This is a genomic window from Enterococcus pallens ATCC BAA-351, from assembly GCF_000407485.1.
Lineage (GTDB): Bacteria > Bacillota > Bacilli > Lactobacillales > Enterococcaceae > Enterococcus_A > Enterococcus_A pallens.
This window is the reverse complement of record NZ_ASWD01000004.1, coordinates 57,672-173,014: the sequence shown is the minus strand read 5'-3', so window position 1 is coordinate 173,014 and position 115,343 is coordinate 57,672. Positions and strand designations below refer to the sequence as shown.

General features: G+C 40.8%; 118 protein-coding genes, 2 pseudogenes and 1 other annotated feature (2 of these 121 cut by a window edge). Of the genes and pseudogenes, 90 read left to right on the top strand and 30 right to left on the bottom strand.

Annotated features, from left to right (window positions below):
- The 3 genes from I588_RS18495 to I588_RS18485 all read left to right on the top strand — a co-directional run.
- Window positions 1-41: the final stretch of a metallophosphoesterase family protein gene (locus I588_RS18495; protein WP_010758381.1), read on the top strand. Its footprint begins 763 nt before the window's first position; the window shows 41 of its 804 coding nt (coding positions 764-804); its start codon lies off the left edge, out of view; the stop codon is at window positions 39-41.
- A gap of 71 nt (window positions 42-112) precedes the next feature.
- Entirely contained in the window at window positions 113-1,660 is a 1,548-nt protein-coding gene (locus I588_RS18490) for a bifunctional metallophosphatase/5'-nucleotidase (protein ID WP_010758380.1), read from the top strand.
- Window positions 1,661-1,876: 216 nt separating this feature from the next.
- Window positions 1,877-2,860 (top strand): choloylglycine hydrolase family protein, encoded by a 984-nt coding sequence (locus I588_RS18485; protein ID WP_010758379.1) that lies wholly within the window; start codon window positions 1,877-1,879, stop codon window positions 2,858-2,860.
- Between the two features lie 120 nt (window positions 2,861-2,980).
- On the opposite strand, the gene I588_RS18480 is transcribed toward I588_RS18485, so the two are convergent.
- From I588_RS18480 to I588_RS18470, 3 genes are all read right to left on the bottom strand, one after another.
- Window positions 2,981-3,823, bottom strand: coding sequence for an aldo/keto reductase (locus tag I588_RS18480; RefSeq protein WP_010758378.1), 843 nt, complete (start codon window positions 3,821-3,823; stop codon window positions 2,981-2,983).
- A gap of 205 nt (window positions 3,824-4,028) precedes the next feature.
- Complete coding sequence (locus I588_RS18475) at window positions 4,029-4,520, bottom strand: AraC family transcriptional regulator (protein ID WP_010758377.1); 492 nt, start codon at window positions 4,518-4,520, stop codon at window positions 4,029-4,031.
- A gap of 41 nt (window positions 4,521-4,561) precedes the next feature.
- Window positions 4,562-4,954: a helix-turn-helix domain-containing protein gene (locus I588_RS18470; protein ID WP_010758376.1), complete on the bottom strand. Its 393-nt coding sequence runs from the start codon at window positions 4,952-4,954 to the stop codon at window positions 4,562-4,564.
- A 192-nt stretch (window positions 4,955-5,146) separates the two neighbouring features.
- Here I588_RS18470 and I588_RS18465 point away from each other — a divergent pair, with 192 nt between their 5' ends.
- From I588_RS18465 to sdaAA, 5 genes are all read left to right on the top strand, one after another.
- On the top strand, window positions 5,147-7,462 hold the full coding sequence (locus I588_RS18465; RefSeq protein WP_010758375.1) for a helix-turn-helix domain-containing protein: 2,316 nt from the start codon (window positions 5,147-5,149) through the stop codon (window positions 7,460-7,462).
- A gap of 157 nt (window positions 7,463-7,619) precedes the next feature.
- The gene (locus I588_RS18460; protein ID WP_010758374.1) at window positions 7,620-8,837 is read left to right on the top strand and encodes an MFS transporter; all 1,218 of its coding nucleotides are present in this window, start codon (window positions 7,620-7,622) and stop codon (window positions 8,835-8,837) included.
- Window positions 8,837-10,270, top strand: coding sequence for an amidohydrolase (locus I588_RS18455; protein ID WP_010758373.1), 1,434 nt, complete (start codon window positions 8,837-8,839; stop codon window positions 10,268-10,270). Before I588_RS18460 ends, I588_RS18455 begins: the two co-directional genes overlap by 1 nt.
- Window positions 10,271-10,289: 19 nt before the next feature.
- Window positions 10,290-10,955, top strand: a complete 666-nt coding sequence (sdaAB, locus tag I588_RS18450) for an L-serine ammonia-lyase, iron-sulfur-dependent subunit beta (protein ID WP_010758372.1) — start codon at window positions 10,290-10,292, stop codon at window positions 10,953-10,955.
- A 12-nt stretch (window positions 10,956-10,967) separates the two neighbouring features.
- Window positions 10,968-11,837: an L-serine ammonia-lyase, iron-sulfur-dependent, subunit alpha gene (gene sdaAA / locus I588_RS18445; protein WP_010758371.1), complete on the top strand. Its 870-nt coding sequence runs from the start codon at window positions 10,968-10,970 to the stop codon at window positions 11,835-11,837.
- A gap of 166 nt (window positions 11,838-12,003) precedes the next feature.
- Here sdaAA and I588_RS18440 read toward each other — a convergent pair whose 3' ends face one another.
- Together I588_RS18440 and I588_RS18435 are read right to left on the bottom strand one after the other, a co-directional pair.
- Window positions 12,004-13,029: an LLM class flavin-dependent oxidoreductase gene (locus I588_RS18440; RefSeq protein WP_010758370.1), complete on the bottom strand. Its 1,026-nt coding sequence runs from the start codon at window positions 13,027-13,029 to the stop codon at window positions 12,004-12,006.
- Between the two features lie 141 nt (window positions 13,030-13,170).
- Window positions 13,171-13,503: a hypothetical protein gene (locus I588_RS18435; protein WP_010758369.1), complete on the bottom strand. Its 333-nt coding sequence runs from the start codon at window positions 13,501-13,503 to the stop codon at window positions 13,171-13,173.
- Between the two features lie 269 nt (window positions 13,504-13,772).
- Between I588_RS18435 and vanC the strand changes: the two genes are divergently transcribed.
- From vanC to I588_RS18390, 9 genes are all read left to right on the top strand, one after another.
- Complete coding sequence (vanC, locus tag I588_RS18430; protein ID WP_010758368.1) at window positions 13,773-14,834, top strand: D-alanine--D-serine ligase; 1,062 nt, start codon at window positions 13,773-13,775, stop codon at window positions 14,832-14,834.
- Window positions 14,803-15,384: a D,D-carboxypeptidase/D,D-dipeptidase VanXY gene (vanXY, locus tag I588_RS18425; RefSeq protein WP_010758367.1), complete on the top strand. Its 582-nt coding sequence runs from the start codon at window positions 14,803-14,805 to the stop codon at window positions 15,382-15,384. The genes vanC and vanXY overlap by 32 nt, the downstream gene beginning before the upstream one ends.
- On the top strand, window positions 15,374-17,485 hold the full coding sequence (gene vanT / locus I588_RS18420) for a membrane-bound serine racemase VanT (protein WP_010758366.1): 2,112 nt from the start codon (window positions 15,374-15,376) through the stop codon (window positions 17,483-17,485). Before vanXY ends, vanT begins: the two co-directional genes overlap by 11 nt.
- Before the next feature lie 31 nt (window positions 17,486-17,516).
- Window positions 17,517-18,206, top strand: a complete 690-nt coding sequence (gene vanR, locus I588_RS18415) for a VanR-ABDEGLN family response regulator transcription factor (protein ID WP_010758365.1) — start codon at window positions 17,517-17,519, stop codon at window positions 18,204-18,206.
- Entirely contained in the window at window positions 18,196-19,272 is a 1,077-nt protein-coding gene (locus I588_RS18410; protein ID WP_010758364.1) for a sensor histidine kinase, read from the top strand. Before vanR ends, I588_RS18410 begins: the two co-directional genes overlap by 11 nt.
- Window positions 19,273-19,584: 312 nt before the next feature.
- The gene (locus I588_RS18405; RefSeq protein WP_010758363.1) at window positions 19,585-20,253 is read left to right on the top strand and encodes a TetR/AcrR family transcriptional regulator; all 669 of its coding nucleotides are present in this window, start codon (window positions 19,585-19,587) and stop codon (window positions 20,251-20,253) included.
- An 18-nt stretch (window positions 20,254-20,271) separates the two neighbouring features.
- Entirely contained in the window at window positions 20,272-22,662 is a 2,391-nt protein-coding gene (locus tag I588_RS18400; protein WP_010758362.1) for an ABC transporter ATP-binding protein, read from the top strand.
- Between the two features lie 12 nt (window positions 22,663-22,674).
- A complete protein-coding gene (locus I588_RS18395; protein WP_010758361.1) occupies window positions 22,675-24,528 on the top strand; it encodes an ABC transporter ATP-binding protein in 1,854 nt (617 codons plus the stop codon).
- Between the two features lie 220 nt (window positions 24,529-24,748).
- Window positions 24,749-25,609, top strand: coding sequence for a VOC family protein (locus I588_RS18390; RefSeq protein ID WP_010758360.1), 861 nt, complete (start codon window positions 24,749-24,751; stop codon window positions 25,607-25,609).
- Window positions 25,610-25,758: 149 nt separating this feature from the next.
- On the opposite strand, the gene I588_RS18385 is transcribed toward I588_RS18390, so the two are convergent.
- Window positions 25,759-26,277, bottom strand: a complete 519-nt coding sequence (locus I588_RS18385) for an SMI1/KNR4 family protein (protein WP_010758359.1) — start codon at window positions 26,275-26,277, stop codon at window positions 25,759-25,761.
- Between the two features lie 69 nt (window positions 26,278-26,346).
- Window positions 26,347-27,258, bottom strand: a complete 912-nt coding sequence (locus tag I588_RS18380; protein WP_010758358.1) for a LysR family transcriptional regulator — start codon at window positions 27,256-27,258, stop codon at window positions 26,347-26,349.
- A gap of 126 nt (window positions 27,259-27,384) precedes the next feature.
- Between I588_RS18380 and I588_RS18375 the strand changes: the two genes are divergently transcribed.
- From I588_RS18375 to I588_RS18365, 3 genes and pseudogenes are all read left to right on the top strand, one after another.
- The gene (locus tag I588_RS18375) at window positions 27,385-28,344 is read left to right on the top strand and encodes an NmrA family NAD(P)-binding protein (RefSeq protein WP_010758357.1); all 960 of its coding nucleotides are present in this window, start codon (window positions 27,385-27,387) and stop codon (window positions 28,342-28,344) included.
- Window positions 28,345-28,433: 89 nt separating this feature from the next.
- Window positions 28,434-29,193 (top strand): annotated as a pseudogene (locus I588_RS18370) (ABC transporter ATP-binding protein); the annotation flags it as partial.
- Window positions 29,194-29,478: 285 nt separating this feature from the next.
- On the top strand, window positions 29,479-30,132 hold the full coding sequence (locus tag I588_RS18365; RefSeq protein WP_010758355.1) for a hypothetical protein: 654 nt from the start codon (window positions 29,479-29,481) through the stop codon (window positions 30,130-30,132).
- A gap of 128 nt (window positions 30,133-30,260) precedes the next feature.
- On the opposite strand, the gene I588_RS18360 is transcribed toward I588_RS18365, so the two are convergent.
- The 3 genes from I588_RS18360 to coaA form a co-directional block, all read right to left on the bottom strand.
- Window positions 30,261-31,445, bottom strand: a complete 1,185-nt coding sequence (locus I588_RS18360; RefSeq protein ID WP_010758354.1) for a DUF4062 domain-containing protein — start codon at window positions 31,443-31,445, stop codon at window positions 30,261-30,263.
- A 252-nt stretch (window positions 31,446-31,697) separates the two neighbouring features.
- Window positions 31,698-33,266 (bottom strand): glutamine-hydrolyzing GMP synthase, encoded by a 1,569-nt coding sequence (guaA, locus tag I588_RS18355; RefSeq protein WP_010758353.1) that lies wholly within the window; start codon window positions 33,264-33,266, stop codon window positions 31,698-31,700.
- A gap of 79 nt (window positions 33,267-33,345) precedes the next feature.
- A complete protein-coding gene (coaA, locus tag I588_RS18350; protein ID WP_010758352.1) occupies window positions 33,346-34,269 on the bottom strand; it encodes a type I pantothenate kinase in 924 nt (307 codons plus the stop codon).
- A gap of 238 nt (window positions 34,270-34,507) precedes the next feature.
- Here coaA and I588_RS18345 point away from each other — a divergent pair, with 238 nt between their 5' ends.
- The 5 genes from I588_RS18345 (at window position 34,508) to I588_RS18320 (ending at window position 37,794) form a co-directional block, all read left to right on the top strand.
- Window positions 34,508-35,083 (top strand): GDSL-type esterase/lipase family protein, encoded by a 576-nt coding sequence (locus I588_RS18345; protein WP_010758351.1) that lies wholly within the window; start codon window positions 34,508-34,510, stop codon window positions 35,081-35,083.
- A gap of 65 nt (window positions 35,084-35,148) precedes the next feature.
- Window positions 35,149-35,754, top strand: coding sequence for a class I SAM-dependent methyltransferase (locus I588_RS18340; protein ID WP_010758350.1), 606 nt, complete (start codon window positions 35,149-35,151; stop codon window positions 35,752-35,754).
- A gap of 469 nt (window positions 35,755-36,223) precedes the next feature.
- Window positions 36,224-37,171 carry a sugar-binding transcriptional regulator gene (locus I588_RS18330; RefSeq protein ID WP_010758349.1) on the top strand — a complete coding sequence of 316 codons (948 nt, stop codon included), beginning with the start codon at window positions 36,224-36,226 and terminating at the stop codon, window positions 37,169-37,171.
- 70 nt (window positions 37,172-37,241) lie between these two features.
- Complete coding sequence (locus I588_RS18325) at window positions 37,242-37,613, top strand: helix-turn-helix transcriptional regulator (protein ID WP_010758348.1); 372 nt, start codon at window positions 37,242-37,244, stop codon at window positions 37,611-37,613.
- Window positions 37,614-37,617: 4 nt separating this feature from the next.
- Window positions 37,618-37,794 carry a hypothetical protein gene (locus I588_RS18320; RefSeq protein WP_245569602.1) on the top strand — a complete coding sequence of 59 codons (177 nt, stop codon included), beginning with the start codon at window positions 37,618-37,620 and terminating at the stop codon, window positions 37,792-37,794.
- Window positions 37,795-37,813: 19 nt separating this feature from the next.
- On the opposite strand, the gene I588_RS18315 is transcribed toward I588_RS18320, so the two are convergent.
- Entirely contained in the window at window positions 37,814-40,645 is a 2,832-nt protein-coding gene (locus I588_RS18315) for a sigma 54-interacting transcriptional regulator (RefSeq protein ID WP_010758346.1), read from the bottom strand.
- Window positions 40,646-40,829: 184 nt separating this feature from the next.
- Here I588_RS18315 and I588_RS18310 point away from each other — a divergent pair, with 184 nt between their 5' ends.
- From I588_RS18310 to I588_RS26970, 12 genes are all read left to right on the top strand, one after another.
- Window positions 40,830-41,267: a PTS sugar transporter subunit IIA gene (locus I588_RS18310; RefSeq protein ID WP_010758345.1), complete on the top strand. Its 438-nt coding sequence runs from the start codon at window positions 40,830-40,832 to the stop codon at window positions 41,265-41,267.
- Window positions 41,248-41,712 carry a PTS sugar transporter subunit IIB gene (locus I588_RS18305; protein WP_010758344.1) on the top strand — a complete coding sequence of 155 codons (465 nt, stop codon included), beginning with the start codon at window positions 41,248-41,250 and terminating at the stop codon, window positions 41,710-41,712. The genes I588_RS18310 and I588_RS18305 overlap by 20 nt, the downstream gene beginning before the upstream one ends.
- A gap of 12 nt (window positions 41,713-41,724) precedes the next feature.
- Window positions 41,725-42,516, top strand: coding sequence for a PTS mannose/fructose/sorbose/N-acetylgalactosamine transporter subunit IIC (locus I588_RS18300; protein ID WP_010758343.1), 792 nt, complete (start codon window positions 41,725-41,727; stop codon window positions 42,514-42,516).
- Complete coding sequence (locus tag I588_RS18295) at window positions 42,516-43,328, top strand: PTS system mannose/fructose/sorbose family transporter subunit IID (RefSeq protein WP_010758342.1); 813 nt, start codon at window positions 42,516-42,518, stop codon at window positions 43,326-43,328. The genes I588_RS18300 and I588_RS18295 overlap by 1 nt, the downstream gene beginning before the upstream one ends.
- A 16-nt stretch (window positions 43,329-43,344) precedes the next feature.
- Window positions 43,345-44,403 carry a tyrosine-protein phosphatase gene (locus I588_RS18290; RefSeq protein WP_010758341.1) on the top strand — a complete coding sequence of 353 codons (1,059 nt, stop codon included), beginning with the start codon at window positions 43,345-43,347 and terminating at the stop codon, window positions 44,401-44,403.
- Window positions 44,404-44,581: 178 nt separating this feature from the next.
- Entirely contained in the window at window positions 44,582-45,382 is an 801-nt protein-coding gene (locus tag I588_RS18285; RefSeq protein WP_010758340.1) for an SDR family oxidoreductase, read from the top strand.
- Between the two features lie 9 nt (window positions 45,383-45,391).
- Complete coding sequence (locus I588_RS18280; RefSeq protein WP_010758339.1) at window positions 45,392-45,808, top strand: PTS sugar transporter subunit IIA; 417 nt, start codon at window positions 45,392-45,394, stop codon at window positions 45,806-45,808.
- Entirely contained in the window at window positions 45,809-46,297 is a 489-nt protein-coding gene (locus tag I588_RS18275; protein WP_010758338.1) for a mannose/fructose/sorbose PTS transporter subunit IIB, read from the top strand. It begins immediately after the preceding gene.
- A 19-nt stretch (window positions 46,298-46,316) separates the two neighbouring features.
- The gene (locus I588_RS18270) at window positions 46,317-47,129 is read left to right on the top strand and encodes a PTS mannose/fructose/sorbose transporter subunit IIC (RefSeq protein WP_034693984.1); all 813 of its coding nucleotides are present in this window, start codon (window positions 46,317-46,319) and stop codon (window positions 47,127-47,129) included.
- A 14-nt stretch (window positions 47,130-47,143) separates the two neighbouring features.
- Window positions 47,144-47,998: a mannose/fructose/sorbose PTS transporter subunit IID gene (locus I588_RS18265; protein WP_010758336.1), complete on the top strand. Its 855-nt coding sequence runs from the start codon at window positions 47,144-47,146 to the stop codon at window positions 47,996-47,998.
- Window positions 47,999-48,014: 16 nt separating this feature from the next.
- Complete coding sequence (locus I588_RS18260; RefSeq protein WP_010758335.1) at window positions 48,015-49,241, top strand: zinc-binding dehydrogenase; 1,227 nt, start codon at window positions 48,015-48,017, stop codon at window positions 49,239-49,241.
- Between the two features lie 176 nt (window positions 49,242-49,417).
- Entirely contained in the window at window positions 49,418-49,564 is a 147-nt protein-coding gene (locus tag I588_RS26970) for a putative holin-like toxin (protein ID WP_010758334.1), read from the top strand.
- Between the two features lie 341 nt (window positions 49,565-49,905).
- Here I588_RS26970 and I588_RS18255 read toward each other — a convergent pair whose 3' ends face one another.
- From I588_RS18255 to I588_RS27355, 3 genes are read right to left on the bottom strand one after another with little or no spacing between them, the layout of a single operon-like run.
- Entirely contained in the window at window positions 49,906-50,673 is a 768-nt protein-coding gene (locus I588_RS18255; RefSeq protein WP_010758333.1) for an alpha/beta hydrolase, read from the bottom strand.
- A gap of 12 nt (window positions 50,674-50,685) precedes the next feature.
- Window positions 50,686-51,057, bottom strand: a complete 372-nt coding sequence (locus I588_RS18250; protein ID WP_010758332.1) for a hypothetical protein — start codon at window positions 51,055-51,057, stop codon at window positions 50,686-50,688.
- A 59-nt stretch (window positions 51,058-51,116) separates the two neighbouring features.
- Complete coding sequence (locus I588_RS27355) at window positions 51,117-51,293, bottom strand: hypothetical protein (RefSeq protein ID WP_155857164.1); 177 nt, start codon at window positions 51,291-51,293, stop codon at window positions 51,117-51,119.
- Between the two features lie 376 nt (window positions 51,294-51,669).
- Here I588_RS27355 and I588_RS26515 point away from each other — a divergent pair, with 376 nt between their 5' ends.
- The 5 genes from I588_RS26515 to I588_RS26510 all read left to right on the top strand — a co-directional run bounded on the left by I588_RS26515 (window position 51,670) and on the right by I588_RS26510 (window position 57,458).
- Window positions 51,670-51,861: an enterocin 1071A family bacteriocin gene (locus I588_RS26515; RefSeq protein WP_010758331.1), complete on the top strand. Its 192-nt coding sequence runs from the start codon at window positions 51,670-51,672 to the stop codon at window positions 51,859-51,861.
- A gap of 525 nt (window positions 51,862-52,386) precedes the next feature.
- A complete protein-coding gene (locus tag I588_RS18245) occupies window positions 52,387-54,558 on the top strand; it encodes a peptide cleavage/export ABC transporter (protein ID WP_010758330.1) in 2,172 nt (723 codons plus the stop codon).
- 84 nt (window positions 54,559-54,642) lie between these two features.
- The gene (locus tag I588_RS18240; protein ID WP_010758329.1) at window positions 54,643-55,944 is read left to right on the top strand and encodes a sensor histidine kinase; all 1,302 of its coding nucleotides are present in this window, start codon (window positions 54,643-54,645) and stop codon (window positions 55,942-55,944) included.
- Window position 55,945: 1 nt separating this feature from the next.
- Window positions 55,946-56,695, top strand: a complete 750-nt coding sequence (locus I588_RS18235) for a LytR/AlgR family response regulator transcription factor (protein ID WP_010758328.1) — start codon at window positions 55,946-55,948, stop codon at window positions 56,693-56,695.
- A 184-nt stretch (window positions 56,696-56,879) separates the two neighbouring features.
- A complete protein-coding gene (locus tag I588_RS26510; protein WP_010758327.1) occupies window positions 56,880-57,458 on the top strand; it encodes a PedC/BrcD family bacteriocin maturation disulfide isomerase in 579 nt (192 codons plus the stop codon).
- A gap of 235 nt (window positions 57,459-57,693) precedes the next feature.
- On the opposite strand, the gene I588_RS18225 is transcribed toward I588_RS26510, so the two are convergent.
- On the bottom strand, window positions 57,694-57,990 hold the full coding sequence (locus I588_RS18225; RefSeq protein WP_010758326.1) for a bacteriocin immunity protein: 297 nt from the start codon (window positions 57,988-57,990) through the stop codon (window positions 57,694-57,696).
- A 265-nt stretch (window positions 57,991-58,255) separates the two neighbouring features.
- On the opposite strand from I588_RS18225, the gene I588_RS18220 reads away from it, so the two are divergent.
- Together I588_RS18220 and I588_RS18215 are read left to right on the top strand one after the other, a co-directional pair.
- Window positions 58,256-58,438: a Blp family class II bacteriocin gene (locus tag I588_RS18220; RefSeq protein ID WP_010758325.1), complete on the top strand. Its 183-nt coding sequence runs from the start codon at window positions 58,256-58,258 to the stop codon at window positions 58,436-58,438.
- A gap of 1 nt (window position 58,439) precedes the next feature.
- The gene (locus I588_RS18215; protein WP_010758324.1) at window positions 58,440-58,745 is read left to right on the top strand and encodes a bacteriocin immunity protein; all 306 of its coding nucleotides are present in this window, start codon (window positions 58,440-58,442) and stop codon (window positions 58,743-58,745) included.
- 160 nt (window positions 58,746-58,905) lie between these two features.
- Here the strand turns inward: I588_RS18215 and I588_RS18210 are convergent, their stop codons facing one another.
- From I588_RS18210 to I588_RS18175, 10 genes are all read right to left on the bottom strand, one after another.
- Window positions 58,906-59,226 carry a bacteriocin immunity family protein gene (locus I588_RS18210; protein WP_010758323.1) on the bottom strand — a complete coding sequence of 107 codons (321 nt, stop codon included), beginning with the start codon at window positions 59,224-59,226 and terminating at the stop codon, window positions 58,906-58,908.
- A gap of 89 nt (window positions 59,227-59,315) precedes the next feature.
- Complete coding sequence (locus I588_RS27350; RefSeq protein ID WP_245569605.1) at window positions 59,316-59,396, bottom strand: leucocin A/sakacin P family class II bacteriocin; 81 nt, start codon at window positions 59,394-59,396, stop codon at window positions 59,316-59,318.
- 437 nt (window positions 59,397-59,833) lie between these two features.
- Window positions 59,834-59,950 (bottom strand): putative holin-like toxin, encoded by a 117-nt coding sequence (locus I588_RS27910; protein ID WP_245569583.1) that lies wholly within the window; start codon window positions 59,948-59,950, stop codon window positions 59,834-59,836.
- A 211-nt stretch (window positions 59,951-60,161) separates the two neighbouring features.
- Window positions 60,162-62,063 (bottom strand): group II intron reverse transcriptase/maturase, encoded by a 1,902-nt coding sequence (ltrA, locus tag I588_RS18205; protein ID WP_425387120.1) that lies wholly within the window; start codon window positions 62,061-62,063, stop codon window positions 60,162-60,164.
- An 809-nt stretch (window positions 62,064-62,872) separates the two neighbouring features.
- The gene (locus tag I588_RS26965) at window positions 62,873-63,592 is read right to left on the bottom strand and encodes a DUF2922 domain-containing protein (RefSeq protein ID WP_010758321.1); all 720 of its coding nucleotides are present in this window, start codon (window positions 63,590-63,592) and stop codon (window positions 62,873-62,875) included.
- 27 nt (window positions 63,593-63,619) lie between these two features.
- A complete protein-coding gene (locus I588_RS18195; RefSeq protein ID WP_010758320.1) occupies window positions 63,620-64,003 on the bottom strand; it encodes a hypothetical protein in 384 nt (127 codons plus the stop codon).
- A 55-nt stretch (window positions 64,004-64,058) separates the two neighbouring features.
- Window positions 64,059-64,277 (bottom strand): DUF2922 family protein, encoded by a 219-nt coding sequence (locus I588_RS18190; RefSeq protein ID WP_010758319.1) that lies wholly within the window; start codon window positions 64,275-64,277, stop codon window positions 64,059-64,061.
- A gap of 14 nt (window positions 64,278-64,291) precedes the next feature.
- Window positions 64,292-64,501, bottom strand: a complete 210-nt coding sequence (locus I588_RS18185) for a DUF1659 domain-containing protein (protein ID WP_010758318.1) — start codon at window positions 64,499-64,501, stop codon at window positions 64,292-64,294.
- A 397-nt stretch (window positions 64,502-64,898) separates the two neighbouring features.
- A complete protein-coding gene (locus I588_RS18180) occupies window positions 64,899-65,612 on the bottom strand; it encodes a hypothetical protein (protein WP_010758317.1) in 714 nt (237 codons plus the stop codon).
- 45 nt (window positions 65,613-65,657) lie between these two features.
- Window positions 65,658-65,993 carry a hypothetical protein gene (locus I588_RS18175; RefSeq protein ID WP_010758316.1) on the bottom strand — a complete coding sequence of 112 codons (336 nt, stop codon included), beginning with the start codon at window positions 65,991-65,993 and terminating at the stop codon, window positions 65,658-65,660.
- Between the two features lie 876 nt (window positions 65,994-66,869).
- Between I588_RS18175 and I588_RS18170 the strand changes: the two genes are divergently transcribed.
- The 27 genes and pseudogenes from I588_RS18170 to I588_RS18045 all read left to right on the top strand — a co-directional run bounded on the left by I588_RS18170 (window position 66,870) and on the right by I588_RS18045 (window position 95,037).
- The gene (locus I588_RS18170) at window positions 66,870-67,976 is read left to right on the top strand and encodes a tyrosine-type recombinase/integrase (protein ID WP_010758315.1); all 1,107 of its coding nucleotides are present in this window, start codon (window positions 66,870-66,872) and stop codon (window positions 67,974-67,976) included.
- A 397-nt stretch (window positions 67,977-68,373) separates the two neighbouring features.
- Window positions 68,374-69,063, top strand: coding sequence for a WxL domain-containing protein (locus I588_RS18165; RefSeq protein WP_010758314.1), 690 nt, complete (start codon window positions 68,374-68,376; stop codon window positions 69,061-69,063).
- Window positions 69,064-69,128: 65 nt separating this feature from the next.
- Window positions 69,129-70,181 carry a WxLIP family cell surface protein gene (locus I588_RS18160; protein WP_010758313.1) on the top strand — a complete coding sequence of 351 codons (1,053 nt, stop codon included), beginning with the start codon at window positions 69,129-69,131 and terminating at the stop codon, window positions 70,179-70,181.
- 5 nt (window positions 70,182-70,186) lie between these two features.
- On the top strand, window positions 70,187-70,582 hold the full coding sequence (locus I588_RS18155) for an LPXTG cell wall anchor domain-containing protein (RefSeq protein ID WP_010758312.1): 396 nt from the start codon (window positions 70,187-70,189) through the stop codon (window positions 70,580-70,582).
- Window positions 70,575-72,863, top strand: coding sequence for a WxL domain-containing protein (locus I588_RS18150; protein ID WP_010758311.1), 2,289 nt, complete (start codon window positions 70,575-70,577; stop codon window positions 72,861-72,863). Before I588_RS18155 ends, I588_RS18150 begins: the two co-directional genes overlap by 8 nt.
- Window positions 72,864-72,879: 16 nt before the next feature.
- Window positions 72,880-73,107, top strand: coding sequence for a hypothetical protein (locus I588_RS18145; RefSeq protein ID WP_010758310.1), 228 nt, complete (start codon window positions 72,880-72,882; stop codon window positions 73,105-73,107).
- Window positions 73,108-73,171: 64 nt separating this feature from the next.
- Window positions 73,172-73,828 (top strand): helix-turn-helix domain-containing protein, encoded by a 657-nt coding sequence (locus I588_RS18140; RefSeq protein ID WP_010758309.1) that lies wholly within the window; start codon window positions 73,172-73,174, stop codon window positions 73,826-73,828.
- Between the two features lie 259 nt (window positions 73,829-74,087).
- Window positions 74,088-74,999 (top strand): Rpn family recombination-promoting nuclease/putative transposase, encoded by a 912-nt coding sequence (locus I588_RS18135; RefSeq protein WP_010758308.1) that lies wholly within the window; start codon window positions 74,088-74,090, stop codon window positions 74,997-74,999.
- Window positions 75,000-75,167: 168 nt separating this feature from the next.
- Window positions 75,168-75,353: a hypothetical protein gene (locus I588_RS18130; RefSeq protein WP_010758306.1), complete on the top strand. Its 186-nt coding sequence runs from the start codon at window positions 75,168-75,170 to the stop codon at window positions 75,351-75,353.
- Window positions 75,354-75,628: 275 nt separating this feature from the next.
- Window positions 75,629-75,886, top strand: a complete 258-nt coding sequence (locus I588_RS26960; RefSeq protein WP_016250081.1) for a hypothetical protein — start codon at window positions 75,629-75,631, stop codon at window positions 75,884-75,886.
- A gap of 665 nt (window positions 75,887-76,551) precedes the next feature.
- Window positions 76,552-77,568 carry a LacI family DNA-binding transcriptional regulator gene (locus I588_RS18120; protein WP_034693976.1) on the top strand — a complete coding sequence of 339 codons (1,017 nt, stop codon included), beginning with the start codon at window positions 76,552-76,554 and terminating at the stop codon, window positions 77,566-77,568.
- Window positions 77,569-77,706: 138 nt separating this feature from the next.
- On the top strand, window positions 77,707-79,008 hold the full coding sequence (locus I588_RS18115) for a pyrimidine-nucleoside phosphorylase (RefSeq protein WP_010758303.1): 1,302 nt from the start codon (window positions 77,707-77,709) through the stop codon (window positions 79,006-79,008).
- A gap of 13 nt (window positions 79,009-79,021) precedes the next feature.
- Window positions 79,022-79,684 (top strand): deoxyribose-phosphate aldolase, encoded by a 663-nt coding sequence (deoC, locus tag I588_RS18110; protein ID WP_010758302.1) that lies wholly within the window; start codon window positions 79,022-79,024, stop codon window positions 79,682-79,684.
- 20 nt (window positions 79,685-79,704) lie between these two features.
- Window positions 79,705-80,100 carry a cytidine deaminase gene (locus I588_RS18105; RefSeq protein WP_010758301.1) on the top strand — a complete coding sequence of 132 codons (396 nt, stop codon included), beginning with the start codon at window positions 79,705-79,707 and terminating at the stop codon, window positions 80,098-80,100.
- Window positions 80,101-80,161: 61 nt separating this feature from the next.
- On the top strand, window positions 80,162-81,259 hold the full coding sequence (locus I588_RS18100) for a BMP family lipoprotein (protein WP_010758300.1): 1,098 nt from the start codon (window positions 80,162-80,164) through the stop codon (window positions 81,257-81,259).
- A gap of 180 nt (window positions 81,260-81,439) precedes the next feature.
- The gene (locus tag I588_RS18095; protein ID WP_425387125.1) at window positions 81,440-82,975 is read left to right on the top strand and encodes an ABC transporter ATP-binding protein; all 1,536 of its coding nucleotides are present in this window, start codon (window positions 81,440-81,442) and stop codon (window positions 82,973-82,975) included.
- On the top strand, window positions 82,968-84,095 hold the full coding sequence (locus I588_RS18090) for an ABC transporter permease (RefSeq protein ID WP_010758298.1): 1,128 nt from the start codon (window positions 82,968-82,970) through the stop codon (window positions 84,093-84,095). Before I588_RS18095 ends, I588_RS18090 begins: the two co-directional genes overlap by 8 nt.
- The gene (locus I588_RS18085) at window positions 84,095-85,048 is read left to right on the top strand and encodes an ABC transporter permease (RefSeq protein ID WP_010758297.1); all 954 of its coding nucleotides are present in this window, start codon (window positions 84,095-84,097) and stop codon (window positions 85,046-85,048) included. Before I588_RS18090 ends, I588_RS18085 begins: the two co-directional genes overlap by 1 nt.
- A gap of 433 nt (window positions 85,049-85,481) precedes the next feature.
- Complete coding sequence (deoB, locus tag I588_RS18080) at window positions 85,482-86,654, top strand: phosphopentomutase (RefSeq protein WP_010758296.1); 1,173 nt, start codon at window positions 85,482-85,484, stop codon at window positions 86,652-86,654.
- Between the two features lie 58 nt (window positions 86,655-86,712).
- A complete protein-coding gene (locus tag I588_RS18075) occupies window positions 86,713-87,531 on the top strand; it encodes a purine-nucleoside phosphorylase (RefSeq protein WP_010758295.1) in 819 nt (272 codons plus the stop codon).
- 36 nt (window positions 87,532-87,567) lie between these two features.
- Window positions 87,568-88,275 carry a purine-nucleoside phosphorylase gene (deoD, locus tag I588_RS18070; RefSeq protein WP_010758294.1) on the top strand — a complete coding sequence of 236 codons (708 nt, stop codon included), beginning with the start codon at window positions 87,568-87,570 and terminating at the stop codon, window positions 88,273-88,275.
- Between the two features lie 57 nt (window positions 88,276-88,332).
- The gene (locus I588_RS18065) at window positions 88,333-89,079 is read left to right on the top strand and encodes an alpha/beta fold hydrolase (RefSeq protein ID WP_034693973.1); all 747 of its coding nucleotides are present in this window, start codon (window positions 88,333-88,335) and stop codon (window positions 89,077-89,079) included.
- Window positions 89,080-89,138: 59 nt separating this feature from the next.
- Complete coding sequence (locus I588_RS18060; RefSeq protein WP_010758292.1) at window positions 89,139-90,326, top strand: iron-containing alcohol dehydrogenase; 1,188 nt, start codon at window positions 89,139-89,141, stop codon at window positions 90,324-90,326.
- Between the two features lie 130 nt (window positions 90,327-90,456).
- Window positions 90,457-90,715, top strand: a pseudogene (locus I588_RS26955) (IS66 family transposase); the annotation flags it as partial.
- Window positions 90,716-90,957: 242 nt separating this feature from the next.
- Window positions 90,958-91,752: a MurR/RpiR family transcriptional regulator gene (locus I588_RS18055; protein ID WP_010758291.1), complete on the top strand. Its 795-nt coding sequence runs from the start codon at window positions 90,958-90,960 to the stop codon at window positions 91,750-91,752.
- Window position 91,753: 1 nt separating this feature from the next.
- Entirely contained in the window at window positions 91,754-93,190 is a 1,437-nt protein-coding gene (locus I588_RS18050; protein ID WP_010758290.1) for a glycoside hydrolase family 1 protein, read from the top strand.
- A 2-nt stretch (window positions 93,191-93,192) separates the two neighbouring features.
- A complete protein-coding gene (locus I588_RS18045) occupies window positions 93,193-95,037 on the top strand; it encodes a glucose PTS transporter subunit IIA (RefSeq protein ID WP_010758289.1) in 1,845 nt (614 codons plus the stop codon).
- A gap of 267 nt (window positions 95,038-95,304) precedes the next feature.
- On the opposite strand, the gene I588_RS18040 is transcribed toward I588_RS18045, so the two are convergent.
- From I588_RS18040 to I588_RS18030, 3 genes are all read right to left on the bottom strand, one after another.
- On the bottom strand, window positions 95,305-96,108 hold the full coding sequence (locus I588_RS18040) for a TPM domain-containing protein (RefSeq protein ID WP_010758288.1): 804 nt from the start codon (window positions 96,106-96,108) through the stop codon (window positions 95,305-95,307).
- A gap of 2 nt (window positions 96,109-96,110) precedes the next feature.
- Window positions 96,111-96,692, bottom strand: coding sequence for a LemA family protein (locus tag I588_RS18035; protein WP_010758287.1), 582 nt, complete (start codon window positions 96,690-96,692; stop codon window positions 96,111-96,113).
- Between the two features lie 84 nt (window positions 96,693-96,776).
- Window positions 96,777-97,787: an acyltransferase family protein gene (locus I588_RS18030; RefSeq protein WP_010758286.1), complete on the bottom strand. Its 1,011-nt coding sequence runs from the start codon at window positions 97,785-97,787 to the stop codon at window positions 96,777-96,779.
- A gap of 103 nt (window positions 97,788-97,890) precedes the next feature.
- Between I588_RS18030 and I588_RS18025 the strand changes: the two genes are divergently transcribed.
- From I588_RS18025 to I588_RS18015, 3 genes are read left to right on the top strand one after another with little or no spacing between them, the layout of a single operon-like run.
- Window positions 97,891-98,763, top strand: a complete 873-nt coding sequence (locus I588_RS18025) for an alpha/beta hydrolase fold domain-containing protein (protein WP_010758285.1) — start codon at window positions 97,891-97,893, stop codon at window positions 98,761-98,763.
- Window positions 98,764-98,777: 14 nt separating this feature from the next.
- On the top strand, window positions 98,778-99,395 hold the full coding sequence (locus tag I588_RS18020) for a TVP38/TMEM64 family protein (RefSeq protein ID WP_010758284.1): 618 nt from the start codon (window positions 98,778-98,780) through the stop codon (window positions 99,393-99,395).
- A 10-nt stretch (window positions 99,396-99,405) separates the two neighbouring features.
- Window positions 99,406-100,362, top strand: coding sequence for a Gfo/Idh/MocA family protein (locus I588_RS18015; protein WP_010758283.1), 957 nt, complete (start codon window positions 99,406-99,408; stop codon window positions 100,360-100,362).
- A 352-nt stretch (window positions 100,363-100,714) separates the two neighbouring features.
- On the opposite strand, the gene I588_RS18010 is transcribed toward I588_RS18015, so the two are convergent.
- Window positions 100,715-101,449 carry an MIP/aquaporin family protein gene (locus tag I588_RS18010; RefSeq protein ID WP_010758282.1) on the bottom strand — a complete coding sequence of 245 codons (735 nt, stop codon included), beginning with the start codon at window positions 101,447-101,449 and terminating at the stop codon, window positions 100,715-100,717.
- 286 nt (window positions 101,450-101,735) lie between these two features.
- Here I588_RS18010 and I588_RS18005 point away from each other — a divergent pair, with 286 nt between their 5' ends.
- The 12 genes from I588_RS18005 to I588_RS17950 all read left to right on the top strand — a co-directional run bounded on the left by I588_RS18005 (window position 101,736) and on the right by I588_RS17950 (window position 111,506).
- Window positions 101,736-102,359 carry a chloramphenicol acetyltransferase gene (locus I588_RS18005; RefSeq protein ID WP_010758281.1) on the top strand — a complete coding sequence of 208 codons (624 nt, stop codon included), beginning with the start codon at window positions 101,736-101,738 and terminating at the stop codon, window positions 102,357-102,359.
- 103 nt (window positions 102,360-102,462) lie between these two features.
- A complete protein-coding gene (locus I588_RS18000) occupies window positions 102,463-103,077 on the top strand; it encodes a DUF1054 domain-containing protein (RefSeq protein ID WP_010758280.1) in 615 nt (204 codons plus the stop codon).
- Window positions 103,074-103,295: a DUF2829 domain-containing protein gene (locus tag I588_RS17995; protein ID WP_010758279.1), complete on the top strand. Its 222-nt coding sequence runs from the start codon at window positions 103,074-103,076 to the stop codon at window positions 103,293-103,295. The genes I588_RS18000 and I588_RS17995 overlap by 4 nt, the downstream gene beginning before the upstream one ends.
- Entirely contained in the window at window positions 103,292-104,029 is a 738-nt protein-coding gene (locus I588_RS17990) for a 3-oxoacyl-ACP reductase (RefSeq protein ID WP_010758278.1), read from the top strand. The genes I588_RS17995 and I588_RS17990 overlap by 4 nt, the downstream gene beginning before the upstream one ends.
- Window positions 104,030-104,126: 97 nt before the next feature.
- Window positions 104,127-104,355: a binding site (T-box leader), on the top strand.
- A 56-nt stretch (window positions 104,356-104,411) separates the two neighbouring features.
- Complete coding sequence (locus tag I588_RS17985) at window positions 104,412-104,885, top strand: S-ribosylhomocysteine lyase (RefSeq protein WP_010758277.1); 474 nt, start codon at window positions 104,412-104,414, stop codon at window positions 104,883-104,885.
- A gap of 256 nt (window positions 104,886-105,141) precedes the next feature.
- On the top strand, window positions 105,142-106,614 hold the full coding sequence (locus tag I588_RS17980; protein WP_010758276.1) for a BglG family transcription antiterminator: 1,473 nt from the start codon (window positions 105,142-105,144) through the stop codon (window positions 106,612-106,614).
- Window positions 106,614-107,099: a PTS sugar transporter subunit IIA gene (locus I588_RS17975; protein WP_010758275.1), complete on the top strand. Its 486-nt coding sequence runs from the start codon at window positions 106,614-106,616 to the stop codon at window positions 107,097-107,099. Before I588_RS17980 ends, I588_RS17975 begins: the two co-directional genes overlap by 1 nt.
- Window positions 107,100-107,194: 95 nt before the next feature.
- Window positions 107,195-107,509: a PTS fructose transporter subunit IIB gene (locus I588_RS17970; RefSeq protein WP_010758274.1), complete on the top strand. Its 315-nt coding sequence runs from the start codon at window positions 107,195-107,197 to the stop codon at window positions 107,507-107,509.
- A gap of 21 nt (window positions 107,510-107,530) precedes the next feature.
- Window positions 107,531-108,613 (top strand): PTS fructose transporter subunit IIC, encoded by a 1,083-nt coding sequence (locus tag I588_RS17965; RefSeq protein WP_010758273.1) that lies wholly within the window; start codon window positions 107,531-107,533, stop codon window positions 108,611-108,613.
- A gap of 16 nt (window positions 108,614-108,629) precedes the next feature.
- On the top strand, window positions 108,630-109,484 hold the full coding sequence (locus I588_RS17960; RefSeq protein ID WP_010758272.1) for a class II fructose-bisphosphate aldolase: 855 nt from the start codon (window positions 108,630-108,632) through the stop codon (window positions 109,482-109,484).
- Window positions 109,485-109,499: 15 nt separating this feature from the next.
- Entirely contained in the window at window positions 109,500-110,399 is a 900-nt protein-coding gene (locus I588_RS17955) for a ketose-bisphosphate aldolase (protein WP_010758271.1), read from the top strand.
- Window positions 110,400-110,642: 243 nt separating this feature from the next.
- A complete protein-coding gene (locus I588_RS17950) occupies window positions 110,643-111,506 on the top strand; it encodes an ROK family protein (RefSeq protein WP_010758270.1) in 864 nt (287 codons plus the stop codon).
- Between the two features lie 40 nt (window positions 111,507-111,546).
- Here I588_RS17950 and I588_RS17945 read toward each other — a convergent pair whose 3' ends face one another.
- Window positions 111,547-112,266, bottom strand: coding sequence for a hypothetical protein (locus I588_RS17945; protein ID WP_010758269.1), 720 nt, complete (start codon window positions 112,264-112,266; stop codon window positions 111,547-111,549).
- Window positions 112,267-112,398: 132 nt separating this feature from the next.
- On the opposite strand from I588_RS17945, the gene I588_RS17940 reads away from it, so the two are divergent.
- From I588_RS17940 to I588_RS17925, 4 genes are all read left to right on the top strand, one after another.
- The gene (locus I588_RS17940; RefSeq protein ID WP_010758268.1) at window positions 112,399-113,178 is read left to right on the top strand and encodes a hypothetical protein; all 780 of its coding nucleotides are present in this window, start codon (window positions 112,399-112,401) and stop codon (window positions 113,176-113,178) included.
- Window positions 113,179-113,290: 112 nt separating this feature from the next.
- Complete coding sequence (locus I588_RS17935) at window positions 113,291-114,112, top strand: efflux RND transporter periplasmic adaptor subunit (RefSeq protein WP_010758267.1); 822 nt, start codon at window positions 113,291-113,293, stop codon at window positions 114,110-114,112.
- Entirely contained in the window at window positions 114,109-114,795 is a 687-nt protein-coding gene (locus I588_RS17930) for an ABC transporter ATP-binding protein (RefSeq protein ID WP_010758266.1), read from the top strand. Before I588_RS17935 ends, I588_RS17930 begins: the two co-directional genes overlap by 4 nt.
- Window positions 114,785-115,343, top strand: the beginning of a protein-coding gene (locus tag I588_RS17925) for an ABC transporter permease (protein ID WP_010758265.1). The gene runs 656 nt beyond the window's last position; 559 of the gene's 1,215 nt are visible here — the first part of the coding sequence; it begins with the start codon at window positions 114,785-114,787; the stop codon falls past the right edge of the window. The genes I588_RS17930 and I588_RS17925 overlap by 11 nt, the downstream gene beginning before the upstream one ends.

The following is a 115,343-nucleotide window of genomic DNA, read 5'->3' as shown; positions in this document are numbered from 1 at the left end:
TTTCCGGCCATGTGCTGAAGACTCTCGACATGCGCCAGTAAAAAGTGAACAAGAGACCGAAGAGCCCTTGTGCCTCGGTCTCTTTGGCATTACCAATGAAGGAGCGATACAATTGAAGATAACCTTTCTTGAAACCAGCGACATGCACGGCTATGTCTATCCCACCAATTATGCTGGCGAACACGACCTAGCCCTTGGCGCAGCCAAAGTTGCAGCCAAGTTAAAGGAACTGCGGGCAAAAGCAGCGGGGCCGGTTGTGACGATCGAAAATGGCGATTTTATCCAAGGATCACCCTTGAGTTATTACATTGCCCAAGGAAACCACTCGGTAAATACCTTAACCAAAGTGATTAACTTAATGGACTACGATGTTCAAACAATCGGCAATCATGAGTTCAACTATGGTCAGGACTATTTGCAGGAGGCGATTGCCAGCTACCAGGCACCCGTAGTGGCAGCCAATATTTTGAATGAAGCAGGAGACCCCTACTTTGGCAAAGCCTATACCATTATTGAAAAAGAAGGGATCAAAATTGCTGTTTTAGGTTTGGTTACCCAATACATTCCACATTGGGAAAAACCTGCCACCCTCGAAGGAATTACTTTCGAAAGCATTGTTGAAACAGCAAAAAAGTATGTGCCAATGTTAAAGCAGCAAGCAGATCTGGTGGTGGTCAGTTATCATGGCGGCTTTGAAAGAGATTTAACGACTGGGGAACCAACGGAAGCCCTGACTGGAGAAAACGAAGGATATCAGCTGTTGCAGGAAGTATCGGGAATTGATGTACTTTTCACGGGGCATCAGCATCGAACCCTCGCTGCAACGGTTAACGGTGTGCCGGTAGTCCAACCGGGATACCGTGGCAGCCAAATCGGTGAAATTCAGCTAATGGTTGAAAAGCGCGACGGAAAAGTAATGGTTATTGACAGTCAGGCCGCTTTGCATTCCCTTGAAGCAGTGACCGCTGATCCGCAAATTCTTGCTGCTGTAGAATCAGCGGAGGCAGAATTGGAAGAGTGGCTGGATCGTACTTTAGGTCAGGTCGAAGGTGACATGGGGATTAGTGATCCGATGGAAGCACGTTTAGTGGAGCATCCTTATATCGAATTCATCAATCGAGTCCAACTGTCAGCCAGCGGTGCACAAATTTCTGGAACTGCTCTGTTCAACAATGACGGAAAAGGCTTCGGCCAGACAATTACCATGCGAGATGTCATTACGAACTATATATACCCCAATACTTTGGCCGTAATCAAGGTCAGCGGAGCAGATCTGCGAGCAGCATTAGAACAAACTGCCAATTACTTAGCTGTTGAAAATGGCAAAATCGTCTTCAATCCAGCTTTTATCAAGCCCAAGCCACAATACTACAACTATGATATGTATGAAGGCATTAACTATACGATTGACTTGAAACAACCGGCTGGTCAGCGAATTACTCACCTGACATTTCAGGGCCAGCCAATCACGCCTGAACAAGAGCTGGAAGTAGTCACTAATCAGTACCGAGCAATCGGCGGCGGCAATTATGCGATGTTTGGTGCTAAGAAGATCGTGCGAGAAATTCAAGTGGATATGACCGAATTGATTGCAGATTACTTAAAGCAGCATCCAGTGATTAAGGCAGAAACGAATCAGAACTTTCAGGTGGTTTTGTGAGAATAAAGTAAAACAAGCGGCTTACTCGAAAAGAGTAGGTCGTTTCTTGCTGATTGCTGATAATTATGAATTTCTCTTGTCTTCTTATAAATAAGGTAATTAGCCTTTTCCTCAATATTCCTTTTTAGTTTTCTTTTTCTTGGCAAAAGAGTACGCTATAGTCAAAGAAAATTACCGGTTTGTATCGGCGATTTTGTCAGACGAAGGAGTGGTAACATGTGTACGAGTATCACATTAACCTGCCAAGCAGGACATCATTTTTTAGCTAGAACCATGGATTTTGGATTTCAGCTGGATGGCCGGCCTGTGGTCATTCCCCGCAATTATGAATGGCAGCAGCAAGGTGCACTGAGAACAAAGTATGGCTTCATTGGAACCGGACGAAATTTGGGAGAATATTTTTTAGCTGAAGGAGTTAACGAAAAAGGGTTAGCTGTAGCTGAGTTGTACTTCCTAAATGAAGCTAAGTATCATACTGAGCCGCAGGAGGGTAAAGTGAATGTGGCTCCCCACGAATTTATTATGTGGTTATTGGGTCAGATGGGAAGTATCTCTGAACTAAGAGAAAGAATTACAGAGATTTGTTTAGTTGAAGAGGCTATTCCTATGATGGGCTTTGTGCCGCCGTTGCATTTCATTGTTACGGATAAAACAGGTGAGACAGTTGTACTGGAATCTGACAGCGGAGAAATGGTTATTAAAGACAATCCAGTTGGTGTGATGACCAACAGCCCTGATTTTGGCTGGCACTTGAAAAACTTGAACAATTATTTGAGTATTCAACCAACGAATTTTTCGGCAAAGAAAATTAATGAGTATGTCATTCAACCTTTTGGGCAAGGTTCAGGAACCTTTGGCCTGCCAGGCGGTTATACTTCGCCAGAACGATTTGCTCGAGCGACCTTTTTACGGACGCTGACAAATACAGGCGAAACAGTTGAAGATGGGATAAATGCGGTCTTCAAAATTTTGGATAACGTGACAATTCCTAAAGGGGTTAATATTAAGGACGATGCCTCTGTGGATTACACTCAATACCGGGCGGTGCTGGATGTGACTGAGCTGACTTACTATTTCAATCCTTATGAATCGCAAGAAGTGTACAAGCTTACGCTAGATGAAACATTGCTGAACAAAGCGGAACCAACTGAATTTGCCTACGATGCAACCTTCAAAGTGACTGATCTAAATGCAATGTAAAGGCTAAGTAAGACATAGAACGTAAAACAAGCGGCTTACTCGAAAAGAGTAGGTCGCTTGTTGTTAGTTGTAGGGGGAACATTGATTTCTTATGAAAACACTGCCCCTCAAAATGTTCACTTATTTTCTGCTCAAAGAACTCTTCAAAAATTCTTCGTCGTTAGGATCACCAGACCCTCGTTGGTTTTTGTCGATGGAAGCAATCATGGACATTTCTTCGTCGGTTAACTTGAAGTCAAAGACATCGATATTTTGTGCGATGCGTTCAGCGTGAACCGATTTTGGAATAACAATGATATCTCGTTGCAGGTGCCAACGTAAAATGACCTGTGCCACTGATTTGTTATGCGCTTCAGCGATTTTTATTAAAACAGGATCTTCCATTACATTGCCTTTGCCTTGTCCCAGTGGGCCCCAAGCTTCGTGGGCGATATCCATGCTCTTCAAGTACTGGTTCAATTCTTTTTGTTGGAAATACGGATGGGTTTCCACTTGATCGACCGCTGGTTTGATTTTAGCAGTGGTCATCAATTTTTCCATGTGAGGTTTTTCAAAGTTTGAAACACCAATGGATTTGATCAAACCGTCATTGTACAATTGTTCCATTGCGCGCCATTTTTCGTTGTAGCCTTCACTAGGCCAGTGGATCAAATAAAGATCCAAATAGTCTGTTTGCAATTTTTTCAAGGACTCATGGAAAGCGGTGATTGTTTCATCGTAGGTGGTATTGCTGTTCCAAACCTTTGATGTGATGAATAAGTCTTCGCGTTTTACATCACTCTCAGCCAAGGCTTCACCAAGCCATTCTTCGTTGTGGTAAATCGTTGCAGTATCGAAGTGACGATAGCCATCTTTTAGCGCTTCTGCCACAGCCGACTTCAAATCGTCAGCATCTTGAACCTTAAAGACACCTAAACCTAATTGCGGAATCATTTGACCATTGTTAAGTTTCAACTCTTCCATTACGAAAACCTCCTAATAAAATTCGTTCCATCTAAAAGTATAACGCAGCTAGCTCTATACTGTAATCATTTTGCCTTAGTCTTATTAGTCCAACCCAAAGATACACATCAAAAAAGCCAGTCTGAAGGCCAGACTAGCTTAAATTTTTCAATATATGGAGTGGCCCATTCATCAAAATTAATGAACAGGTTGTCTATCCAACTCTTTATAAAATCGGAATATAAATATCGGTCAGGCTTTTATCTCGCATATTTTTAGCTGGCTCGGTTAAATACATTTCAAAAGGGACCGCATCTCGGGGTTTAGCTTGGTCGTTAAACAGCCATTCTTGATACATATACTGCCATGCCTCACCATATTGAGCAGCGGACAGCTCGAAGTGTCCTACACCAAACTTGCCAGAGATGCTGGATTCGCAAATAGTTCCGCTCTCGATTACTTTAGCATCATCCGAGAGAGTCATCGCCACACTCGTACGCAGGTTTTTCCCATCTGTAATAAAAGGATTGTCATCATAAATGGTCAATACCTTTGTCTCGTCAGGGATGATCAGGTTGTGGGCAGTAGCGAATTCGAATAATTCCTTGAACAGCTTTCTACTTTGTTTTCTAAATTCAATATAGCTTCCTCTAAAACGGACATAGATAATTCTTTGATTGATTAATTCTTCGGTAGTGATAGTAATTGGTTCAAGCATATAATTGTCCTCCTTGTTTTCATTCTGCTTTACAAAGACAATTATTCCATGAACCAGCGAGCACTTCTTGACGATTCTTGCTGTTTTCGGTATTTAAGGGGACTTGCACCAAAATGTCGTTTAAATGTTCGACTGAAGGAACTGGAGTCGTTGTAGCCATAGTCCATCGCAACCGTAGTTATAGAAGTATCAGGGCTGACACACAAAAAAATCGCCGCCCGCTCTATTTTGAAACGAGTCACAAATTCATTGACAGTTTCCGTAGAATACCGCTTGAAAATCCGGTGAAAATGAAATTCAGACAGGTGAGCATTGTTTGCTAAATCTTTTAATGACAAGGGTTCTTTCAAGTGTTGTTCAATGTAATCCTCGGTTTTGTTGATGAGTCGAATATAGGTCTGCTTAGAAATTGTTTCGTTCTTAGTCTTCGTCATTTCACTAATTCCTTCTCTATGAATCCGTTAGGTAATTGATCTATCCTAGATGATTATAGCAAATTCATCACCTTATCAAAAAGCTTTCTTTGTCGCTGATACGCCCGCTAGTTTATTCAAGGGATTGACTTAAACGAAATATACGATAAAGTTTAAGCTAATAAACGACCTGATTTGGGAGGAGTGAACGTGATGGCCACTACTGGAAGATTCCCCTTTGCTATTAATGGCATCATTGGACGGCAATGGACGTCAAGCAGCGACAGCAATTTGCGCATTCTATTTGGTATTCGAGGCGGCTGGCAAATTCTTACGGAGGAAGTCACGTATGAAATGTCCGCAGAAGATGTACTGGTTTTAAATGCTTTTCAAACGGCACAGATTAAGGCCACCAGTTCAGACTCGGCTCTTTTCTTAATCGAAATTTACCGAGAAGAAATCGAAAATCAGCTAAATATGCAATGGACCCCAGTTTTTGATTGTAATTCAATGGCCAAGAATCCATTCGCTTACCAGGAAAAAGAATTTAGCCAGCTTAGGGAAAAACTGCTGGCCTGTCTGGCAACCTTTTATGATTTAAAGGAGCAAAATCAGTTTGCCGTTTACGAAAAATTTTTCAGTATGCTGAGCTTTCTTAAAAGCCATTTCCAGAAGGCCGATTTTCAGATTCCAGCAGCTTATGACGAAAAGATTCAACAGGTCTTAACCACAATTCATCTAAATTATATGAAGCCGTTGACCTTGCAGCACATCGCTGAGGAAACCTTCTTGTCCTATCATTATCTATCGCGCAAGTTCAAAGAAGAAGTGGGTGTCTCGTTCAAGGAATATCTAACGACTTATCGTTTAAAGAAGGCGGCAAATGCTTTGCGAATTTCAGAGCAGTCGGTTTTAAAGATTGCTTTGGAAAATGGCTTTACCAATAGCAAGGCCTTCCATTTAGCCTTCAAAAATTATTATGGAACTACGCCAAATGAGTATCGCCATCAGCAAGCTTCCCAGACGCTCGAAGTCAGTAACAAAATGAAGCAAACTGCCGATGACTATGAGCTTTTGGAGATTGAAGCAGCCATGCTGGTATTATCCAATTTTATGGTGCAAAAGGCCCCAGAGGAGTTTCTAGAGCCGAAGAAGTTAGAACGACAGATTGCTTTAAATAAACCACTAAAGCCACGAAGTACGCTGCCGAAGATTTTAAATATCGGTCATTGCAGCAATTGGCTGCGGGGAGATACGCAGCAGGCGCTTTTGGAGACCTGTCAGGGAATAAATTTTGAGTATCTGCGTTTTAGCGATGTATTGATTGAAACTCAGCTCATCATCGACACCTTTGATATCTTACACAACCATGCGCAAATGTGCCGGTTGATCAGCTTTGCGATGGACAATCACTTGACGCCGATTATTCATTTTAAGATACCTGAAGATAACCAGATTGATTTCTCAAAGTGGCTGGAGCCTCGGTTAAAGGTTCTTCAGCGCTTGGTGGATGAGTTTGGGGTCATTTCGAATACGTGGCATTTGGAGTTTGACCTTGATCCGCTGCCCGTCAACTTAAAGGAAAATTTCCTAGTATTTTACCAGCAAATGCAGCGAGTGTTTGAGCAGCCGACGATTGGCTTAAACGTAGGCGCTTTGTATCGTTCGCCAGTTGTTGATCAGTTAGAAGCTTTTTTAGCTGATTTGAATGAACAGCATTTAACGATTGCTTTTGTTGATTACCGCAGTGATCCTAGCAATGACTATTTATGGGATGAGCTTCCTCAGAACTTATTGAAGGATTACCAAGAATATAATTTGGCAACGTTGAAGCCTTTGCTGGAAAAATACCAGTGCAGCGAAAAAGTTTTCCTTAGCGAATGGAATACTTTGATTGGTAAAGGAACCACTTTACGAGGGACCTTCTTCCGAGCAGCCATTATGCTGAAGGATCTGATTTATTTAGCGGCAGAAATTGATGGTATTGGATTTTGGCTGAACAATAGTATTCAGTTAAATAGTCCAGAACAAAGTCTTACTGGGCAAAACCGCTTAACCTTATACGTGGGGCACCAGTTGAAACGGCCAGCTTTTTTCGCCCTTCAGATGTTTGATCGAATCAAGGGCTCGGTTGTGTATCAAGAGGAAGCTATTTATCTGACACAACAAGGGCAGACACACTATCTGCTGCTGTTAAATCCGGCTTATTTTAATCCGGCGATGAGTATCGATGAGACCTATATGATGTATCAATCGCAGCAGATCAAATTAGAGCTGCTGCATCTGGAGTCAGGCACTTATCAAATCAATACCTATACGTTAGATAAGGATCATGGCGGGATTTATAATGAGGTTCTAAAAACCAGTGGGCTGGAATTAGTGGATCAGGAAGCAACTGATTATTTAAGGCAAGCAATCCTGCCGCAATTAGAAATTTCACGTATCGAGGTTGCTGAGCATCTGACATTCAAAGAGCTTCTCAGCTTTAATGCCTGCCGTCTTATTCAAATAAAGCCGTTGCACAAGTAAAAGTGTAACGGCATTTTTTGTCTTTAAAAATATTTTGGTCAAAATCCAGCAAATAAATCTTATTTATGAGATAAAATCTGCAACTCTTTGTGAATCCGCTTTCTTTATACTTGAGGTATACCAAACGGGGCCCTAAAAAAATAAAGAGGTGTAGTAGATGGACAGAAAGGTTCAAGAAACAACTGAAGTATCTGCCGTTTCTAAAAAAAGCGGTGTCGGCATTGTCTTCGCATTAATGGCAGGCTATTCCATGGTTTATATGGATAAGTCGATGGTTTCCACAGCAATTATTCCCATTTCACAGCAGTTCAACTTAGATTCTGGTCAAACGGGATTGATTATGTCGTTTTTCTTCTTAGGTTACTCCTTGATGCAAATTCCTGGCGGCTGGCTTGCTGACAAGATTGGTGCCAAAAAAGTGCTGATGCTGTCGTTAGCAATTATTTCTTTCTTTTCTTTTGCTTTTGGCATGGTCAGCGGCTTGATGCTGTTTATGATGATTCGTTTTTTTGCGGGTGTTGGTCATGGCGGCTATCCACCAAGTGTTTCGAAAGCCGTTGCTAATAATTTTCCCCAGGAACGCCGGACGTTTATTCAATCCATGATTTTATCAACTTCAGGGATTGGCGGAATATTAGCCTTTACTCTAGGCGCAAATCTGATTAGCCAAAGCTGGCGCTTAGGCTATATCGTTCTAGGCAGTTTGTTTGCGGCAGCGTTTATCTTAGTTGGTATTTTTGTACCAAAGGATCTGCAATTATCCAAGAAAGAGCAAGCAGCCAAAATTTCCTTTAAAGAAGTTATTGCCAACCGGAATGTGCTGACCTTGTTTGTTGCAATGCTTCTATTGAATTTCCTGCTTTACGGCAACATCTCTTGGCTGCCAACTGTTTTGGCACAAAAGTTTAGTTTAGAAATTACTCAAGTTGGCTATTTACTGGCGGTTAATGCAATATTCCAAACAATCGCCACCATGTTCGCCGGAGTCCTGCTGTCAAAATTATTCTTAGGCAAAGAAAAAATCTTCATTCTAGGAGCAACAGTTATTTCAGCAATTTTTGTTGTCGTGTTTGTTTTATCCAGTAATTTAATTGTAGCGATGGTGGCCTTGATTCTGCTAAGTATGATTTCAGTATCCGCCTTTACCGCTATCTTTACATTGCCGCATAAAATTATGGACGGTTCAATTATCGGATCAGCTATCGGGATCATCAATACCGGTGGTACACTGGGCGGCTTTTTAGCACCAATGATTTTAGGTCAATTAATTAACCTAGGCGGCGGTTCATTCACGATTCCATTCGGATTTATGGCATTGGCAAGTATATTGTGTGGATTAACCGTATTAACATTAAAAGATAGGAGTCAAGAATAATGACAAATCCCAAAGAACAAATTTCGCAAATGATTGAAGCAAAGCGTGACAAATTTATTGCAGCCGCGGATCGTATTTGGAGCACGCCAGAAACGCGTTTTGCTACCGAAAAATCAGTTCAGCCCTTTTATGAAATTTTAGCTGAGGAAGGCTTTGAAGTTGAAAAAGGCTTAGCCGATATGGATCATTCCTTTGTCGCAACCTATGGCTCGGGCAAACCGGTTATTGGTATTTTGGCTGAATATGATGCATTAGGCAACTTAAGTCAGGTTGCTGATCTAGGAGAGCAAAAAGCCGAAGTTCCTGGTGGCAACGGACATGGCTGCGGGCACAATTTATTAGGAACGGGCGCTTTAGCAGGCGCTGTCGGGATCAAAGATTATCTTGCTGCCAATCAGCTGGAGGGCACCATCAAATTGTTTGGTTGCCCAGCTGAAGAAAGCGGCTATGGGAAGGCATATATGGCTAGAGCTGGTTTATTCGATGGATTAGATGTAGCTCTGTCTTGGCATCCATGGGATATTAGCGGGGCCTGGTCCATTAGCAGCCTAGCGGTTTATCAAGTGTATTACCACTTTAAAGGAATCTCAGCCCACGCAGCTGCCGCACCTGAACAAGGCCGCAGTGCCTTAGATGCAGCTGAGCTGATGAATGTGGGTGTCCAATTCTTACGAGAGCATATCATTGATGAGGGTCGTGTACATTATGCCTTTACCGATGCCGGTGGTGAATCAGCGAATGTCGTACAGCCAACAGCAAGCTTGTATTACTTTATTCGAGCACCAAAAATTGAACAGGTGGAGGAAATTTATCAACGGGTAAACAAAATTGCCCAAGGTGCTGCAATGATGACTGAAACCGAAGTAACGATTGATTTTGATTCTGCCTGCTACAACTATTTACCAAACCATGCAGTGACCACAGCAATGTACGAAAATCTTTTAACTGAAGGAAAAATGAACATAGGCCAAGCAGAGCTGGATTATGCGCAGCGCTATTACGACAGCTTAACCGATGCTGCAAAACAGGCCTTAGTCACTCGAGCAAAACAATTTGCACCTGAAGCAGACGAAGCAGAAATCCAACGCTTAGGTTCATTACCAATCGCTGAACAAATTCAGCCGCTGGTTTTCTCTGGTGCTACTGCCGGATCAACGGACGTGGGGGATGTCAGCTGGGTTTGTCCAACTGCTCAAATCTTTATCGGCTGTGAACCGCAAGGAACCCCTGCTCACAGCTGGCAATGGGTAGCCAATGGCAAATCAGCTATTGCTCATGAAGGCCTACTAGCTGCAGGCAAAACAATTGCTGCCACCGCCTATGATTTGCTGACCAAACCGGAATTGGTTCAGCAGGCCAAAGAAGAACATCAAAAAACATTAGCTGGTGAAGTTTACAAATCGGCCATTCCAGCTGAGGTTTTACCAAGATAATTAAAAAAGGGGCTTTTCAATGGAACAATTAAAGTATTCGAGTATTTTCGATATCATCGGCCCCATCATGATTGGTCCCAGCAGTTCGCATACTGCTGGGGCTGCTCGTATTGGGAAGGTTGTACGTAAAATTTTTGGTGAACGGCCCGATACAGTGGATATTTATTTGTACGAATCCTTCGCTAAAACCTATCGTGGACACGGCACCGATATTGCATTAGTGGGCGGCTTGTTAGGCATGGAGCCAGAAGATCCACGCCTCAGTGATTCTCTGAAAATTGCTTATGAAGCAGGCATGGAAATTCTATTTGTACCCAAGCAAGAAAAAGCTGAACACCCTAACATGGTGCAGCTAAAGTTAACCCGTGGTAATCATGTCTTAACCGTTACTGGCATTTCGATTGGCGGCGGCAATATCCAAATTTCTGAAGTGAATGGCTTCAAATTGTCATTATCCTTGGGCATGCCGACTTTTGTTATTGTGCATCAGGATGTACCCGGAATGATTGCTCACATTAGTCAGCTCTTCTTTGATGCTGAAGTGAACATCGGTACGATGTCCGTTTCTCGCGAAGCAGTCGGGGAAAAAGCGATCACCGTCATCGAGACAGATGAACGCAACGAAGCAGTCCAAAACAAAATCAAAGCGATCGATTCAGTATTTAGTGTTTCTTATTTCGAATAAAGGAGGATTTCGGTGTTTTACAGTATTGAAGAGCTGGTGGAACAAAGTCAGGACTACGAGAATATCAGCGAGCTGATGATTGCTACCGAAATCCAATTAAGCGGTCGTACACGGGAAGAAATTATTCGTTTGATGGAGAAAAACCTAGTAGTGATGGAACAGTCCATTGATGAAGGAGTAGCTGGAGTTAAGTCGGTGACCGGACTAACCGGTGGCGATGCGACGAAACTAAACAGCTACCTAGATTCAGGAAACTTTCTAAGTGGTGAAACAATCTTGACGGCGGTGAGAAATGCGATTGCTGTCAACGAAGTGAATGCAAAGATGGGCCTAATCTGTGCCACACCAACAGCTGGCAGTGCCGGTGTTGTTCCAGGCGTTTTAATGGCCTGCCGCAAGCGCTTAAACCTGAGTCACAGCCAACAACTCGAATTCCTGTTTACTGCTGGTGCCTTCGGTTTAGTCATTGCCAACAATGCTTCGATTTCTGGTGCAGAAGGCGGTTGTCAGGCAGAGGTAGGTTCAGCCAGTGCAATGGCTGCGGCTGCCTTGGTTCAAGCCAATGGAGGCACCCCGCATCAAGCTGCTCAAGCAGTCGCGATTACTTTAAAAAATATGATGGGCTTAATTTGTGATCCAGTCGCCGGTTTAGTAGAAGTTCCCTGTGTGAAGCGCAATGCTTTAGGCTCTTCACAGGCTTTCATTTCAGCAGACATGGCATTAGCCGGTATTGAAAGTGTCATTCCACCTGATGAAGTCGTCGAGGCAATGTACCGGGTGGGGCGCCAAATGCCTAGCATCTTCAAAGAAACAGCAGAAGGCGGATTAGCAATGACCCCAACGGGTCAAAGGCTGGCGCAGGAATTAATGGTTAAGGATTAGAAGTAAACAAAGTATCGGAGTTTGTTGTCTTGAACAATAGGCTCGGGTGCTTTTTTGTTTGAGCTAATTATTGGAAAGACTGAATACTTTTGCTTTGACTTCATCTATTCAGAGAGAGAAGGACGACAAAAAAAGCCAGCCTAACATGCAGACTAGCTTAATTTATCTATCTCCAGGCCAACTCAGGGGCAATATCTTTAACAATTGATTCAAGCAAATGCATATTGTATTCCACGCCTAACGTATTAGGAATGGTAACAAGTACAGTATCGGCTTCCTTGATTGCTTCATCCTCTGCCAAATCCTTTGCAATCTTGTCTGGTTCGCCAGCGAAGGTTTTACCGAAGATGGTTGGGTTTTGGTGATACGCCAAGAAGCCAACTTGATCATAGCTTCCTTCGTCCTGATGTCCAAACAGTCGACGATCAAGATCGTTGGTGATTGGTTGAATGGAACGTGTAACCAATGTTCGCGGTTCGAAGTCATGTCCGGCTTCTTTCCATGCTTCCTTAAAAGCCCGCAATTGTTTAGCCTGCTGTATATGGAAGGGCTCATTGGTTTCATAGTTCACCAAGGTGGAGGATTGTAGATTCATCCCATGCTGAGCAGCCCAAACGGCAGTCTGTGTCGAACCAGCTCCCCACCAAATTCGTTGACGCAGTCCTTCAGAATAAGGTTCCAAACGCAGCTTACCAGGTTCCTGTGGAAACATTGGCTGTGGATTTGGTTCAGCGAAACGTTCGCCCTCCAGCAATTTCAAAAACTCCAACGTCCGTTCCCGGGTAATATCTTTGATTTCTTCTTCACTATAGTCATAGCCAAAATATTTCCAGCCATCCAGCACTTGCTCTGGTGAACCACGACCAACGCCCAGCTCCACCCGACCTTGCGTAATAATATCAGTAAGGCCAGCATTTTCTGCCATCATATAAGGATTTTCGTACCGCATATCAATTAATCCAGTACCGATTTCAATCTTATCAGTTTTCGCACCAATAGCTGAAAGCAATGGGAAAGGAGAACCAATTTGATCCGCAAAATGATGCACGCGATAGTAGGCACCATCAATTCCGATCTTTTCGGCCTCAACTGCTAAATCAATTGATTGCAGATAGGCATCCTTCGCTGATCGCACGATAGACCCTTCAAAGTCCATCCAATGACCAAAGCTCAAAAAGCCGATTTTTTTCATAGTAAAAGCCCTCCTTTATGCTAAGTAAAATTACTTACTTTTAATAAGCTAAAGTGATTCTACTACCTTTAAGGATAAAAAGCCAATAATTGTTCTCGAAGATTTGCTGACTATGCTAAATTCTCGTTATGCTTTGAAGGTTTAGTTGTTGTTAACGATCTTCTGAATTTCTTCTGCTAGATAACGGATCAGGTGAGGTGCATTGTGACGGAAGTCTTCGATAAAAGAAGCAGAAAGACTAGGAATCGTGCCAACTTCCTTATTCATGATGTCGAAAATCACTAACCGTTTATCTTCTGTTTGCCAGGCCACTTTCCAATAAGGTCCCTCCAGATCGCCATCTAAGATTTGTTGGCTATTTTCCAGTACAGACTCCCGAATGACTTTTTCCTCAGAAGTTTCGTTACCCTTTTCGATTAAATAGTTTAGCTTTTCTTGGACTTCGTGCATATTTTCTGGGACTAAAGAATACATCGTCTGGTTCTCCCTTGCTCATAGATTTATTTTATTTAGTTATACGCATATTCCCAAAAATCCGCAAAGGAAAACGCTTGGCAGGGAAGAGTTACTGGAAAATCAAGTTTAGCCGCTTCTGAAGGTGGTGCATATAGATACTTTTTGTAACGAAGAGTACTGGAAAGAAATTATCATAAATTCGTAAGATTTAAAAAAGGATTTATTAATAACTCAGTCGCCCATTTTTTCTATGATTGTTAGTAGATAAACGCAATGGAGGTAGGAAAATGAAAAAAGTGGCCATTCTTTTTGGCGGTGTTTCTGCTGAGTATGAAGTCTCATTAAAATCAGCGGCGGCAATTATTGAAACGCTGGCATTTACTGAGTATGAGGTAGTAAAAATTGGGATTACTGAAGCTGGAAGCTGGTACTTGGTTGAAGGAACAGTAGACGAGATAAGAAACGATACTTGGTTGTCAGCTGAGACGTGTAAAGAGGTAGCGGTTGATTTTGATCAAAAAGGGTTTGTTTTAACGGATAGTGGAAAACTACTTAAAGTCGATACGCTATTCCCGGTTTTGCATGGCGGATATGGTGAAAATGGAGCGATGCAGGGACTGCTTGAAATGATGGATATCCCGTATGTTGGATGTGGAGTAGCAGCTTCGGCTATTTCCATGAATAAACGAATGCTGCATCAATTTGCTGAAACATTAGGGATAAAAAGTACACCCAGTATAATTGTCCAAAATGAAAAGGACCGAGCTAAGCTTGAAAGCTTTATTGAAGTACATGGCTTTCCGTTATACATCAAACCAAATGAAGCCGGTTCTTCTAAGGGAATCAGCAAGGTAAATGAAAGAAGCGAGCTCTCACAAGCATTACGTGAAGCGGCTAAGTACGACAGCCAGCTGCTTATTCAAAAGGAAGTCAAAGGCATAGAAATCGGCTGCGGGATTCTTGGCAATGAGGAATTAATTATTGGCGAATGCGATCAAATCAGTTTAGTCGATGGTTTTTTTGACTACGAAGAAAAATACAATTTAGTAACAGCAGAAATTATACTGCCCGCAAAGATACCGCTAACTACTAAGAAAAAGATTCAGGACGATGCCCAAAAACTGTATTTGTCACTGGGATGTACTGGCTTAGCAAGAATTGATTTCTTTTTAGCTGAGGATGGGGCAATTTTATTAAATGAAATTAATACAATGCCGGGCTTTACTGCTCATTCAAGATTCCCCATGATGATGAAGGAAATAGGGCTGGACTACAAAGAAATGATAAAAAAACTACTTACTTTGGCGGTGGAAAACCATGAAAAAAAACTATTTAAAGCTTGTAAATAAAGACCATAAGATTCAGGACTACGAACGCCCTAAACAGCTTGTTCAAGCACCTTTTGCCAAGGAGGGGATCTTGTTAGATCCTCTTGTGGCCAGTCAATTAGAAAAGCTGCTTAAAGAAACCGGATTAGAAGGGCAGGTTAAGGTGATTGACGGGTACCGGTCAAAGCAGACCCAGCAATCACTTTGGGAAGACACGATTAAAGAAAAGGGAATGGTGTTTGCTAATAAATACGTGGCAAAGCCTGGATGCAGTGAACACGAGTTGGGACTTGCTGTAGATGTAGGTCTGGCAGCGCAAATGAATGACTTCATTTGCCCAAGCTTTACAAACAGCCCAGTGGTTGATAAGTTTCTAGCGAATATGTCAGATTTTGGGTTCATTTTAAGGTACCAAAAAGGGAAAGAAAGTATTACCAATATTAGTTACGAACCTTGGCATTTTAGATATGTCGGCACTCCCCACAGTTCTATTATGCTTCAACAAAATTGGGTTTTAGAAGAATACATCGAATTTCTGCATTCATTTGGAGCAACAGCCAATGAAGCATAGAAATAGAGGGATTGATGTATTTCGCATAATAGCGGCTTCTATGGTGGTGGCAATCCATACTTTTCCTTTTCAATCAATCGCTCCGCGTTTAGATGAGCTTATCACGCTTACCGTTTTCCGAGTAGCTGTGCCGTTTTTTCTAATGACAACTGGTTATTTTGTCATGGGAAAACTATCCGTAGATCCATCGTATACGAATATGGAAAAAACCAAAAAGTATGTTGGCAAAATTGGGTTGATCTATTTAGGAGCAATCGTATTGTATTTGCCGCTTTCGTTTATAAATGGGACTCTCTCGCTAAAAACCAATTTATTTACTTTTTTTAAGCTGCTTCTGTTTGATGGAACCTTTTATCATCTGTGGTATTTCCCAGGACTTATGATGGGAGTCGGTCTGACCGCTTTACTGATTAAAGCTCTGAAGTTCAATAAAACCTTTGTACTATCTATTTGTTTGTACTTAATTGGTTTGGGAGGGGACAGCTGGTACGGAATCGTTGGTTCCAGCCCTTTAGTCGATAAATTTTATGGGTTTTTGTTTATTTGGATGGAGTACACTCGCTCAGGTCTCTTTTTAGTGCCTATTTTCCTGTGTTTAGGAATGCTGATCTATCGCCAGCAGGAATTTTTCCAACACCTAAAACATATAAATCTGCTGCTAGTACTATTTTTAATAGGGATGCTTGGCGAGAGTACCATTCTTCATCAGTTGACGAAAGTTAGGCACGATAGTATGTATCTTTTCTTGCCGTTGTGTATGCTTTGCTTGTATGTGGTGCTGCTGAAGTGGCAGCCGAAGATCGAAATAAAAAGTGCCGCTAACTTGTCTTTATTGGTGTATATTCTACATCCGATATTGATAGTCGTTGTTCATTTTCTAAGTAACCATCTTCTGTTCTTGAAAAACAGTGTACTTAACTATATCTTAGTACTAGCTGGCAGTTTGGTGGTAGCTCAGATTCTGGTGTATTTAATGGACAGGTTGAGTGCTAGGAAAAAGCCAACTGCTACTCCTCGTGCTGTCAGAAAAATATCTAGGCAAGCTCTTGGTCATAATCTGGCTGAAATTAGAAAAATACTGCCTAAGCAAACTAAGATTATGGGTGTCGTAAAGGCCAACGCTTACGGCTGCGACATGGTAACCATCGCCAAAGAGCTGGAAAAAAATGGCGTCAATTTTCTTTGTGTAGCCACTATCGATGAGGCCATTGTATTAAGAAAAGCAGCTGTTCAAGCAGATATCTTATTATTAGGTTATACTGATCCGGCTCGTATCAAGGAAATAAAGAAGTACAATTTAATCCAATCTATTGTAAGTGAAGAGCATGGAAGAAAATTGAATCTAAAAAGAATTCCGATTCGCTGTCATTTGCAGGTTGATACGGGAATGCACCGTTTAGGCTTAGCTCCTGAGGCAAAAACTATCCAATCCTTTTACCGACTGAATTATCTGCAGATAGAAGGAATCTATTCACATTTAGGCTCCTCTGATTCATTGGAGGAGGGAGCCGTTTTACGAACCAAGAAGCAGCTGGAGCTATTTACCAAAGTGTTAAATGATTTAAAAGAAGCCGGTATTTCCTATGGCTATACACACATTCAAAGTAGCTACGGTCTACTAAATTATCCAGAGTACCACTTTGATTTTGTTAGAGCAGGAATCATCCTTTACGGCTTTTTAAGCGATAGCAGTTCTCCAACGAAAATTTCCTTAGATTTGAAACAGGTCGTACAAATAAAAGCAGCCTTGGTTCTAAAACGCTCAGTCTCAGCAGGTGAATACATTGGTTATGGCTTAGAGACTCGATTAGAAAAGGCTGCGACAATTGGAGTTGTCAGCATCGGATATGCAGATGGCATTCCTCGAGCATTATCAAATCAAGGATTTATGTTAGAGTTTAAGGGCCAGCAGTTAAGACAGCTAGGGAATATTTGTATGGATATGCTGCTTGTTGATTTAACTGAAATAGAAGCGATTGCGGTAAATGATGAAGTAACAGTCCTCCCTGACATTGAAAAAACAGCCGTTGAACAAAAAACAATTACCAATGAAATCTTGAGTCGTCTAGGCACAAGATTAAGCTCAGAAATACATGGATGACTACTAAATAAAAGGTGATGGAGGGAAATGTATGGCTAAGGTTCTACTATTAGATGATGAAAAAGAGATTATTGATCTTTTAAGTACATTACTGACTAATGAAGGCTATGAAGTCTATAAAGCAATGACTGGTGAAGAGAGCCTGGCGATTGTCAAAGAAACTGCGATTGATTTAGCTATTTTAGATGTGATGCTGCCGGATGTATCCGGCTTTGATGTGTTGCAAAAAATCAGGGAAACGCAGTTTTTTCCAGTCTTGATGCTAACTGCTCGCGGGGCTGACTTGGATAAAATTAGCGGCTTATCCATGGGAGCAGATGATTATATTGTCAAACCCTTCAATCCCTTCGAAGTATTGGCTCGAGTGAAAACTCAATTACGAAGATACCAAACCTATAATTCTGATCGCCAACCGGCCACTGATGAATATGAACGAAATGGTCTTGCTGTATCCGGCAACAGCCGTAAGGTCTTCTTATATGATGAAGAAATCAAATTAACGCCGATTGAGTTCGATATTCTCTGGTATCTCTGCAAAAACGAAGGACGCGTGGTTCCATCAGAGGAGCTTTTCGAGCAGGTTTGGCAGGAAGATTATTTGGAAAACAACAACACTGTAATGGCTCATGTTGCCAGAATTAGAGAAAAAATGCATGAAAAGCCAAGACAGCCCAAGTTCCTAAAAACAGTCTGGGGAGTGGGGTATACAATTGAGAAATAAAAATAAGCTGACCATTCAAATTACTAAAAACTATTTTTTTACGATGTTTGCGGTTACGGCTATTCTAGTGGTCGTTCCTTTAGCAGCTAAAATGTTCCTTTCTCTTAGGGTCTGGCATGGGGATGAGTTTATTTATCCTGTATTGCATGTATTCAATCGCTTCTTACCTTTGTGGGTAGTAGGCATCCCCTTCGCATTTTGGTTTTTAATTACCTACATCTTCTTTAAAAAAATCATGAACTATTTGGAAGAAATGCTGCGAGCGACTAAAATACTCATTGAGTTTCCAGAGGAAAAAGTCAGATTGAGCGATGAGCTTTACGAATTTGAACAGGAAATCAATCAAATTAGGGAAGAAAGCATAAAAGATAAGCGATTGGTAAAGGAAGCGGAAAAAAAGAAAAATGATTTATTGGTTTATTTAGCTCACGACCTGCGAACTCCCTTAACTAGTATTATTGGGTATGTTTCCTTGTTGCAAAATGAAACGTATAGTGAGTTAGACGATAAGAAGAGTAACGAATACATTCAAATCATTTCCGATAAAGCCTATCGCCTCGAAGGATTAATCAATGATTTTTTTGAAATTGCCAAAATCGGTATGAATGGTGAAAAAATTTCAAAGGAAAGAACCAATTTGAGCTTGATGATTGCTCAAATTACCTCAGAATTTTTACCTCTCTTCGCTGAAAAGGGCTTGGAGTGGGAGCTGGAAATAGCAGAAAACAGCTATGCTGAAGTCAATGTCATCAAATTTGAGCGCGTGCTGGAAAATGTCATCAGAAATGTCTTGGCTTACGCACCTAGTCATACAAAAGTAAAATTAACGTTAGCTAACAAAGAAAATCAAATAGAGCTGTCAATCAAAAATCAAAGCGAAGCTCTGTCACCAGAAGTGCTGGAACAATTATTCGACCCATTTTTTAGAGCAGATCAAGCAAGGAATACGAAAACCGGAAATGCCGGCTTAGGCTTGGCAATCGCCAAGCAAATTATTGAAGAACACGGTGGTAAGATAGCTGCTAAAAATGCGGATGGGTACTTCGAGATCATTCTGACAATTTAACAGAATAGGAAAAATAGAAGACTGGTTATTCACCTGGCTTTCATCGGCTGCTAAGAAAACGTTCTTAGCAGTTTTTTTGTCGACCGGACGGATTTTACAGAAGCAGTCCTTTGCAACCCTTACCAAACTTAGTATCAAAGCCTTTCTGACTTTTCAAGGGCTGAGTGTTTTTAAAACAGCTAAAGTTTTTTAAAAATTACCAGACAAAACACTTGCATCTGGAGGGAAAGAGCGTATAATGACACATTGTCACATGACATCGTGTCATTCGTTTTTTTAAGACGTATTTTATTAAGTTAGGAGGGAAAGATCATGCCTAAAGAAACCTTTTATCACCTGTCGGAGAAGAAGAAGCAGCGCATTATGGATGCAGCGAAAAAAGAGTTTTCCCGCGTGCCGTTAGCCGAAGCGTCCATCGCACAAATTATCAAGGATGCAGGGATTCCTCGCGGCAGCTTCTATCAATACTTTGAAGACAAAGAGGATTTATATTTCTATTATTTTCAAAGTATGCGCAGAAACTTTCAGCAGGAACTGAACCTGGCGATTGAACAGGCCGAAGGAAGACTATTTGAAGGCTTTGAGCTTTATTTTTCAAAAATGGTCAAGGAGGTTCTTCAAGGAACGAATGCAGCCTTTTACAAAAATATGTTTATGAGCATGGATTATCGCTCTTTTCATAAGGTTGCACCGCACTTTGGAAAAAGGCCTCACGCCTCATGTCCGCCAGATCAGCAGCACAAAAAAGATCTGCAGGAATTTTACGACAGAGTGGATTTATCCCTTTTAAAAGTAAGTAATCAGGAAGAGCTGAAGCTTTTAGTCAAGATGCTGATGCACATGGTTTTTTCAACGATTGCAGAAGGTTATCGGCAAATGAAAGAAAACGATGACCATTCGATTGATGAAGTCATGAACGAGTTTACGCTGAAGTTAAATTGGTTAAAAAACGGCGCCACCAAAAAGCCGGTAAACGAATAGACAAGGAAGGTAATAAACGTGAAACTATTTAAATATTTACGCAAATACTGGTATGCCATCCTCGCGGCGCTGATTCTATTAGTCGTTCAGGCCCATAGTGATTTGACATTACCTAGTATCACATCTGATATCGTGGATGTAGGGATTCAACAAGGGGGCTTGGAAACAGCCACCCCAGAGAGCATTCGCGAATCCACACTTTCAGCCATCGAGCTCTTTATGACCGATGAGGAAAAAGACACGATCAAAGAGAACTATCAGAAAACGACTGAAAAAGTAGATGGAAAAGATGTTGCCGTCTATGAGCTGCACTTAAAAGATGGTATGACGAAAGAAAAGTTAGCCAAAATCTTTGAACTGCCAATGTTCATGCTGGCTACCTCTCAAGCAAAAGAGTCCAAGGATGGACAAGCAGCTAAAGAAATTTTAGATGAATACAAGCAATTAGGTACCGAAGGCAAGCAAGCCCAAGAATTAGGCAAAGAAGCTCAAGACTTGGCGCAGGAAGCCCAAGAAGCGGGAGCAGCAGCACAAACCGCGGCAGCTTCTGGTGATCTAGCCACTGCCCAAGCTAAAGGTGCGGAAGCTACTCAAAAGGGTGAAGAAGCCCAAGCCAAAGGTGAGCAAGCCAAATCAATCGGTGATTCCATCAAGCAAACCCAAAACGAATTACCTAAAAAAGTCGAAGACGCTCGTAAAGAAACAAAAGACGGTCTAGGCGATACTGGACAAGCTTCGCTGAAAACAGTCGGTGTTCAATTAACATTAGCCGAATACAAGGCACTTGATAAGGATACGAAACAAATTCAATTGAACTATATGATCAAACGAGGAACCGAAATGCTGATTCTAACCTTGATCTCAGCGGTAGCAGCCATTTTGGTTGGGCTAATCGCTTCGCTGGTTTCTTCTTCCGTTGGTAAAAGTCTGCGGGTGGGTCAATTTGACAAGATCCTGCAATTTTCCAATACGGAGATGGAGAAATTCTCACCAGCATCCTTAATTACCCGGAGTACCAATGATATCCAACAAATTCAAATGGGGCTGGTAATGACCATTCGACTCGTGCTGTATGCACCGATCTTAGGAATCGGCGGGGTGTACCAAGTGTACAAAACCGGAACCGGCATGGGCTGGATTATCGCACTAGCAGTTGGCTTAGTCTTGGTTTTAGTCTTGACGCTATTAGGCTTCACGATGCCAAAATTCAAGAGTCTGCAAAAGCTAGTTGACCGAGTGAACTTGGTTTCTCGGGAAATCATTACAGGTCTACCAGTTATTCGCGCCTTTTCTCGTGAAAAATACGAAGAAAACCGTTTTGATGTTGCCAACACGAACTTGATGAAAACACAAATGTTTGTTAACCGCAGCATGTCCATCATGATGCCAATTATGATGCTATTAATGAACGGAATTTCCGTCTTGATCGTTTGGGTTGGGGGACACAATATTGATTCTGGCCAACTTCAGGTTGGTGATATGATGGCCTTCATCACTTACACCATGCAAATTGTTATGGCCTTTATGATGCTGTCAATGGTTTCCATCATTCTGCCTCGTGCCAACGTTTCAGCAGGCCGGGTAGATGAAGTCTTAGAAACCGAACCAACAATCATTGATCCAGAACAACCACAAGATGATCATGACTTTAAAGGACAAGTGAAATTCGAAGGGGTAACCTTCCGTTATCCAGATGCTGGCGAAGATGTGCTGCATCATATCAATTTCACGGCTAAGCCTGGAGAAACCACGGCCTTAATTGGTTCGACTGGTTCAGGTAAATCGACCGTAGTTAATTTGATTCCACGACTTTTTGACGTAAGCAGCGGCCGAATCACTATTGATGGGGTCGACATTCGTCAAATGAGCCTGCATAAGCTACACGACCTGATTGGTTTTGTTCCACAAAAAGGTGTGCTGTTCTCTGGTGACATTGAGTCGAATATCAAATTCGGGAACGTCGAAGGCATTTCCGATGAACAAATGAAAAAGGCTGCTGAAATTGCCCAAGCCGAAGAATTCATTAATGACAATGAAGCGGGCTACGAACGTCAAATTTCTCAAGGCGGGACCAACGTCTCTGGTGGACAAAAGCAACGTCTGTCTATCGCTCGCGCATTGGCAAAAGATCCAAAAATCTTGATCTTTGACGACTCACTGTCTGCCTTGGACAACAAGACCGACATTGCATTACGCCGTGCCTTAGCTGAAAAAGTCAAAGGCATCACGCAAATCATTGTGGCTCAAAAAATTTCTACGATCCTTCATGCCGATAACATTATTGTATTAAATGAAGGCCGCATCGTAGCTCAAGGAACCCACGATGAACTGATGGAAACATCACCTGTATACCAAGAAATCGCTTCTTCACAGTTGAGTAACGCCGAATTAGGCTTGGAAGCAGAATAGGAGGGGAAGGAAATGGCAGAAAATAAACAGCAACGTCCGCAAGGCGGACGTGGACCAATGGGCGGCGGCCGAGGAATCGCTCCAGGCGAAAAGGCCAAAGACTTCAAAGGTACCATTAAAAAACTAGTCTCCTATATAGCAAACTATAAGATCCCCGTCTTCTTCGTCATGATTTTTGCGGCGGCATCGACTATTTTCAATATTTGGGGACCAAAAATCTTATCCAAAGCCATCACCGAATTATTCAATGGCCTGATTAAAAAATATCAAGGCACCGGTGATATCAATTTCGATAAGATCGGACATATCCTGCTCTTCATGTTGGGACTGTACTTAGTCGCTTCCGCTTTCGGAATCATGCAAGGCTGGATCATGTCAACCATTACACAAAAAATCACGTACCGCATGCGGAAAGAAATCTCTGAAAAAATCAACCGCATGCCAATGAACTACTTTGAAAGCCGGACAACCGGTGAAGTCTTATCCCGTATCACCAACGATGTGGATACGTTAGGACAATCATTGAACCAATCTGTTACTCAGCTGATTACATCGACCTTCACGATTATCGGGGTTATTGTCATGATGTTATCCATCTCCGTACAGATGACGGGAATTTCAATTTTGATTGTACCAATTTCTCTACTATTAATTACCATAGTTATTAAGTTCTCTCAAAAACACTTTAAGACCCAACAAAAATATTTAGGTATGATTAACGGTCAAGTCGAAGAAACAGTTGGTGGCTACAACATTGTGCATCTCTTCAATGATGAAGAAAATGCCTTAAACGAATTCAAAAAGCAAAATGATATCCTGTTCAAATCCGCTTGGAAATCACAATTCCTTTCTGGATTGATGCAGCCAATCATGAACTTTGTTGGTAACTTAGGTTATGTTGCCGTAGCGATTATCGGTGGGGTTTTAGCCTACAATGGAACCATCACAGTTGGTGATATCCAAGCCTTTATCCAATACGTTCGTAACCTGACCCAACCAATTGCTCAGTTAGCGCAAGTTTCTAATATGCTGCAATCTATGGCAGCCGCGGCTGAACGTGTCTTTGAATTCTTGGCTGAAGATGAAGAAGCCCAAACGGTCGAAAACCCAGTCAAAATTGGCAAAGTCAAAGGTGAAGTCGATTTCGAACATGTTCAATTTGGTTACACACCAGACAAAATTATTATTAATGACTTTAGCAGTCACGTTGAACCAGGACAAACCGTTGCCATCGTTGGACCAACCGGTGCCGGCAAGACGACAATGGTTAAACTGTTAATGCGTTTCTACGATGTCAATTCCGGGGCAATCAAGATCGATGGTCACGACATCAGAGACTTTAACCGCGCAGATTTACGCGAAAATATCGGAATGGTCTTACAGGATACCTGGTTGTTCAAGGGAACCATCATGGACAATCTCCGCTACGGAAGACTCGATGCCACCGACGAAGAAGTTTATGCAGCAGCCAAAGCCGCTCATGTAAACCACTTCATCGAAACCTTACCTGGCGGCTACAATATGGAATTGAACGAAGAATCATCCAACATCTCTCAAGGACAAAAACAACTGTTGACGATTGCTCGGGCCATCTTAGCAGACAAACCAATCCTGATCTTGGATGAAGCAACCTCTTCTGTCGATACCAGAACGGAATTACTCATCCAACAAGCCATGAACAACTTAATGGCTGGCCGGACATCCTTCGTTATCGCTCACCGTCTATCGACGATTAAGGATGCAGATAAGATCCTTTACATGCAAGACGGCGATATCAAGGAACAAGGAACACACGAAGAACTACTAGCCAAAGATGGTTATTACGCTGCATTGTACAATTCACAGTTTGATGAATTAGCAGGGTAGAAAATAGTCGATAGAAGTCAGTGAAATGGCGCAACTCGTTCATTTCACTGGCTTTTTTTGATTGTTTAGGCTTAGACTTGTTCTTATCGGAATGTTTGAGATAAGACGGATAACAAATCTGAGCACGGAATTTTACTTACTAATAGTAAGATGTTATGGTGAACGTAAGAAACGAATAACGAACGTTCGATGGCGTTATTCCATACAGGAGGTTTTCACCATGACAGTTATTATTCCAACCTTTCAATTAAGTGCCACTGCACGTATTGGTCGTGTGGCTTTGAAGGTAGCCAATTTAAAACAGATGACCCGTTTTTATCAAGAAGTGATTGGACTGCAAATCTTAGAACAAACCCCAGTCAAAAGTACCTTGGGTGTTGACAATACGGCATTACTAGAATTATATGAGGTGCAGGAACCGTTGCCTGTGACGCCTAAAACAGGGTTGTATCATGTGGCCTTTTTATTACCAACTCGAAAGGATTTAGGGAATGCGCTGCTTCACTATTTAACGATCGAAGCGCCTTTAATCGGTGCCAGCGATCATGGCTACAGCGAAGCCCTTTATTTAAATGATCCTGAAGGCAATGGCATCGAAGTCTATTATGATAAACCGCAAAGCCAATGGGATATTCGTGACGACGGTGAGATCGTAGGTGTGACACTTGAGATGGATGCTGAAGGGGTCATCGCTGCCAATGATGGTAGCCGAGATGGTTTTCCAGTGGGAACGACTGTTGGTCACGTTCATTTAAAAGTAGCGGACCTGATGCAGACAGAAAACTATTTTACTGAAGTTCTGGGATTGTCCTTGAAAAATAATTTTGGCGATCAAGCTAAATTCTTTGCGACAGGGGATTACCATCACCACATCGGGTCTAATGTCTGGTTGGGAAAAGATATTCCAGCCATGACAGAGAAGGATCTGGGATTGGACTATTTCAGCTTCGTAGTACCAGACCAAGCAGAGTTGGATCGTCTGGAGAATCATTGGAAGAATCAGATCGATTATACTAAAGACGAAAACGGCAATTTAACAGTCGTCGATCCCAATGGCATTACCATGAAGTTTGAAAGCTAGAACAGGCACAAAGCTGACGGATAGCTATGAGAAGAGTATTAAAAGAAGTGGTTGCAGATTCATTGCAACTGCTTTTTTCGCTGTCAGACTAGAAAATGAAATTACCAGCGGAATGTTGAAAGGACATTCTGCTGGTAATTTTTGGTGAACTAATATTCTTCTTCCTTCAGACCGAATACAAAGCTTTCAAAATCCTTGGCTAGAAAAGTAATTGTATAATCAAATTCTTGATCAATGTGAACGACCGCAGGAGCATCGGGTGTCCCATATTTTTTGTAATCCAAGAAAACCATATCATGACCAGCAGAAGGGCAGTCACAGATAGCAATACCAATATCTGGATAGCCCCATTCTTCAATCCAAAAGCGACTGCCAAATTCTCCCAGCAAGGCATTTTCCCCAGCCAATCCAATATTCAGAAAACCATTAATCGCAATTCCTGTATCGGACCAGCTTGTTGGTGTCTTTGTTTCAAATTCTGTCCTAGTTGGGATTCCTCCATTATGCTTTTGCATGAAAGAAACATAGGAATCTGGCAATTTATAACCTAACTGCTCCTCGATAATTTGTCTATCAGATACAGTGAAGTCGTTTCCTTCATAATGTTCTTTTGCATAAGTTGATTCTTCCCAAAAGGATTGAAAGTCAAAATTTTCCCAAACGTCCATAGGTGAAGCCTCCTTAATTAATTTTTTATTGCTAGTAAGACAATGAATTCAGCACTTTATCCACGAATATCAGTTTAATGCTTCGTTTTCAATAAAAGCACAGGTAGAGGAGATAAAAGAATGGATCATAGTCTTGTCATTGTTTTTCAAAGACGCAATGCCATAAACAAGATCAGCTTTATAATCAAAGGGAATTATCGATAGATCCGTATAATGCTGGTAGTTTGAAAAATTAGTGATAAAGTTGGGCATTACAGAAATCCCCAGTCCGCTTTGGATCATTGTATGGGATAAGAGAATAGAATCGGCATAGCAGAATATTCCTTCAGGACATTTTTCTTTGATCAACCGTTGAACATCCGCTTGCTTTGGCGGGCACTGATAAGAATTGAATAGAATAATATTCTGATTGGCTAAGTCATTAAACGAAATCATTGCTTGAGTTGAAAGTGAATGTTTTTCTGGCAGTACACAAACAAATTCACCTGACATTAAAGGGGTGAATTGTACATTGGAAAGAGTTTCTACGCTATCCAATGTTTGAAAGATGATGTCACAGCTTTTGGAGATAAGGTCCTTTTTCAAAATGTTGTGGTTGAAGTTTTCCAAATGTATATGAATATCGGGCTGCTTTTTTTTGAATTTACTGATTATCTTTGGCAGAATATTCATCTCGAAAGCGGTACCAGAAAAACCGATGGTAAGTGTCTGGTTAGCCTGTTGAGCGACCTCTTTGACACGCTCAACAGAGGAATAAAACTTTTTTAATAACAACTTTGTATCATTATAAAAAATCACTCCCGCTTGAGTAAGCCGGACACGCTGTTTCGTACGGATAAAGAGCTCAACGCTTAATTGAACTTCCAAGGATTTAATAATTTGTGTAACAGCTGGCTGAGTTAAATTCATATTCTCTGAGGTTTGCCTAAAATTGAGCGTTTCAGCTAAATCAACAAATGTTCTTAGGTGTTCAATTTGCATAAAAAAGTCCTCCATCATTTGTGTAATAAGCAATGCTTATTAAATATAATAACAAGTGATTTCAAGAAAATCAAATTTTGTGATAAATTGAACATGCAGTAAATAATAGTTAGGAGCGTGAAAAATATGCGTTATATTGTTACAGGTGCAGATGGAAAATTAGCTGGTCGCGTTGCGGAAAACATGTTAAAAGAAGTAGGTGGAGAGAACTTAACCTTCACCGTCTGGAATATGAACTTTGTTCCCGATGAAAAATTGAAACGCTGGAAGGATGCGGGAGTACAGGTTTTTGAAGCTAACTATGACGATACAGAAGCCTTAAACAAAGCCTTCAAGGGTGGCGATAGAATTTATATTATTTCTGGATTACAAGTTGGGAAACGTGTGCAACAACATAAAAATGCAATTGATGCAGCCATTAATCAAGGAGTAAGTCATATAACGTATAGTTCAGGATACGGAGCAACAGATCCTAAATATGCTCATTTGGATGTAACGCCAGATCACACCGCTACTGAATTATATTTACAAGAAACCGGACATCCTTACACCACTGTAAGAAATAGTTTATATATCGAAAATTATCTTACAATGTATCCTATGTTAGCAATGATGGCTGATGACGTTTGGGCAAGTACGGCAATGGAAGGCAAAGGGGCATTGATTGCCAAAGATGATGCAGCAGCTGCAGCAACTGCTTCTTTACTTGGAAAAGGAGAAGATTATCGAGGATACAACATCTATGGTGGAGAATCAATTTCTGTACGAGAATTATGTGAACTGGTGAACGAAGTATCGGGTATGAATTTAATTTATGATCCGGTAGATGAAGAAAGCTATTACCAGTATCTAGAAAAATTACACGTTCCTCGTCATATTACGGGAGACTTTTCAAAATCACCCGTTCCATTCTCCGGAGATGACATTGTAACAAATGATGCAGCGATTCGCGACGGCTTGTTAGATGTTATTTCTCCTGATTTCGAACTATTGACAGGTAAGAAGCAAAAAACAGCTAGAGATATTATTCATGAATCTAGTTATGTATGGGAAGAACGAATCACAAATTGGTCAGGAATGCGCTAAATTAAGTGAATAAATAATAGAAGCCGAACAGCTGACTCTTATCATGATACGTTTGCATCCATATTTCTATAAGGCCTAAAGTTTTTTTATACGTCTGGAACCTGACACAACCAACTGCACAGTTGGCACAATTATCCAACCTGCTGCTGAACGTGTTTTCGAATTCTTGGTGAAGACGAAGAAGCTCAGACCGCCGAAAACCAAATCAAAATTGGCAAGGTCAAAGGCGAAGTCAATTTCGAACATATTCAATTCGGTTACACATCGGACAAAATTATTATCAACGACTTTAGCAGTTATGTTGAGCCAGGACAAACCGTTGACGGCAAGACTACAATGGTTAAACTATTAATGCGCTTCTACGATATCAATTCAGGGGAAATAAAAATTGATGGTCATGATATCAGAGTCTTCAACCGCGCAGATTTACGCGAAAATATCGGAATGGTCTTACAAGATACTTGGTTGTTCAAAGGAACCATCATGGACAATCTCCGCTACGGAAGACTCGATGCCACCGACGAAGAAGTTTACGCCGCAGCCAAAGCCGCTCACGTAAACCACTTCATCGAAACCTTACCTGGCGGCTACAATATGGAATTGAACGAAGAATCATCCAACATCTCTCAAGGACAAAAACAACTGCTGATAATCTCTCGTGCCATCTTAGCAGACAACAACCTAATGGCTGGCCGGACGTCCTTCGTTATCGCTCACCGTCTATCTACGATTGAGGATGCATATATGCAAGGAGGCGATATCAAGGAACAAGGGGCACACGAAGACTTACTAGCAAAAGATGATTATTACACTGCGTTGTACAATTCACAGTTTGATGAATTAGCGGGGGAGGGAATAGAAAATAATGAGAGCACCAGTGGGATGTTGAGAGATGTTCTGCTGGTGATTTTTTGTGGTTAACAGTTTTTGTTTATTTTTATGTCCAAATTATAGGTTTTTATAAGACAAGGAACAAAGAGTAGATTGACAAATTAACCACTTTGAATAACGATTGTTATATAGAGTAGCTAAAGGGGGGCTTATAAGAGATGAAGGAATTTTTTTAAAAAATGATAACTTTAGTACCATGATTATTGCAGCATTAATTTTATTTAAAAAGGAGTGTCGAGTATATTGGAATATTTAAAAAAGGTTTTTTCGAAAGATAATTTGGTCAGATTCTTGAATTTGGTATTAAAAATTTCACCTGTCCTCATATCTTTATGTGCACTAATTTTTTCTATTAATAGTTATATAGATAGTAAGTTTTCTGCTCCGTTATCATATCATATTTCTACTGAAAATAAATATGTTGACAAGATTGTATTAGATGGTAAGACCCTTCAAGGAACAAAACCTAGAATTATTAGAAGTTCTGGTTTTATCGATAAGACTTCTGTCATCATGTATACGAATAAAGAGTATATTAAAATTTCAGAATTTCCAACAATGAATTTTAGTGATGATCTAAATTTTTTTCAAAAACTAAAACTTAACGAATTGACAACATCGGCGGGTGCTGAAGAGTTAAACAGCCTTTATGCTAATGAAGAGGAAAAAAAATATTATGCTTACTATTTTCTTTTGATAGAGGGTATGGATAAATCTAAGCACTTGCATATGATAACGCATTATTATGATGAGGGTAAAAATGAGATGCTGACAAAAAATTACTCTGAAAAAACTATACTATCTCCTGAAAAAAAGGAATATCAGCAAGCATTTTTAGGAGCTAAAGAAGATTTTTTCAGTCTAAAAGAGGATTTAGAATCAAATAACTTATTATGATACATTAGAAGAAAGCCTAGATACCTTATTGAAACAAGGTATTAGGCTTTTCAATGATTCATTCAAAAAGGCAAAGTGTGTAATATGGAAAATCAGTAGTTATCACAATTCTTCTCTGAAAAGCAAAATTATCCATACAAAACTTCATTGGAATATACTTCGAATTCTCTGTTAAATTCAGATAAGTCAGGTGATTCAAAAGATAGACTTAAATCAATTTTATATTTTTCCCCTTCTGGAATGATAGCTGGGATTTTTGACAGTTCTTTTTTCGAATCCGAAGCCAATTTATCGATGGCTTTTACAACAATTTGGCTTGCTGATGACAAACTTTTTATCATAGTAAGGGCTTCTTCAGGCACTAATATAGAATGTAAATCTATTTCCCATTCTAAAGTCTTTCGATATAGCTTTACCATACGTACTGCTATATATATCAAAAAGTCTAAATCAGATTCTTTTCCAGATTCTCCAATAGCAATGGGGAAAGCAACATTAATAAGTGAAGCCATGGATTCTACATTTTGTATCAGTTCTTTATTTTTATAGGTAATCCAGCTTATGATTTCTAAAGGCTCATCTAAGGGCTTACTGGATTTCAAAAAAACTTTATACTCTAAATCTCTTTTATAATCTGCCAATGTACTTAACTGGTCCCAAAAAACTTGAAAGAAGAATTTTAATTCCCAAGCAGTATGATTTTTTTCTAATACAAGTTTAATTGCTTCGGGACTTTGTTCCAAAATTCTAGGAGAAAGTTTAGATCGAGCAAACTTATTTCTGATTTTCAAAGAATCGTTAAATAGATAAGCAAATTGATTTTTTATTTTATTGCAAATTTCCTGAGCGAATTCATATTCATAAACCCAAATATTGTCTTTGTTCCTCAATTCATCAACAAAATGGAAAAGATCATTAGTGTCTACTAAGGAGGAAAAGTCTCCGTTAGGATTCGCTTTCCATAAGGGGAGTGCATTTATAATAGACTTATTGACGAAAGTATAGATAGGAATTCCTTTTCCTTTTGCTTGAAGGTATTCGAGATTTGTAACAGATTTACCATTATCAGTTTTATAACCATATTTCCCACCAATTACTAAAACGAAAATATCCGCTCGTTGTTCGACAGCTCTTAGACAAGTTTCTACAGTTCCTAAAGAGGGATCTAATGGAAACGAATCGTACTCTGATAAAAGCGTTTCAAAACCCATTTCATCTTCCAGAGTTTTTTTTATATCAGTTCTTATCTGTTTTAAATCGTAGCAAGTTGAGCTAATAAAAATAGTTGGCTTTTTTCCGTAATTGTCTGTCATGTCGGCTTCTCCTCTATAAATAATTATCCCTTTTAATGTCGATTATATCTAATAATTTTAATAACGAAAACCCCGTTGCTACAACTGTTTAAGTCGAAGTAAAATTAAGTTACTATCGATTAATAGTTTAAACGACAATGGTTGGAATTTTAAAGAAATTAAAGGCAGACCTTTAACTATATTAGTACATAGAGAAATCTAAAAAAAGAGTCAGAAACCTTTATTAATTAAAGGTTTCTGACTCTTTAACATCTACTCCCATTCGACTGTTGCTGGAGGCTTCGAGGTAATATCATACACAATCCGATTCACATGATCCACTTCATTGACGATCCGCACGGAAATCTTTTGCAAGACATCCCATGGAATACGTGCGAAGTCGGCAGTCATGCCGTCGATTGAGGTTACTGCACGGATACCGATTGTATAATCGTAGGTACGGCCGTCCCCCATAACACCAACTGAACGGATGCCTGGCAGGACAGTGAAGTATTGCCAGATGTCGCGGTCTAGGCCGGCATTGGCGATTTCTTCACGCAGGATGGCATCTGATTCGCGGACGATTTCTAGTTTTTCTTCAGTGATTTCGCCAAGGACACGGATGCCTAAGCCTGGTCCTGGGAAAGGCTGGCGCCATACGATGGAGTCTGGCATGCCAAGCTGGGTTCCTAGTTCACGGACTTCATCCTTGAATAGAGTGTTTAATGGTTCGATTAGCTCAAATTGCATATCTTCTGGTAATCCACCTACGTTGTGGTGAGATTTGATGGTTTGAGCTGTTTCGGTACCGGATTCGATTACGTCGGTATAAAGGGTTCCTTGAGCTAAGAAGGAAATGCCTTCTTTACCCGCTAGTTTGGTTGCTTCGTCATCAAACAGGTAAACAAATTCGTTTCCGATGATTTTGCGTTTTTGTTCTGGATCAGAAACACCGGCTAGTTTGTTTAAGAAACGGTCTTTGGCATCGACACGGATAATGTTTAGGCCGAATTTTCCGCCTAAAGCTTCCATTACTTGTTCGCCTTCGCCTTTACGCAATAAGCCGTGGTCAACAAAGATTGATGTTAATTGGTCACCGATGGCTTTTTGCAGCAAGACACCAACGACAGATGAATCCACACCGCCGGATAAGCCGAGTAAGACTTTTTTGTCGCCGACTTGTTCGCGGATTTTTGCGACTTGCATTTCGATAAAGTTATCCATGCTCCAGTCGCCTTTACAATGACAAACTTCATAGGCAAAGTGGCGCAGCAAATCGTTTCCGTATTCGGAATGACGTACTTCCGCATGGTATTGGATACCATAGAAGTTGCGAGTGGTATCTTGAATTGACGCAATTGGGCAGTCGGCAGAGGTTGCGACTGTTTCAAAGCCTTCTGGTACTTGGGTAACAAGGTCGCCGTGACTCATCCAAACGGTTTGTTCTTTTGGTGTGCCTTCGAATAAAACAGCGTCATCAGCAGTAACCTCCAGCAAAGCTTTTCCGTATTCACGGTTTTGAGCTGGTTCAACTTTTCCGCCTAGGTTGTAAGTGATTAGCTGCATGCCGTAACAGATTCCCAAGATTGGAATACCTAATTCAAAGATCGCAGGATCAATTGAGAAGGCTCCTTCGTCATAGACACTGTTGGGTCCGCCGGAAAGGATAATTCCTTTTGGCTTCATGGCTTTTACTTCTTCGGCAGTGATGCGGTGGCTCATTAATTCTGAGAAAACACCAAATTCACGGATACGACGAGTGATCAATTGGTTGTACTGGCTACCGTAGTCCAGCACGATGATTTTTTCAACGTCAGTCATTTCGTTGGCAACGTTTGTCACAATTATTCCCTCTATTCTTATAGTTTTATTTCAAAAGCAGAGCAAGCTCGGCTTTTTTTGCATGTGTTCATGAGGCAGTCTAATACTTGCGTAAATAAACTTCATCAATTTTATGATGCTTGGCCTTGTGCATGATAATATCAGCTCGGCCGCGTGTTGGCAAGATGTACTCTTCTAAATTAACCAAATTCACTTTTTCCCATACATCTTCTGCCATCTCTAGTGCCGCTTTGCGATCGCCAATGGCATACTCATAATAGTAATTGTCCGGGTCCTGAAAAGCTGTGTCCAGCAAAGCCTCGAAACGTTCTAAGTACCATTTTTCGATCAAACTTGGATCAGCGTCCACAAAGACGGAGAAGTCGAAAAAGTCGCTGACGTAAATTTGCTCGTTGGCTGGCAGCTGCAGGGTGTTGATCCCTTCCACAATTAAAATGTCTGGCTGATGAATCGTTTCGTACGAGCCCTCCACAATGTCATAAACGTTGTGGGAGTAAATCGGAATTTGAATGTTTTCCTGGCCGGATTTGACTTCGTTTAAAAAGGTAATCAGCTTTTCCATGTCATAGCTTTCTGGGAAGCCTTTGCGGTCCATGATACCCCGCTCTTCTAAGACCTTATTAGGGTAAAGAAATCCATCTGTGGTAATCAGCTGGACCCGTTGATGCTTGAACAAACGACCTAAAAGGGTTTGCAGCAGGCGGGCAGTGGTGCTTTTTCCAACGGCCACACTTCCGGCGATACCGATGATAAACGGTGGCATTTTTACGTATTTATGCAGAAATAGACCTTTGCTTAGGCTTAAGGATTCCGCCTCTTTTTTATACAAATGAATCAAATGGCACAACGGAATATACACATCCTCCACATCCTGCATTGAGATGCGGTCATTTAAACTTCGGATACTTTCCAATTCGTCTTCGGTCAATGGGGTATGTCCGCTGGTGTAAAAGTCTTGCCATTGCTCCCGCGGAATACGGTAATAATTCATCTTGTCCTCCATGACGACCTCCTTTGATAACTGCGCTTAATTTTATCACAAAAAGGCGGTTTTCTGGTGGAGTTTTGCTAGAAAACCGAATATTTTTCTTCTATAAAAAAAGTATACGTCATTTTAACGGATAAAAACGGGAAAAAGCTATGAAAAATCAGTGAGTTTCATCTATTTTTTAGAATTAGTCGCCAGAAGGGTCGGATCGCCAACTTCGTGCTATCATAGTAGAAAAGAGGAGGCAAACGTGATGAAAACAATTGCTTTATTTGGCGACAGCTTAATGACAGGCTTGATGAATGGAGAAACTAGTGATATTCTCAATCAGTATGTAGTTAATGAATTGGCAGATATGGGTTTTCCTGGCTATCAGATTTTAGAATTTGGCAAACGAGGAGAAGGCTCAGCTGAAGGCTTGGAACGTGTGGATGAAGTAGTGACTGCTAATGCTGATTTTGTAGTAATCTGCTTTGGGACCAATGATTCTGTTAAACACAAAGATCCGATTAATGTTTACGGCGACAATCTGCGGAAATTAATCAGTGCGTTTCCGGCTGAAAAGGTGATCGTGTTAACACCAGGCTATGTCAACACAGAAATTCGAACAGAAGCCAGCAATGATCGCCAGCAGGAGTATGCTGAAATGGCAAAACAGGTAGCAGAAGAAATGGGTGTCAACGTGATTGATTTGTATCATCACATGACGATTTATCCGGCACCGAAGGAATTTCTGCAGAATGATGGGTTGCATCCATCCAATGAAGGCTATCATTTCCTAGGCGCCTTAATTGCCAGAGACATTAAAAACAAACTGTTGAACATGTAAAGGCTGGCCTTCAATTTCCTGAAAACCAAAAGACAGTCAAAATTTTTAATCACTAAGGAGAAACAATGAGCAATCACTATTATTCAGAAAATCCTGAGACGGCCCACGATTTAGAACAGTGGTCCTTTGAGCTGATGGGCAAAAACTTTCATTTTGTCACCGACAGCGGCGTGTTTTCCCGGCAAACGGTTGATTACGGTTCACGAGTATTAATTGAGCACTTCGACAATACTGATTTACCGGAAGGATCAATCTTAGATGTTGGCTGCGGCTATGGTCCGATTGGTCTGGCCTTGGCTTACGGAACCGGACGCAAGGTAGAAATGATCGACGTGAACAATCGTGCAGTGGCTTTGGCCCAAGACAATGCGAAGCGCAACGACTTAGCAGAGCAGACAGACATTCATCAGTCCAATATCTATGAAGAGCTGCACCAAGATACTTACGCAGCGATTGTCACCAACCCACCGATTCGGGCTGGTAAAAAGGTCGTGCATCAGATTTTGACCGATGCAGAGCCGTTGCTGAAAGCAGGCGGGACCTTAACAGCGGTGATCCAAAAGAAACAAGGCGCACCAAGTGCCAAGAAAAAAATGGAAGAAGTCTTCGGCAATGCCGAGATTGTTTCCAAGGACAAAGGGTATTATATTTTACGCAGTATTAAGGAATAACAAAGGCTGCCGCAGAGTAAATTTGCGGTGGTCTTTTTTACCAGTCGTACTTTTCGCAGTTTAAATAAAATAGAAATCTTACTACAGATTAACCACAGATAAATCAATAGGGAAGTTTAGTACGATGGTATGCGAAGGCCGATCGGTCCCATTTTTCCGGTTTTTGGAAAAATGACACCTAGAAAAGGAAATAGCTGCCAGTCGAACTTTTCGCAGTTTCGTCAAAATAGAAAACTTCCTTATTGGTTAACAATAGATAAATCGACGGAGAAGTTTAATACGATAGCATACGAAAGCCAATCGGTCCCATTTATGGATAAATACCCTCTTAAAGCAGAGGCGTATAAACTTATTTTCATCAATTAATGGGAAAGGCTTGCAGAAATGGAAACAACAACGGTATAATCACATTAAATCACATGCATTCACAAATGTGATTGTCAGGTTGTTTAGGTTTGGGGGGAGAAGAATGTATAAAGATGAAGATAGATTATTGGTTCGAATTGCCGAGATGTATTACCAGGAGGATAAGAATCAAAGTCAGATTTCTAAGGAATTGAATATTCACCGCAGTACTATCAGCCGTTTGTTGAAGCGCTCCAGAAATGAAGGGATCGTGACGATTTCCATCAACTATGACAAGGCGGGCACGTATGACTTGGAGAAGCAGCTTCAGGAAAAGTATGGCCTGAAAAAGGCAATTATTGTACCAGCTGCACCAGATCTGAATCGAACACAAAAGGACAAACTCTTGGCTAACGGTGTCGGAGAGTATTTAACAGAGATTTTAGTGGATGATATGATTATTGGTTTTTCTTGGGGAGAGACCATGGCGGCGATTCCCGAAGGCTTGGACAGCTATTCGGTGAAAAATATTACCTGCATCCCTATGATTGGCGGACCATCCGGCCGATTAATCAGCGATTACCACGTAAATACCATTTCCTATGAAGCATCGAAAAAATTGAATGGTCGCGCATTACTGATTGATTCACCCGCCTTTCCAGAAACAATTGCCTTGAAAAAAGCGTTAATGGAAAATGAGTTTAATCAGGAGCTGATTGATTATTGGCGCAAGCTGGATATTGCTATTCTAGGAATTGGCAGTCCCAACTTAAAGGCTAGCGAAAGCTGGAAACAATTTTATGGTGAAGATGTCCTAGCTTATTTGGAGGGCAAAAAAGTCATTGGGGATGTGGTTTCCCGTTTCTACAATGCTGAAGGTCAGCATATTGAGAATGAGTTAGATGATCGGTTGATTGGGATAGATATCAGTGATCTGAAACGGACGCCCTATCGCATCGGGATTGCTTCGATGGTGGACAAGGCGCCAGCCATCGCCAGTGCCTTAAAGGGTGAATACATCAATGTACTGGTAACTACAGAAGAAACAGCGAAGAAAGTACTAGAGGGATAGGGCAGCCTGTCCCTTTTTTTGGAATATACTATTTGGCTTTGCGAAGTCTTTCTTGGAAGGAGAGATTAGGATGCAGGTGATTCGGTTATTGCAAACAACCTTAATCTTGCTTAATCGTAAAAAGGTCACGGCCAAAGAACTGGCGGACCGTTTTCAGGTTACCCCGCGAACGGTTTATCGAGACATTGATGCCCTAAGCTTGGCTGGTGTGCCCGTCTATTCAGTCAAAGGCCGCAATGGTGGAATTTATTTGGACGAATCTTTTTATGTAGACAATACATTGATGGAAAAGGAACAGGATGATTTGCTGTTGGCGCTGCATTTGCTGCAATCAATCGGTTTGGCTGATACGGAAGAATTGATGCAAAAGCTTAGAAGTGTCTATGACTGGAGCGACTGGCTATCAGTAGATTTGAGCCAGGAAGGTTCAGTTCACAGCTAAAGCTTTGTCAGCATTATATGTTGGACGTTACGAAGACATGACTGGTATCTACCTAGAAATGCTGGAGGAAATCAAAAGCATTGGCGGGAAATTCTCCGGTATTTCCTATGAGTATTATTTAAGCGACGAAGAGATTCCGATGGAAAAACAGGAAACGATTTTAGAATTGGTGTATGAATAAGCAAAAAAATGCGTCAGCCCTAATCGGCTAGCGCATTTTTGGTCACTAAATGAGGAAAGTTTTCTAGTAATAATTGAATTAAGTAATACCGTTCTTGTAGATTAATCGAAAGCTGTAGTAAATCTTCTATTGGCTTCAATGTCTCCTGCAGCAAAGCATCCAAAGCTTGTCCTTCTGTTTTTACCCACTCTTCATCCTCAGGTGTAATAGCCAGCAACTGTTCGTGAAAGAGAATTCGCTCCAACAAACAGCCAGTATGGATAAACAGCTTAGTCAGCAGATTGTTGCTGAAGCTTTCTGCTAACTGTTTTTCCAGTGCTTCAATAAAGTTCATCAGCATTGGAGTGATTTTGTTGGCCGATAAATACATCAAATATTTATCTAATGTTTCCTGACACAGTTGCAGAACTAAGCTTTGAGTCGCTTTCTCGATGGAATGTTCTTTTTGAGCTGGTGCCCGTTCTTCGCCTAAAAGATACAACAGCTGGTTCAAGCCTTGACCCATTAAAATATCATTCAGAGAGAGAAACGGCGAGGTTAGATTCTTGGGTTCAATACTACCGATAACACTAACCACCTCTTTATCCTGAGAAGTGGAGCGAATTAACTGGCCCACTTCCTGCTGGGTTCCGTTTAAGGGAATAAGCTGGACATCATAAATGTGGTTCTCCCGCAAAAAGTCACCGATGATCTTTTCTAAAAATAGTGCTACTCCTTCACCAGAAGAACAAACCGTATAAATGACCCGGTTCATCCGAATCGACAGATATTCCTTGATTTTCCGCTGCAGTTTGTCATTTTGCAGATCGGACATTTTGGCAATATCCGCGACAATGTGCTCCGCAGTTCGTGAGGTGAATAGGACTTTTCGGACACTTTCCAAAATAATCAAAATATCGGTTGTTTCCATTACATAGAAATTCTGATCCTCCGACTGCTTGATTTGCTTGTCTAGCTGAATCAAAGAGCCCATATCCACAAAGAGAATCCACGAGTGAGTAGAAGGAAAGCTTTTGATCACTTTTTCAATTTCTCCGACTGTTTCAGTTGGACTCATGGTTAAGGGCATATCCAAGCCTAAAACAATATCTGTATTCAACAAATGATTAATCGTATTGGCTAAGCTGGTAGCAGTGGCTTCACCATGAGCCACTACTAAAAAGCGGATTTCTTGGTTTTGCCGGCCTTCAATCAAGGTATGAATAATGGTAGCTAAAACGGTCAGCTCATTGGTATCACAAACAATATTGAAGCGTTTCTCAATAATTTCGACCATTTTCTTTGCCGTTTTAACTGCCTGATCAGATAAATGAATTTCATCCTCAGGAAACACTGTATTCACGCGTTTACCATTGGACTGCTGAATATTTCGGATAAACAACGCCAAGGACAGATAAATATTTTCCTCAAAGTTCAGCTTGTACTCATCTACTAAAAGTTCTGCCAAGACAGACGATATTTCCTGGGTAAGGGGATCGAACAACACTGAGTAGCTGTCTTCGTATAAGGTATTTTTACTGATTTCCAAGGTGTATTCATGGAAAAGCTGTTCCAAGTCAACACTACCCTTAGAGGTCAACAATTGGTTCAAATAGTAATTAACAAAATCATGTTCAATGACTAGTTGGTCAGAAGGCTTTTCCTTAGGAGTAGGATAAATCACCAGCTTATCCGTGGGCAGCAGCTTTTCTACTCGGTTTCTTTTTTCTGGGGATAAGGCTTCTTTGCGCTGCACAATATAAGTTGGCAGCATTTTACTAGTGACATGCACCCGAGAAGAATTATTTTGCCGCGTTTCCAAATAAGCCCGGGCGATCGTCAATTGCAGATCGCTGCGCAGCTGGCCTAAGTTGCCCTTTGCTGGGTAACAGCTCAGCAGGAACAACGCATTGCGAGAAAATTCCACTGGTGAATGCAGCTTTTCCGCTTCCTGTTGACTGTAAAATTCAAGCAATTCCAACCGTTCCTTGGCTCCTCGTTCTTCCAAATTCGGCAACCAAATTGTCGCGGGAATCCGTCTTAAAAAGGTAGTTAGCAAGTGGTTGCTGACGGTTTCGGTGGTTGCTCCAATAATTAATACCTTGGAGGTTCGTTCATTAGCAGTTTCTCCCATCCGGCGATAAGTGTGCTGATCCATAAAATGAAACAGCATTTCCTGGCCCTCTGGCGGCAACCGATGAATTTCATCTAGGAATAACACTCCGCCATCTGCAGCCTCAATCAACCCCGCCCGTTCTTCATCGGCACCGGTGTAAGCACCTTTGCGGGTACCAAACAGCATACTCATTAAAAACTGCGGATTGGTGGCGTAATCGGCACAATTGAAACGAATAAAGGCACTGTTTTCTTTGAATACGCCTTCAGTTTGGCCGTACCGATACATTACTTCTGCAAATAGGCTTTTTCCTGTGCCGGATTCTCCTAGCAAAAGGGTGTGCAGACCAAAAGGGGGATATAGAATCGAAGCCTTCGCTGACTGAATAATCGGGGACAAGCTGCCAGTGGCTCCAATCAATGAACGGAAGGGATCGCCTTGATCGTTTGCTTGGACTGGGGCCTCCAGTAATTCGGCCGCTGACTGGAATAACAAATCCTTGGACTGAATTTTTCCACCCAGCAGGACAGCAATTTGTTCAGCATCCAAATAGCGAACCGGTTTGCCTTTAATTTTGATCAGTTTTAATTCTCGATGGAGCTGGTTTAAATCCTGTGAAACGTTGTTCCGCAAAATATCCGTTTGCGCCGCCAGATCCACCGAAGTAATCCCGACTTTTTTATCTGACAAATCACTTAACTGAACGTTTTTCGTATATTCTTTTACAAGTGTATGAATTTTATCGATCCGTTTCATTATTTTCTCCTATCCGTATTCATAAACCGTGTTATCCGTCTTATTTCTCCTCATTCTAACGGAAAGCGTATTGATTATCAATCGGCTACCGGATTGTTTTGACAACCAAAACGCCAAAATACGGTTCTCTATCCGTATTGGCACGCCACTTGCTTTATAGTAATACGAAGAGGAGGGATCAACTGTGAAAGAAGTTGCAGTCGTATTAATGAGTCATGGTTATTATGCGCAGGAAGCACTAAAAAGCGCTGAAATGATCATTGGAGAATTAGAGAATGTTGCCACTATCTCGGTGACACCAGAAAAAGATTTGGATGCTGTAGTGAGTGAAACACAGAAAGCATTAGAAATGGTGGATGATTCCAATGGGGTACTACTGTTATCTGATATTTTAGGAGGAACTCCAAGCAATGTTGCTGGAACAATTGTTATGACAAAGGAAAATGTTTTAGGTATTACCGGCTTCAATCTGCCGATGCTGCTGGAACTATTTGTGAATCGACAAAAGAACCTGGAAGAAATCAGGGAGATCCTTTGCCAGTCGCATCAAAACAGCTTTAATGTATTGAATGATATTTTATCACGAAAGGAAGATGAAGAAGATGAGTATACAATTAGTTAGAATTGACGATCGCTTGATCCATGGTCAAGTAGTGACAGGCTGGGTGAACGAATATGGAATTGAACAGATTATTATTGTTAATGATAAGTTAGTCAACGACTCGGTTCAAAAATCGGTCTTGATGATGACAGCACCAGCTAATGTGAAGGTTCATGTATTTGGCGTAGGCCAATTCAATAACATTGTTAAGAAAAATCCAATCAAAAAGCAAACCATGCTGCTGTTCAGCAATCCAATTGATGTTCATGACGTTCATCAAAATGGTTTGCCCTTGGAATCAGTCAATGTAGGTGGTATTCGATACAATGAAACCCGCAACAACCGTTTGTCAAAAGCCGTATCAGTGACAGATCAGGAAAAAGCAGCATTGGATGCAATGATCGCAGATGGGGTAGATGTATTTATTCAAATGGTACCAAAAGACAAAAAAGAAACGTTAAGCTAAGGGGGAAGTGGGATGTTACAATCGGCTATTCTTGTTGCAATCTGGGCTGGGATTTGTTCCTTGGATGACAAGGGACCACAGTTCGGGTTACGCAGACCGTTACCATGTGGAGCAGTTGTAGGTTTGTTATTAGGAGATTTAGGCCAAGGGTTAGTAATTGGTGCAACATTGGAATTAATGTGGATGGGTGTTGGAAACGTAGGTGCTTACAGTTCACCGGATGTAGTGTCGGGGGCAGTTGTAGGAACGGCTATGGGAATCCTGACTGGCGGAGGCGTAGCTGCCGGAGTTACTATTGCAGTTCCAGCCTCGATTCTTTGTCAGCAATTATTAGTTTTATGGAATACCGCTGCCAGCTTTATTATTCATCAGGCTGATCGAGCAGCTGAAAACGGTGATTTTAGTAAAATCAAATTTATTCAATACGAAGGAGTACCATTTCTCTTCTTGATTCGTGCAGTACCAGTATTTATGGCGATTTATTTAGGATCAGATGCCGTCGAAAATATTTTGAATGCTTTACCCGAATCAATTATTAATGGATTAAGTACGGCCTCCAGCATGATTCCAGCAGTAGGGATTGCTATGCTGTTGACTATGATGCTAAAAGGCCGGATGTGGGTTTTTGTTTTACTGGGCTTTACCTTAGTTGCTTATTTGGATTTACCGCTTTTAGCCGTTTCCTTTATCGGAATTGCGGCAGCTGCAGTTTATGATTTAGCAGCCAACCAGAAAAACAGTGCCCCAGAAGAACAAACGGACAATCAAATGTCAGAGGACGAGGAAGGGAGCTATGATCTCTAATGATGGAAGAAAGTAAAATTACTAAAAGAGAATTGAATAAGGCCTTTTGGCGAACAAATGTTGGTTCGATTTCTTTTGGCTATGAACGGATGCAAACATTAGGGATGCTTTATAGTATTCTTCCCAGCTTAGAAAAACTTTATCCTGAAGAGGATATTGAAGGTAGAAAACGGGCGATGAAACGCCATCTGGAATTCTTTAACGGCATGACGACTATGAACGGCTTAATCGCAGGTGTAGTAATTGCCATGGAAGAAAAGACCAGCGAGGATGAAAAAGAATCAGTTATTGCTTTAAAAACTGGGATGATGGGACCATTAGCTGGCTTAGGCGACAGCTTAATGAAGTTCACTTGGCTGCCAATTTGTGGTAGTATCGGCGCTTCCTTGGCCTTGGAGAAAAATGCTTTAGGCCCGATTTTGATGCTGGTAATGTTCGCCGCAGTCAATATTTTAATGCGCTATTATGGTGTTCATTATGGCTATAAAAAGGGGATTGATTTGCTGACTACAGGCGGCAGTGCTATGATTCAACGAATTTCTACGATGGCGAATGTCCTAGGTTGTACAGTCGTAGGCGGTTTGCTGGTGAACACAGTTAAAATGAGTGTTGGTATCAGCTACAAAATTGGTGAAAATGAAATTGTCGTTCAGGAAATGCTGGATAAAATCATGCCGAACCTTTTACCAATGCTTTTAACAGTGGGCTTTATCTTAGCCCTGAAAAAGACCAAGGGTAAACATGCCGTTTCCTTTATCGTTGGAACTTTAGTCTTTGGCGTACTGCTTTCAGTATTAGGAATTCTTGCATAAAATTGGAGGACAATCAGTGATAAAACAACCATATACCTTACCAGATATTGACTTTTATCGGGAGGGTGACCAATGTGAAGTTACCTTTTTGAATCCTAACCAGCAGGCTTGTCAGCTGCTGGTTGGTAAATCTCCCGAAGAAGTAACACAAGTATTAGCAGAATCATCGTCAGCTTCCTTCACTTTTGAATTGAAAAAGGAGCAGGGGCCTTATTATTACCAAATTGCAGGAGCTGTGAATAGCCCGATCTTTGGTGAACGTTTGCTGCCATTAACAGGTGCAATCAATGTTCGAGACATGGGTGGTTACCGTACTAAAGACGGTCAGCAAGTGAAATGGGGGCTGCTGTACCGCGGCGATCAGCTGAGTCAATTGACGGAAGCCGACATTGCTTATTTGGAACGAATCAATTTCCATAGCATCATTGATTTTCGCAACGACCAGGAACGGGAGTTGAATCCCAATTATTCCTTTGCCAGTATCAAAAACTATTACAAGTGTGATCCTAATTCAACCGTTTCCGAAGCAGCCGGAGCAGTTGTCAGCTTTGAGGAAGAAAACAAATTGATTGTTAAGAATCTGGAGAATGGAGCAGTACCACCAGAGGAATTGAATGGTTCCGGCATTATTTTCCATAAAAATTATCGTGAATTTGTGACTTCAGAGCATGCTAAAGAGTCTTTTCGTGAGATGCTAAAGGCATTGCTGAAGGAAGAAAATTTACCAGCCTTCATGCATTGTCGTGGTGGTAAGGATCGAACTGGATTTGGGGCCGCGTTGATTTTAGCCGTTATTGGTGTTGAACGTGAGGAGATCATCAAGGATTATTTGATTACTCAGGATGTTCGAGAAGAACGCACAAAATTCAAAATGGCACAATATGCCAAGTATACTGACAATCAGGATGTCTTGGATTATTTAGAGGCGATGATTGATACCCGAAGAGATTATTTGGAATCCAGCTTCGCAGCAATTGATGAGACGTACGATTCAGTGGAGGACTATGTTAAAACCGCACTGGGAATTACCTCAGAAGAAATTCAAGCACTGAAAAAACTTTATTTAATTGGATAGAAAAGGCCGATGACTGAGCAAAATAGCTTGGTCATCATTTTTTTGTTTTTTAGCACAAATGTGAATTCAATTTAAATAAATTGCAAAAAGTTGTTGACAACGTTTTCTTGAGGGGCTAGAATACAAAGTGTAACAAACGTTAATTTGAAATCACAAATGTGTAAAATGGGGTGTAGAAATGGATTGGCTAGAAATAGCAGGAAAAACAGTAATTGTAACCGGCGGCTCTTCAGGGATTGGAGCAGCAATTGTCAAAACATTGTGTGAGCTAGGCGTTCAGGTGGTTAATGCTGATCTGCGTGAGGGCAGCTTTCAGCATGAGAATCTTTTATTTAGCACCACAAATGTGACAGATCCAGAATCCGTTCAGCAGACAGTTGATAAGGCAGTAGCAACCTTTGGAAAAATCGACGGCTTAGTCAATAATGCCGGCATCAATATTCCAGCCTTATTGGTAGATGAGAAACAAACTGAAGCTGGAAAATTTGAAATCAACGAAGCGATTTTCAGTAAAATGATCGACATTAATCAAAAAGGCGTTTATTTAATGGGACAGGCTGTTGGCCGAGAAATGGTCAAACAAGGGACTGGCGTAATAATCAATATGTCATCTGAGTGTGGCTTGGAAGGTTCGGAAGGTCAGAGCGTTTACGCTGCTACGAAGGCTGCTGTGAATAGCTTCACTAGATCATGGGCCAAAGAATTAGGCAAAAAGGGCATTCGGGTAGTAGGAATAGCACCGGGAATCATGGAAGAAACGGGGCTGCGCACGATTGAATATGAAACAGCTTTGGCCTATACGCGGGGAATTACGGTGGAACAATTGCGAGCAGGCTATACCAATACGAAAACAATTCCTTTAGGTCGCGATGGAAAATTAACCGAAGTAGCTGATTTAGTGGCTTATTTCCTTTCGGATCGTTCAGGCTATGTTGATGGTGTAACTGTAAATGTCGCCGGCGGCAAAACGAGAGGCTAGGTGAAGACGATGAACAAAGTAATTTTAGTCGCTCATGGCCAGCTAGCTCATGAAATGAAGCGCTCGGCCGAAATGATTTTCGGCCAGCTGCCCGATTTTCAGTCAGTGGAATTTTTGAAGGAAGAGGGCTTAGATTCGATCCAGCAAAAGATCAGCCAAGCGATGGCGGATGAATCAGCAAACTATTTAATCTTAGCGGATTTATTTTGTGGAACGCCTTATAATGCCAGCTGTGCGATTGCCATGAAAAATACGCAACAAACGATTGAGGTTGTCTCGGGAATGTCACTACCCTTAGTACTCGAGACAGCGAGCATGCTTCAAGGAAATTATTTGTCTAGTATTGTGAAACATCTTACAAGTGTTGCTGGCGATACGGTCAAATCGTTTAGAGAACAATTAATTGAGGAAGAGGAGGATTTCTAAATGCAAATTAAGTTAGCACGGATTGATGATCGGTTGATTCACGGGCAGGTGGCGACGGTTTGGGCCAAAGAAGCGGGGGCAGAACGAATCATCGTAGTAAGTGAAGAGGTAGCCAATGATGAGGTACGCCGTACATTGGTAAAACAAGCAGCCCCTCCCGGAATTAAAGCCAACATTGTTAATGTCGAAAAAGCAGTCAAGGTGTACAACAACCCCAAATATGCAGATGAAACAGTCTTTTATCTGTTTACTAACCCAGGGGAAGTCTTGGCAATGGTAGAAAACGGGGTACCGATTAAATCAATCAATATTGGCGGCATGCACTTCAAGGATGGCCGTACTCAAGTAACCAAAGCCGTTTCAATTGATCAAAAGGATGCGGCAGCATTTAGGAAGCTAGCTGAAATTGGTGTGGAGCTGGATTTACGAGTAGTGGCGACGGATGCTAAGGGTGATTTTGAAGCGAAATTAAAAGAAGCAGGTTTTTAAAGAAAGGGGTTAAGCACTGATGGAATTATCAATGATTCAAATTGTTCTTATTTTTCTTTTCTCTTGTATTTGCGGGATGGGCAGTGTGCTGGATGAATTTCAAACCCATCGTCCGTTGATCGCTTGTACGGTAGTCGGTTTGATTTTAGGCGACGTAACAACGGGAATTATTCTAGGGGGAACCTTAGAGCTGATTGCTTTAGGTTGGATGAATATCGGGGCAGCACAATCTCCAGACTCCGCCTTGGCTAGTGTTATTTCAACCATTTTAGTAGTCGTTGGGCATCAGGATATCCAAGCCGGGATCGCGATTGCTTTGCCAGTTGCGGCAGCCGGTCAAGTCTTGACGGTCTTTGCCCGGACGATTACAGTAGCCTTCCAGCATGCGGCGGATCGCGAAGCTGAGAAAGCCAACTTCAATAAGATTATTTTCATCCACTTTAGTGCGTTGTTTGTTCAAGCCTTGCGGGTAGCCATTCCGGCAACAATTGTCGCAGCCTTTGTTAGTGCAGAAATGGTAACCAATATGCTGAATATGATTCCAGATGTAGTAACTGGCGGTTTGGCAGTCGCAGGCGGCTTTATCGTAGTCGTCGGGTATGCAATGGTCTTAAACATGATGAGCGTAAAATATTTGATGCCCTTCTTCTTCTTAGGCTTTGTTTTAGGCGGATATTTAGATTTCAGCTTGCTGTCCTTCGGGATTGTGGGATTGATTATCGCTTTAGTCTACGTTCAATTAAACCCGAATTTCAAAAAGCAGGCAGCTTCTGGCGGCATGGTTGTCGCAGCAGCCGGCGGCGATTTAGCAGATGACGAATTAGAGGATTAGGAGGAGTTCAAACTATGGAAACTACGGCAACAGAAACTAAAGCACCTGTGCAATCAAAAATTACAAAACAAGACTTAATGCGCACGTTTCTTTTTTCAAACTTTCAGCAAGCATCCTTTAACTACGAACGAATTCACGCGTTAGCCTTCTGTGTGGATATGATTCCGACAATCAAACGGGTCTACCATACGAAGGAGGAGCAGGCGGAAGCATTGAAACGCAACATGACCTTCTTTAACGTCACCCCAGCAGTCTGTGGGCCAGTAATTGGTGTAACCATGGCGATGGAAGAAGCCAAAGCATCAGGTGCAGACATTGATGAAGGAACAATTAACAGCTTGAAGATTGGATTAATGGGACCGCTTTGTGGTGTAGGTGATCCGTTAGTGTGGGGAACCTTGCGGCCAATAACCGCGGCGATGGGGGCTTCCTTGGCACTAAGCGGAAATATCTTTGGCCCATTACTATTCTTCTTTGCTTTTAATGCCGTACGACTTGCCATGAAATGGTTCGGTTTAACTTACGGATTTAGAAAAGGCATGGATATCGTTGCAGATTTATCCGGCAATCTGTTGCAGAAATTAACTGAGGGTGCCACAATTCTAGGCTTGTTTATTATGGGGGTCTTGGTTACCAAGTGGACAACGATCAATATTCCACTGGTTGTTTCCAGAACGGCAGGTGCCGATGGTCAGGAAGTTATTACAACGGTCCAAAATGTATTGGATGATTTAGTTCCAGGTCTTTTAGCACTAGGTTTAACACTATTAATGATGCGCTTATTGAAGAAAAAAGTCAGCCCGATTGTATTGATCTTCGTGTTGTTTGCAGTAGGGATTATTGGCTACGGATTAGGAATTTTAGCGTAAATATTGGAGGATAACAATGAAAACGAAAGCAGTTCGATTATACGGCAAAAAAGATTTGCGATTGGAAGAATTTGAATTACCAGAAATCAAGGACAATGAGATTTTAGCCTCAGTGATTACTGACAGTATCTGTATGTCTACCTGGAAGCTGGCTAACCAAGGCGGCGACCATAAAAAAGCGCCCAACAACGTAGCAGAAAATCCGATCATTGTCGGCCATGAATTCTGTGGTGAACTGCTGGAGGTTGGCGGCAAATGGGCCCACAAATACAAAAAGGGTGAACGCTATGTTGTGCAGGCGAACCTGCAATTAGCTGATCGTCCCGATTGTCCGGGTTACTCCTATGCTTATACCGGCGGCGATGCAACCTACATTATCATTTCAGAAGATGTAATGAACCAAGATTGCTTGATTCCTTATAAAGGCGAAACCTACTTTGAAGGTTCACTAATTGAACCCTTATCTTGTGTAATTGGTGCTTTTGAGGCAAATTATCACTTAAAAGAAGGCAGCTATGAACATCAAATGGGTATCAAGCCAGATGGTAATTTGCTAATTATGGGTGGTACTGGTCCAATGGGTCTGCTAGCTATTGATTACGCACTGCATGGGCCGATTCGTCCCAAACAATTGATTGTCACCGACCGCGATCCTGACAAATTAGCTCGAGCAGAAAAGCTATACCCAAGCCAAGACGGTATTACGGTTCAATATGTGAATGTTGGGGCAGTCGAAGATCAGGTCGCTTTGCTTAAAGAAAAAATCGGCGGTGGATTTGACGATATCTTTGTGATGGTACCAGCTGAACAGGTGGTAACGGATGCCGCAGATATGCTGAATCCCGACGGCTGCTTAAACTTCTTTGCTGGTCCGCAAAACAAGGAATTTTCAGCTAAAGTGAACTTTTACGATGTACATTATTCCTTTACCCATTTTGTAGGAACTTCAGGCGGCAACACCGAAGACATGCGCAAAGCGGTGAAGCTGATTGAAGACAAACAGGTGAAGGTAGCCAACGTGGTTACCCACATTCTAGGCTTAGATGCTGTGGCTGAAACAACCTTGAACCAACCAGCAATTGGCGGTGGGAAAAAACTGGTTTACACTCACAAGCAAAGTGAATTAACCAAGCTTTCCGAAATTGATCCAGCCTCTGAATTGGGTGAAATTCTAGCCAAAACGGATGGCATCTGGAGCAAAGAAGCCGAAGAGTATGTGCTGAAAAGTTATCCGGAAATATAAAAAATGAAAGACTAGCCGATCGGTTTTCCTGCCGAATCGACTAGTCTTTTTATGTGACGGAAAAACAAAACAAACTTAAAAGTATCTAGTGATAACGGTTACTTTTACTGTTATAATAAAGAAGCTAACAGATAACTGAATCGTGAACGGTGGCTATCTCTTGGGAGGTGGTACTTATGGAGATAAGTACGAAATCTGAAGAAGGGAGAGGCCTTTTGTCAACAGCTGAAGCTTTGCAGCTAATGCTGGCATTTGGTGGCTTTGTGCTAACCTTTGTCGGCGTAGTTGTAGCTTTGATTGAATTAAAAGACAAAAGAAAATAACCGTTCAGCGACTCCAAGCTGTAGTACGGTTATTTTCTTTAAATAATTAAACTATAGCTGCCGTTCTTGAAGCGGTGTTCAAGTTAGCATGAGGGGCATGTTACCAGCATGCTCCTTTTACACCCCTATAATAGCATTTTTCGCTTAAAAAGTACATAGAATCAGCGTCAAGGATAAACACAACAGAACCAATTTTCACTAAGAAAATAAAGCGACAAATAGTCTTGTACAAGCAACCCCAAAAAGTTCAAAGTCATCTTCTACTACGAGAAATTACCACAATATAAAAAATGAAAGACTAGCCGATCGGTTTTCCTGCCGAATCGACTAGTCTTTTTGTCCTACAAATAGCTTTTTAGAAATTGGATCGTGTTGGCATACGCTTCTTCAGTATAGCCTTCACCATGGACGGTTCCTTTAATAAGTTTGGTTTCTGAGGGAACACCTTGTGCTGCCAAAGCTTCCTGCAGCTTGTAGACACCTGATAAAGGAACCAGCTCGTTCAAAGAGTTAGCGATGAAAAGCGGACCACTGCTTGCGGATACCCGGGACAAGGGATCGGCGAGCTTTAGTAAGTCCATATCTTGATTCACATAGTTTAAAATGAACCATTTATAAAACGGATCGTTGAAGCCATCCTGATCAATTTTTGCACTATCCTGTTGGTCAAAGTGAGGCTTCTGGTTCTGTGCGGCAATTACTTCAGGATGCTTAACTACCCAATCGTACAAATCAATAATGCCCGACCAAGAGGCTGCGGGTATTCCTTTAGCCAAAGCCAGTTCAATCGCTAAATTCCCACCAGCTGAAGAACCTAAAGCTGCTATTTTTCCTTCTATAGTATAGTCACTAACAAGCAACCAATCATAGACCGCTAAAATATCCTCCCTAGCAGCTGGAAAAATATGATCCGGTGCTAAACGATAATTGGGAGCGATAACCAGAAAATGATCAGCCGCCAGCCGTTCCGCTAGAGCAGTTTCCTTACTTTTATCTCCTCGAAACCAGCCGCCACCGTGAATCAAAATAATCGCGGATTCGATTTTATCAGGCTCATAAATGTCTAAAGTTAGTTGATTCTTTTCATCATAAACAACATCTTTCTTCATTCCAATGCCTCCCTAAATTAGATCGTTCTCAGGTGTTCTTTCTGGCTGCAATGCTGCTATTTTTTGTAAAACCGCCAATAACTCTTGATGAGCCTGATCATATTGATCAATTTGATCACCAAATTCTTGATTAAATCCGTCCAAGCCACCTTTTACAAAGGAATATTCGTACTGATAAACAGCATCATATGCCCGAGTAAATTGCTTCAATAATTCGGTCTGCTGATCCAACTGTAACGCCATTTGAATCGTACGAAAATCGGTGTAGCCCAGCTCAAACTGAACCGCCCAAATCCGCATAAATTCATGCTGATTTTTGATGTGTAAAAAATGATGCTCCGTGTTCCATGTTAAATTTTTGATTGCGCCTAAAACATCTAGCATTTTCCTGCCTGCTTTCTGTAAATACTTAAAGGGTCGATTATTCGTTTACACTGTTCAATCTACTCCAACTTTTCTTTTTTATAAAACATTTTTGCTTGTGAAGGGCTGTCTTTAATGATGTTCCCGATCCAATTGATTTTGAAACCATTTTTGAATCTCTTGATTCTACTATCGGAGGGTAAAGGATGCTGATTGTTGTGGATAGGCGGTACTAATTGCTGGACTGGTTCACGCAATTGCAGCACTCCCCATCAAACCAAAAGAAATCGACAGGATGGATATTTTGAACAACCAGTTTTTCTTTTCCATAAAAAATTTCTTTCTGTGCTTTTTTATTATGAGGAATTTTTTTGAGATAGGTCCATTATCCGCTTCTACAAAAGTGTTCAAAAAGTAAAACGCAGCAACGCGTTCTTATGCGACATATTTCGAAAACTAATTGAAGAATTAAATTTTTTTTATTTAGCATTCTGGAATAGTAGATTTTTCCTAATTGCCAATCTAATAATCCTAGAAAACCATTTTAAGACGCTTTTTTTATATTACAGGATGATCTCGGATATTCTACAAAATTTCATGATAAGGTTTAAATATCAAAAGAAAGGTAAGTGAATGATCATGGAAAAAACAAAAGTATTAAATGTTAAAGAAATGAAAAAAGTTATCGGAGGCAACGATGTATCTTGTGCAGTTGGGATTGCTGTAGGAGCGGGTGCTGGAGGAGTCATCGGAGCTATCGGCGGACTTCTAACAGAATGTGTACAATGGGGGTATAATGAAACGCCTCAACATGGTTGGAACTAGAACGGCGGTTTTATCATGATTAATAAAAGTAGCTATCCCTCAACAATTTATTCGTTTAAGAATATTTTCTTTCGATTTGGATTAATCGGGATATTTTTAGTTGAACTATTTGGAAAATCTACAATTTTTAAAAGCAGAATAAGGATCTTCGTTTTATTTGTTTTATCATTTCTGGTGGTATTTGAGTCTATTTATGTACTTGGAGTGATACTAAATTTTTGGACACTTGAAATACTGATCTGTTCATTTATCCTAATTTTAAGCATAGGATACGGCAGTTGGGCAGTTTCTTTTTTCTATGAAAATGATTAATATAAGTGTTTTGAATAAAAGATCAGTATTTGAGAGTACTCTGTTATTAGTCAGAGTACTCTATTTGTTCATTACAATCACTCAATTACCAGTGATACTGGTGGATAATCTTAGGATCATATTTTTAGATTACAAGATACTATCTCCTTTTCTGTTTTCTTTTAAGCTATTCTTCTACCAATAGAAAAATTGAGAATTGGAGATAAACTCATTATGACTAAGTTTAAGCTAATTAAGCAGCACGATGAAAAAGATTGCGGGATCGCCTGTATAGCGATGGTATTAGGGAACTATAATTCATCCATTCCAATGAGTAAATTACGGCTGATGTCTGGTACAAATAATCAGGGTACATCTGCCTTTGGACTTGTTACGGCTTTAGAATCGCTGAATTTTAAATGTAAGGTGTTTCAAACAAACCATTCGATATGGAACGAAGAGGAGTTAACATTTCCACTAATTGCACATGTTAAGCTTGATAATTCTTATCTGCATTATGTTGTTGTTTATGGAAAAAAAGAAGGGGATTTACTTATTGCTGATCCTGCAAGAGGAAAGCTGAAAATGACTATAGAGGATTTCTGCAAAGATTGGACTGGTATCCTAATGGTTGCTCAACCTAATGATAAGTACACTCCAACCAATATACCATCCAATGGGCTACTCTCCTTTATACCATTACTGACTAATCACAAAAAGATGATTTTCGGGATCATACTACTTTCATTTATTTTGACTGGTTTTGGTATTGTTGGCTCTTATTATTTTCAGCTCATTATAGATCAAATCGTACCCTCTGCGTCCATCAATCTATTAAATATTGTAAGCATTGGTCTGATAACTATGTATGCACTACAAGCTCTTTTCACTTATTTCAAGCAATACTTGCTAATTTTACTAGGTCAGCGATTAAGCAAATCAATCATGCTTAAGTACTTCAAGCATGTACTACACTTACCAATGAACTTTTTTTCAACAAGAAAAACCGGCGAAATCATCTCGAGATTTTTAGATGCAACAAAGATAATTGATGCTTTAGCAAATGCAACATTGTCGTTATTTCTTGATGTTTCAATGGTCCTTTTGATTGGCGCTGCATTATATATGCAAAATCATCTCTTGTTCCTGATCAGTTTAGCTACAACCCCTATTTATGTGGCTATTGTTTTTGCTTTTATGAAGCCCTTCGACAAACTAAATGAAGATCAGATGGAGGCTGGAGCAAATGTTAATTCTCGTATCATTGAAAGTCTAAAAGGCATTGAAACAATAAAATCCTTCAACGCGATTGATCAGGTTTATATTAAAGTAGAAGATCAGTTCTCGAAAATGATGAACAAAACGTTCAAAAATTTGAACTTAGAGAATGTTCAATCAAATCTAAAAGTTGCTCTTCAAGTTATCAGCTCCACTATACTTTTATGGATAGGAACATCATTGGTTCTTAAAGGAGTTTTGTCTCTAGGCCAATTAATCACCTATAATGCACTGATGTCCTTTTTTACAACCCCATTGCAAAATATCATCAATCTTCAAGTAAAAATTCAAACAGCTAAAGTCGCCAATGATCGGTTAAATGAAGTTTTTTATTTGGAGCAAGAATCGCTGGAAGACAATCTTTCTGATAATTTATCGGAAACATTTACTTCAATGAGTACTCCAATAATTGAATTTCAAAACGTTTCTTTTGCTTATGGATTTGAAGAGAATGTTCTAAAAAACGTGTCGCTTTCAATTGAAAAAAATTCAAAGGTTGCGCTGGTTGGTATGAGCGGCTCTGGTAAATCGACATTGGCCAAATTGCTCATGAATTTTTATAGTGATAAAGAAGGGGAAATCTTATTTAAGGGTAAAGAGCTTGGTATTATTAGTCGATCTAAATTAAGAGAAACAATTAGTTACGTTTCTCAGGAGTCCTTCTTTTTTAGTGGAACTATCTATGAAAATTTAGTATTTGGTTTAAATCAGGAGCCTTCTGAAGAACAGATCAATTGGGCATGTGAAATGGCTCAGATAAAAGACTACATAGCGAACCTTCCCTTAAACTATCAATTCCTAATTGAAGAGGGCGCCGGAAATTTATCAGGAGGACAAAAGCAGCGTTTAGCTATTGCGAGAGCTTTGTTGCGAGGCTCTGAAATACTGATACTGGATGAGGCGACTAGTGGATTGGATACGCGATCAGAACATATCATTGTTCAGAATTTAATGGGTATGAGTAATCTAACAGTTTTGTTTATCGCTCATCATTTATCAATTGCTAAAGAATGTGATCAAGTAATCGTTTTAGAAGAGGGAAGTATTGTCGAAACCGGTAGCCACCAGCAGCTAAGAGCATTACAAGGAATCTATGAGAATCTATGGGAAATGATGGCGATTGCATAAAAATAGTATGTAGGGTTAATTGCCATATAATTTTGAATTAATTCTTGTTATAATGAAACATCAAATGTAGCAGGAAGTGATTTTATGGATGCTTTAGAATATCTACCTACCTATTTCAGGGAGTTTATTGACTTACTTTTACTATTTGTTTTGGTCGGACTATGCACCAATATTCGAAACAAGTCATTTTATATTGTCTTGTTTATCCTCGCTTTCCCGCTTACATTGCTTTATATTACAGACTCTCTGCTGACTTGGATCGTCCTACTAGTGATTTTTAGTATATTGCGGAGGTCTTTATGGAAAGAAAATCCTCAATTAAGAATAGATGACCTTTTAGGATTTTTACATGTTTTCGCCATTTATGGAATAACCAACCTCTTCTCATCGATTATTGTAACCTCCATTTTTAATGGATTATCAATAAATAATGAGATGACTTCACCAGTTGTGATTTGTTTTCATTGGGTTTGCGCGATAACGCTTGGCTGGATCGGAAGGAAAAGGATACTGAGTCAACCATATACCCTAGAGGAAAAAAAGATTTATACAATACAATTAGGCGTTTTTTTAGCTTTCTCTTATTTGTTTACTGAGATACTGACACGAATGCAGGTTTTAGGTGTCTTTCAGTTTGTCTTAGTTGGATTCATCGTTGCACAGTTTGCTTTTACAATCACGTTCACTTTTCTCGCGATTAAGAGAAACCAAAAGAAGTTAGAACTTCAAAATTTAAAAGAACAGATGAAGATGATGGATGCTTATATGAGAGATGTGGAAGAAAACTATCAGACATTAAGAAAATTTCGTCATGATTATAACAATTTACTGCTTGGATTGAGAGCGCAGCCACACGACTCAGACATTAATCAGCAGTATTTGGAGGAGATGATTGAGTATTCTCATCAGATGATGGATTCAAGCGTAATGCGGTTTTCAGGGATCAACAACTTGAAAATTTCTTCCGTCAAGTCTTTAATGATCGCCAAGCTGTCACAGGCTGAACAGTCTCAGCTAAAGGTGAATTTTGAGTGTCTGATTCCAGTTGAAGCAGTCGATTTGGATGAAGTGAAACTGATTCGAATCGTAGGTATTTTGATTGATAATGCGATCGAAGCAGCACAAGAATCACAACAGAAGAAACTTAGTGTACTTATTATCAACACACAAGAAGCGGTCGAGTTTTCGATCGAGAATTCTTACAGTGGAAATCTCCCATCCTTGCAGGCAATGAATCAGGCAGGATTCAGCAGTAAAGGAAAGGGAAGAGGACTGGGGCTCGCCAATATCCAAGAAATTCTCAGTGGTAGTCCACAAGCTGAAATGACACATTATGCATCAGATGGCGTTTTTGTTTCTACACTTAGCATAAGAAAGAGTGAATAACATGACATTACCAATTATTTTATGTGATGATGACATCATTCTCATGTCCCATTATAAAGGAATCATTGAAAACTGGATCATGATCAATGATTTTGATATGAAACTAGTCTTAGCTACAACAGATCCGAAAGATATTTTTTTATTCTTGGAAAAGAATGCATTAACCAATAGTCTCTTCTTCTTAGATATAGATTTAGGGAAACAATTAACGGGTATCGATGTTGCGCAGAAGATCAGAAGCGAAAATGAGTTTGCTCAGATCGTTTTCATCACCTCCCATCAAGAATTAGCCTTAGAAACCTTGAAACGACAAATAGCGCCATTGGACTATATCGTAAAAGGGGACAATGAAAAGTCCCAAATAGAAGAAATCTTGACTGGACGTCATAAGCAAACGTTTGTAGATCGTCAGTTCAACGAGCGTCATCTGTCTTTAATGATTGGATCAAGGAATTTTCGGGTGGATATATCAGCCATCTACTTTCTGGAAGCTTCCGTCACCCCTCATAAAGTTGTATTGTATGGAGAAAATATGATGTATGAGTTTTATGGAAAGATGAATGATTTAGAGCAAGAATATCCAGAATTAATTCGTATTCACAAGTCGTTCTTGATTAATCCGAACCAGGTAAAGGCAGTGGACTACAAAACTCGAATCATCTATTTTCCGGAAGAGTATACATGTTCTTTTCCATTGTCTAAATCCAAATTATTAAAAAAGACCATCGATGGACTAGAAAGCACTTCTTGAGTGATAATAATTTTTAGAACGGGGATTGATAGCTGCTTTGTCTTCTGTTTGAGGCTATGTGCATACGTAGTCTCATTTTTCAACCTCCCATTTCATGATATATTCTTTTCATTTCAGGATGAATTAAACAATGGTGCCTTTAAAATCCTTATACTTCAATTATTGAATATAAGGAGTGGTACAAATGACAGTAAAGAATACTAGTTCAAAAGACGATTTTAAAGAAAGTTGGAAAGCGGAAAAGGTTGATAGGAAATTTGTTCGCATTATTGCTTTATTATTTTGTGGTGTACTCGCAGCAACATTCTTACCACAGTCGACTTTAGCAGCGGAAACGGAAACTACAGCAGTAAATATGGAAGACAATTATCAGACTGCCGAAGAAGTAACGGAAGAGCAATATTTACAAAATATTACCGGTATCAAAGAATTGAATGAACAGGAGCTAGTTAGCGTCATAAAGAGCGACTCATCGTATTTTTTGTATATTGGCTACAAGTATTGTCCACATTGCAGAGAGTTCTCAAAAGTTCTTAATCAATTTAAAAGCACGAGTACATTACCGATCTATTATGTAAATTTAGAAAAAACGTATGGTCTAGGTTTATCAAGCGAAGATCAACAAATACTAAATTCATTTATTATTGAAACAATAAATCTACAGTACACACCTACATTTGTTCGTATTGAACACCAAAAACCTGTAGATGGCTTTATTGGTTCAGCGACAACATTAGACGATTTACAAGCAATAAATTATTGATCAACATGAAACCAAAAAGAAGCAAAAAGGACATCTAGTTAGGTGCCCTTTTTGCAATAAATCATGCTAACTATTATTGAGTTAATTATTGTTTTCTAAAGTTTTAAGCCAAAACTATCCTATAATGGTTCTTGAGGAGGACAAAAAAGGAATCTAGAGACTCGATCCCTAATCATTTTTTTCAATTCCTGTTCAAAATAACCTGTTCTATTGTTTAACCAAAAAAGACGGGTATTTAATAGCCATATCTGATATTAGAAAGAGATCCCAATTCCTTTAGCTTTTCAGACTCCGAAATTGTTAAAGAGAGATGATCTTTTCTGATACAATTGGCTATGTCAACATTCATTCTGCTCAAAATGAATGGCACAGATTGTTTATGTCCGACTAATTCGTTCTTATAGCTGACAAGTACATTTTTCAAATTTTGGCTATTTGAATCTTTGTCCAACTCGTTCAAAATATCAACAATCAATTTTACCGCTTGATAACTCCGATCGTTTCCTCCAGAGAACCATTTTATCTTTACCATAATCCACACTCCTGCATTTGAAATTCTCATCTCAATATTTTGTTTACAAAAACACTATAGCAAAGCAGCGTTTAGAAGTGTGTTAAAAATCGTGAAATGTCACAAATATATCTTGAACTGAAAAAGCGTTCTTTACTGAATAAGGTTCATCAAATTCGTGTGATGATTTTAAGATAAATAATTTAGGTTTTAGGACATTTTGAACTCTAGTAAGCTGAAAAGCATTAATCTATAGATGTACCAACTATGAAAGGAAATGATTGAAATGAAAGCATCAAAAGAAATGACAAAAAACGAAATGAAAAGTGTTATCGGAGGTACCTACTACGGAAATGGAGTATCTTGCGGCAAGACAACTTGTACTGTAGATTGGGCAGCGGCTGGAACTTGTATCGCTCAAATATCAATCGGCGGTTTTTTGGGCGGAGCAATCCCAGGAAAGTGTTAGTATGATTAAGGAGGATCTTCAGCAAACCGTACATGAACTATTCAATAGTCTTTCCAAAAGTGACTCAACTGAATATCAAGAAATTTTAGAGGTACTGCAAAAAGTTTACTTACGTCTACAAAAAGATGAATCAGTTGAAGCTTTAGCGAATAGGTTAGCAAATTTTATCTATTTTAAGGCTTATACTGAGAAAATTCATTTTACTAAGGATCAAGACAAGATGATTCAAAAAATCAGTTCCATTGGAAAATATGCTGGATTAAATGGTTCGTATCGTGCTGATTATGGTGATAAATCTCAATTTTAGGTTGAAAAGAACAGCTTAGGCTGTTCTTTTGTCGTCAAAAGGTACTTGAATAGAACAATCGCAACGCGATTAGTCAAGAATCTAGTCATCGAAAAAAGTCAGCACTTTAATCATGCTGGCTTTACGTTGTTTTATCGCTATTAATGTGTGATTCAAAAGTTTAGTTGAATGAACCAAACGTGTATTGTGTAGCGATCATTCCATACCCGATATTTAAATCACGTAATCGTTTTTGATCTAACTTTTTCAGCTTATCATAAATATACTGATATAGAACTCTGTTTTCCTTTGGAAGGCTCATCGGCACCATATAATTCTCATGATAGCTTTTGTATAAATAGGTACAAACAGTTAGCTCCTCTTCGCCATCCATGATTTTTTTAGCGCATGTTAGCAAAGCTTCTTTATATTTTTTGGGTTGATTGGATAGATCTTCATTATATGATTTATCAATCAAATCAAAGAGTATTTTGTGATTCATTTTTTATCCTCCTAAATATGAAGTAAAGGCTTAATTTTGACGGATACCTGTCAAACCATCAACAAGAGAATTTCCCCAGCGGTTCAAGCTTATCCCCAGTTTACAGAGCAAGTATTTTTACCACATGGGATTCCATTTCCGTAGTAAGTTCCTTTAATAACACTTTTCATTTCAATCATTTCCTTTCATAGTTGGTACATATATAGATTAATCTCTATTGTTCTTTGTATGCTGAAAAAATCTTGAAATCACACTATCCTATCCTGAGTTAATTCAAAAAACAGGTAGTCAATGAAAATTTGTACCTGGTCGAATGATTCGTCAGTATTTGATAAGTCACGGAGCCTCGTTCTAAACAAAAGACCTTATTAAAAGAGGTTGCAATAAGAAAAGAAATGACAGAATGCATCAAGGATGCAACTTTATCAAACATACGAGAAATTACCACTGGTTTATTCAATTATCAAAGGTCGCAGTTCACCAACAGATTGGCAGAAAACGCTAAATTCTACCCTTGATTATGTAGACCCTTTCTACTCAAAGCAGAGGTGCTGCGCGCATAACACCTCAATGAAGCACCGTTTAAGACGGTGACTGTGAGTAGTGCTTATTTCTTGTGGTGTCGATCAATGGTGATGATCAAGGTCGCAAAGGCAATTGCCAATGTCAACGCCTGATACACAGTCATGGCGGAAGTCCCTTTCCTAGGATGAACATAAAGCATCACTCCTTTCTTAGAGCTCAGCCACCGCCATAAACACTGCTAAGTATTGCGATAGGTAGCCTACTAAGTGTCCATTAGAGGATTATCTTTTGGGCTTTCCCCCGCTCCACACCGTACGTGAGACTTTCACCTCATACGGCGTTCCATGTTTAAGTTAATCATTATTAGCATTCTAAAATTGAGTTATTATTATTATTATTTTTTAAAGTTATTATATTTTAATAGCTTTTTTTTCTGCTAAAATTCTCAGTTGATTGACTTTTTCTAGCTGAGTTTTGTCTAAGTTTAATTTTGTTATTAGGCGTTGTATTGTCAAAATCTGATTGGCATGAATGATCTGATGTACTTCTTTAAGAACCAGCGTCAAATTATTATATGAATCGTCCCGTGTTCTGCTCCAGAGAACTTTGTGATGACAATGCCACTCATTATCTTTAAGTAGGTTACCTGTAACACTACATTTTCCCTTTTGGGAAATATATAAAGCAATTCTGTTGTCATTGAGTTCCACGGTTCCACGTTCTCCCTTAATAGGATGATTTCTCAACCAGCGCAACTCGACTTCTGATACGTTTTGAAGGCTTTTATGAATTTTGTTTCTACCCTCAGAAGTATATTTATTTACGACTTTTTCTTTCGCCATGGCTTTTTTTGTCTTCACACATGAAATAGAGATTATCGGGTATTTCATTAAATAGTTAATATTTTTGGACTTTAGATAAGGACGTAACCCTTTGTCTTTACCTGAGTATTTCCCATGTCTTGTGAATCCATTGGTGTTAATGATTTTTCCATCGCTATTGGTTGCTTTTGGGAATCTGTTATACATTTTGGTAACAAGTGGGTATTGCATATCTCTTAGACAACGAAAGACTTGAGTGGCTATCCTATAATAGTTATGTTTCCCAATTACTATCGAATTGTATCGGTAGATTTCCTGTAATGTTTTTGAGGATTGAGGGCTTTTTTGTATTTTTTTAATTTGTTGATTCAGCTCTCGATAAGTCTTCTCAATCGCTTTTTGGCTCATTCGAGTACGGGCAATATGTTTCCGCCTTTTTTTAACCGCCTTTATTTCAAAGCCGAGAAACTCGGAAGAGTTTCGTTTGAGATTCGTTATTTTTGATTTTTCTTCTGAGATTGAAAGTCTTAACCTCGTTTTTAACCATTTTTGAGTGGATTGGAAAATTTTCTCAGCGCTTGAACGATTATTGGTGAATATCTTGAAATCATCCGCGTACCTCACAAGATGCATCCGCTTAAGCTTCGTGTTGTTCAATGCAGATAGTTTACTTGATTTTCTAGAATATACTTTATGACTTGGAAATTCATCCCACTGACTTTCAATCCATTTGTCGAACTCATTTAAATTGATATTGGCAAGCAAAGGTGATAGAATTCCGCCTTGTGGAGTGCCCTTGTCAGGGTGAATAATATCGCCATTTTCCAGTTTTAATGGAGCTTTGAGTATTTTCCTAATAATAACTAAAAGCGACTTATCACGTATTCCCATTGACCATAGTTGTTTCATTAATTTTGAATGGTTGACCTCATCAAAAAAGCCTTTAATATCTATGTCCACGACATAGAATCGTTGAGCGACGTTGACTTGTGTAGCACACTCTGCTATCGCATTTTCTGCGCTACGATTCGGTCTAAAACCATAACTGCGCTCAGAGAAATGGGCTTCCGCAATAGGTTCTAACACCTGAAGTATACTCTGCTGTATTAATCTGTCCCAAATACTTGGAATACCCAACGGTCGCATTTTCCCGTTGGGTTTGGGGATTTCTTTTCTTTTTACCACAGAGGGGTTGTAGTTTTCCAGCTTTCTTTTCATCTTTTCAAGATATTGGGGTTCACTAAGATTTCCAATGTCTCGGATTGTTTTAAAGTCACAAGAAGGAGTAAAGCTTCCTTTATTTCTTTTAATGTTCCGATAAGCGAGTAGAAGATTTTCCTTACTCATGATCAATTTCATCAAAGAATGAAATTTTTGGTTTTTAAACCCTCGTTGGTATAAGTCATCATAAATACTTTGAACGCCATAATATTCATTATTTCTTAGCTTTTTATCTTTTAGAGCCGTTTCCTCAATTTTCAATATCTCCACCTCTTTCGTACAATGTATGATTTGAGTGGACTTTTTGTCATACTCGAACATTGATAAAATAGAATGAAAATAATTGTTTTCATTTTCTTAAACACTTGTGGCTGTTCCTCATTCTCTCATTACAAGAGTTGTCAACGGTCGTGCCACTACTTTCATCGGATATTAAGAATAGTTATATTCAAGAATTTTCTATTCAACTTATACCGTCGTATCTTTTCTGTTAAGAGAAAGAACGTTACCCGCTTCCGACGTTCCTTATTGACTATCTTTAATAAAACTTAGGTGCTCACTATACTCCGTTGCCAGCTCCACGACCAGTTATCATGTGAGGAGATTACTTACTGCCTGATGTGTTCATTCCTCTGGCAAAGTGCCTTTTAAGCACGAGAGCTATTTCTAACCCTTGAGTGTTACGAAGCGTACATTCGCAAGTTCGTCAGATGTTTACATCATTCTCACCATATTTTATTGACTCCATACATTAATCGTCCAGTTCCATTAGATTTATTAATTCTTTTGGCTTTCGACAGCTAAATTGTTTCGGTTTACTTTCATGCATATGTTACCCAGCTATGGTTGCCTTTACCGTATACGTTACGATAAAAGGTTAGGGCATATTAGAGGATACGTTTCAGGGCGTTACTCCATCATTCCAGTATCTTATCAATAAAGTTCAGTTCTTGATTTGGCAAAGCCAACGAGTGAACTGCTAGTCTCCCTGATAACTTATTAGGCTATCTTTTGACTAGAACGTCTCGCACCAGGCATCACCCCCTTTACGTACCACAAGGACAGGGTGGGAAATCAAGCTAGCGTTTTTTCTTTTTGCTTTTTTTCTTCTTCTTGTTGGCTTCGTGATAGGCTCGAATTCGATCTACTTGAGCTTTTCGCGAATTCACAGGCTTTTTGACCGCGAGGCTATCCGATTTCGACGACTCAGAATCAGCGGTTAAAGCTTCTAACTGCTGGGATGCTAAGCTTGGAACAACAGAACTATTCTTGGCTTGCTCAACAACAGCTGCTAACGATTCAGAATTTGCTAGAGGAGCTTTCAAAGAAGATGAGGCTACCGTCGGTTTCTTTTCGATAGAGTTCATTGTTTCTGTTGCTGGAACAGCTGCTTTAACTGTTGTTGGTACAATTTCTTCTTTCTTAACTGCAACTTCTTCTGTTACAACTTCCTCCTGTTTTGATACTTCTACTACTGGTGTTTCCGGCATTTCAGAGACTTGAGGTGCTTCTTCTTCAGAAATAATATGTGCCGCAAAGATATTGTTGGGATCAGCGACATAAGCTTCTGGTGTTGGCTTCGATAAATCAAAAAGCGGTGTTTCAATGGTTTCTACAAACTTCGCTGAAACAACTTTACAAAATTGACGGATACCATCTTTTTCAAATAAGTGTATCGTGGTCATGGCTTCTAAGGCTTCTTTAATTGCCTCTGGGCTTTTGTTTGGATCTGGATCATTAAAGCTCCAGCTGTGGTTCTTTCCTGCGGCATTTTCAAATACGGCTGCTAATTTTAACATGTTTTTTTCTCTCCTTTATTTGTTCTCTCAGGAACTTTCTAGTGTAGTAAATTCAGGTGCGACAACAGTTGACGGAGTGACGGACATCAAATCAGTAATGACATGTTCAGGTGGAAAACACCGAGCTGACAGGATCTCCCACTCTCTGTCATTAAAATATTCTCTAAAGAAATAGAAGTAACGGCGCAATGCACGAGTGATTTTGTTATTGGCGAATAGATGCTTTACCAAGTCCTGCAGGAACAATTCAAAATCAGACTCGCCTAACATATGGCGAACTTTCATGGCTAACAATAGTTGGATCGTTACAGAGCTATCACGGGTTTCCTGGTAGTAATGAGTGATTTTTTCTTCGAGTTTATTACGTTTTAAATGAAACAGCTGGTATTGAGTGAAAGGCTGTTCAGTCATTGGTGTTTTCCTCCTTTAGCTCCCGCGACTTTTTAGCCGCGGGGCAATTTAGTAATTAAAAGATTGGTGTTTCTAGAGTAGTGACAAATTCTGCGCTTTCAACTGAGAAAAACTGGCGGATGCCGTCTTTCTTGAATAGGTTCAGAGTGGTTAGTTCTTCTAAATTTGCTTTGATTTGTGCTGGAGTCTTGGTCGTATCTGGTTCGTTATACCTCCAGGTCTGGATTTTATCGGCTTCAGTTTTGAAGCGGACGAGTAATTTTGTTTCTGGCATAGGTTCCTCCTTGATTAGTATTTAGTAACACGAGTTTGATTAGTGACGATCACGCTGTCTAAGCTGCTGCCATCTCCAGCTAATTCAGCCATGACTTCACCTAATTTAGTAATGTCGGCTTCTGCTGGGTTAGTGACGATGTTGCTAAAGTTCACTTTCTTTTGTTTGTCTTTGCCTTCTTGTTCGATTTGTACTTGTAATTTTGTGCCTAGTTGTTGGATCATTGATAGTTCCTCCTGTGGAATAATTTTTTGTTCCGGCCGGTGACTAAACAATAAACCAAAGAAATTAAAGAACAAAATGCCAATCTTCAATGACCCCCCCACAATGTTCAATGGTGTTTTCAGAAAAACCTTGATTTAATCGCATAGTGAAATTTACCTTATTGAATATTCTAGGGGGTCCATTGAACATTGCGTTTTTAGCTGGAAATGTCCTGTAAAGCCCTATCTATCAAGGATTAATCAGAAAACAGTCCTTCAGTTGAAGGTGATTCCCTCAAAATAAATAACAGCTACTAATAGATTAGAAAGAGCACATCAATTAACTTCTTCTATGTAGAAAGATAAAAAAAGCTTTCCTGCGCTGTCGAAAATCGCAGGAAAGCTTCAATAGATTTAGCTAAACAATTAATGCGGAGCAGTCTTCCAGTTCCCGATACCAGTGCAAATGCTCCTCTTGCTTGTATCGATTGGCAAATTCTCCAGGGGTTAGGAACCACTGCTGCAACATACCTTGTCTACTTAATGTCTGACCAAAGGGAGTGGCTGGAAGAGATACATAGTTTAGCGGCTGACCGTTCGTCAATAACCGCAACGAATAATCCTGGCGATAAGTAGCCAATGAATACACCGCTTTACAGGCTAAGCTGATAAAGGATTGTTTGATCATGGGAATTTCCAGCGTTAAGCCATTGGTTAGTTGAACCGAACACAGCCCGTTGTTTTCCGATAGTTGAAAAACAGCTAATGGATTCAGCCAAATCGATTCCTCGGGTTTAGTAATCGGAAACAACACAAAATGGGCGTTCACAATCGGGACCTTTTGCGAAGGCAAGCCCTTTAACGATTGGCAGGTTCGCCGCATTAACCGATAATCCATTAACCGGTGGGTGGAAAAGAATTTCTCAATCATTTCCAACGGCCCCTCATTGGCAATATAAGCTTGTCTGTCTTGTAAAACAAGAGTGTCTTTCTTACCTGGAACAGGGCACACTAAAGTAATTTCTTCCATGTTCAAATAATTGAACACGGCAGCTGTTTCAAAAAAATAGTCCCAATCTGCTGACAACTCTTCACTTAACACTTTTCCCTCAAATATCCGCTTCTTACGCATGACAATCACTCCCATCAACCAGTATGTAGTTCTCTAATTCAATACCTAAGCTGTTTTTACACAGGGGGAGGGCGGCACAAACTTGTTTGGCATAAAAGTCAGGTGTGAACAATACGTATCTAATGCTTTGGGACAAACTAAGAAACGGTTTAAGGCATTGTATCCCAACAACCAAGCTTCTGGCAAAGTTCTCTCAGATGGTGTATCAAGGAGTACTAACCGATGTAGATCGCACGATTGTTTCGTTAACGCAATCGTTTCATCCAAGTCATAGGTGCGACCATTTTGTTTTTGTCCTAAGAAGTTCTGCCAAGCTTCATATAGATGTGCCTCCCTTAGTAATCGTTGTTCAACTGCTTGGTATATGAGCTCTGTATTCATGAAATCCCTCCAATTCCTTTTGTTGACACCGATTATAGACTACTGAAAAAGCCTTGTATAGAGCTAAAAAGTTGAATAACAGCAGAAAATTTTGCAAATCTCACGACAAAATCGCGACTTTTTGCGTATAGGGAAACGTAGAAAAGAGGAAGAGGTGAGCGGATTATCATATGTTATGTCGAGTATTGATAAAAAAAACGGTTTCGTAACTGAAAAGAATCAATAGAGAAGATATAAAGCTTGTCAATAAAGCATTTATAAGCCGAAGGGAAAAAATGGATTAGAGAGTAAATCGATGGTTTTATTAAAGCACGATGAATAAATGATTTATTTTAACCAAATCTGAAAATTTCTGAAAGTAAAGTTTGAAAAACGGGTTTCTTTCAGGCGAGTTTTCATTAGAAAGATCAGAAGTATAACTAATGTTATTAAAAGGAGAAGAAAGCTCTAGAATAGCTACGCTATTTTGATGAAAAGAAGGGTAACGTTTGGTCGAAGAGAAGACGGAAAATGAAAGTTAGCGAGGCTAGGATTTATGGGAAATAGAAAAATTAAATTTGATTATCCGCTTGATAATAACTAATTAATCGATTATTTTGAATTAATCTAAAAGTTCCTGTTTGAGTCAAAAACATGTCTTATAATGATTATAAGATTAGGTTTATGCTCATAATCCGCTCTAAAAGTTCATATTTCATTAAAATTATAAAATATTATGATTAGAAAAGCAATACTAGGTTACAAAAAAGTTGAATTTTTTTGTGATAAAACTTAATTGAAAGTGAATGCACCAAAAAAGTGTTGTTGCCAGCAGGAAATTTGTTTTCTTGCGCCGTCGGTTTAAATCGTCAACCATTAATTTCAGGAGGTTATTTTATGTGTAGAAGAGGCGAAAATATTTATCATCGAAAGGATGAACGCTGGGAAGGGAGGTATCACAAATCCCGCAAGGCGAATGGTCGAATTTTGTATGGCTATGTCTACGGAAAATCGTACGAAGAAGTCCAAGAAAAATTGCGCCCGCTGAAAAAGAGTGCCGAAATTACCTTAAAGCTTCATGGAAAAAGTGTTGTTACCTTCAATGAATGGAGCCTACAATGGCTGAACGAACTGCAAACGACTGTGAAGCCAGCTACGTATGCTAGTTACCAGCACAAGCTAAAGAAGTATTTATGGAAGTCATTAGGAGAAGTGCCGATGTATCAAATGGATGCCCAAGCGATTCGTGCAGCCGTGGATTCTTGGAAATCGCAGGGGCTGGCGTGCAGCAGTATCAAGGTCTTTTTCCGTTTGCTGAATCAGGCAATGGCGTATGCCTTGAAGCAAGGCTTGATTGAAACGAATCCCTGTGAATCAGTGAAGTTGCCAAAAGTCGACAAAAAAAGAGTTCGTGCGCTGTCTTTACGGGAACAAAAAAAACTAGAAAAGGTGGTGGAAGAAGATCGTGATCCGCGAGCAAAGACTATTAATCTGGCATTACGAACCGGTATGCGGATTGGTGAAATTGCCGCTTTGAAGTGGGACGCGGTTGATTTGGAAGCCAAATTGATTTATGTCAATTCTACGTATCAACGTTTGTGCTATGGCAAGGGGAAGAAGTCTATCTTACAACTGGGTCCTCCTAAGAGTAAAAGCTCTAAACGGGTAATCCCACTGTCGGATAAAGCCTATACTTTGCTAAAAAAATTAAAAAAAACTGCTGAGTCCGACTTTGTTTTTACAACGAAAGGCAAACCCTGTGAGCCGCGCCTATTGACTAAACATTTCCATCGCATCCTCAAAAAAGCCAAGCTGTCAGGGATTCATTTCCACCAGCTGCGCCATACGTTTGCGACACGTTGCTTGGAGGCGGAAGAAAAACTCATGGTCGTTAGCCGAATGTTGGGTCATTCCTCACAAAAGATAACCAGCGACACGTACTATGATGCCCAATTAAAGGAACGTATCGGAGTCATTCAAGCGATGGATCAGCTAGTAGGCTAAGAAAGCCTTTTCAAAAAAAGCCCATTTCGCTCCTTACCCTCCCTTTTTTTACTTTTTTGAAAGTAAGCGCTTACCTAAAATGATCTCCTCATTCACCTCTGTTTCACTCCTTTTTTATCCTTATTTCCTCTGTTTTATTCCCGAGCGGCCGTTTTCACTTGTATATCGATGTTATTTAAAAAGAAATTTCAAATTTTTTCGCCGTCAGCAAAAATAGTCAGTGAAAATTCTCGTTGTCGGGGCAGTATTTTCAATACCATTCGTGTTTTTGACTCAAACAGGACTTTGCTCGCACCATTAACTATTATAGCATTTTCTATTTATTTTACTCAGTTATCGATGGTTTTAAACCATAAGATATAAATATTTTTATAATAATCACAAGGGGGAAGTAGTAATGAAAAAGAAAGTAGTCACAGGTTTGGCAGTAAGTTTAAGTGTATTGGGTGTTTGTGTATTAGGCGGCGTGAGCTCTTATGCAGCAGATACCGAAGTTGGAATTGGGTTTAGTACCCATACAGATCCAGGCGATACTGGCGATTTAAAGCTTCGTTGGGTACCCACTGAGTTGGATTTTGGAACAAGCAATACGGTAAACAAAACCAGTAACGTTGAATTTGTAGAACAAGATGAAGCAGCAGGCGCAAAGAAATATGCGGTAGTTGAAGACAGCCGCCCACATGATGTTGGTGACCCAGATGTAGAGTGGAAATTAACAGCTGCGGTGTCTGATTTGGTTAGTACAACTTCTGCAACAACAAAACTAACGGGTGCAGTATTGAAATTCGATACGGACAAACACGATTACAGTGGTACACTTGATCCTGGTCTAGCTTCAGGAGGAATCGCAGCAGCAACCCCAGCCCATACTGCAACGATTGCAGGCAACTATACGATCAATGCCGATACATCAGCAACAGCGACTAAAGTTATGGAAGATGGGAACATTGCCAGCAGTGTGACTTCCTTCGAAGGAAATACCGCAATGGAAATGAAAAACATCAAATTAAGTGTCCCAGCCAATGTTGCCCAAAAAGGTCATCAGTACAAAGGCAAAATGACTTGGACGTTAACAAACGCGATTTAAATGAAAGCAGAAAGAGGAGCAGGAGGGCGTCTCCTCTCCCCTTTTTTATTGGAGGAGGACGCGGCATGAGGCACATGAAGACCATCAAAACACTAGTACTAGGCTGTATTTTACTCATTGGCAGCTGCTTGTTTGCGGCAACGAGTAGCTATGCCGAAAAGGAACCTCAAGGTGGCGCAGGATATACCGTTGAAAGTATTATTCCGGAGAATCAGGTTGACAAAAAATATACTTTTTTCTATTTAAAAACCACACCGGAACAACCGCAAACCATCGAGGTCAAAGTGAAAAGCACGCAAAAAGATCCGGTTACAGTCAAAGTAGCCGTTCACGATGCAGTAAGCAGTTCTATCGGTGAGATTGACTATGCACAACCAAAACCTAAGCTGGATAAAAGCTTGACCAATCCCATCACCAGCTTTGTGAAGGTTAAGGATGATGTGAAAGAAGTTACGGTCGAGAACTTTGAAGAAAAGATCGTGGCCTTTGAAATCACCCCGCCAAAGGATACTTATCCAGGAGTGAAATTAGGCTCGATCCGTTTCCTGCGAGAAGCAGAAGAAAGTGAATCGGATCAAACCGGCTTGGTACCAGAGTTTGCTCGCGTGATTGCGGTGATGTTAACCGAGGACGAAGAAGCTTTTGACCATGGTGCCGAGTTGCATTTAAAGAATGTCGGTTTAACGCTATTTAATGGGCGAAAGATTATCGCTGCCAACATCCAAAATGATCAGCCAAAGGTCTTGCAGGAAATGACCATCACAGGCAAAGTCACTCGCAAAGGTGAAAAGGAAGTCTTGGCAGAACAGGAACAAAGCAACTTTGCCGTGGCACCTAATTCCAATTTCGACTTTCAGTTGCCTTTAGGCATTGAGCGCTTTACACCAGGAACCTATGTCTTTACTGGTGAAGCCACCGGCGATGGTCGAACCTGGAAGTGGGACGAAGAGTTCACGGTTGGTCAAAAACAGGCAGATAAGGTCAATGAAGAAACAGTCTTCAAAGTGGTTGTACCTGCTTGGGTACCATGGACTGCCGCAGGCTTACTAGCAGCTTTGATTGGTCTCGTTGCTTACCTCGTACGTCGTCAACACCAATGGCTTGAAGGGAGAAAGTGAGGAATGTGAGAAGGAAAAAATTACTCTTACTGGTAACCATTTCCTGTGTGTTTTTCCCCACCTCAGTATTTGGAGAAGAGATACAAACGAAAGAAACAAGTGTCGGAATCGGCTTTCGTGACGAACAACCAACACCAACACCCAATCCGACACCAACACCCGTTGATCCAATTCCCTATGATCCAGCACCAATTGATAATGTGGTGCCGGTACCCTTGGGGCAAACTAGGTATCAAACCCAAGCCAAACAACTACCAGCAACCAGCCAAGGAACCTTGCCGAAAACGGGAGAACAACGGCAAACCGTATTCCTTCGAACGATTGGACTGGCCTGTATTGCCAGTTGTTTTTGGCTATTTCTCTTTACTCGTCTGAGAGAGGAGGAGCAAGAGAATGACTAAACAGAAACAAAAGCTACGCTTGTTTTTCAGCACCATGCTGGTCGCAAGCCTACTGTTTCCCACTTCCCCGGCGTTTGCCGAAACAGTTCAGGATGTACCAGTCGGTGAAACCACCATTTCTTCAAAGGCCGAAGATCCCTTGAAGGAATACAAAGAAAGAGCTCAAAACCAAGTCCCCATGGTGGAGAGTGTGGAGTCACAGGATGTGCCAGGAAAGACAAGCGAGATAGAAACTTCCCCAAAGGAATTAGAACAAACAACAGGTGACTCCCCAACACCTACAAGTGAATCAAGCGAAGAACAACCGGAAATGAGCAATCAGCGGATTGAACCTAGAGGTGGCGGTATTATGCCGCTGGCTGGGACTATTCTGAGAGAGGGTAATCTTGGTGATGACCCGTCTACTTATGATATTGATAAGAATTTTGCGGATGCTATCCGGAGTCGATATCCAGGAACTGCACCCAATCCTATGACGGATGATTTTATGGAGAGTTTGACTAGTTTGATGTTAATTGGTAAAAATCTTACAAGTCTTAAAGGGATTGAGTACGCGACAAATTTGGAATTCCTCAATTGTATGAGCAATCAGCTAAGTGAAATAGATGTGAGCAACAATACAGCATTAGAGACTTTAGATGTTAGTTTGAATATTGGGATAAATGAATTAGATGTAAGCAGCAATACAGCATTAAAGGTTTTAAATTGTACTGGTAATCAGCTAAGTAAATTGGATGTAAGTAGAAATACAGCCCTAACGAGGTTAATTTGCAATAGTACTCCGCTAAGTGAGTTGGATGTGAGTAGTAATACAGCCTTAAAGGAGTTACAATGCATTGGCAATCAGCTGAGTGAATTAGATGTGAGTAGTAATACAGCATTAGTGGATTTACAGTGTTTCAGAAATCAACTTAGGGAATTGGATGTAAGTGGCAATCCAGCCTTGGCGACTTTAAATTGTTCTAACAACCGTATTAGCGACATCAGCTCTGCCAATGGTTTAACGGCATTAACTAACTTTGATGCATCCAACCAACAAATTACTATTCCTGTTCCTCCAGTATCATTGACTGATGAAGCGACAGTCGATGTTTTAAAAACAACTGCTCAAACAGGACTAACTGCTACCAACGTGGATATTAATCCATCTCCATCGAGCATTCTCCCTAATGCCAGTAATGGAGATCATATTGACCTAAAGGGAGTGACCAGAGATTCATTAAGCGATAAGTCAATTAGTTTTGAATATGCTAGCTCTGCATTGCAAGAAGGTGCAAGTACGTACACGACAAAGCTTTTTTCAGGAACAATTACCTTCGCTGTTGTCAGTGAGTTGAAAAATGAGTTACAAGTTAGCTCAAACAAGACAAAAAGCGGCGAAGAGTTGACGTGGACTTGGACGATGACAAGTTTGACTCAGAAAAAGGCAGAAGATATCAAAGCAACCTTTACCTTGCCTAATTATTTAACTGGAGACATATCAGACATTGTGATCACTAAAGGAGCAAGTAGTGTTTCTGGAGACATGAATCATCTGAATGGTACAACTAGTCTAGGCGATTTGGAACAAGGTGAGTCGATAGTGATTACCTTTAAGTCTACTGTGAGAGGTGATCCTGATGAGTGGCTGGAAGCGATTGGTCGATTGGATTGGTCAGATACGACACCGTCTAGTCCGCATTTTAATGAATCCAGACAAAGTTATAAAATTCTCGATGAGGAACAACAGGATTTGCCCAAGGATTCAGCTGATATGGGCATTTTGTCTGCACCAGTACGTTTCTATTTTGGCAGGCAGCAACTTTCTTCTAGTATCGAAACCTACAACTTAGCTGCGCAGAATTATCAAACCAACACCAATGTTGTTACGGATGGTTTTTACACGCGAATCAAGGATGAACAAGCCGTTTCGACTGGCTGGAAGTTAACTGCAAGTCTTTCGGAATTTAAAGATTCAGGTGGTCGTGCCATGCCAAATGGAACGGGAGCGTCTTTGAAGCTGGAGAATATGTTCATTCAAAATGTCACTGATCGGGATACACCGCAGGAAGCGATTGATCCGTCGCCTGCTGGAACACCAACGACTGTACAAGCCAATGAGACTTTGATGACTGGTCAAACGGCGAAGACTTTGGTTTCGGCACAGGTTGGCGAAGGTCAAGGAACCTGGCAGCTGCGGATGCCGTTTGATGATATTTCGTTAACCTTGCCGGCTGGAGCTGGGAAGAGTAATACGGATTACACGGCGAAGCTAACTTGGTCGTTGGATGATACACCTTAGTGGAAGGAGAATGTACATGACCATTCCAATGTGGTTGGGAATTTTTGGCTTTCTAGCGATTGCCGGGCTGGTGAGCTTTTTGATTTTCTTTATCAAGGACAGTCGGCTGCGGATGGAGTATGAGAAGAAATCGACTGTATTGCTGGTGGATTGCGGCTTGTTGTTTGTGATGCTGCTGGCAGTTGGTGCGGCGATCTTCTTGTATCTTGATTGGCAGGCACAACTGAATTACTTTTTATCTTAAGCATAGGAAGGGAGGACTTTTCCTCCCTTTTGTTTTCAGATGAAGCATGAAAGGAAGTGAGTCCATGCGACCACTCTTAATTTTAACCAAGAACTTATTGATTGAACAACCCATGCAGGAGCAGCTGCAATACTTGAACTATGAGGTTTTCTGCTCGGTGCGGCTAATGAAGCAATTAAAAGCCAGCCTGAATCCGCTACAGCTGATTCAAAGCTATCAGGCGATTATTTTTAGCGAGACCTTATCGGACGAGGAGATTCGTCAGCTGCTAACCCAAATCGGTGGCATTGAGGATACCGTCTTAATTCGTAAATTTGGGCACTTGCCTGCTGCTGAAGAGAAGGAGTCCCTAGCGAAATTAGGCATGAACACCTGGATTTATGCCGATCAAACGGCTGACTTTTTGCGGGAGCATCTGGCGGAGAATTTGAAGGGAAATCCTAAAAAAGAAAACCCGAATGTGGTCTTTCTTTATCAGAAGGAGGGGTCTTCTCAATCCCTCAATGAATTCAAAGCTGGTTTATCCAAGAACGAATGCAAGGTCTTTGAATGTTTGTTGGCCAGTGAGGGCGGTACGATTTCTCGTGAAGAGATGTGTCACCATCTATGGAGGAATTCACCGAATAATTCACGGATGTCCCAGCTGTCTGTGTTAATGAAACGCTTGAAGGGAAAGCTGTATCAGGCGGGTTTCCATGAAGAACTAATTGAAACCGTTTAGGGTTATGGCTATAAGCTGTCGCCTAAGCTTTTGCAGTATTATGCTCAGGAAATGATAGAATGACTTTTCTTCGGAGGGTCGTTCTTTTTTTCTAGGGGCAAAAAAATTTATTTACATAAAAAAATCCCCTTTCTTTTGCGTATCTTTTCATGAGCAGTTCGCTAAGAACCGTTCAAAAAAATCTAATGATTTTGATCGCAAAAACTCACCATGCTATACTTAAGGTGACTCTTTCGCGATCAGCGAAAGGAAGGAACACATGCAAAAATATACACCTACGAACGATCTACTTTTCCGAAAAATGCTGACATCAAAGGATTCTGGCACTATCTTAAAAGCTTTCGTCAAGGATATGCTGGGCAAGGAATTCAAAACACTGACACCCCGAGAAACTTACCACATTGACAGTTACAAGAAGACCCATGACACGATGAAAATTATGCGAACCGAAGTGGATGTATTGGCGGTGGCTGAAGACGGCAGTCAGGTAACTATTGAAATGCAGGTACAGCCCCACGATTTTTTTGAAGAACGTGCCTTATTCTATTTAGCAAAAGCCTATATGTCACCCTATGGCGATGAAGCGGCGAAAGATTATATTGAGAACAACAACTTTTCTGGCTTATGTCCCACCTATGGCATTAATATTGTAGATTTTCACTTATTTGATCCAGATGAAGAAGCGCTTCAAAGCTTCAGTCTTCGCAATGACAAGAACGCTCGTCTCTATTTAGGAAGGAAACAGCAACCCCTACTGTCACTCTGCTTTTTTAGTCTAAAGAACAAAAATGTTGAACCGAACAGTCCCTTGGCTCATTGGCAATATTTTTTCAAAACAGGCGAAGTAACCGAAAACGCACCAGATTATATCAAAGCAGCAAAGAAACGAATAGATTTTTATCAACTCGATGAGGAGGAGAAAAAGATGATTATGAGAATTGATAAAGCCAAAGCAATAAAGAAAGCTGAAATAGATTATGCACGTAAGGAAGGAAAGTTGGAAGGGAAGCTAGAAGGAAAGCTAGAAGGAAAGTTAGAGGGAAAGTTGGAAGGGAAGCTGGAAGATGCAGCAAACTTCTTAAAAATGGGTATGACACCAGAACAGGTGGCGGAAGGAACCGGACTGAGTATTGAACAGATCAACGAGTTGAAGGAGAACAAAGCTGACTGATCTTAATCGTCATTCCTCTATTTTTAAGTCTGATGAACAAGAACATCGTCCCCTAGCGCATTGGCAATATTTTTTCAAGACAGGCGAAGTGGCCGAGAATGCACCAGAGTATATCAAAGCAGCAAAGAAATGAATTTTTTTTATCAACTCGATGAGGAGGAAAAGAAAATGATTATGCGAATTGATAAGGCCAAAGCAATAAAGAAAGCCGAAATAGATTATGCACGTAAGGAAGGAAAGTTGGAAGTTGCAGCAAACCTCTTAAAAAAGGGCATGACGCCAGAAGAAGTTGCGGAATTAACCGAATTGAGCATTGAACGTATTAACGAGTTGAAGGAGAACAAAACTGACTGATTTTAATCATTGTTAGTGCAAGTTTTTCCGGGTAGATTTGCCGAAGGAAAAGCAGTGGAGAGGGATCGGTGCTAAGCCCTCTCGTATTTATATGGCAAGGAACCAGCATACTTCACTAATCCTCTATTTCCAAGTCTGATGAACAAGAACATCGTCTCCTATCTCATTGGCAGTATTTTTTCAAGACAGGCGAAGTAACCGAAAAAGCACCAAAATATATCAAAGCAGCAAAGAAACGAATAGATTTTTATCAACTCGATGAGGAGGAGAAAAAGATGATTATGAGAATTGATAAAGCCAAAGCAATAAAGAAAGCTGAAATAGATTATGCACGTAAGGAAGGAAAGTTGGAAGGGAAGCTAGAAGGAAAGCTAGAAGGAAAGCTAGAGGGAAAGTTGGAGGGAAAGCTAGAAGGAAAGCTAGAAGTTGCAGCAAATTTCTTAAAAATGGGTATGACACCAGAACAGGTGGCGGAAGGAACCGGGCTGAGTATTGAACAGATCAACGAGTTGAATGAGAACAAAGCTGACTGATCTTAATCATTATTAGTGCAAGTTTTTCCGGGTAGATTTGCCGAAGGAAAAGCACTGGAGAGGGTGTAGTGCTAAGCCCTCTCGTGTTTATTAGGCAAAGAACCGGCAAACTTCACTATTCCTCTGCTTTTTTAGTCTGAAGAACAAGAGCATCGTTTCCTGGCTCATTGACAATATTTTTTCAAAACAGGCGAAGTAACTGAGGATGCACCAGGCTATATCGAAGTAGCGAAGAAACGAATGGAATAGGGTCTGGGCTACATGCTTGATAGGGAAGTCTTGCGTAATCGCTCGACTGTAGAGTAATCGGTCCTTTATCAAGTGCAATAGATTCGAACGGCTATGCGAAGTGTGCAGCCGTTTTTTTGTATTAGAAGCGACTGGGGACTTGCACTAGACTATGAGAACATGCTTGATGAAATGTTCCTTAAATGTGCTAAACAAAGGATAAAAAATTGTGCGGCCAAGCGATTGAACCAAGCAACAGTAAGAAAAGAAATAGTTGCCTGATTTTAAAAAAGCAAAAATTGAAATGGAAACGGTGCTTGTTTTTCTAAAAAGCTGCATCAGGAAATTAGCACAAATTGCTGATTTTTTGAAAAATACTTTCTTTCTAAATATCTCTTTGCTAAACTGAGGGAAAACAAGTGAAAGGAAATGCTTCGATGAAAATCACAATAAAAGAGATTGCAGAGCTGGCTGGTGTTTCAGTAACGACAGTATCGCAAATTTTGAATAATAAAGGCAGTCGCTTCAGTGAACAGACACGAAAAAAGGTCTTGTCGATTGTCGAGGAATATCATTACAAGCCTGACTTCTTTGCGGCCAATTTGATTAATCGGCATTCTAAAACGATCGGCATGATTGTTCCCGATGTAACAGATTTTTTCTTTTCCAAGATTATCGAAGGGGTAGAAAGCTACCTCAATCCATTGGGCTACATGATCATTTTATGCAACTCAAGGCATGATAAAGAACAAGAAATTCGTTACTTGAATGAATTGTCTCATCGTTCGGTAGATGGTATCTTGCTGGCAACTCCCAATCAGTTATCGCCGGAGCAATCACTGGAAAGTGATTTTTATCGGGATCGTCCGATTGTACTGATTGACCGCGGATTGAATGAGCGTGACTGGGGACAGCTGTTAGTCGAGGAGTATGCTGGAGCGCAGGAAGTTGTTCGTATGCTGGTGAATAACGGGCATCGTCATATTGGCATGCTGAAGGAAAACGAAGGCTATTACCAATTATCTGAACGGGTGAATGCGTATCGTCAAGTTGTCTTTGAATATCAGCTGCCTTTTAATGAGAGTTACATTAGTACGGGTGATTTAACGATTGCTGGCGGATACAAAGCAGCGAAGGAATTATTGAAAAATGAACAAATTACTGCTGTTTTTTGTGGGAATGACGAAATGGCGATTGGCTGTTACCAGGCAATCTATGAAAGCGGACGTAAAATTCCGGATGATATTTCGGTTGTGGGATTTGACGGGTTAGAGGTCAGCCAGTATATGGTACCGCCATTGACAACAGTGTTCCAGCCGAGCTTCGAGATCGGTTTTTCAGCGGCTAAATTTCTAGTGGATGCCATCAATTTTCCTTCTCAGAGAATTCCGAATAAAATCTTTCAAACTAAATTAATTATTCGTGAGAGTGTGAAAAAAAAGGTTGAGGCTTGACAATTTAGCTTCTTCTCGTTATAGTAACGATGGTAGCGTTTCCTAAAAGCGTTTCCTTGTTGAGTAAACTGTTTTACTAAAGTGGTTTACCTTTTGGTTTTTTAATGTATAATTAGTTTGAAGTTTGGAGGCAATACTATGAGAATGGTGGACTTGATCGAAAAGAAACGTGACGGAAAAACCTTAACGAAAGACGAAATTGACTTTATTATTAACGGCTACACGGCCAAAGAAATCCCTGATTATCAAATGAGTGCCTTGCTGATGGCGATTTTTTATCAGGACATGACGGATGAAGAAATTTCTAACCTAACCTTAGCGATGGCAAATTCTGGAGAAATTATTGATCTTTCTTCCATCGAAGGGGTTAAGGTGGATAAGCATTCGACCGGCGGTGTTGGGGATACAACTACGTTAGTGTTAGCACCTTTAGTAGCTAGTGTTGGTGTCCCTGTTGCCAAAATGTCTGGGCGTGGCCTGGGCTTTACCGGTGGGACACTGGACAAATTTGAATCAATTCCCGGCTTTCGAATTGAACTGTCTGATCAAGAGTTCATCGACATTGTTAACAAGAGTAAGGTTGCGGTAATCGGTCAGTCAGGAAACTTAGCACCGGCAGATAAGCTGTTGTATGCTTTGCGGGATGTAACAGGCACGGTCGACTCGATTCCGTTGATTGCCAGCTCAATCATGAGCAAGAAAATCGCAGCGGGTGCAGATGCAATTGTGTTAGATGTGACAACTGGCGAAGGCGCATTTATGAAGAACCTAGAGGATGCAAAACGCTTGGCGCAAACAATGGTACGCATTGGCAAATTGGCTGGTCGGCAAACAATGGCCGTTATTTCTGATATGTCAGAGCCGCTAGGTGAGGCGATCGGGAATAGTTTGGAAATTGTTGAAGCAATTGATACACTTAAAGGCGAAGGCCCAGAGGATTTAACGGAAATGTGCTATGTTTTGGGCAGTCAAATGGTGGTATTAGCAGGCAAAGCGGAAACCTTGGATGACGCTCGTCAATTGTTGAAGGAAGCATTGGATTCTGGCAAAGCACTGGAAAAATTCCGTGAAATGATTGAAGATCAAGGCGGCGACAGCTCAGTAGTCGACCATCCTGAAAAACTGTTAACAGCTCGCTATGAAAGTGAGCTGCCAGCTAAAACTTCAGGCTATGTAACCAAACTTGTAGCCAATGAAATTGGTATTGCGGCGATGCTGCTTGGTGCCGGACGTAAGACGAAGGAAGATGCCATCGATCATGCTGTCGGGATTAAGCTTCACAAAAAGGTCGGTGAAAAGGTTGAAGCCGGCGAATCGTTGTTAACTATTTATGCCAACACTGAAGAAATTCAGGAGGTAGAAAAACTGCTTTACGAAAATATTGAAATCGGGGATCAAGCGGTCGAACCGACATTAATACACGGTATTGTTACCGAATGAGAGGATGGAACACATGGAATTAAATCGAATGATTGATCACACAATTTTGAAGGCTGATGCGACGAAGGATGATGTGATGAAAATTATCGAAGAAGCGAAAAAATATCATTTTTACTCAGTCTGCATTAATCCTACTTGGGTGAGCATGGCGGCCAAGGAATTGCAGGGCGAACCTGTAGCTGTCTGTACCGTTATCGGATTCCCATTAGGGGCTAATACTTCTGAAGTGAAGGCCTTTGAAGCAAAAAATGCGATTGAAAACGGCGCAGATGAAGTCGACATGGTGATCAACATCGGCGAATTAAAGGATGGTAATTACGATAAGGTGCAAAAAGATATTGAGGCAGTGGTTGCTGCAGCGAAGGATCAAGCCCTAGTAAAAGTAATTATCGAAACTTCTTTATTAGAACGGGAAGAAAAAATCAAAGCGTGTGAATTGGCGAAGGCTGCTGGTGCAGATTTTGTTAAAACATCAACCGGCTTTTCAACTGGCGGAGCAACAATTGACGATGTGAAGCTGATGAGAGAAACCGTCGGACCAGAAATGGGCGTGAAGGCTTCTGGCGGCATTCATAATGCCAAAGAAGCAATGGCAATGATCGAAGCCGGTGCTACTCGTTTAGGTGCCAGCTCAGGCGTAGCCATCATGAACGGGTTATCTGGAACCGGCTACTAATTCAACGACTAGGAGACAACATGACAGCAAAAAAAGAATGGATCGATGTTGCAATCGATGCTTTAGACAAGGCGTATGTACCTTACTCGCATTTTCCAGTAGGGGCTTGCCTCGTTACTAAAGATGGCAAGATTTATCAAGGCTTGAATATTGAAAATGCTTCTTACGGCTTAAGTAATTGCGCAGAAAGAACCGCATTTTTCAAGGCAGTATCAGAAGGGGAAAAGGAATTTAGTCATTTGGTCATTGCGGGACATACCCCACAGCCGATTTCTCCCTGCGGTGCTTGTCGTCAAGTCATGGCAGAATTTTGTGAACCAAGCATGCCAGTAACCTTAGTCGGTGACAACGGTGTTCAAAAAGAAATGACCGTTGAAGGATTACTGCCATATATGTTTACCGACAAAGATTTATAAACTTGTTCATTCAGTCATCTGACTGTTGAAAAAAATACCATACTTAGGGGGCTTTACAGAAATGAAAAAAGCAAAATTATTTGGTCTAGGCGCGGTGGCGTTGGCTTCAGTGCTATTACTAGGTGCATGCGGCGGCGGTGGCGGCGGCACAACTGACTCATCAGGCGGCGGTTCAGCTTCTGGCGGCGACGCAGATCACAGTGTTGCAATCGTAACTGATATTGGTGGGGTAGATGACCGTTCATTTAACCAATCAGCTTGGGAAGGTTTACAAGCTTGGGGTAAAGAACACAAAATTGAACGCGGTACAGGCGGATATGATTATATCCAATCTGACAATGCGTCTCAGTACACTACCAACATTGATTCAGCTGTTTCAAATGGATTCCACACAATCTTTGGTGTAGGTTACTTGTTAGCAGATCCAATTTCAGCAGCAGCAGACACAAACCCAGATACAAACTTCGTAATTATTGACTCAGTCATTGAAGACAAAAAGAACGTTGTTTCAGCAACCTTTAAAGATAATGAAGCAGCTTACCTTGCAGGTGTAGCAGCAGCTCATACAACTAAGACTGACAAAGTTGGTTTCATCGGTGGAGAAGAAGGCGTCGTTATTGACCGTTTCGAAGCTGGTTTCGTTAAAGGTGTAGAAGACACTGCTAAAGAAATGGGCAAAGAAATTCCTGTAGATGTTCAATACGCAGCATCATTTGGTGACCCGGCAAAAGGTAAAGCTTTGGCAGCAAACATGTTTGATAATGATATTGACGTAATTTACCATGCTTCAGGCGGTACTGGTAACGGTGTATTCTCAGAAGCAAAAGCTCGTAACGAAAAAGTTGCAGCAGATGACAAAGTTTGGGTTATCGGTGTAGATAGCGACCAACAAAATGAAGGTAAATACACTGACAAAGATGGCAACGAAAGCAACTTCTGTTTAACTTCAACACTTAAAGGTGTAGGTGCAGCGGTGCAAGATATTTCTACTCGTGCCTTGAATGATGAATTCCCTGGTGGCGAACACTTAGTATTTGGTTTGAAAGACGGCGGCGTTTCATTAACAGATGGTTTCTTATCTGATGAAGCAAAAACTGCAGTCAACGAAGCAAAAGACAAAGTCAGCAATGGCGATGTAAAGGTTCCAGAAAAACCATAAGTGAATAATTTTACCATAACCTCTTTTTAGAGGTTATGGTATCCTTCTTTGTTTAATTAAGCTGCACAGAATGCGCGGTTTAATTAAGGGAAGAAACCCTTTGATAGTTAATGGATGTCTAGGTCTTAAAAAGTGATAGGATGTGAAAAAAGAGTGGCAGAAGAACAATATGTCATTGAAATGCGCAACATCACCAAACAATTTGGCACCTTTAAAGCCAATGACAATATCAATCTGCAGATCCGCAAAGGCGAGATTCATGCGCTTTTAGGGGAAAACGGTGCCGGGAAATCGACACTGATGAATGTGTTGTCAGGGTTGTTGCAGCCCACTTCTGGTGAGATTTTAATGGATGGTCAAAAGGTTGATATCTCCAGTCCTACGAGAGCGAACCAATTAGGGATTGGGATGGTCCATCAGCATTTCATGTTAGTCGATGCGTTTACCGTTACTGAGAACATTATTTTAGGTAGTGAGCCTACTAGCGGAATTACCTTGGATAAGAAGAAGGCTGCTGAAGAAATCAAACGGTTGTCACAGGAGTATGGATTGCAGGTAGATCCGGATGCGTATGTTCGGGATATTTCAGTTGGGATGCAGCAGCGGGTTGAGATTTTAAAAACCTTGTACCGTGGCGCAAACGTACTGATCTTTGATGAACCGACCGCTGTATTAACACCGCAGGAAATTGATGAATTAATTGAAATCATGGATGGTCTAGTTAAAGAAGGCAAATCAATTATTTTGATTACTCACAAACTGGATGAAATTAAAAAGGTTGCCGATCGTTGTTCGGTTATCCGTCGTGGACAGTATATCGGAACGGTAGATGTAGCCGATGTCAGCTCACAACAATTAGCGGATATGATGGTTGGCCGCTCTGTATCCTTTAAAACAGACAAAAAACCAGCAACACCAGGTGAGGTCGTTTTAGCAATTAAGGATTTAGTTGTTAAAGAAAGCCGTGGTCTGGAAGCAGTGAAGAAGTTAAGCTTGGATGTTCATCGTGGCGAAGTACTAGGTATTGCCGGGATTGACGGGAATGGACAATCGGAATTGATTCAAGCACTAACTGGTTTGCGTAAGGTAGAAAGCGGCTCTGTAACACTAAATGGTGCCAATATTACCGGTAAGAGACCACGTCAGATTACTGAATCTGGTGTTGGACACGTACCTGAGGACCGTCACAAGTACGGATTGATTTTGCAATTATCCTTATCAGAAAATATCGCGTTACAAACTTATTATCGGGCACCCCTAAGCAAGTCAGGCGTCTTAAACTACAGTGAAATGGACAAATATGCCACACGTTTAATTGAAGAGTATGATGTTCGTACAACCAGTGAAAAGGCGCCGGCTGGTTCTCTATCTGGTGGTAATCAGCAAAAAGCGATCATTGCTCGTGAAGTAGATCGTGATCCAGATTTATTAATTGTCTCTCAGCCAACTCGTGGCTTGGACGTTGGAGCGATCGAATATATTCATAAACGCTTAGTTGAACAACGAGATAAAAACAAAGGTGTTCTGTTAGTAAGCTTTGAATTAGATGAAATTTTAAATGTGTCGGATCGCATTGCCGTAATCCACGCAGGAGAAATCACCGGGATTGTAGATCCAAAAGAAACTTCTGAAAATGAATTAGGTCTGTTAATGGCTGGTTACAGCTTAGAAGAAGCAAGAGCAGAATTACAGAAGGCAGGTGAGGCAAGTGAATGATCGCGCAGAAAGAATGAGAAATATATTAGTACCGATTATTTCAGTTATTTTAGGTTTCGTTTTAGGTGCCTTGCTGATGCTAGTAACTGGTTATAATCCAATTGTTGGCTACAATGCGATGTTTAGTGCAGCCTTCCAAAGTACGATGTCAGTCGGAGAAATCCTGGTTGGTGCAGCTCCTTTGATTTTCACTGCATTGGGATTCTCGGTAGCCAATTCAGCTGGTTTCTTCAATATCGGGCTTTCTGGACAAGCATTGTGCGGCTGGGTTGCCAGTGTTTGGGTTGCTTTAAGCATGCCAGATTCTCCGAAAATCGTAGTTGTGACATTAGCAATTATTGTAGGTGCTTTAGCTGGGGCGGCAGCTGCTGCAATACCAGGTGTTTTACGGGCATTCTTTGGAACAAGTGAAGTTATCGTAACGATTATGATGAACTATGTATTACTCTATGTAGCGAATCATATTGTAAATAATGTCATGTCTGAAGATATTATCTCCAATAAAGGAGTAACTAAAATCGTCGGCATGAATGGAACACTCCGGGCGCCATGGCTAACACAAATTTTTGGCGGCTCCCGAATCAATTTGGGTATCTTTTTGGCATTGATCTTTTTAGTAGTTGTTTGGTTCTTAATGAAGAAAACAACATTAGGTTTTGAAATTCGTTCCGTTGGTTTGAATCCATTTGCCTCTGAATATGCAGGGATGAGCAGCAAACGTACGATTATTGTCTCTATGATTATCTCAGGACTTTTGGCAGGTCTTGGTGGTGTTGTTCAAGGAATTGGTACCTTCAACAATTACTTTGTACAGGGAGCATCTATCAGTATTGGGTTTGACGGAATGGCCGTCTCCTTGTTAGGAAATGGCAGCTCCATCGGAATCCTATTGTCGGCCTTACTATTCAGTGTTCTAAAACTTGGTGGACAAGGAATGCAGTTTGCGGGAATTCCAAGTGAATTAGCCAATAGTGTCATTCCATTAATTATCTTCTTTGTTGCAATCAACTATGTGGTACGTTTAGGTTTAGCAAAAGTTTCCGGCAGCAAAAAGCAAGTAGAGGTTGTTGAGGAAAAAAGTAAGCCGAATGAGGAAAATCAAGAAGGGGGCGAGTTGTAATGAATATGCAGCTACTAAGTTCATTAATTACCCAGACGTTAGTGTATTCAGCGCCTCTGATCTTAACTGCTCTTGGCGGTGTGTTTTCGGAACGAAGTGGGATTGTAAACGTTGGTTTGGAAGGAATCATGGTAATGGGTGCCTTCACTTCTGTCGTCTTTAACTTAAGTTTTGCGGATCAGCTTGGTGCCATGACTCCTTGGTTTGGGGTACTGGCAGGTGGAGCAGCTGGTGTAATCTTTGCCCTGCTGCATGCTGTAGCGACTGTTCATTTCCGAGCCGATCATATCATCAGCGGGACGGTAATGAATTTGCTGGCACCGCCTTTAACGATCTTTTTGATCAAGGTTATTTACGGAAAAGGACAAACGGATACGATTCAACAGCAATTTGGTTACTTCAGCTTTCCTGGTCTAAGCAAAATTCCAGTTATTGGTGACTTATTCTTTAACAATACTAGTTTACCAGCTTACTTTGCTATTTTAGTAGCAGTCATCTCCTGGTTTATTATTTTCAAAACCAAATTTGGCTTGCGTCTGCGTTCAGTGGGTGAAAATCCGTTAGCAGCAGATACGTTAGGGATTAATGTGTATGCCTTACGTTACTCAGGCGTTCTAATTTCAGGCTTCCTTGGCGGCATGGGTGGTGCGATTTTCGCTCAGTCAATCGCTGGACGATTCGCTTCAACTACTATTGCCGGACAAGGCTTTATCTCAATGGCAGCGATGATCTTTGGTAAATGGAATCCGTTAGGTGCAATGGGAGCGGCAATCTTCTTCGGATTTGCCCAAAACCTAAGTATCGCTGGAGCCAACCTGCCGTTGATCTCTGAAATTCCAGATGTTTATCTACAAGCAGCACCATATGTATTAACGATTGTAGTTCTAGTCCTATTCTTAGGAAAAGCCGCTGCGCCAAAAGCCGACGGTGTCAACTACATCAAATCAAAATAAAAACTTTTTGTATCAAAGGGTGGGACTATGGGACACGTTTCTTAGTCGCGCCCTTTGCTAGTTCCACTTTTTGCAGTTTATTTAGTTAAATAGTTTTACATGAATCACCAACTATATAAAGTGAAAATATCTTAGTGGAATAGTATACGTACGAAGATAATAGTAATTTTTCCTCAGAAAAATTACCACTTTACTCATGAGCTAGAGCTAGTTCCACTTTTTGCAGTTTATTTAGCTAAAATAGTTTTATATGAATTACCAACCACATAAAGAGAAAATATCTTAGTGGAATAGTATACGTATGAAGATGAGACAATACTAGTGAGTTAGTTCTCAGTCCAACTTTTCGCAGTTTATTTAGCTAAAACAGTTTTATACGAATTACAAATTTTTTATCCTTGAAACAAATTAATCAGAAAGAAGGAATTGGAAAATGTTTAAACGCATACATTTAGTTGTAATGGATTCAGTCGGGATTGGTGAAGCACCAGATGCAGATAAATTTAATGATCTTGGTTCAGATACATTGGGACATATCGCCGAGGAAGCAGGGTTAACAATTCCCCATTTGGAACAGCTGGGTCTTGGAAGCATCCGGCCGTTAAAAGGCGTAAAGAATGTAGAAGATCATGATGGCTATGCAACTAAACTGGAAGAAATTTCAGTGGGCAAGGATACGATGACAGGGCACTGGGAAATTGCTGGCTTAAATATTCAAACCCCATTCCGGGTATTTCCAGAAGGCTTCCCACAAGAATTACTAGACAAAATTTCTGAGTTTTCTGGTCGAGGAATTATTATGGGGGCAAATAAACCATATAGCGGGACCGAAGTAATTGCTGACTTTGGGGAAGAGCAAATGAAGACGGGCGATTTAATCATTTATACATCTGCTGATCCAGTGCTGCAAATCGCTGCTCATGAAGAAATTATTCCGTTAGAAGAATTGTATCGGATTTGCGAATATACCCGGGAAATTACTAAAGATGATCCTTACATGATTGGTCGAATTATTGCCCGCCCTTATTTAGGCGAACCAGGCAACTTCACTCGTACCAGCAATCGTCACGATTATGCCTTAGATCCATTTGGCAAAACGGTCTTGGATTCATTAAAGGAAAACGGTAAAGATGTCATTGCAGTAGGTAAGATCAACGATATCTTCAATGGACAAGGCATTACCGATTCTGTTCGTACGAAGAGCAACATGGACGGTGTGGATCAATTACTAAATGTAATGAAAAAAGATTTTACTGGTTTAAGCTTTACCAACTTAGTTGATTTTGATGCTTTGTACGGTCATCGTCGTGATGTTGTGGGCTACGCGCATGCGATTGAAGATTTCGATTTACGGATTCCTGAAATTTTGGATGCTATGGAAGAGGACGATCTATTAATGATTACCGCTGACCACGGGAACGATCCGACTTATTCTGGAACTGACCACACAAGAGAATATGTTCCATTATTAGTTTATAGCAAGCAATTACAAGAAAAAGGCAAGCTACCGCAAGGCTATTATTCAGATATTGCTGCAACAATTGCTGAAAACTTTGAAGTGCCTGCCACTGAAAATGGCGAAAGCTTCTTAAAATTATTAAAATAAAGAGGAGTCAGTAAGAGGTCAGCATTTCTGACCTCAAAAGATAGCATAGGAGGATATTATGACCGAGTTACAAGAAAAGATTCAACAGACAGCAGCATTTATCCAAGAAAAAGGTGTGGGAGAGGTTGAGTTTGGTCTGATTTTAGGCTCAGGCTTAGGTGAACTGGCAGAAGAGATTCAGGAGCCGGTGATTATTTCTTACAACGAAATTCCGCATTTCCCAATTTCGACTGTCGTAGGACATGCTGGTCAATTGGTCTATGGAACGTTAGCGGGTAAAAAAGTGTTGGCGATGCAGGGGCGCTTCCATTTTTATGAAGGCAATCCAATGGAAACGGTGACTTATCCAGTTCGTGTAATGGCCGCTTTAGGCATTCATTCGGTAGTTGTAACCAATGCTGCCGGTGGGGTGAATGAACAATTTACTCCAGGCAACTTGATGTTGATTACGGATCATATTAATTTCATGGGAACCAATCCATTAATTGGACCAAATGATGAAGCTATGGGGCCGCGTTTCCCAGATATGAGTGCTGCCTACAACAAAGAGTATCAAGCAAAAGCGCGAGAAATTGCACAAAAGCTTTCGCTAGATTTAAAAGAAGGCGTCTATATGGGATTCACTGGTCCGACCTACGAAACACCGGCTGAAATCCGCATGGCTCGGGCAATGGGTGCCGATGCTGTGGGAATGTCCACTGTTCCAGAGGTAATTGTGGCGGTTCACAACGGTTTGAAGGTATTAGGCATTTCTTGTATCACCAACTTAGCAGCTGGAATGCAGGCAAACCTGAATCATGCAGAGGTTGTGGAAACAACGGAACGAGTGAAGGAAGACTTCAAAAAGTTAGTAAAAGAAACTTTAGCCGTTTTATAGTAAGATAAAAAGAGACTAATAGTAGGAGTGAAATGAATGAGCGTCCATATTGAAGCCAAAGAAGGCGAAATTGCTGATAAGATTTTATTACCGGGAGACCCGTTGCGGGCAAAATTCATCGCAGAAAACTTTTTAGAAGATGCAAAATGCTACAACAATGTGCGCGGTATGCTAGGATTTACTGGTACTTATAAAGGGGAGCGTGTATCTGTTCAAGGAACAGGTATGGGGATGCCGTCTGCCGGTATTTATGCCCAAGAATTGATCCAATCCTATGGTGTAAAGAAATTGATTCGCGTGGGTACTTGCGGTGCGTTATCTGAAGATGTACATGTTCGTGATTTGGTTCTGGCTCAAGGTGCCGTAACCAGCTCATCAATGGTAGCAAAGCACTTCCCAGATTTTCATTTTCCGCCGATCGCAGACTTTGCGATGCTGCAAAAGGCTTATGAGGTAGCGGCAGAAAAAGGCTTTACGACTCACGTAGGAAATGTTTTATCGGAGGATACGTTCTATAAGGATGATATGGCACCAACTTTCCGCTTGGCTGAATACGGTGTAATGGGCGTAGAAATGGAAGCGGCGATCCTGTATTATTTAGGCGCGAAATTCCATGTTCAAGCTTTGGCAATTATGACAGTGAGTGATCATATGATTACAGGGGAAGAAACGACTGCTGAAGAGCGTCAAAATACGTTTAAAGATATGATTCATGTTGGCTTGGAAACGGCCATCGCAAAATAAGTTAAAAAGAGCCACTTCTGAAGACAGAGGTGGTTCTTTGTGCATAGGAGGATGCCTTTGAAAACCACAATTCGCAAACGTTCAGTCGGAAACATTCCACTGCTGGAGGTTGTTGGTGAGGAACAGATTTATGAGCCGCTGCCGTTAATTATTTACTATCATGGTTGGCAAACAGCCAAGGAGCTGGTATTGACGCAGGGCCGTAAGCTGGCTGCTAAAGGGTTTCGCGTGTTGCTGCCGGATGCCGCAAATCACGGTGAGCGCAAAGTTCGCGTATCAGAGATTCCTTCGTTAACCTTTTGGGATAGTATTCAAACGAATTTGTACGAGTTTGGCTATCTAGTGGATTATTTTGAGAATTTAGGTTTAACGATGGGGAAAATGGGTGTAGGTGGTGTCTCTATGGGTGGCATAACTACCTGTATGCTGCTGACGGCCCATCCAGAGATTGATGCGGCGGCTTGCGTGATGGGATCACCCGCTCCTATCAAGTATCGTGACCGCATCAAACAGCACGCAACGGCTGCCGGGTACTTTTTACCTAAGGATTATGAGCAGTTGACCTCTTGGCTGGCTGCATATGATTTGTCGCTGCATCCAGAAAAATTGGCGGGTCGATCGCTGCTGTTTTGGCATGGGACACAGGATGAAAAGATTCCTCATCAACAGGTGGCAGACTTCGTCAAAACACAATCAAATGAAGCGAACATTACTTTTCTTAGCGAAGAGGAGCGTCATTTGGTTAAGGTGCCAACAATGGAAACAATTAGTAATTTTTTTACTGAACAATTTTCCAAGGAATAAGCAGAGCGACTTTTGTTTTTTACTGGTTTGGATTATCATAGACAACAAGGAGGGATTTTATGGACAACTTTAATTTTCATGTAACCACAGATATTCGTTTCGGGAAAGATCGTTTGGCAGAGCTGCCAGAAGTTATGAACCAGTTTGGTAAAAATGTGCTATTGGTTTACGGCGGTGGCAGTATCAAGAAAATTGGTCTGTATGATAAAGTGATGGAACAATTGACTGCTAACGGCAATCGGGTATTTGAGTTAGCTGGGGTTGAGCCCAACCCTCGTGTAGAAACAGTCCGCAAGGGTGTTGAAATCTGTCGTAAAGAAAATATCGACGTATTATTAGCAGTCGGCGGCGGTTCAACCATTGATTGTGCTAAAGTAGTTGCAGCTGCGACTTTGTATGAAGGCGATGCGTGGGATATGGTGCTGCAACGTCGTAAGTTAAATGGTCCAGCTTTACCATTAGTAACAATCTTAACTTTGGCGGCAACTGGTAGTGAAATGAACAGTGGTGCTGTCATTTCCAATTTAAGTACCAACCAAAAATTAGGAGTAGGCAGTCCTTCAATGCTGCCAAAGGTTTCTTTCTTAGATCCAACCAATACTTTTTCAGTAAATAAATATCAAACCGCTGCGGGATCTGCGGATATTTTCAGCCATTTGATTGAGAACTATTTCAAACGGACAGAAGGGACCGATGTTCAGGATTCAGTTTCTGAGGGCTTAATGCGTTCCGTTATCAAAAATTGTCCGCTTGCTTTAAAATATCCAGAGGATTATGATGCACGTGCTAATTTGATGTGGGCCAGCACCTTAGCCTTGAATGGCTTAACCGGCAACGGAAAAACGGGTTCTTGGTCATGTCATCCGATTGAACATGAACTCAGTGCTTTCTATGACATTACCCATGGCGTTGGGTTGGCGATTTTAACTCCACGTTGGATGGAATATGCATTGAATGATGAGACTGTGGCTAAGTTTGCCCAGTTTGCCTGGAATGTTTGGGATGTTGAGGAGAAGGTGCCAATGATGGCAGCTCGCATCGGTATTCAAAAAACGTATGACTACTTCAAAGCCTGCGATATTCCAATGACCTTGCCAGAGGTTGGAATCAACGAAGAAAAATTTGCGATTATGGCACAGCAGGCAGTTGATCACAATGCGATCAAGACCGCAGCTTACGTACCAATGGATGTAAAAGATGTTGAAGGTATTTTAGAGGCTTGCTTAACTGAAAGCAGCTTTGTTTAATTTTTAAAACAGCTGGTTTATCTAACTAAGGATAAACCAGCTGTTTTTTGTAAATGAGAAGGGGGGATTGTAAGCGTCCTATGGAGTAAGTTTCTTGTGGAGGGATTTTTCCTGGTTAGAAGCTGGTTGACTAGAAATTCAGAATAATCGTACGTAACGAGCAATAAAGGAGCTTGTGATAGAAAGACGAAATTGGTTGTTCTCTAAAAGTGACAGGCATCATTTTAAGCATCATTCGAACAGCGGTAGAGAATGGCTTAGACCCAAGAAAATATCTAATACACCTGTTTGAAAAAATACCGAATTTGTCTAATCAAACACCAGCTGCGCTAGCAGCTTATTTGCTAGGGACTCCAGAAATTCAAGCGCAATGTGCCGCCAATTACTAAAAATTCAAGACACTAAACAGAGAACACCTAACTCACTCTAATTCTATAGAATGAGTTAGGTGTTTTAAATACGCCTCAGTATCAGACGTTTACCATTAACTAACCCTTAGATTGCAAATTAAATGGGTTAAGGAAACAAATTGTGGGTTAATAAAAATAAGTTGGCGACAAAAGATGTCCCGCACTATACTTGAAATGGCTATATACTTTAAACATAATCTTACTAGGCCGAGGAGATTAAAATGAAAACTAATCGATTAAGTTTGCTTTACAATATTGAGAAAATTTATAACGAAAATAAAATTGGATCAACTGACTACCAATTAGCAAGGTATCTATTAGAAAACTATGCAGATATTCCACGTTTAAATATTTATGATGTTGCTGAACAAAATCATATGTCAAGAGCAACTGTTAGAAGATTCTGTAATCATCTAGGTTATGCCAACTTTAAAGAAATGAAAAGCCAGTTTAAAGAATTTGAGGATGGACAAGAAAAGTATGTAAGTTTTTATTCAGGTGAGGATTTCCGAATAGTGCTACAACGCCAAATCAATGAAATGATTGATGAGCTAGCGGAAAGAATGAATACAAGTGAGAAGAAAAATATCGTAAATAGATTAATCAAAGCAGACGAAGTTATTATCCTAGCTTCAAGCACTGTAGCCAGCAGTATCCGCATTTTCCAACAAAATCTGGCAATTTTTGGTAAGAGAATTTCACTAATCGTAAGTGAAGATGAGTTGAAGCAACTAAAGCAGTATACAAGTAAAAACAGCTTGCTAATTGTACTATCTATCTCTGGATTACTTGCAGAATCTTTATCTGATGAGATTGATAAGTTGGAAATGCAAAAAGTAATTTTTACGATTAAGAGGAATCCTGAATTTAATAGACAATACAACAAGATTTATCATCTTTGCGGACAAGACAGTCATCAAGTGAATGAAGTTCTATTTTACACATATGGAATCACTTTTGTTTTAGATCTACTTTTTAAAGAATATTTGGATATTAATCAGAAAAGAGGACATTAAAATGCATTATAATCATAAACCAATTTTTCCTGCAAGATTTATGTGGGGAGCTTCAAGTGCTGCTTGGCAGGTAGAAGGAGCCGTTAATGAAGACGGTAGAACACCAGCAATTATTGACTTAAATTCACAAACTAAAAAACCATATACTGATAATTCAATTGCTAGCGATCACTATCACCATTATAAAGAAGATGTTCGCTTGATGAAAGAAGCTGGCTTCACCTCTTACCGCTTCTCAATTGCTTGGCCGCGGATTTATCCGGACAATAGCGGTGTTCCCAATCAATTAGGGATTGATTTTTATAACAATTTGATCAATGAGTTAGTTAGTAACGGAATTGAACCGATTGTTACTCTCTATCATTACGATATGCCAGTTTGGGTAGATAAAGAGTTTAATGGTTGGTATGACAGAGGAATCATTGACGCTTTTGACCAATATGTGCGTACTTGTTTCAAAGAATTCGGAGATCGTGTTAAATACTGGTTATCTATTAACGAACAAAATATGCAAATCTGTTATGGCAAATGGTTGGGTGTATGTAAAAACGAAGATACTTGGTTTGAGGATCAATGGAAGATTAACCATATTATGAACTTATGTCATGCTAAAGCAGTTATTGCCTGTCATGAGATGGTAGACAATGGAAAAATCGGTCCTGTCCCAGGGTATGTTCCAATTTATCCGAGTTCCGCAAATCCAGAAGACCAAATTGCTGCTATGAATGCAGAAGAATTGACTGAAAAAGTTTGGAATGACTTTTATGCTCACCGAAAATATAATGGATTCATTAAAAGCTACTGGAAAGAAAACAACATCGATCCAGACATTCGTCCAGGAGATTTGGAATTATTTGAAAAAGCTAAGATTGATTTCTTTGCATTGAATTGTTATCGGTCTAATGCAGCCAAAGAAGCAAAAATTGATGAAACAGCCCAAAGTTATGAATTAAATAAATCAGGTGTTAAGGGAAATCTAATCTTTCCAGTAGTTCCAGGAGTGTATCAATTGGTTGAAAACCCTTATGTTGAAACAAATGATTGGGATTGGGAAATTGATCCAGTATCACTAAGATATATGTTGAGATATGTTTGGGATCATTATCAATTGCCTATGATGATTACAGAAAATGGCTATGGTGCTCATGAAGACATTGCCGAGGATGGGAAAGTTCATGATCCAGAGCGTGTAGAGTTCTTAAAAACACAAATTTATCAAGTTGGTTTAGCAATTCAAGATGGCTGTGATGTCATTGGTTATAATCCATGGTCATTTACTGACTTGTTAAGTACTGGTAATGGAATGGCAAAACGTTATGGTTTAGTTTTTGTTAATACAACTGATGAAGATTTGAGAGATTTAAAACGAATTCCTAAAGATTCTTATTACTGGTATTCAAACTTGATTAAGTCCAATGGTCAAGATTGGGGAGAATAAGTATGAATAATTACGATGAGTTAGTAAAGTATATTATTGAAAATGTCGGTGGAGCTGAAAATATTGGTAGCGCAACTCATTGCGCTACCCGTCTCCGTTTAAAATTGGTGGATACCCAAAAAGTAAAAAAAGATAAGTTAGATAATAATAAGTTAATTTTGGGAACGGTTGAACGAGGCACTGAAATTCAACTAATTATTGGGCCGGATGTTCCCAAAGTATATTCTATTTTTAATCAGCAAACTGAAAGTATAAAGAAAGAAAATGCATCAATTCCAGCGAAAAAATCAGAATTTTCTTTAAAGAAAATAGGTTCTTCCATTGTGGATTTTGTCAGTGGAACCTTTGTACCGGTATTACCTGTACTGGTGGCTGCCGGGCTAGTGTCAGCAGTTCTTAATATATGTGTAACTTTTTTTGGATTATTTAATGAAAGCGGTACCTATGTTGTGCTTAACGCTATCAATGATGCTGGCTTTTATTTTTTGCCTATCTATATAGGATATAGTGCGGCAAGAAAATTAGGCATTAATTCAATTATGGGAATGTTCCTTGGTGGTATTTTAGTCCATAATACTATCAATGGAATAGAGGGCTTATCATTTTTAAATATTTCTATTCCGCAAGTTAGCTATAATACTACTACTATTCCCGTCATCTTTGGAGTGCTGTTCATGGCTTTGATTGACAAAACAGCTGATCGATTCATTCCCCAAGCAATCAAGTATTTCTTTAAGCCACTGATAGTGATTTTGATTACAGTTCCAGTGACTTTAATCATCTTAGGTCCTTTAGGTAATACAGTTGGAAGCTATATCGCATCTGATTTGTCCTTTATGTATGAAAATCTTGGTTGGTTCTCTGTAGGTATCATTGGGGCTGTAACTCCTTTATTAGTTATGACCGGAACTAATCAGGCTTTGTTTCCACTAGTATTTGCAATGATGGCAGAATTTAACTATGATTCTTTTGTTATGCCAGGAATGCTTGCTGCAAATACTGCCGTTGGAGCTGCAGCATTAGGGATTTTCTTTGTTGAAAAAAATATCGATAAAAAGTCTTTAGCTTTATCCTCAGGAATTACCGGTGTAATGGGTATAACAGAACCAGCAATTTTTGGAGTATTATTAAATTACCGTAGTGCCTTTTTAGGAGCAATTATCGGAGGTGGAGCAGGGGGGATTTTTGCCGGATTAGTGTCACTTAAACAATATGCAGTGGTTTCTCCTGGCTTAGCAGCTATTCCTACTTTTATCCCGACTGATGGAGCAGGTCTAAATAGTAACTTTTGGTTTTCTATTGTAACGATTGTAATTTCTGTTGGTGTTTCACTTGGAGCAACAGTTATCTTGCAAAGAAGAAGACTGCAGACGAATAAAATTGAGTTAGCAGAAGATGCAAAGAAAATTTTTAGTCCCCTAAAAGGACAAGTTGTTTCTTTGGAAACTGTGAATGATGAAATGTTTTCTAAAAAAATATTAGGAGATGGTATTGCAATCAATCCAAGTGATGGCATTCTTTATGCTCCAGTAGATGGTCTTGTTGTGATGACGACAACAACAAATCATGCAATTGGAATTCGAACAAATGATGGTGTTGAACTATTAATGCATGTTGGTATCGATACAGTGACCTTAAATGGCGAGTACATGGAAACATTAGTGAATGATGGCAGCAAGGTCCGGAAAGGTACGCCATTGATAAGATTTGATTTAGAAGAAATCAAAGGAAAAGGAATTGATCTTATTACTCCTGTAATTGTCACTAATTCAGCAGAGTACAAAGTGTTCTCTCAAACAATCCAAAATGAAGTCAATGAGGGAGATTATATTTTTTCTGTTGGATGATTTTTCGAAAATGAGACAATAGAACCTTTTTATTTTTTCAAAAAAGGTACATCCATTTTTCTCCATGGAGAAAAATGATATCGTTGTTTATACATCAATTCTAATAACAAAGGGTTTTGTCTTCTAGCCGCTCCACTACAGGACGTTTACAGTAGACTCTACAGTGTAGAAAGTAAAAAAATCATAGAAGAAAAATTGAAGTAAATACGTAAAAAACCAGTGGATACCCTGTACAGAGTATCCACTGGTTTACATGTATAGAGTTGGCTAAATGCTTGAGCCACCGCCGCCGGAAGAACCGCCGCCGCCAGAAAAGCCACCGCCACCGCCGAAGCCGCCACCAGAGCCGCCGCCAAAACCGCCGCCGCCCCAGCCAATAAATGGAGGTCCGCCGCCACGATAACGGCCATTTCTGCCGCCGCGACCACCGCCGCCGAATACGATGAAGATAACGATTATAAAGATAATCGGTCCGATAATCTCAAACAATCCACCTGAGTCATCGTCTTCAATGGCTGCCAGTTCGTCGCTGCTTAAAGCATGTTCATCTGCTGGATAATCGTAGTTTTTATCAATTAATGTAGTGACACTGTTAAAAACCTGCTGCAGTCCCCGATTGATACGGGCGGAATCATCCGATTTTAAATCATCCTTCGCCTGCTGCAAAATGTTTCCTGAAATGCTGTCAGTAATAACCCCCTCTAAGCCATAGCCGACTTCAATCCGCACATTGCGGGCACCATCGTTTAAGGCATAGAGAATCAGGATGCCATTATCTTCCTTAGCATTTCCGATCTTCCATTTTTCAAACAGGTCAGGGGCATAACCGTCAATATCGTCACCGCCAGTTGACTTGATTGTTGCCAATACTACTTGCGGTTGTTCCTTTTTCTCTTTGTAAACCAGCCCTTTATTTTCAACCAGATCCTTGGTTTGATTAGACAGGATACCTAGCTGATCATAATAAAAATGGGTAGGCGCTGCCGGCAGTGTTTCGGCTTCACTGGATATCGGAAGCCAAAACAACAGCAGTGCTAAAAAAGGCAACAGCCATAAAAGCCGTTTTTTCATGGTTATTCCCCAGAATTTCCGAAATCAACTTCCGGTACATTTTCAGCGCCTGGCTGCGCTTCAAAGTAAGGCTTTTTGCCTAATCCCATCAGATTGGCAAAGATGTTTTTAGGGAAGGAAACCACCTGTTGGTTATAGGTTTGAACCGCCTCATTGTACCGTTTACGTTCGACGGAAATCCGGTTTTCTGAACCTTCCAATTGAGTCATTAATGTTTGCACATTGTCATTTGATTTTAGTTCTGGGTAATTTTCATTTATGACGTTTACTAAGGTACCAACCGACTGATCTAATGCCTGACTGGTTTTAATTTTTTCCTCATCAGTTGACGCATTGCCGTAAGCTTTACGTGCTTCGGCGATGTCGCCGAATACTTTCTGTTCTTGACCCATGCTGCCCTTCACTGAATTAACCAGGTTCGGAATTAAATCCGCCCGTCGTTGCATGACATTATCCACTTGACTTAACTGCGCTTCTACCGCTTGTTCTTCTTTGGCAAGACTATTATATTGCGTGATGCCAAAAACGGCTAAAAGTCCCACAATGACTAAGACGATTATGCCGCCGCTTACACCTTTTTTCATAATGTATTCCTCCTTGTAGTAACAATATTCTATCACGAAATTGCACAAAAGACCTAAGGCTAAGGATGTATCTTAAAAGACGACTCACGGGGAGTCGTCTTTTTTCTCAGGCATTATAAAATGTAGAATCCGTGCCAACGTTTTTTGCAGGGTTGCAGCCACCTTCGGACGAGAAAGCAAATACAAAATCAGCAAAGAACCACAGACTAAAACAATCAGCTGAATCACTGGATTTTCAATATACTCGGTTCCTTGAACTAAAGGTGCCACCAAGTAAATGTGCAGCAGATAAATAGCCAAGGTTCGCTGTCCCCAAGCCGAAAAGAGATGGGGCTTATTATTGGCTAAGGTGATAAAGACAAAAACAAAGGCAAAGCCCATCCCATAAAGGAAAATAATCGTCAACAGATTCTGCAGCAGCGGCACTGAAAAGGCATTGTAAGCCCGATCCCGCCAAAGCAGCTCCGGCGGCAAGTTATTACGCGTCCATAAGTAGGCCGTTATGACAGCAAAAATGATAATCCCGATGCTAATCACCTTACTGTAAGGAATCCGCCGCAGATTTTTTATCAGCTTTTGATCCGCATAATAGCCGACTAGAAAAAAGGGAAAGAAGCCTAAGGTACGTGCCATCGCCATATAGGTTCCAAACTCAGTTAGAAAACCCGAGAAAATTCCTACGATGAAACTAAGCAGCAGAACATAACGAATTTTCACTAAATCCGGCAGCATCAATCGCCAGATGAACATACAATACAGAAACCACAGTGTCCACCCAGGAGAAAGAATGGAAATTTCTTCGATCTTTCCTAAAGCCAGCATAATGACACTTAAAAATACATTCAGTAATAAATAAGGAATCAGAAAAGTCTCTACCGCGGTTCGTCGTCCCTTCTCTAAATTCTTTGAAAAGTAGCCGGAAATAAAAATAAAGACCGGCATATGAAACAAGTAAATGAAGACATATAAAAATTGTCCCACTTTGTTTTCTAGACGGAAATATTCCAATGCGTGTCCTAAAACGACTAATAAAATCAAAATGCCCCGAATATTGTCGAAAAGATATTCGCGATTCGGTTTCGTGATCGTGGACACCTCCTTTGTTTATGCTAAAATGAAGCAAAGACTATTTGTAACTATTGTAGCACCTACCAAGAAAAAAATCTTCTTTATTGAAGGAATGAACAGGAGAAAGCCGATGCGCTATTCAGCGAAATTTGTGAAGACAGTCTTCAAGGTGATTAATATGAAAAAGCTTGTGGGCTTTACGATGGTGGCCCCGCCGAAACGCCGTAACTTGAACGCGAGGCAATTAAGCCGCACGGATATTCCACAAGTAATTAATCAAGTGGATGGACATGAGGTAGTTACGCTGTTTCCCGCTCATCCTACGAATTTGCACGTATTCTATCTGCATGGTGGAGGGTATGCTTTAGAAGCTTCTCCTTTTCATAAGGATATTCAGGAACGCTTTGTTAAACGCTATAATTTAAAGGTTAGCTATTTTGACTATCCTTTGGCGCCAGAAAATACAGCGGATAAAACGTTGCCGATTACCGAAGCTGCCTTGCGTCATTTGGCGGCTCTCTATCCAGATGATCAGTTCCGTTTGTTTGGGGATTCTGCTGGGGGTGGTTTGGCAATGAGCCTTGCACAACGATTGCGGGATGTGAAATATGAGCAACGACCTAAAAAAATTGCCTTGGCTTCGCCTTGGCTGGATGCTACTTTGAGTGATCCGCGCACTGATGAGCTGCAGGAAAAAGACGTAGTTTTAGAAAAAGACTTACTGAGTGAAGCCGGTGAAAATTATGCCGGGGAGCTGCCTTTGGATGATCCGATTGTATCGCCGCTGTTTGGCCGCTTCGATGATTTAGGTGAGCTGCTGGTAATTGCCGGTACCGATGAGATTTTATACCCAGATGTTTTGCGTTTGCAGGAGCGGGTAGTCAGAAGCAAGAATACGACCATGACCTTGGAAATTGTTCCCGGGATGATGCATGATTTCGTGGTTTATCCTTTGAAGGAATCCTTGCGTTATATTGATCAAATGGGTGAATTTTTTCAGTAGGTGAGGAGGGAGAGATGGAGCCAAAAGTGAGAGCTAGACGTAAATTTGTTTTCCAGCAAAAGCTAATCCAGCTGGCGCCAGTTTTTGGAGTGGCTGCTTTAATTCTAATAACCATCCATCTGCGTCGCCTAGGCGTATTTGCTTCTCCTCAGGATTTGCAGGCCTTTATTAAACAATTCGGCAGCTTTGCGGTAGTTGTTTTTATTCTTGTTCAAGGAATTCAACCGATTATTCCTTTTATTCCAGGAGGCATTGCGACAGTGGTAGGGATGCTGATGTTTGGCAATATTCCTGGTATTCTGTACAGCTATATTGGATTAGTGATTGGTGAGTTCGGTTTATTCTTATTGTCTCGCCGCTATGGTCCGCGCTTTGCTCAGCTTATTTTATCAGGGAAAAACTATCAGACGTTTGAGAAGGCGCTGCATCGGCATACAAAGAAAATTCGTCGACTGCTGATTGTCTGTTTTATTTTTCCTTTTCTCCCGGACGACATCATTTGTTTAGTTGCCGGGATGACAGATTTATCCTTTAAGGAGTATGCCAAAATTGTTCTAATATTTAAGCTGTGGTCAGTAGCCAGCTATGGGTATTTAATTGTGTTTGTATTGGATAAAACGATTCTTTTTTAGGAGGATGATCATGACGATACGTTATGGGATTATTAGTACGGCTCAAGTAGTTCCCCGTTTTGTGGCAGGGGTAAAGGAGAGCATGGATGGCACGGTTACAGCGATTGCTTCTCGCCAATTAGCCAAAGCAGAAAAAATGGCACAGGAATTGGACATTCCTCACGCCTATGGCAGCTATGAAGAGCTTTGCCAAAGCGATCAGGTAGATATTGTATATGTAGCAGTTTATAACAAAGGCCATTATGATGCTGCTAAATTGGCCTTGGAGCACAACAAGCATGTTTTGCTGGAGAAGCCTTTTACCATGACTTTAGAGCAGGCAGAAGAATTGTTCGAAATCGCTGAGGAAAGAAAGCTGTTTTTAATGGAAGCACAAAAGTCGGTATTCCTGCCAATCACAGAGCAGGTAATTGAACTTTTGACCAAGGGGGCCATTGGCAAGGTTCGTTGGATGAAGGCGGTCATGGCTTATCCTAATATTTATCACATTAGCTGGTTCAGTTCATTGGATGCCGGGGGTGGTATTTTACGAGGAGCAGGTACCTATCCCTTAGAATATATGCAATTTCTACTGAAGCAGGCACCTAAAGAAATTACTGGAACGATGGTTTTCCCACCGGATAAGTCGGATACGCAAGCCAATATTTCCTTAACGTTTCCTGACAATACGATCGGCTCCTTATTTTTAACCGTGGAATTGGACTTGCCAGCTGGCATTACCTTGTATGGTGAAAAAGGAACGATTTTTGTACCGAATTTTTGGAAAACGAAGGAAGCCGAAGTTACTTATCCCGATGGTCGAGTTGAAAAAATTATCGAGCCCTTCCAGAGTGAATTTGTTTTTGAAGTAGAGCATGTAAATGAATGTCTACAGCAAAAACGGCTGACCAGTCCAGTGGTTACTAAGGAAATGACGCTGCAAACAGTAAGAATCATTGAAGAAATGTACCAGCACTACCAAAAATGATTGGCAACAGACTAGATTGTATGCTATAGTCTGTCTTATGCGACGAGTCGAGCGGATCAGCTTTAATAAGTGATCCTTCGATCCAGAGGCACAACGACGTAAGTCACCTGTCGGATTTTACAGGGTGTCGGAAAGAAGCTTAGTGGACGAAGACTCTTTCTATCGCTTTGGCGATACTGGGAAGCCTTGGATATCTTTCGGGATATTTAAGGCTTTTTTTTGTTGGAAAATGCAACGTAAACGGATGGCCTACAGAAGTATTATCTCTAATCTTCAAAAGACATGTACAGTTTAATAAAAAATACCTTTGATGACTCTTCCCTAAGGAGCAGCAGTCATCAAAGGTATTTTTTTAGGCGATAAACAAGAATTTATACAAAGCAATTGCCACAATTGAAGCACAAATTGGTGCTAAGACAGGTACCCAAGCATAATTCCATTGTGAGCTGCCTTTATATTTCAATGGCAGTAAAGTGTGCACAATTCTTGGTCCAAAGTCACGAGCAGGATTTAAACCAGGTCCGGTTGGTCCGCCCAGGGAAGCAACTAAGGTCCAAACTAAGAATCCTAAAGCAAAGTGAGCAGTTCCCAAATTATCTTGGAAGAAAGGTGCTTTAGTAATCCCAATTGCCCCTAAAAACAAAATGAATGAGCCGAAGAACTCGTTAACAAATCCATTGAATTTAGAACCAACACTGTTAATTGTTGAGAAAGTTCCTAATACATGAGCGGTGTCTTCTGTTTGATCGTAATAAGGCTTGTAACACGCTACGACGATTAATTGACCAACGATAGCTCCTAAAATTTGGACAACAATATAAGGAACCACTTCAGACCAAGGGAACATCCCATTCATAGCCAAACCAATCGTAAAGGCCGGGTTGATGTGGTTTCCGCTGATAGAGCCAAACATCATCGCTGGAATCATAACCCCACAGCCATAACCAACTGCAATCAGCATCCAGTCACTGCCGTACCCCTTTGTTCCTTTCAAATCTACATTGGCAACTGCACCGTTACCCAGCATAATCAATAATGCTGTACCGATAAATTCAGCAGCTAAACGCTGAACTAATGAATAATCCATAATACCCTCCTATGAAATTTTTGAAAAAAGAATTCAGTAAAAATCCATTCTATATGTTAATCCCTTTTTTTGTCTGTGACAAATGATAACCCTCGAGAAAAAGGAATGGTCAAAATAAGCTGTTTTTTCTCCTATTATTGAAGGTATTTAGGGTGAAAATAAAACGATAGATGCTCAATAGATTGGAAGCAGCCTCCTTTTACCCTCCAATTTCAACAGGCTGACTAGTCATCTACAGGTCAAATGAAAAATTTGCTATACTAGCTTTAAAAAGGGAGCTGGAAGTATGGGGTATCAAGTCATCGATGAAGAAAATTGGAAACGCAGGATTCATTGTGCGGTATTTCGTGATAGTGTGGAGCCGTCATTTTGTGTGTCTTTTGAGTTGGATATTACTAATTTCTTACAGAAAACGCAGCAGCAGCAACTGTCCTTCACTTTTGCTTTAATTTATGCAGCAACAAAATGTGGAAATCAAATTGAAGAATTTCGCTATCGTTTTCTGGATGGAAAAGTTGTCTTATACGATCAAATCCATACCGCTTTTACTTATTTGAATCCTGAGACAGAATTGTTCAAGGTCGTAAACGTACCGATGGCTGAATCAATGGAGAACTATGTAGCCCTAGCTAAAAAAACGGCTGAGGAACAAAAAGATTATTTCACTGGACCTTTAGGCAATGATATTTTTCAGTTTTCACCTTTGCCTTGGATCAGCTTTACCCACATCTCTCATACCGTTTCTGGCAAAAAGGATCATGCTACACCGCTGATCGATTGGGGAAAATATGTTGAACGGCAGGACAGAATTCTGCTGCCATTTTCAATTCAGGCGCATCATTCCTTTGTGGATGGTTTGCATATGGGAAAATTCGCCAATGCCTTGCAGGAATATTTGGATACGTATTAGGTGATCACCAGACTAGGGTTCAATTACTAGAAGCCTAGTCTTTTTCTTTGTCCCCAAAACAGGTACACTAGTTGTGTACTGAATTTTAGCAGGAGGAAAAAGCATGTTTAATGAAGAAAGCTTCAAGGTATTTGAAATAGATGGCTTAGAGAATCGAATGACGGCGATTCGTTCCGAGATTCAACCCGTTTTTCAGGAGCTGAATGAATATTTTCAGGAGAAGTTATCCCCAATCGCTGGGGAAGAATTCTTTATCCACATTGCCCAGCACCGTCGACGAACAACCCATGCGCCAGAAAACACTTGGTCAGCCTTAAGTCGCAAAAAGCGCGGCTATAAAATGGAGCCTCATTTTCAGCTGGGGATTTGGCCCGAGTATGTATTTATGTGGCTGTCGTGCATTGATCAGCCGAAGAATGAACAAGCGATTGCTGAAAAAATGTTGGATAACCTGCAGCTATTCAGCGAGTTATCCCCAGATTTTAAAGTATCAGGGGATCATACGAAACCCGAAGTTCAAGATCTATCACCAGAAACAGTGGAAAAGCTGTTGATAAGATTCCGTGATGTGAAAAAGGGAGAATTCCAAATTGGCCGAATTATTCCAAAAGACAGTTCATTGTGGAAAAATCCCGCGAAAGCAAAAAGCTATATGTTAGAAACGTATCAACAATTAATGCCCATCTATCAGGCAATTATTCAGGAGGCAGCAGAATGACATTTGAAGAAATTTTACCGCAGTTGAAACAAGGCAAGAAAATTATTCGCAAAGGCTGGGGCGGGTTTGAGTTGTATGTGACCTTGGTGGAAGGCGAAAGATATGAAGAAGCACCGGTAACTCCGTATTTTTTGATCAAGACAGCCGATGAAGGCTTTTCCAGCTTTGCACCAACGGTATGCGACATTTTGGCTGAGGACTGGGAGATTGTTGAATGATCCGCTATTTGGAATTCGTCGGGAAAGTGGTAGTCATTTCTGGTGCTGCTTCAGGAATTGGGCAAGCCCAAGCCAAGGCTTTTTTAGCACAAGGAGCCACTGTTGTCGGTTTGGATCGACAGCCAATGGAGGAAGCGACCAATTTTTTTCCTTATCAAGTCGATCTTAGTGAGAAATCACAGGTGGAAAACACCGCTAAAAAAGTTTTAAAAAGATATCCCCATGTGGATATCTTGATTAATACGGCGGGGATTTTGGACGACTATTTACCGACGTTATCCACATCGGAAGAATTGTGGATGAAGGTGTTTCAAACCAATGTCACGAGTATTTATCGGCTAACCAATTTATTTTTACCACAAATGCTGGCACGTAAATCAGGAGTGATTGTGAATATGGCTTCGATTGCCGGTTTGATTGCCGGAGGTGGTGGTGCAGCTTATACAATGGCTAAACACGCAGTTGTTGGATACACGAAGCAGCTGGCCTTGGATTATGCACAGGAGGGTATTCGGGTAAATGCGCTGGCGCCAGGCGCAATCAAGACCCCGATGAATGCGACTGATTTTGCAGGAGATGGCGCAATGGCTGAATGGGTGGCAAAGGAAACGCCAATGAAACGCTGGGCTGAACCGCAGGAAGTAGCGAACGCTACGTTATTTTTGGCTAGTGAAGGAGCAAGTTATCTACAGGGAGTTGTTTTACCTGTGGATGGCGGCTGGATGCTTAAGTAAGCAGCTGTTTTTTCGATGACAGCTTATCAAAAAAAGCTATAACAGCTGCCGTTGACAGGCTATTAAGTTTGCCGTAAAGTATTCCTCAAGAGAAATAATCCTTCCCTTGAAGAGAAGAGTAGTCTTGGAAAACGTTGCAGAGAGGTTCTAAATGGTGAAAAGAACCACGGAAACAAGATGAAGATGGTCTCTGAGGAAAAGTCGCCGATAGGTAGGCGTCTTCGGTGTAGTCAATCGATATTTTGACTGCCAATTACTATTTGTTGTTGGCGTAAGGAGAGCTTGGCTCTCGAAAAAAGGTGGTACCACGTGCAATCGTCCTTTTATCAGTCGTAACTGGTAAAAGGACTTTTTTATTTAAAAAAAATTAGGAGGAATCAACATGGCAGAAGTAGAAAGTTTTACCCTGGATCACACGAAGGTCAAGGCCCCCTATGTTCGATTAATTGCAGAGGAATCTGGGGTAAAGGGCGATGTGATCGCCAATTATGACCTGCGATTTTTGCAGCCCAACGAAAAAGAAATACCAACTGGAGCCATTCATACTCTGGAACATTTATTGGCTGATTTATTGCGAGACCGTTTAGACGGCATTATTGATATTTCCCCCTTTGGCTGCCGTACTGGCTTCCATCTAATTACTTGGGGCGTACCAAGCTCAACCGAAGTAGCGAAAGCCTTAACGGATGTACTGACAACCATTGTCAACGAAACTCAGTGGGAAGATGTCCAAGGGGTGGATATTGAAAGCTGTGGCAATTATCGCGATCATTCACTGTTTGGTGCAAAGGAATACGCGAAGCTGGTGTTAGCTGAGGGTATCAGCGATGATGCGTTTGAACGACATGTGGTGTAAATCAATAAAAATTATTCCCTAAAAGACTGGTCTTAACAAAGAAATTTCCTTTGTCTAAGACAAGTCTTTTTTTTGTTCTGCAATTTGAAATTTCCTCGCAATGACATTGACATCACTAGCCAACCATGGTTATTTTAAACTCACAACTCTTATCAATTTTTGTAAGCGATTGCTTTTTGATGTCCACTTTAATGGACACAAGAAAATGTTTGCGGTTCCAAAAAAAACTTATAGTAAGGACAAGGAGGTTGACAACATGCAGCTAAGTAAGCGAGAAACACAATTGATTGAGTTGTTTATCAAACATGGAATGACACTAACCGGTCAAGAATTAGCTGAATTTGCCAATGTTTCGACCAAAACGATTTATCGTACCATCAAGAAAATCAACGAAGCTTCCGAAACAGGTGAGATTATTGTTTCAGAGGTGGGGAAAGGATTTCGCTTAGATTATGAAAAGTATTTAAGCGAAAGTGTCCAAAAACGCAACGATAGTCAGGCTCAGGGACCTCGAGAGCGGCGAAATGCTATTTTACTGACTTTGCTGTTTAAGTCGCCGCGCAAAGTATTGATCCAGGAACTTTTTTCCCCTTATTACGTAAGCGACACCGTGATCAGCAGCGACCTGACTCGCATCGCAGAGTTCCTAAAAGAGTATCAGCTGAAGCTAATTAAAAAGGGGCAGCGGATTGCGATTGAAGGACATGAGAAAAATATTCGCAAGGTGGTTAATGGACTTTTAAGTACCAATACCCTATGGGATGCTGATTTTACCACCCAGAAGCACAAGATCAGTGCGTATGATATTAATTTTATCACTTCGCTGCTGGAGTTTATCGAGAGTGAATTGAAGAGCGGGATTGTTTATCCCTACAACATGAATATTTTTTCTCACATCTACATCTTGATCAAGCGTGTAAGAGAAGGCGAGATTCGCGGTGATCAGCCTTTTGAATTGCTGGACAAGGAAGAGGAGAAGCTAATTGATCGCTATGCTGAATTGTATCGTTTATCGGAAAAGGTGATTGGCAAAATGAATGACTACTTAAATCTTGTTTTGCCGGAAAGCGAAACCTTTTATCTTTTTCAGTATCTCATTTCCTCCCGGATCGAAAACGAACAGATCAAAGTCACGCGTAAATCGCAAACAGCGCTAAAAATGACGGATTACTTTTCGAAACGAATGAGTGAGCTGATGGGGATTCGCATTGATCAACAGCCTAATCAGCAAGATTTGTATGAACATGTTGAGCCGATGCTGTACCGCTTAAAAAACGAAATTATTGTCAAAAATGATTTGTTAAACGATATTAAGCTGGAATACCGCGAGGTTTTTAACCAGGTGAAGCAGGTAAGTCAAGAGGTTCAAGAAGTTTTCCAAGTGAACGAAATATCAGAAGACGAGATTGGTTTTTTAACCCTCTATTTTGTGAAGTACAAAGAGATGATCAATGCTAAAAAACGAGTGCTGATTATGTGCAGCAGCGGTGTAGGAACATCAGAGCTGTTGAAGGTGAAGGTTCGCAAAGCCTTTCCTGAATTAGAAATAGTTGATGTATTATCCTCAAGGCAATACCAAAAGAAAGCCCACGAATATCACAATATTGATTTAGTATTAACCACGGTTCATTTAAATGTAGACATGCAGGTACCAACCATTTTAGTAAATTCTGTCTTTACCAAACAAGATGAAAAACGAGTGAAGGAAATGTTAGGAGAGATTAACTGATGACAAAAAACATGATGGAAGATTTCAGTATTGCCGATGTAATTACCGAAGATTTGATCACTTTAGAAATGGAGGCAAAAGACAAAAAAGCAGCCATTATCGAGTTAACTGAGTTGTTAGCCGAAAAGGGAATTGTGACTGATGTGGCAGGTTTCTCGGCGGATGTCTTCAAACGAGAAACGGAAGGCATGACCGGGATCGGTAACGGGATTGCGATTCCTCACGGCAAATCGGACAGTGTCAGTCAAACATCCTTAGTAGTAGGGAAAACTAAACAGCCGATTGAATGGGAATCACTGGATGAAGAACCTGTACAAGTAATTATCCTGTTTGCAGTCAGAAATACTGATGCCAACACCATGCACATCAAGCTGCTGCAGAAAGTAGCAATGCTGCTGGCTGATGAAGAGTTTATTGAAAACATGATCTCTGCTGAAACCAAAGCCGAGATGCTGGAGCTGTTATCAAAAGAACCCGAGGAATAAAAAAGTCATTTAACCGGCAGAATCGATAGTTAAACGGCGTTCAGCTAACTACTTTCGATTCTCTGGTTCGTCAAATAAGAAGGAGGAATTTTATCATGAAAATTGTTGGAGTAGCTGCATGTACCTCAGGGATTGCCCATACGTACATTGCAAAAAAGAAATTAGAGACTGCTGCTAGAAGCTTGGGGCATGTGATCCACATTGAGACGCAAGGAACGATTGGAACCGAGGATGAATTATCTGCTCAGGAAATTAAAGAAGCGGATGTAGTAATTATTGCCGCCGATATTAAGATTGGAGGGAAGGACCGCTTCAAGGACAAAAAGGTAGTTGAAATTCCAACCAGCATGGTGATTAAAGCACCGAAAGGCTTAATCAACAAAATCGAAGAGGAAGTAATGAAGGCATAAAAAAATAAGGGGGACGAAAAAATGATGAAAAAACTGCAACTGAAAAAACATGCATTGACGGCAATTTCCTATATGTTGCCAGTGGTTGTTACAGCGGGGTTATTGATTGCTATCGGGAACTTAACAGGTGGAGCCGTAATTGAAGATTACAAGGCTGCGTATTCTGTACCTGATGCGTTGGTTTCACTAGGTGTGCTAGGTATGGGGCTTTTGGCACCAGTTATCTCAGGAGCCATTGCTTATTCCATCGCTGACCGTCCGGGGATTGGACCAGGTCTTTTTATGGGGCTAATTGCTAATTCCATCGGTGCTGGTTTCTTAGGCGGCATGTTAGGTGGTTATCTAGTTGGTTTCTTCGTACTATTCCTAGTCAAAAACCTAAAAGTTCCAGTGTGGGCCCAAGGTCTGATGCCAATGATGATTGTTCCGCTATTATCTACCTTAATTATCGGGTTATTGATGTTCTTTGTCATTGGTGTACCTATTGTTTGGGCCACAGAAGCCCTTACTGAGTTCTTAGTTGGCTTGCAGGGCTCTGGTAAATTCTTGTTTGGATCAATTGTTGGTGGAATGGCTGCCTTTGACTTTGGTGGTCCGGTGAATAAGGTCGCTTCTTTGTTTGCAGATGGTATGCTGCTGGAAGGTATTCAAGAACCAGAAGCAGTGAAGGTTTTAGCTTCAATGGTACCGCCATTTGGTGTAACAATTTCTTGGGTGTTGTCACGAGTATTCCGCAAACCGAAATATTCCAAGGAAGAACAAGACAATATCAAAATTGCCTTCCCAATGGGCTTATGTATGATCACAGAAGGAGTTATTCCGATTGCTGCTGTTGACCCAATTCGTGTAATTGTTTCTTGTGTTGCTGGGGCAGCGATTGGTGGCGGCTTAAGCATGAGCTGGGGCGTGGGTTCACCAGTACCATCAGGTGGCGTCTTCATCATTCCTGCGATGACCGATCCGTTGAAATTCACGCTGGCTTTATTAATCGGTTCTGCCATCACCGGCGTTCTGTTGTTTGTCTTGAAGAAGGAACCAGTAGAAGCGCCAGTTGTCGATGAAGAAGAGGAAGATGTTGATTTTTCTTCTATTAAACTAAGCTAAAAAGGAGATCTGGCACATGTATGTCTCAATGAAGGAAATGCTGCAGAAAGCGAATGAAGAAAAGTATGCAGTCATGGCAATAAACTGCTTCAATCTAGAAACCGCTAAAGCGGTGATTGAAGCCGCCGAAGAGCTGCACGCACCAATTATTATTGATTTACTGCAGGATCATTTGAAGGAACACTTGGATCATCGCTATTTAACCCAGCCGATTATTCGCATGGCTAATAATGCCAAAGTAGAGGTCGCGATTAATTTGGATCATGGACAGGATGTGGCTTTCGTCAAGCAATGTCTTCATGAAGGGTTCTCTAGTGTCATGATGGATGCGTCTATGTATTCGTTGGATGAAAATATTCGAATCACTAAAGCGATGGTGGAACTGGCAGAAATTTACAATGCTAGTGTTGAAGCCGAGGTTGGTGATATGGGGGCGGTGGCTGGCGATCATTTTACCAATGATGACATGTATACCGATCCAGACGATGCAATTCGTTTTATTCAAGAAACGGGAGTAGATTGTCTGGCCCTGTCCTATGGCTCGAGCCACGGAAATTATCCAGAAGGCTATGTACCAGAATTCCGTTTTGATATCGTTGAGAAAATCAAAGCTGCGACGAATTTGCCGTTGGTTCTCCATGGCGGATCAGGAGCAGGTACCGAAAATATTTTGAAATCAATCGAACTAGGTATTAACAAAATCAATGTGGGTTCTGACTTTATGAAGGGACAGCTGCAGGATGTTAGAGAGCAGCTGACCAATAACCCAGAGGTAGATTATCCAACCTTAATCCATCACACGATGGCCGCCGGTAAAGCAGTTGTTAAACAGTATATAGAGCTTTCGGGTTCTAAAAATAAATCACTATAGAGGAGTCTATGCCAAATGTTAATCAATATGAATCAAATGTTGGAAATTGCTAAAGAGGAAAAATTCGCTGTAGGAGCCTTCAATGTTGCAGACAGCAACTTTTTAAGAGTTGTAATCGAAGCTGCTGAAGAAAATGATGCGCCAGCCATTATTGCGGTGCACCCGACTGAATTGGATTTTACCAAAGATGAATTCTTCCAATATGCCGTATCTCGTGCCAAAAACAGCTCAGTGCCATTTGTCATCCATATGGACCATGGGGATAATCTAGCAAGTATTATGCGGGCGATCCATTGCGGCTTCAGCTCTGTCATGATTGACGGTTCGCTGCTGCCATTCGAGGAAAATATTGCTATTACGAAAGAAGTTGTCGATGTTTGCCACAAAATTGGTGTATCAGTAGAGGGCGAATTAGGGACGATCGGGAATACTGGAACTACCATTGAAGGCGGTGTGTCGGAAGTTATTTACACTAAGCCAGAAGATGCAGAAGAATTTATCGAAAAAACCGGGATTGATACCTTAGCAGTTGCTATCGGAACAGCACACGGAATTTATCCGAAAAATATTAAACCGCAATTAAAGATGGATGTTCTGCAGGAAATTAAAGACCGAGTAGATATTCCATTAGTCTTGCACGGCGGGTCTGCAAACCCGGATGAAGAAATTGCCAAAGCCGTACAAATCGGGATTCAAAAGGTTAATATTTCTTCTGATTACAAATATGCTTTCTATAAAAAATGCCGAGAAATTCTGTCGACAACTGAATTATGGGATGCCAATGCGATCTATCCAGAATGTATCGATGCAGCTAAAGCAGTTGTTAAACAAAAAATGGAATTGTTCAACTCAATCGGACAAGCTAAAGTTTATCGTGACAAAAATGTTCAACCTTGGAGACAAGAGCAAGCATAAAAACAGAGAGGCTGTGATATCATCCATCACAGCCTCTTCATAACGAATAATCGGTGTGACTAAAGCAGTTCTACACTTCGTTCCGATCTCATCAAATGCTAAGCTCTAAAGAGCAAGTCTTTGAAGGCTTTCGGAAATAAGCCGAATAATCACAAAAATATGAAAAGCCATTTTCGGATTATTCGGCGTATTTCTCGGAGCTGAACGCTTTTGTCACAACCTCTTTATTAGAGGAGGAAAATAATGATTGGCGGAATCGAAGCTGGCGGTACTAAATTTGTTTGTGCCGTGGCAAATCAAGAATTGGAAATTGTTGAGCGAATAGCTATCCCTACAACTACGCCAGCAGAAACTTTAGCAGAGGTGTTTACTTTTTTTGACCGCTTTCCTTTGACTGCTTTGGGCGTGGGTTCTTTTGGTCCGATTGGTGTGCGAAAAGGGCAAGAAAACTATGGACATATTCTAGCGACACCCAAGCCGGGTTGGACGAACTTTGATTTTTTAGGTGCGTTAAAACGACGATACGACATTCCGATCGCATGGACAACTGACGTCAATGCGGCAGCCTTTGGAGAATTGACACAGGGAGCGGCTAGCGGAAATCAAAGCTGCATCTATCTAACCGTGGGGACCGGTATTGGCGGTGGTATAGTAGTTGATCAGCAAGTATTTGAAGGGGTTAGCCATCCTGAAATGGGGCATATATTTGTCAAACGGCATCCAAAAGACACGTATGAAGGGACTTGTCCGTATCACCAGGACTGTCTGGAGGGCTTGGCTTCAGGTCCTTCATTGGAAGCTAGGACTGGTATCCGTGGAGAAAACTTGCCAGAGAATCATCCTGTCTGGGAGCTGCAGACCTACTATTTAGCGCAAGCCTTAGTTGCCTATACTTTGATTATCAATCCAGAAAAAATTGTACTAGGTGGCGGTGTTATGAACCAACCGCACTTGCTGCCAAAAATTCATCAGCAATTTGTAGAGCTAATGAATGGGTACGTAACGATTGAAAAAGTAGAAGAATATATAGTCAAATGGGGCATGCCAGATGAAAGTGGTTTGATCGGCTCGCTGCTGCTGGCAAAGCAAAAGCTCCCAAGTTGCTAACAAATTGAAATACCCGCAGACGATGATCTGCGGGTATTTATTATGCAATTCGATAATAGCAATCATTGACCTGTTTTATTTGGACCGACAAGCGTTCGCCGCTAAAAAAAGCTAACCATCGAGACAAATCCTTCATTGACACACCTAATGTTGAACAAATTTCTTCTATTATAATAGCTTCTCCTATTTCATAATTTTGCAGAAGAATCACCAGCTGCTTTAAAATATTTTTGTCAGGAGCTGACGGAGAAACTTCGGCGGTAAATTGGAAGCCGGATGCTCTTAACAAGTGCACCAATCGCTGATTATCTTCTTCGTATAAAGGCAGGTCTGCTTTTGCAAAAACAATCAAACGATTAAGAAAGGCTTGGCTGCATTGGTTTTTCAATCCGCGATTGATAAAATGATGATAATAACGCTGGGGGAAAGTTAATCCTCGGTCAACACTGAGAAGAATCAAATCGATTCCCCGATCCAGCTGGTGCACGCCTGCTTGAACCTGTTGGGCAACCTTGGGATCAATTTCAGTATGCTGGGCAAAATGAGTTGATCCTAAGCTCAGTTTTTCGCCAGTCTGTTTAGAAGCCAGCACAAACTGATACTTCAATTCCCGACCGCAACGGCAATAAATCTTTGATTCTTCAGCACCACCGGGATAATAAGGATTCTCTCGGAAATCAACAAATAACCATTCATCATCCTTCAATAAATTTTCGGTTAGAAAAAAAGACTGTATCTGATACTTTTTAACAGACTGCAAGGTCTCCTACTGTAAAGGGGTCAAGGTTTGCCAAAGTACCAGACGCTGCTCACGCGTTAAATCAATCACCAATTGTACCCCCCCCTTTTGTGCTAGAATAGCGTGAATCAAATGACTTATAAAGGAGCTATTATGACGTATAAACGCATTAAACCAGTGGGTGCCTATTGTCCGAATTGCCAGCGAAGACTAGAAATTCTGTTAGAAGACACTAGTCAAAGGGCTCTTTGCCTTTGTTTTCGTTGCCGGACAATATATGAAATAAATGAAGCTAACCTGCAAAAAATACCTGTCAGTAAACAAATGACAGAAACTGAAAAGGAACAGGTGGCTCAGCTGCTCCAAGCCTTGCCAGAAAAATATCAGTACAAGGGACAAGGTAGCCAGCTGCGGGAAACAAATAATGGATTTCAGCGAAGCTGGCTCAGCCTAGCCGCTTATGAACAGCAATTCGGTGAAGCATTGGGCTACAAGCAATGTGATTTACGCCTAAATCCTGATAGCTGCAAATGGTGCGGATCGAACCTGCCTAAGGGGAGACGCTCTTTCTGTAAAGACAGCTGTTCCCGCAATTATTCTCAGGCTACGTTTACCAAGCGTCACATGGCAAGTTTGCCATACAGAATTGCCTGCCGTGATCGTTTTTATTGTCAAATTAGCGGAGAGGATCTCGCACAAATCAATCGTTACGGTCAGCGTATTCCAGCTAGTAATGGGAATTTAGCCATTCACCATTTAGTATTTGTAGCAGAAAACGGAACAGATTATGAGCAGAACTTGCTCACTCTTTCAAGCAAGGTCCATTGCGCCTATCATGCAGGAGACAAAGCAATTACTGCCAAGGTTCATGCAATTCGAGACCAGCGATTGGAAGAATATGGGTTAAAAATGTTTTTTACACAACATAAATGAGACATAATAATTCTCCTTCTAAAGTCCTACAAAAATCTTATACTTTCGCACGACGCAGGAAAGATCATTTCGTCTTACAATTTTCTTAACAGAAAATTAGAGGAGGATAAGAATGAAAAAACTATTGATTGGGTTAGGTGTTGTACTATTGGCAGGTGGCGGATTTTTTTGGTACCAAAGTACACAAGCAAAAGCAAATGAAGAGACTGAATATGTCGAATTATATCAAGTAGAAAAACAAACACCCTTACACTTGAAGGGACAGGTTCAGCCCACTAAAAAACAAACCGTGTTGCTAGCTGAAGATAAAGGTAAGGTTCGTACCATTCATGTCAACGAAGGCGACCACGTCCTAAAAGGAACCGTGCTGGTAACTTATGAATGGGGTGAACAAATTCGGGCAGCTCATGATTCAGTGGTAACCTCGGTCAATGAAGATGCTAAAAATGATCCGCAGCAATCATTAATGATTCTAAAAAGTGAAGAATCCGCGATTAAAGGCACCGTTACTGAATATGACAAGGAAAAAGTCGCTTTGAATGAACCCATTGAAATTCAATGTACTAATAATGATCGAATTGTAACTGGACGGGTCACAAATATTGCTGAAATGAATAATGAACCAGCTGAAGAAGCAGCTACTTCCATCGTAACCTACAATTTCTCAGCGATTCCTGATGAAAGCATCCCAGTAGGCTACTCAGTCGAAGTATTGATACCAAGAAATGAATTACGTTTGCCAGTGAAAAGTGTGGTGGAAAAAGAAGGCAGCCACTATGTTTATACTGTAGAAGACGGCAAAGCAGTTGAAAAACCAATTACTGCGGTTAAAGGAAACGGCTACTATATTTTACAGTCTGGCCTCAATGTTGATGAAAAAATCATCAAAGACGCAACGGACATCAAAGACGGGATGGATGTGACTGTCCAATGATCGTCATGAAGGATATCAATAAATTTTATACTGCTGACCAAGAAAAAATTCACGTGCTAAAAAATATTTCCTTAACGATTGACGAACATGAATTTGTCGCTGTCATGGGCCCCTCAGGTTCAGGCAAGTCTACTTTGATCAATACCATCAGCTTTTTAGACGGTGATTTTGAAGGCAGCTATACGTTTAATGGTGAAAATGCTTATCGCTACAAAGATGAACGCCTGTCGGCTCTGCGTAACCAGTCAGTAGGATTTGTCTTTCAAGCCTTTCAGCTAATTGAGAACAATACCGTTATGGAAAATGTAGCACTGCCTTTATTGTATGGTGGAATGAAATCACGACAAACCAAGCCGTTGGTAATGGAGGCCTTGAAAAAGGTCGGAATTGCGGACAAATACAATAAACTTCCGAAGCAGCTGTCAGGTGGTCAGCAGCAGCGGGTAGCGATTGCCCGGGCAATCGTAGGGAATCCCAAATTTATAGTAGCCGATGAACCTACGGGGGCTTTGGATAGTCATACCTCTGAAGAAATTATGCACCTGTTTAAACGCTTGAATGAAGAGGAAAAGGTAACAATCTTAATGGTTACCCATGATCCAGATGCTGCAGCTTACTGTCAGCGAGTGATTATCGTAAAAGACGGCGAGATCTTGGAAGAGGGTGTGGCCTATGCGGTTTAGCGAAGTATGGAAAACCTCATTCAAAGCGATTGGCAAAAATAAACGCCGCAGCTTTTTAACCATGATCGGTTTAGTCATCGGTGTCTCGGCAGTTATCACTGTCTTTTCGATTGGACGAGCCTTTGAAAATTATGCTTCTGAATTCATTGGGTTGGATCAATTTGATGGCAGTGTCGGTCTGACCTTCAGTCCTACCGATGAAGCCTTTGCCGCGAATCATTTAGACGGCTTTACAGAAGAAGACATTAGTCGGATCGAAGCGTTGCCTGGTGTGGAAAATGCTACTTATTATACGGGACAGCGAAATGGTGTAAAGTATGGCGAACAGAAAATTGATGATGCCGTAAATGATCAACGCTGGAGCTGCTTTAAATTGTTAAAGGGACAAGGAACAGAAGTATTATATGGCCGTTCTATCCAAGAGAGCGACAGCCTCAATGAAAATCCAGTAATCGTAATTGATGAAGTAGCCGCTGAGGCAATTAACAAAGAGGAGCCAGCTGCTTTAGTTGGTCAAGCTATTAAAATCGGCGGCCATCTATTTGAAG

Coding starts and splice junctions, on each gene's coding strand:
- I588_RS18485 (WP_010758379.1), top strand. CDS start 1,877: ATGTGTACGAGTATCACATTAACCTGCCAAGCAGGACATCATTTTTTA.
- I588_RS18480 (WP_010758378.1), bottom strand. CDS start 3,823: ATGGAAGAGTTGAAACTTAACAATGGTCAAATGATTCCGCAATTAGGT.
- I588_RS18475 (WP_010758377.1), bottom strand. CDS start 4,520: ATGCTTGAACCAATTACTATCACTACCGAAGAATTAATCAATCAAAGA.
- I588_RS18470 (WP_010758376.1), bottom strand. CDS start 4,954: ATGACGAAGACTAAGAACGAAACAATTTCTAAGCAGACCTATATTCGA.
- I588_RS18465 (WP_010758375.1), top strand. CDS start 5,147: ATGGCCACTACTGGAAGATTCCCCTTTGCTATTAATGGCATCATTGGA.
- I588_RS18460 (WP_010758374.1), top strand. CDS start 7,620: ATGGACAGAAAGGTTCAAGAAACAACTGAAGTATCTGCCGTTTCTAAA.
- I588_RS18455 (WP_010758373.1), top strand. CDS start 8,837: ATGACAAATCCCAAAGAACAAATTTCGCAAATGATTGAAGCAAAGCGT.
- sdaAB (WP_010758372.1), top strand. CDS start 10,290: ATGGAACAATTAAAGTATTCGAGTATTTTCGATATCATCGGCCCCATC.
- I588_RS18440 (WP_010758370.1), bottom strand. CDS start 13,029: ATGAAAAAAATCGGCTTTTTGAGCTTTGGTCATTGGATGGACTTTGAA.
- I588_RS18435 (WP_010758369.1), bottom strand. CDS start 13,503: ATGTATTCTTTAGTCCCAGAAAATATGCACGAAGTCCAAGAAAAGCTA.
- vanC (WP_010758368.1), top strand. CDS start 13,773: ATGAAAAAAGTGGCCATTCTTTTTGGCGGTGTTTCTGCTGAGTATGAA.
- vanXY (WP_010758367.1), top strand. CDS start 14,803: ATGAAAAAAAACTATTTAAAGCTTGTAAATAAAGACCATAAGATTCAG.
- vanT (WP_010758366.1), top strand. CDS start 15,374: ATGAAGCATAGAAATAGAGGGATTGATGTATTTCGCATAATAGCGGCT.
- vanR (WP_010758365.1), top strand. CDS start 17,517: ATGGCTAAGGTTCTACTATTAGATGATGAAAAAGAGATTATTGATCTT.
- I588_RS18405 (WP_010758363.1), top strand. CDS start 19,585: ATGCCTAAAGAAACCTTTTATCACCTGTCGGAGAAGAAGAAGCAGCGC.
- I588_RS18395 (WP_010758361.1), top strand. CDS start 22,675: ATGGCAGAAAATAAACAGCAACGTCCGCAAGGCGGACGTGGACCAATG.
- I588_RS18390 (WP_010758360.1), top strand. CDS start 24,749: ATGACAGTTATTATTCCAACCTTTCAATTAAGTGCCACTGCACGTATT.
- I588_RS18385 (WP_010758359.1), bottom strand. CDS start 26,277: ATGGACGTTTGGGAAAATTTTGACTTTCAATCCTTTTGGGAAGAATCA.
- I588_RS18380 (WP_010758358.1), bottom strand. CDS start 27,258: ATGCAAATTGAACACCTAAGAACATTTGTTGATTTAGCTGAAACGCTC.
- I588_RS18375 (WP_010758357.1), top strand. CDS start 27,385: ATGCGTTATATTGTTACAGGTGCAGATGGAAAATTAGCTGGTCGCGTT.
- I588_RS18360 (WP_010758354.1), bottom strand. CDS start 31,445: ATGACAGACAATTACGGAAAAAAGCCAACTATTTTTATTAGCTCAACT.
- coaA (WP_010758352.1), bottom strand. CDS start 34,269: ATGGAGGACAAGATGAATTATTACCGTATTCCGCGGGAGCAATGGCAA.
- I588_RS18345 (WP_010758351.1), top strand. CDS start 34,508: ATGAAAACAATTGCTTTATTTGGCGACAGCTTAATGACAGGCTTGATG.
- I588_RS18340 (WP_010758350.1), top strand. CDS start 35,149: ATGAGCAATCACTATTATTCAGAAAATCCTGAGACGGCCCACGATTTA.
- I588_RS18330 (WP_010758349.1), top strand. CDS start 36,224: ATGTATAAAGATGAAGATAGATTATTGGTTCGAATTGCCGAGATGTAT.
- I588_RS18325 (WP_010758348.1), top strand. CDS start 37,242: ATGCAGGTGATTCGGTTATTGCAAACAACCTTAATCTTGCTTAATCGT.
- I588_RS18315 (WP_010758346.1), bottom strand. CDS start 40,645: ATGAAACGGATCGATAAAATTCATACACTTGTAAAAGAATATACGAAA.
- I588_RS18305 (WP_010758344.1), top strand. CDS start 41,248: ATGAGTATACAATTAGTTAGAATTGACGATCGCTTGATCCATGGTCAA.
- I588_RS18300 (WP_010758343.1), top strand. CDS start 41,725: ATGTTACAATCGGCTATTCTTGTTGCAATCTGGGCTGGGATTTGTTCC.
- I588_RS18295 (WP_010758342.1), top strand. CDS start 42,516: ATGATGGAAGAAAGTAAAATTACTAAAAGAGAATTGAATAAGGCCTTT.
- I588_RS18285 (WP_010758340.1), top strand. CDS start 44,582: ATGGATTGGCTAGAAATAGCAGGAAAAACAGTAATTGTAACCGGCGGC.
- I588_RS18280 (WP_010758339.1), top strand. CDS start 45,392: ATGAACAAAGTAATTTTAGTCGCTCATGGCCAGCTAGCTCATGAAATG.
- I588_RS18275 (WP_010758338.1), top strand. CDS start 45,809: ATGCAAATTAAGTTAGCACGGATTGATGATCGGTTGATTCACGGGCAG.
- I588_RS18270 (WP_034693984.1), top strand. CDS start 46,317: ATGGAATTATCAATGATTCAAATTGTTCTTATTTTTCTTTTCTCTTGT.
- I588_RS18265 (WP_010758336.1), top strand. CDS start 47,144: ATGGAAACTACGGCAACAGAAACTAAAGCACCTGTGCAATCAAAAATT.
- I588_RS18260 (WP_010758335.1), top strand. CDS start 48,015: ATGAAAACGAAAGCAGTTCGATTATACGGCAAAAAAGATTTGCGATTG.
- I588_RS26970 (WP_010758334.1), top strand. CDS start 49,418: ATGGAGATAAGTACGAAATCTGAAGAAGGGAGAGGCCTTTTGTCAACA.
- I588_RS18255 (WP_010758333.1), bottom strand. CDS start 50,673: ATGAAGAAAGATGTTGTTTATGATGAAAAGAATCAACTAACTTTAGAC.
- I588_RS18250 (WP_010758332.1), bottom strand. CDS start 51,057: ATGCTAGATGTTTTAGGCGCAATCAAAAATTTAACATGGAACACGGAG.
- I588_RS26515 (WP_010758331.1), top strand. CDS start 51,670: ATGATCATGGAAAAAACAAAAGTATTAAATGTTAAAGAAATGAAAAAA.
- I588_RS18245 (WP_010758330.1), top strand. CDS start 52,387: ATGACTAAGTTTAAGCTAATTAAGCAGCACGATGAAAAAGATTGCGGG.
- I588_RS18240 (WP_010758329.1), top strand. CDS start 54,643: ATGGATGCTTTAGAATATCTACCTACCTATTTCAGGGAGTTTATTGAC.
- I588_RS18235 (WP_010758328.1), top strand. CDS start 55,946: ATGACATTACCAATTATTTTATGTGATGATGACATCATTCTCATGTCC.
- I588_RS26510 (WP_010758327.1), top strand. CDS start 56,880: ATGACAGTAAAGAATACTAGTTCAAAAGACGATTTTAAAGAAAGTTGG.
- I588_RS18225 (WP_010758326.1), bottom strand. CDS start 57,990: ATGGTAAAGATAAAATGGTTCTCTGGAGGAAACGATCGGAGTTATCAA.
- I588_RS18220 (WP_010758325.1), top strand. CDS start 58,256: ATGAAAGCATCAAAAGAAATGACAAAAAACGAAATGAAAAGTGTTATC.
- I588_RS18215 (WP_010758324.1), top strand. CDS start 58,440: ATGATTAAGGAGGATCTTCAGCAAACCGTACATGAACTATTCAATAGT.
- I588_RS18210 (WP_010758323.1), bottom strand. CDS start 59,226: ATGAATCACAAAATACTCTTTGATTTGATTGATAAATCATATAATGAA.
- I588_RS27350 (WP_245569605.1), bottom strand. CDS start 59,396: ATGAAAAGTGTTATTAAAGGAACTTACTACGGAAATGGAATCCCATGT.
- I588_RS27910 (WP_245569583.1), bottom strand. CDS start 59,950: ATGCTTTATGTTCATCCTAGGAAAGGGACTTCCGCCATGACTGTGTAT.
- I588_RS26965 (WP_010758321.1), bottom strand. CDS start 63,592: ATGTTAAAATTAGCAGCCGTATTTGAAAATGCCGCAGGAAAGAACCAC.
- I588_RS18195 (WP_010758320.1), bottom strand. CDS start 64,003: ATGACTGAACAGCCTTTCACTCAATACCAGCTGTTTCATTTAAAACGT.
- I588_RS18190 (WP_010758319.1), bottom strand. CDS start 64,277: ATGCCAGAAACAAAATTACTCGTCCGCTTCAAAACTGAAGCCGATAAA.
- I588_RS18185 (WP_010758318.1), bottom strand. CDS start 64,501: ATGATCCAACAACTAGGCACAAAATTACAAGTACAAATCGAACAAGAA.
- I588_RS18180 (WP_010758317.1), bottom strand. CDS start 65,612: ATGCGTAAGAAGCGGATATTTGAGGGAAAAGTGTTAAGTGAAGAGTTG.
- I588_RS18175 (WP_010758316.1), bottom strand. CDS start 65,993: ATGAATACAGAGCTCATATACCAAGCAGTTGAACAACGATTACTAAGG.
- I588_RS18170 (WP_010758315.1), top strand. CDS start 66,870: ATGTGTAGAAGAGGCGAAAATATTTATCATCGAAAGGATGAACGCTGG.
- I588_RS18165 (WP_010758314.1), top strand. CDS start 68,374: ATGAAAAAGAAAGTAGTCACAGGTTTGGCAGTAAGTTTAAGTGTATTG.
- I588_RS18160 (WP_010758313.1), top strand. CDS start 69,129: ATGAGGCACATGAAGACCATCAAAACACTAGTACTAGGCTGTATTTTA.
- I588_RS18150 (WP_010758311.1), top strand. CDS start 70,575: ATGACTAAACAGAAACAAAAGCTACGCTTGTTTTTCAGCACCATGCTG.
- I588_RS18145 (WP_010758310.1), top strand. CDS start 72,880: ATGACCATTCCAATGTGGTTGGGAATTTTTGGCTTTCTAGCGATTGCC.
- I588_RS18140 (WP_010758309.1), top strand. CDS start 73,172: ATGCGACCACTCTTAATTTTAACCAAGAACTTATTGATTGAACAACCC.
- I588_RS18135 (WP_010758308.1), top strand. CDS start 74,088: ATGCAAAAATATACACCTACGAACGATCTACTTTTCCGAAAAATGCTG.
- I588_RS18130 (WP_010758306.1), top strand. CDS start 75,168: ATGATTATGCGAATTGATAAGGCCAAAGCAATAAAGAAAGCCGAAATA.
- I588_RS26960 (WP_016250081.1), top strand. CDS start 75,629: ATGATTATGAGAATTGATAAAGCCAAAGCAATAAAGAAAGCTGAAATA.
- I588_RS18120 (WP_034693976.1), top strand. CDS start 76,552: ATGAAAATCACAATAAAAGAGATTGCAGAGCTGGCTGGTGTTTCAGTA.
- I588_RS18115 (WP_010758303.1), top strand. CDS start 77,707: ATGAGAATGGTGGACTTGATCGAAAAGAAACGTGACGGAAAAACCTTA.
- deoC (WP_010758302.1), top strand. CDS start 79,022: ATGGAATTAAATCGAATGATTGATCACACAATTTTGAAGGCTGATGCG.
- I588_RS18105 (WP_010758301.1), top strand. CDS start 79,705: ATGACAGCAAAAAAAGAATGGATCGATGTTGCAATCGATGCTTTAGAC.
- I588_RS18100 (WP_010758300.1), top strand. CDS start 80,162: ATGAAAAAAGCAAAATTATTTGGTCTAGGCGCGGTGGCGTTGGCTTCA.
- I588_RS18095 (WP_425387125.1), top strand. CDS start 81,440: ATGCGCAACATCACCAAACAATTTGGCACCTTTAAAGCCAATGACAAT.
- I588_RS18085 (WP_010758297.1), top strand. CDS start 84,095: ATGAATATGCAGCTACTAAGTTCATTAATTACCCAGACGTTAGTGTAT.
- deoB (WP_010758296.1), top strand. CDS start 85,482: ATGTTTAAACGCATACATTTAGTTGTAATGGATTCAGTCGGGATTGGT.
- I588_RS18075 (WP_010758295.1), top strand. CDS start 86,713: ATGACCGAGTTACAAGAAAAGATTCAACAGACAGCAGCATTTATCCAA.
- deoD (WP_010758294.1), top strand. CDS start 87,568: ATGAGCGTCCATATTGAAGCCAAAGAAGGCGAAATTGCTGATAAGATT.
- I588_RS18060 (WP_010758292.1), top strand. CDS start 89,139: ATGGACAACTTTAATTTTCATGTAACCACAGATATTCGTTTCGGGAAA.
- I588_RS18055 (WP_010758291.1), top strand. CDS start 90,958: ATGAAAACTAATCGATTAAGTTTGCTTTACAATATTGAGAAAATTTAT.
- I588_RS18050 (WP_010758290.1), top strand. CDS start 91,754: ATGCATTATAATCATAAACCAATTTTTCCTGCAAGATTTATGTGGGGA.
- I588_RS18045 (WP_010758289.1), top strand. CDS start 93,193: ATGAATAATTACGATGAGTTAGTAAAGTATATTATTGAAAATGTCGGT.
- I588_RS18040 (WP_010758288.1), bottom strand. CDS start 96,108: ATGAAAAAACGGCTTTTATGGCTGTTGCCTTTTTTAGCACTGCTGTTG.
- I588_RS18035 (WP_010758287.1), bottom strand. CDS start 96,692: ATGAAAAAAGGTGTAAGCGGCGGCATAATCGTCTTAGTCATTGTGGGA.
- I588_RS18025 (WP_010758285.1), top strand. CDS start 97,891: ATGCGCTATTCAGCGAAATTTGTGAAGACAGTCTTCAAGGTGATTAAT.
- I588_RS18020 (WP_010758284.1), top strand. CDS start 98,778: ATGGAGCCAAAAGTGAGAGCTAGACGTAAATTTGTTTTCCAGCAAAAG.
- I588_RS18015 (WP_010758283.1), top strand. CDS start 99,406: ATGACGATACGTTATGGGATTATTAGTACGGCTCAAGTAGTTCCCCGT.
- I588_RS18010 (WP_010758282.1), bottom strand. CDS start 101,449: ATGGATTATTCATTAGTTCAGCGTTTAGCTGCTGAATTTATCGGTACA.
- I588_RS18005 (WP_010758281.1), top strand. CDS start 101,736: ATGGGGTATCAAGTCATCGATGAAGAAAATTGGAAACGCAGGATTCAT.
- I588_RS18000 (WP_010758280.1), top strand. CDS start 102,463: ATGTTTAATGAAGAAAGCTTCAAGGTATTTGAAATAGATGGCTTAGAG.
- I588_RS17995 (WP_010758279.1), top strand. CDS start 103,074: ATGACATTTGAAGAAATTTTACCGCAGTTGAAACAAGGCAAGAAAATT.
- I588_RS17990 (WP_010758278.1), top strand. CDS start 103,292: ATGATCCGCTATTTGGAATTCGTCGGGAAAGTGGTAGTCATTTCTGGT.
- I588_RS17985 (WP_010758277.1), top strand. CDS start 104,412: ATGGCAGAAGTAGAAAGTTTTACCCTGGATCACACGAAGGTCAAGGCC.
- I588_RS17980 (WP_010758276.1), top strand. CDS start 105,142: ATGCAGCTAAGTAAGCGAGAAACACAATTGATTGAGTTGTTTATCAAA.
- I588_RS17975 (WP_010758275.1), top strand. CDS start 106,614: ATGACAAAAAACATGATGGAAGATTTCAGTATTGCCGATGTAATTACC.
- I588_RS17970 (WP_010758274.1), top strand. CDS start 107,195: ATGAAAATTGTTGGAGTAGCTGCATGTACCTCAGGGATTGCCCATACG.
- I588_RS17965 (WP_010758273.1), top strand. CDS start 107,531: ATGATGAAAAAACTGCAACTGAAAAAACATGCATTGACGGCAATTTCC.
- I588_RS17960 (WP_010758272.1), top strand. CDS start 108,630: ATGTATGTCTCAATGAAGGAAATGCTGCAGAAAGCGAATGAAGAAAAG.
- I588_RS17955 (WP_010758271.1), top strand. CDS start 109,500: ATGTTAATCAATATGAATCAAATGTTGGAAATTGCTAAAGAGGAAAAA.
- I588_RS17950 (WP_010758270.1), top strand. CDS start 110,643: ATGATTGGCGGAATCGAAGCTGGCGGTACTAAATTTGTTTGTGCCGTG.
- I588_RS17940 (WP_010758268.1), top strand. CDS start 112,399: ATGACGTATAAACGCATTAAACCAGTGGGTGCCTATTGTCCGAATTGC.
- I588_RS17935 (WP_010758267.1), top strand. CDS start 113,291: ATGAAAAAACTATTGATTGGGTTAGGTGTTGTACTATTGGCAGGTGGC.
- I588_RS17930 (WP_010758266.1), top strand. CDS start 114,109: ATGATCGTCATGAAGGATATCAATAAATTTTATACTGCTGACCAAGAA.